This window comes from Campylobacter sp. CNRCH_2015_0338h (assembly GCF_025772785.1).
GTDB lineage: Bacteria > Campylobacterota > Campylobacteria > Campylobacterales > Campylobacteraceae > Campylobacter_D.
This window is the reverse complement of record NZ_JAKMST010000004.1, coordinates 1-115343: the sequence shown is the minus strand read 5'-3', so window position 1 is coordinate 115343 and position 115343 is coordinate 1. Positions and strand designations below refer to the sequence as shown.

Annotated in this window: 112 protein-coding genes, 2 tRNA genes, 1 other RNA gene and 2 pseudogenes (1 of these 117 running past the window's edge); 67 read left to right on the top strand and 50 right to left on the bottom strand. The window is 29.8% G+C overall.

Features of this window, described 5'->3' with window-relative positions:
- The 3 genes in view from aroA to pheS are tightly spaced (each overlapping or abutting the next) and all read right to left on the bottom strand, a layout consistent with a single transcriptional unit that may run on beyond the window.
- On the bottom strand, window positions 1–580 hold the start of the coding sequence (gene aroA / locus L8X30_RS04145) for a 3-phosphoshikimate 1-carboxyvinyltransferase (RefSeq protein ID WP_263679165.1). It extends 707 nt beyond the left edge of the window; 580 of the gene's 1287 nt are visible here — the first part of the coding sequence; its start codon is at window positions 578–580; its stop codon lies off the left edge, out of view.
- Complete coding sequence (gene pheT, locus L8X30_RS04140; RefSeq protein ID WP_263679163.1) at window positions 577–2907, bottom strand: phenylalanine--tRNA ligase subunit beta; 2331 nt, start codon at window positions 2905–2907, stop codon at window positions 577–579. Before pheT ends, aroA begins: the two co-directional genes overlap by 4 nt.
- Window positions 2904–3896 (bottom strand): phenylalanine--tRNA ligase subunit alpha, encoded by a 993-nt coding sequence (gene pheS, locus L8X30_RS04135; RefSeq protein WP_220555325.1) that lies wholly within the window; start codon window positions 3894–3896, stop codon window positions 2904–2906. Before pheS ends, pheT begins: the two co-directional genes overlap by 4 nt.
- An 84-nt stretch (window positions 3897–3980) precedes the next feature.
- Between pheS and L8X30_RS04130 the strand changes: the two genes are divergently transcribed.
- Window positions 3981–4346, top strand: coding sequence for a histidine triad nucleotide-binding protein (locus L8X30_RS04130; RefSeq protein WP_240379776.1), 366 nt, complete (start codon window positions 3981–3983; stop codon window positions 4344–4346).
- Window positions 4347–4363: 17 nt separating this feature from the next.
- Here L8X30_RS04130 and pckA read toward each other — a convergent pair whose 3' ends face one another.
- The 5 genes from pckA to L8X30_RS04105 are packed head-to-tail and all read right to left on the bottom strand — an operon-like array spanning window position 4364 to window position 11835.
- Entirely contained in the window at window positions 4364–5938 is a 1575-nt protein-coding gene (pckA, locus tag L8X30_RS04125) for a phosphoenolpyruvate carboxykinase (ATP) (RefSeq protein WP_263679159.1), read from the bottom strand.
- A gap of 10 nt (window positions 5939–5948) precedes the next feature.
- Window positions 5949–7733 carry a biotin/lipoyl-containing protein gene (locus L8X30_RS04120; protein WP_263679158.1) on the bottom strand — a complete coding sequence of 595 codons (1785 nt, stop codon included), beginning with the start codon at window positions 7731–7733 and terminating at the stop codon, window positions 5949–5951.
- Window positions 7734–7791: 58 nt separating this feature from the next.
- Complete coding sequence (locus L8X30_RS04115) at window positions 7792–9126, bottom strand: sodium-dependent transporter (RefSeq protein WP_263679157.1); 1335 nt, start codon at window positions 9124–9126, stop codon at window positions 7792–7794.
- Window positions 9127–9135: 9 nt separating this feature from the next.
- A complete protein-coding gene (locus L8X30_RS04110) occupies window positions 9136–10473 on the bottom strand; it encodes a sodium-dependent transporter (protein WP_263679155.1) in 1338 nt (445 codons plus the stop codon).
- Between the two features lie 9 nt (window positions 10474–10482).
- A complete protein-coding gene (locus L8X30_RS04105; protein WP_263679154.1) occupies window positions 10483–11835 on the bottom strand; it encodes a sodium-dependent transporter in 1353 nt (450 codons plus the stop codon).
- A 197-nt stretch (window positions 11836–12032) separates the two neighbouring features.
- On the opposite strand from L8X30_RS04105, the gene L8X30_RS04100 reads away from it, so the two are divergent.
- The 4 genes from L8X30_RS04100 (at window position 12033) to L8X30_RS04085 (ending at window position 14283) form a co-directional block, all read left to right on the top strand.
- Window positions 12033–12356: a F0F1 ATP synthase subunit C gene (locus tag L8X30_RS04100; protein WP_012661906.1), complete on the top strand. Its 324-nt coding sequence runs from the start codon at window positions 12033–12035 to the stop codon at window positions 12354–12356.
- Window positions 12357–12383: 27 nt separating this feature from the next.
- Window positions 12384–12469 (top strand) — tRNA-Leu (locus tag L8X30_RS04095).
- An 18-nt stretch (window positions 12470–12487) separates the two neighbouring features.
- Complete coding sequence (locus tag L8X30_RS04090) at window positions 12488–12922, top strand: hypothetical protein (protein ID WP_263679153.1); 435 nt, start codon at window positions 12488–12490, stop codon at window positions 12920–12922.
- 65 nt (window positions 12923–12987) lie between these two features.
- On the top strand, window positions 12988–14283 hold the full coding sequence (locus L8X30_RS04085; RefSeq protein WP_263679152.1) for a methyl-accepting chemotaxis protein: 1296 nt from the start codon (window positions 12988–12990) through the stop codon (window positions 14281–14283).
- Between the two features lie 11 nt (window positions 14284–14294).
- On the opposite strand, the gene L8X30_RS04080 is transcribed toward L8X30_RS04085, so the two are convergent.
- The 8 genes from L8X30_RS04080 to L8X30_RS04045 form a co-directional block, all read right to left on the bottom strand.
- Window positions 14295–15458: a metal-dependent hydrolase gene (locus L8X30_RS04080; protein WP_263679151.1), complete on the bottom strand. Its 1164-nt coding sequence runs from the start codon at window positions 15456–15458 to the stop codon at window positions 14295–14297.
- Entirely contained in the window at window positions 15455–16357 is a 903-nt protein-coding gene (locus tag L8X30_RS04075) for an NAD(P)H-dependent glycerol-3-phosphate dehydrogenase (protein WP_263679149.1), read from the bottom strand. The genes L8X30_RS04080 and L8X30_RS04075 overlap by 4 nt, the downstream gene beginning before the upstream one ends.
- Before the next feature lie 2 nt (window positions 16358–16359).
- On the bottom strand, window positions 16360–17778 hold the full coding sequence (gene gatB, locus L8X30_RS04070; protein ID WP_263679140.1) for an Asp-tRNA(Asn)/Glu-tRNA(Gln) amidotransferase subunit GatB: 1419 nt from the start codon (window positions 17776–17778) through the stop codon (window positions 16360–16362).
- A 123-nt stretch (window positions 17779–17901) separates the two neighbouring features.
- Window positions 17902–18582, bottom strand: a complete 681-nt coding sequence (locus L8X30_RS04065; protein WP_039668715.1) for a F0F1 ATP synthase subunit A — start codon at window positions 18580–18582, stop codon at window positions 17902–17904.
- A gap of 62 nt (window positions 18583–18644) precedes the next feature.
- Window positions 18645–20153 (bottom strand): phytoene desaturase family protein, encoded by a 1509-nt coding sequence (locus L8X30_RS04060; protein ID WP_263679139.1) that lies wholly within the window; start codon window positions 20151–20153, stop codon window positions 18645–18647.
- A complete protein-coding gene (gene radA / locus L8X30_RS04055; RefSeq protein ID WP_263679137.1) occupies window positions 20144–21484 on the bottom strand; it encodes a DNA repair protein RadA in 1341 nt (446 codons plus the stop codon). Before radA ends, L8X30_RS04060 begins: the two co-directional genes overlap by 10 nt.
- Window positions 21485–21487: 3 nt before the next feature.
- Entirely contained in the window at window positions 21488–22354 is an 867-nt protein-coding gene (ftsY, locus tag L8X30_RS04050) for a signal recognition particle-docking protein FtsY (protein ID WP_263679135.1), read from the bottom strand.
- Window positions 22354–22899, bottom strand: coding sequence for a TlpA family protein disulfide reductase (locus tag L8X30_RS04045; RefSeq protein WP_263679133.1), 546 nt, complete (start codon window positions 22897–22899; stop codon window positions 22354–22356). The genes ftsY and L8X30_RS04045 overlap by 1 nt, the downstream gene beginning before the upstream one ends.
- Window positions 22900–22966: 67 nt before the next feature.
- On the opposite strand from L8X30_RS04045, the gene L8X30_RS04040 reads away from it, so the two are divergent.
- The 4 genes and pseudogenes from L8X30_RS04040 to L8X30_RS04025 all read left to right on the top strand — a co-directional run bounded on the left by L8X30_RS04040 (window position 22967) and on the right by L8X30_RS04025 (window position 26898).
- The gene (locus tag L8X30_RS04040; RefSeq protein WP_263679131.1) at window positions 22967–23596 is read left to right on the top strand and encodes a 5-formyltetrahydrofolate cyclo-ligase; all 630 of its coding nucleotides are present in this window, start codon (window positions 22967–22969) and stop codon (window positions 23594–23596) included.
- Window positions 23520–25073: a ribonuclease Y gene (gene rny, locus L8X30_RS04035; protein ID WP_263679129.1), complete on the top strand. Its 1554-nt coding sequence runs from the start codon at window positions 23520–23522 to the stop codon at window positions 25071–25073. Before L8X30_RS04040 ends, rny begins: the two co-directional genes overlap by 77 nt.
- An 8-nt stretch (window positions 25074–25081) precedes the next feature.
- Window positions 25082–25645 (top strand): DedA family protein, encoded by a 564-nt coding sequence (locus L8X30_RS04030; protein ID WP_263679127.1) that lies wholly within the window; start codon window positions 25082–25084, stop codon window positions 25643–25645.
- Window positions 25642–26898: pseudogene (locus L8X30_RS04025) on the top strand (ComEC/Rec2 family competence protein). Before L8X30_RS04030 ends, L8X30_RS04025 begins: the two are co-directional and overlap by 4 nt.
- Here L8X30_RS04025 and L8X30_RS04020 read toward each other — a convergent pair.
- The 3 genes from L8X30_RS04020 to L8X30_RS04010 are packed head-to-tail and all read right to left on the bottom strand — an operon-like array spanning window position 26845 to window position 29749.
- Window positions 26845–27657, bottom strand: a complete 813-nt coding sequence (locus tag L8X30_RS04020) for a YihY/virulence factor BrkB family protein (RefSeq protein WP_263679126.1) — start codon at window positions 27655–27657, stop codon at window positions 26845–26847. The pseudogene L8X30_RS04025 and the gene L8X30_RS04020 overlap by 54 nt on opposite strands.
- Window positions 27657–29039 carry an FAD-linked oxidase C-terminal domain-containing protein gene (locus tag L8X30_RS04015; RefSeq protein ID WP_263679125.1) on the bottom strand — a complete coding sequence of 461 codons (1383 nt, stop codon included), beginning with the start codon at window positions 29037–29039 and terminating at the stop codon, window positions 27657–27659. Before L8X30_RS04015 ends, L8X30_RS04020 begins: the two co-directional genes overlap by 1 nt.
- Complete coding sequence (locus L8X30_RS04010; RefSeq protein ID WP_412175501.1) at window positions 29039–29749, bottom strand: plasminogen-binding N-terminal domain-containing protein; 711 nt, start codon at window positions 29747–29749, stop codon at window positions 29039–29041. The genes L8X30_RS04015 and L8X30_RS04010 overlap by 1 nt, the downstream gene beginning before the upstream one ends.
- Before the next feature lie 126 nt (window positions 29750–29875).
- Between L8X30_RS04010 and L8X30_RS04005 the strand changes: the two genes are divergently transcribed.
- From L8X30_RS04005 to tpx, 3 genes are read left to right on the top strand one after another with little or no spacing between them, the layout of a single operon-like run.
- Complete coding sequence (locus L8X30_RS04005; RefSeq protein ID WP_263679123.1) at window positions 29876–31033, top strand: peptidoglycan DD-metalloendopeptidase family protein; 1158 nt, start codon at window positions 29876–29878, stop codon at window positions 31031–31033.
- A gap of 1 nt (window position 31034) precedes the next feature.
- Window positions 31035–32378, top strand: coding sequence for a magnesium transporter (mgtE, locus tag L8X30_RS04000; RefSeq protein ID WP_263679122.1), 1344 nt, complete (start codon window positions 31035–31037; stop codon window positions 32376–32378).
- A 12-nt stretch (window positions 32379–32390) separates the two neighbouring features.
- Window positions 32391–32909 carry a thiol peroxidase gene (gene tpx / locus L8X30_RS03995; RefSeq protein ID WP_263679121.1) on the top strand — a complete coding sequence of 173 codons (519 nt, stop codon included), beginning with the start codon at window positions 32391–32393 and terminating at the stop codon, window positions 32907–32909.
- Here tpx and L8X30_RS03990 read toward each other — a convergent pair.
- The 4 genes from L8X30_RS03990 to waaF all read right to left on the bottom strand — a co-directional run bounded on the left by L8X30_RS03990 (window position 32906) and on the right by waaF (window position 36611).
- Window positions 32906–34291 carry a replicative DNA helicase gene (locus L8X30_RS03990; protein ID WP_263679120.1) on the bottom strand — a complete coding sequence of 462 codons (1386 nt, stop codon included), beginning with the start codon at window positions 34289–34291 and terminating at the stop codon, window positions 32906–32908. The genes tpx and L8X30_RS03990 overlap by 4 nt on opposite strands.
- A 12-nt stretch (window positions 34292–34303) precedes the next feature.
- Entirely contained in the window at window positions 34304–35206 is a 903-nt protein-coding gene (gene cysK, locus L8X30_RS03985) for a cysteine synthase A (protein ID WP_263679119.1), read from the bottom strand.
- A 95-nt stretch (window positions 35207–35301) separates the two neighbouring features.
- Window positions 35302–35604 (bottom strand): HU family DNA-binding protein, encoded by a 303-nt coding sequence (locus tag L8X30_RS03980; protein WP_263679118.1) that lies wholly within the window; start codon window positions 35602–35604, stop codon window positions 35302–35304.
- Between the two features lie 92 nt (window positions 35605–35696).
- Entirely contained in the window at window positions 35697–36611 is a 915-nt protein-coding gene (gene waaF / locus L8X30_RS03975) for a lipopolysaccharide heptosyltransferase II (RefSeq protein WP_263679117.1), read from the bottom strand.
- A 53-nt stretch (window positions 36612–36664) separates the two neighbouring features.
- Between waaF and L8X30_RS03970 the strand changes: the two genes are divergently transcribed.
- Both L8X30_RS03970 and L8X30_RS03965 read left to right on the top strand, forming a co-directional pair.
- Window positions 36665–37480 carry a glycosyltransferase family 2 protein gene (locus tag L8X30_RS03970; protein WP_263679116.1) on the top strand — a complete coding sequence of 272 codons (816 nt, stop codon included), beginning with the start codon at window positions 36665–36667 and terminating at the stop codon, window positions 37478–37480.
- Complete coding sequence (locus L8X30_RS03965) at window positions 37468–38211, top strand: glycosyltransferase family 25 protein (protein ID WP_263679115.1); 744 nt, start codon at window positions 37468–37470, stop codon at window positions 38209–38211. The genes L8X30_RS03970 and L8X30_RS03965 overlap by 13 nt, the downstream gene beginning before the upstream one ends.
- Here the strand turns inward: L8X30_RS03965 and L8X30_RS03960 are convergent.
- From L8X30_RS03960 to L8X30_RS03945, 4 genes are read right to left on the bottom strand one after another with little or no spacing between them, the layout of a single operon-like run.
- Window positions 38201–38872, bottom strand: a complete 672-nt coding sequence (locus L8X30_RS03960) for a cytidylyltransferase domain-containing protein (RefSeq protein WP_263679114.1) — start codon at window positions 38870–38872, stop codon at window positions 38201–38203. The genes L8X30_RS03965 and L8X30_RS03960 overlap by 11 nt on opposite strands.
- Entirely contained in the window at window positions 38869–39984 is a 1116-nt protein-coding gene (gene neuC, locus L8X30_RS03955; protein ID WP_263679113.1) for a UDP-N-acetylglucosamine 2-epimerase, read from the bottom strand. Before neuC ends, L8X30_RS03960 begins: the two co-directional genes overlap by 4 nt.
- Window positions 39981–41012 (bottom strand): sialic acid synthase, encoded by a 1032-nt coding sequence (gene neuB1 / locus L8X30_RS03950; protein WP_263679111.1) that lies wholly within the window; start codon window positions 41010–41012, stop codon window positions 39981–39983. The genes neuC and neuB1 overlap by 4 nt, the downstream gene beginning before the upstream one ends.
- Window positions 40993–41916 carry an alpha-2,3-sialyltransferase gene (locus L8X30_RS03945; protein WP_263679109.1) on the bottom strand — a complete coding sequence of 308 codons (924 nt, stop codon included), beginning with the start codon at window positions 41914–41916 and terminating at the stop codon, window positions 40993–40995. The genes neuB1 and L8X30_RS03945 overlap by 20 nt, the downstream gene beginning before the upstream one ends.
- 55 nt (window positions 41917–41971) lie before the next feature.
- On the opposite strand from L8X30_RS03945, the gene L8X30_RS03940 reads away from it, so the two are divergent.
- Window positions 41972–42967 carry a capsular polysaccharide synthesis protein gene (locus L8X30_RS03940; protein WP_263679107.1) on the top strand — a complete coding sequence of 332 codons (996 nt, stop codon included), beginning with the start codon at window positions 41972–41974 and terminating at the stop codon, window positions 42965–42967.
- On the opposite strand, the pseudogene L8X30_RS03935 reads toward L8X30_RS03940, so the two are convergent.
- The 4 genes and pseudogenes from L8X30_RS03935 to waaC form a co-directional block, all read right to left on the bottom strand.
- A pseudogene (locus L8X30_RS03935) lies at window positions 42954–44124 on the bottom strand (glycosyltransferase family 2 protein). The gene L8X30_RS03940 and the pseudogene L8X30_RS03935 sit on opposite strands and share 14 nt — an antisense overlap.
- Before the next feature lie 3 nt (window positions 44125–44127).
- A complete protein-coding gene (locus tag L8X30_RS03930; RefSeq protein ID WP_263679105.1) occupies window positions 44128–45675 on the bottom strand; it encodes a glycosyltransferase family 2 protein in 1548 nt (515 codons plus the stop codon).
- 8 nt (window positions 45676–45683) lie between these two features.
- Window positions 45684–46556 (bottom strand): lipid A biosynthesis lauroyl acyltransferase, encoded by an 873-nt coding sequence (locus L8X30_RS03925; protein ID WP_263679104.1) that lies wholly within the window; start codon window positions 46554–46556, stop codon window positions 45684–45686.
- Window positions 46553–47572 (bottom strand): lipopolysaccharide heptosyltransferase I, encoded by a 1020-nt coding sequence (waaC, locus tag L8X30_RS03920; RefSeq protein ID WP_263679103.1) that lies wholly within the window; start codon window positions 47570–47572, stop codon window positions 46553–46555. The genes L8X30_RS03925 and waaC overlap by 4 nt, the downstream gene beginning before the upstream one ends.
- 66 nt (window positions 47573–47638) lie before the next feature.
- On the opposite strand from waaC, the gene L8X30_RS03915 reads away from it, so the two are divergent.
- The 20 genes from L8X30_RS03915 (at window position 47639) to L8X30_RS03820 (ending at window position 67761) form a co-directional block, all read left to right on the top strand.
- A complete protein-coding gene (locus L8X30_RS03915; RefSeq protein WP_263679102.1) occupies window positions 47639–48418 on the top strand; it encodes a 3'-5' exonuclease in 780 nt (259 codons plus the stop codon).
- Window positions 48419–48476: 58 nt separating this feature from the next.
- Entirely contained in the window at window positions 48477–49463 is a 987-nt protein-coding gene (gene galE, locus L8X30_RS03910; RefSeq protein ID WP_263679101.1) for a UDP-glucose 4-epimerase GalE, read from the top strand.
- Window positions 49457–51151, top strand: a complete 1695-nt coding sequence (locus L8X30_RS03905; RefSeq protein WP_263679100.1) for an ABC transporter ATP-binding protein — start codon at window positions 49457–49459, stop codon at window positions 51149–51151. Before galE ends, L8X30_RS03905 begins: the two co-directional genes overlap by 7 nt.
- Window positions 51148–52212 (top strand): glycosyltransferase, encoded by a 1065-nt coding sequence (locus L8X30_RS03900; protein ID WP_263679099.1) that lies wholly within the window; start codon window positions 51148–51150, stop codon window positions 52210–52212. The genes L8X30_RS03905 and L8X30_RS03900 overlap by 4 nt, the downstream gene beginning before the upstream one ends.
- Window position 52213: 1 nt before the next feature.
- Entirely contained in the window at window positions 52214–53314 is a 1101-nt protein-coding gene (locus tag L8X30_RS03895; protein ID WP_263679098.1) for a glycosyltransferase, read from the top strand.
- Between the two features lies 1 nt (window position 53315).
- On the top strand, window positions 53316–55454 hold the full coding sequence (locus tag L8X30_RS03890; protein ID WP_263679097.1) for an STT3 domain-containing protein: 2139 nt from the start codon (window positions 53316–53318) through the stop codon (window positions 55452–55454).
- On the top strand, window positions 55451–56578 hold the full coding sequence (gene pglA, locus L8X30_RS03885) for a N,N'-diacetylbacillosaminyl-diphospho-undecaprenol alpha-1,3-N-acetylgalactosaminyltransferase (RefSeq protein ID WP_263679096.1): 1128 nt from the start codon (window positions 55451–55453) through the stop codon (window positions 56576–56578). The genes L8X30_RS03890 and pglA overlap by 4 nt, the downstream gene beginning before the upstream one ends.
- Window positions 56571–57173: an undecaprenyl phosphate N,N'-diacetylbacillosamine 1-phosphate transferase gene (gene pglC / locus L8X30_RS03880; RefSeq protein WP_039628855.1), complete on the top strand. Its 603-nt coding sequence runs from the start codon at window positions 56571–56573 to the stop codon at window positions 57171–57173. Before pglA ends, pglC begins: the two co-directional genes overlap by 8 nt.
- Window positions 57160–57756: a UDP-N-acetylbacillosamine N-acetyltransferase gene (gene pglD / locus L8X30_RS03875; protein WP_263679095.1), complete on the top strand. Its 597-nt coding sequence runs from the start codon at window positions 57160–57162 to the stop codon at window positions 57754–57756. Before pglC ends, pglD begins: the two co-directional genes overlap by 14 nt.
- On the top strand, window positions 57753–58913 hold the full coding sequence (gene pglE, locus L8X30_RS03870; protein ID WP_263679094.1) for a UDP-N-acetylbacillosamine transaminase: 1161 nt from the start codon (window positions 57753–57755) through the stop codon (window positions 58911–58913). The genes pglD and pglE overlap by 4 nt, the downstream gene beginning before the upstream one ends.
- 1 nt (window position 58914) lies before the next feature.
- Window positions 58915–60678, top strand: coding sequence for a UDP-N-acetylglucosamine 4,6-dehydratase (configuration-retaining) (gene pglF, locus L8X30_RS03865; protein WP_263679093.1), 1764 nt, complete (start codon window positions 58915–58917; stop codon window positions 60676–60678).
- A 113-nt stretch (window positions 60679–60791) separates the two neighbouring features.
- Window positions 60792–61169: a chemotaxis response regulator CheY gene (locus tag L8X30_RS03860; RefSeq protein WP_039619063.1), complete on the top strand. Its 378-nt coding sequence runs from the start codon at window positions 60792–60794 to the stop codon at window positions 61167–61169.
- 12 nt (window positions 61170–61181) lie between these two features.
- Complete coding sequence (locus L8X30_RS03855) at window positions 61182–62018, top strand: 50S ribosomal protein L11 methyltransferase (protein ID WP_263679092.1); 837 nt, start codon at window positions 61182–61184, stop codon at window positions 62016–62018.
- Window positions 62018–63940: an ATP-dependent zinc metalloprotease FtsH gene (ftsH, locus tag L8X30_RS03850; protein ID WP_263663426.1), complete on the top strand. Its 1923-nt coding sequence runs from the start codon at window positions 62018–62020 to the stop codon at window positions 63938–63940. The genes L8X30_RS03855 and ftsH overlap by 1 nt, the downstream gene beginning before the upstream one ends.
- The gene (locus L8X30_RS03845; protein ID WP_263679091.1) at window positions 63940–64557 is read left to right on the top strand and encodes a phosphatidylserine decarboxylase; all 618 of its coding nucleotides are present in this window, start codon (window positions 63940–63942) and stop codon (window positions 64555–64557) included. Before ftsH ends, L8X30_RS03845 begins: the two co-directional genes overlap by 1 nt.
- The gene (pssA, locus tag L8X30_RS03840) at window positions 64554–65264 is read left to right on the top strand and encodes a CDP-diacylglycerol--serine O-phosphatidyltransferase (protein ID WP_257399294.1); all 711 of its coding nucleotides are present in this window, start codon (window positions 64554–64556) and stop codon (window positions 65262–65264) included. Before L8X30_RS03845 ends, pssA begins: the two co-directional genes overlap by 4 nt.
- A gap of 63 nt (window positions 65265–65327) precedes the next feature.
- Entirely contained in the window at window positions 65328–65882 is a 555-nt protein-coding gene (locus L8X30_RS03835; protein ID WP_263679090.1) for a PepSY-associated TM helix domain-containing protein, read from the top strand.
- Window positions 65883–65931: 49 nt separating this feature from the next.
- Window positions 65932–66021 (top strand) — tRNA-Ser (locus tag L8X30_RS03830).
- 83 nt (window positions 66022–66104) lie between these two features.
- Window positions 66105–67574, top strand: a complete 1470-nt coding sequence (locus L8X30_RS03825) for a DNA methylase (protein ID WP_263679089.1) — start codon at window positions 66105–66107, stop codon at window positions 67572–67574.
- On the top strand, window positions 67567–67761 hold the full coding sequence (locus tag L8X30_RS03820) for a hypothetical protein (RefSeq protein WP_263679088.1): 195 nt from the start codon (window positions 67567–67569) through the stop codon (window positions 67759–67761). The genes L8X30_RS03825 and L8X30_RS03820 overlap by 8 nt, the downstream gene beginning before the upstream one ends.
- An 18-nt stretch (window positions 67762–67779) precedes the next feature.
- On the opposite strand, the gene ciaB is transcribed toward L8X30_RS03820, so the two are convergent.
- The gene (gene ciaB, locus L8X30_RS03815) at window positions 67780–69615 is read right to left on the bottom strand and encodes an invasion protein CiaB (protein WP_263679087.1); all 1836 of its coding nucleotides are present in this window, start codon (window positions 69613–69615) and stop codon (window positions 67780–67782) included.
- 64 nt (window positions 69616–69679) lie between these two features.
- Between ciaB and L8X30_RS03810 the strand changes: the two genes are divergently transcribed.
- The 3 genes from L8X30_RS03810 to L8X30_RS03800 all read left to right on the top strand — a co-directional run bounded on the left by L8X30_RS03810 (window position 69680) and on the right by L8X30_RS03800 (window position 71420).
- Window positions 69680–70084 (top strand): acyl-CoA thioesterase, encoded by a 405-nt coding sequence (locus tag L8X30_RS03810; protein ID WP_039619080.1) that lies wholly within the window; start codon window positions 69680–69682, stop codon window positions 70082–70084.
- A 64-nt stretch (window positions 70085–70148) separates the two neighbouring features.
- Window positions 70149–71078: a ribose-phosphate pyrophosphokinase gene (locus L8X30_RS03805; RefSeq protein WP_039619082.1), complete on the top strand. Its 930-nt coding sequence runs from the start codon at window positions 70149–70151 to the stop codon at window positions 71076–71078.
- Window positions 71079–71198: 120 nt separating this feature from the next.
- Window positions 71199–71420: a hypothetical protein gene (locus L8X30_RS03800; protein WP_214135152.1), complete on the top strand. Its 222-nt coding sequence runs from the start codon at window positions 71199–71201 to the stop codon at window positions 71418–71420.
- 5 nt (window positions 71421–71425) lie between these two features.
- Here the strand turns inward: L8X30_RS03800 and ssrA are convergent.
- Window positions 71426–71784, bottom strand: a transfer-messenger RNA (tmRNA) gene (gene ssrA, locus L8X30_RS03795).
- Window position 71785: 1 nt separating this feature from the next.
- Window positions 71786–72196, bottom strand: coding sequence for a histidine phosphotransferase (locus tag L8X30_RS03790; RefSeq protein WP_257399298.1), 411 nt, complete (start codon window positions 72194–72196; stop codon window positions 71786–71788).
- 87 nt (window positions 72197–72283) lie between these two features.
- Between L8X30_RS03790 and ruvB the strand changes: the two genes are divergently transcribed.
- Window positions 72284–73294: a Holliday junction branch migration DNA helicase RuvB gene (ruvB, locus tag L8X30_RS03785; protein WP_263679086.1), complete on the top strand. Its 1011-nt coding sequence runs from the start codon at window positions 72284–72286 to the stop codon at window positions 73292–73294.
- Window positions 73284–74327, top strand: a complete 1044-nt coding sequence (locus L8X30_RS03780) for an AI-2E family transporter (protein ID WP_263679085.1) — start codon at window positions 73284–73286, stop codon at window positions 74325–74327. The genes ruvB and L8X30_RS03780 overlap by 11 nt, the downstream gene beginning before the upstream one ends.
- A gap of 6 nt (window positions 74328–74333) precedes the next feature.
- Here L8X30_RS03780 and L8X30_RS03775 read toward each other — a convergent pair whose 3' ends face one another.
- Window positions 74334–75635, bottom strand: a complete 1302-nt coding sequence (locus L8X30_RS03775) for an MFS transporter (RefSeq protein ID WP_263679084.1) — start codon at window positions 75633–75635, stop codon at window positions 74334–74336.
- A 76-nt stretch (window positions 75636–75711) separates the two neighbouring features.
- Between L8X30_RS03775 and rdgB the strand changes: the two genes are divergently transcribed.
- Complete coding sequence (rdgB, locus tag L8X30_RS03770) at window positions 75712–76329, top strand: RdgB/HAM1 family non-canonical purine NTP pyrophosphatase (RefSeq protein ID WP_263669292.1); 618 nt, start codon at window positions 75712–75714, stop codon at window positions 76327–76329.
- Between the two features lie 24 nt (window positions 76330–76353).
- Here the strand turns inward: rdgB and L8X30_RS03765 are convergent, their stop codons facing one another.
- From L8X30_RS03765 to L8X30_RS03755, 3 genes are read right to left on the bottom strand one after another with little or no spacing between them, the layout of a single operon-like run.
- Window positions 76354–78819 carry an efflux RND transporter permease subunit gene (locus L8X30_RS03765; protein WP_263679083.1) on the bottom strand — a complete coding sequence of 822 codons (2466 nt, stop codon included), beginning with the start codon at window positions 78817–78819 and terminating at the stop codon, window positions 76354–76356.
- The gene (locus tag L8X30_RS03760) at window positions 78819–79388 is read right to left on the bottom strand and encodes an ABC transporter substrate-binding protein (RefSeq protein ID WP_263679082.1); all 570 of its coding nucleotides are present in this window, start codon (window positions 79386–79388) and stop codon (window positions 78819–78821) included. The genes L8X30_RS03765 and L8X30_RS03760 overlap by 1 nt, the downstream gene beginning before the upstream one ends.
- A gap of 9 nt (window positions 79389–79397) precedes the next feature.
- Window positions 79398–80084: a VacJ family lipoprotein gene (locus tag L8X30_RS03755; protein ID WP_263679081.1), complete on the bottom strand. Its 687-nt coding sequence runs from the start codon at window positions 80082–80084 to the stop codon at window positions 79398–79400.
- A gap of 220 nt (window positions 80085–80304) precedes the next feature.
- On the opposite strand from L8X30_RS03755, the gene modA reads away from it, so the two are divergent.
- The 4 genes from modA to L8X30_RS03735 all read left to right on the top strand — a co-directional run bounded on the left by modA (window position 80305) and on the right by L8X30_RS03735 (window position 82791).
- Window positions 80305–81051, top strand: a complete 747-nt coding sequence (gene modA, locus L8X30_RS03750) for a molybdate ABC transporter substrate-binding protein (protein WP_263679080.1) — start codon at window positions 80305–80307, stop codon at window positions 81049–81051.
- The gene (locus L8X30_RS03745; RefSeq protein ID WP_263679079.1) at window positions 81048–81437 is read left to right on the top strand and encodes a hypothetical protein; all 390 of its coding nucleotides are present in this window, start codon (window positions 81048–81050) and stop codon (window positions 81435–81437) included. Before modA ends, L8X30_RS03745 begins: the two co-directional genes overlap by 4 nt.
- Complete coding sequence (locus L8X30_RS03740) at window positions 81431–82285, top strand: sulfate/molybdate ABC transporter ATP-binding protein (RefSeq protein WP_263679078.1); 855 nt, start codon at window positions 81431–81433, stop codon at window positions 82283–82285. The genes L8X30_RS03745 and L8X30_RS03740 overlap by 7 nt, the downstream gene beginning before the upstream one ends.
- Before the next feature lie 191 nt (window positions 82286–82476).
- Window positions 82477–82791, top strand: a complete 315-nt coding sequence (locus L8X30_RS03735; protein ID WP_263663411.1) for a DMT family transporter — start codon at window positions 82477–82479, stop codon at window positions 82789–82791.
- Window positions 82792–82801: 10 nt separating this feature from the next.
- Here the strand turns inward: L8X30_RS03735 and L8X30_RS03730 are convergent, their stop codons facing one another.
- Window positions 82802–84454 carry a 4Fe-4S dicluster domain-containing protein gene (locus L8X30_RS03730; protein ID WP_263679077.1) on the bottom strand — a complete coding sequence of 551 codons (1653 nt, stop codon included), beginning with the start codon at window positions 84452–84454 and terminating at the stop codon, window positions 82802–82804.
- Window positions 84455–84543: 89 nt separating this feature from the next.
- On the opposite strand from L8X30_RS03730, the gene selA reads away from it, so the two are divergent.
- From selA to L8X30_RS03710, 4 genes are read left to right on the top strand one after another with little or no spacing between them, the layout of a single operon-like run.
- A complete protein-coding gene (selA, locus tag L8X30_RS03725) occupies window positions 84544–85875 on the top strand; it encodes an L-seryl-tRNA(Sec) selenium transferase (protein ID WP_263679076.1) in 1332 nt (443 codons plus the stop codon).
- Window positions 85868–87679 (top strand): selenocysteine-specific translation elongation factor, encoded by a 1812-nt coding sequence (gene selB / locus L8X30_RS03720; RefSeq protein ID WP_263679075.1) that lies wholly within the window; start codon window positions 85868–85870, stop codon window positions 87677–87679. The genes selA and selB overlap by 8 nt, the downstream gene beginning before the upstream one ends.
- Window positions 87680–87723: 44 nt before the next feature.
- On the top strand, window positions 87724–88437 hold the full coding sequence (locus tag L8X30_RS03715; protein WP_039642184.1) for a thioredoxin fold domain-containing protein: 714 nt from the start codon (window positions 87724–87726) through the stop codon (window positions 88435–88437).
- Entirely contained in the window at window positions 88424–88951 is a 528-nt protein-coding gene (locus L8X30_RS03710; protein ID WP_263679074.1) for a hypothetical protein, read from the top strand. Before L8X30_RS03715 ends, L8X30_RS03710 begins: the two co-directional genes overlap by 14 nt.
- A 22-nt stretch (window positions 88952–88973) precedes the next feature.
- Here the strand turns inward: L8X30_RS03710 and gdhA are convergent, their stop codons facing one another.
- The 4 genes from gdhA to gltX form a co-directional block, all read right to left on the bottom strand.
- Window positions 88974–90341 (bottom strand): NADP-specific glutamate dehydrogenase, encoded by a 1368-nt coding sequence (gdhA, locus tag L8X30_RS03705; RefSeq protein ID WP_263679073.1) that lies wholly within the window; start codon window positions 90339–90341, stop codon window positions 88974–88976.
- Between the two features lie 12 nt (window positions 90342–90353).
- Window positions 90354–91019 (bottom strand): MqnA/MqnD/SBP family protein, encoded by a 666-nt coding sequence (locus tag L8X30_RS03700; RefSeq protein ID WP_263679072.1) that lies wholly within the window; start codon window positions 91017–91019, stop codon window positions 90354–90356.
- A 248-nt stretch (window positions 91020–91267) separates the two neighbouring features.
- Complete coding sequence (locus L8X30_RS03695; protein ID WP_263679071.1) at window positions 91268–92503, bottom strand: malic enzyme-like NAD(P)-binding protein; 1236 nt, start codon at window positions 92501–92503, stop codon at window positions 91268–91270.
- On the bottom strand, window positions 92503–93894 hold the full coding sequence (gltX, locus tag L8X30_RS03690; protein WP_263679070.1) for a glutamate--tRNA ligase: 1392 nt from the start codon (window positions 93892–93894) through the stop codon (window positions 92503–92505). The genes L8X30_RS03695 and gltX overlap by 1 nt, the downstream gene beginning before the upstream one ends.
- A 64-nt stretch (window positions 93895–93958) precedes the next feature.
- Between gltX and L8X30_RS03685 the strand changes: the two genes are divergently transcribed.
- The gene (locus L8X30_RS03685) at window positions 93959–94786 is read left to right on the top strand and encodes a peptidyl-prolyl cis-trans isomerase (protein ID WP_263679069.1); all 828 of its coding nucleotides are present in this window, start codon (window positions 93959–93961) and stop codon (window positions 94784–94786) included.
- A 21-nt stretch (window positions 94787–94807) separates the two neighbouring features.
- Here L8X30_RS03685 and L8X30_RS03680 read toward each other — a convergent pair whose 3' ends face one another.
- Together L8X30_RS03680 and accB are read right to left on the bottom strand one after the other, a co-directional pair.
- Window positions 94808–96139, bottom strand: coding sequence for an acetyl-CoA carboxylase biotin carboxylase subunit (locus L8X30_RS03680; protein ID WP_263679068.1), 1332 nt, complete (start codon window positions 96137–96139; stop codon window positions 94808–94810).
- Between the two features lies 1 nt (window position 96140).
- On the bottom strand, window positions 96141–96590 hold the full coding sequence (gene accB / locus L8X30_RS03675) for an acetyl-CoA carboxylase biotin carboxyl carrier protein (protein WP_263679067.1): 450 nt from the start codon (window positions 96588–96590) through the stop codon (window positions 96141–96143).
- A gap of 131 nt (window positions 96591–96721) precedes the next feature.
- On the opposite strand from accB, the gene dcd reads away from it, so the two are divergent.
- From dcd to L8X30_RS03625, 10 genes are read left to right on the top strand one after another with little or no spacing between them, the layout of a single operon-like run.
- Window positions 96722–97282, top strand: a complete 561-nt coding sequence (gene dcd, locus L8X30_RS03670) for a dCTP deaminase (protein ID WP_012661997.1) — start codon at window positions 96722–96724, stop codon at window positions 97280–97282.
- A gap of 50 nt (window positions 97283–97332) precedes the next feature.
- Entirely contained in the window at window positions 97333–98340 is a 1008-nt protein-coding gene (pseB, locus tag L8X30_RS03665; protein WP_263679066.1) for a UDP-N-acetylglucosamine 4,6-dehydratase (inverting), read from the top strand.
- A complete protein-coding gene (gene pseC / locus L8X30_RS03660) occupies window positions 98337–99467 on the top strand; it encodes a UDP-4-amino-4,6-dideoxy-N-acetyl-beta-L-altrosamine transaminase (protein ID WP_263679065.1) in 1131 nt (376 codons plus the stop codon). The genes pseB and pseC overlap by 4 nt, the downstream gene beginning before the upstream one ends.
- 4 nt (window positions 99468–99471) lie before the next feature.
- The gene (locus L8X30_RS03655) at window positions 99472–100734 is read left to right on the top strand and encodes a DUF4910 domain-containing protein (protein WP_263679193.1); all 1263 of its coding nucleotides are present in this window, start codon (window positions 99472–99474) and stop codon (window positions 100732–100734) included.
- The gene (locus tag L8X30_RS03650; RefSeq protein WP_173787019.1) at window positions 100731–101513 is read left to right on the top strand and encodes an AAC(3) family N-acetyltransferase; all 783 of its coding nucleotides are present in this window, start codon (window positions 100731–100733) and stop codon (window positions 101511–101513) included. The genes L8X30_RS03655 and L8X30_RS03650 overlap by 4 nt, the downstream gene beginning before the upstream one ends.
- A 2-nt stretch (window positions 101514–101515) precedes the next feature.
- A complete protein-coding gene (locus tag L8X30_RS03645) occupies window positions 101516–101740 on the top strand; it encodes an acyl carrier protein (RefSeq protein WP_039664483.1) in 225 nt (74 codons plus the stop codon).
- Window positions 101734–102636 (top strand): class I SAM-dependent methyltransferase, encoded by a 903-nt coding sequence (locus tag L8X30_RS03640; RefSeq protein WP_173787020.1) that lies wholly within the window; start codon window positions 101734–101736, stop codon window positions 102634–102636. Before L8X30_RS03645 ends, L8X30_RS03640 begins: the two co-directional genes overlap by 7 nt.
- A complete protein-coding gene (locus L8X30_RS03635) occupies window positions 102633–104156 on the top strand; it encodes an HAD-IIIC family phosphatase (protein ID WP_263679064.1) in 1524 nt (507 codons plus the stop codon). Before L8X30_RS03640 ends, L8X30_RS03635 begins: the two co-directional genes overlap by 4 nt.
- The gene (locus L8X30_RS03630) at window positions 104146–105213 is read left to right on the top strand and encodes a beta-ketoacyl-ACP synthase III (RefSeq protein WP_263679063.1); all 1068 of its coding nucleotides are present in this window, start codon (window positions 104146–104148) and stop codon (window positions 105211–105213) included. The genes L8X30_RS03635 and L8X30_RS03630 overlap by 11 nt, the downstream gene beginning before the upstream one ends.
- The gene (locus tag L8X30_RS03625; protein ID WP_173787023.1) at window positions 105206–105424 is read left to right on the top strand and encodes an acyl carrier protein; all 219 of its coding nucleotides are present in this window, start codon (window positions 105206–105208) and stop codon (window positions 105422–105424) included. The genes L8X30_RS03630 and L8X30_RS03625 overlap by 8 nt, the downstream gene beginning before the upstream one ends.
- A 13-nt stretch (window positions 105425–105437) precedes the next feature.
- Here the strand turns inward: L8X30_RS03625 and L8X30_RS03620 are convergent, their stop codons facing one another.
- Window positions 105438–106676 carry a DUF2920 family protein gene (locus L8X30_RS03620; protein ID WP_263679062.1) on the bottom strand — a complete coding sequence of 413 codons (1239 nt, stop codon included), beginning with the start codon at window positions 106674–106676 and terminating at the stop codon, window positions 105438–105440.
- 61 nt (window positions 106677–106737) lie between these two features.
- Here L8X30_RS03620 and pseF point away from each other — a divergent pair, with 61 nt between their 5' ends.
- From pseF to pseH, 6 genes are read left to right on the top strand one after another with little or no spacing between them, the layout of a single operon-like run.
- Window positions 106738–107439: a pseudaminic acid cytidylyltransferase gene (gene pseF / locus L8X30_RS03615; protein WP_263679061.1), complete on the top strand. Its 702-nt coding sequence runs from the start codon at window positions 106738–106740 to the stop codon at window positions 107437–107439.
- Window positions 107430–108116: a class I SAM-dependent methyltransferase gene (locus tag L8X30_RS03610; protein ID WP_263679060.1), complete on the top strand. Its 687-nt coding sequence runs from the start codon at window positions 107430–107432 to the stop codon at window positions 108114–108116. The genes pseF and L8X30_RS03610 overlap by 10 nt, the downstream gene beginning before the upstream one ends.
- A 2-nt stretch (window positions 108117–108118) precedes the next feature.
- Window positions 108119–108793 (top strand): class I SAM-dependent methyltransferase, encoded by a 675-nt coding sequence (locus L8X30_RS03605; RefSeq protein ID WP_263679059.1) that lies wholly within the window; start codon window positions 108119–108121, stop codon window positions 108791–108793.
- The gene (locus L8X30_RS03600) at window positions 108790–109515 is read left to right on the top strand and encodes a WbqC family protein (protein WP_263679058.1); all 726 of its coding nucleotides are present in this window, start codon (window positions 108790–108792) and stop codon (window positions 109513–109515) included. Before L8X30_RS03605 ends, L8X30_RS03600 begins: the two co-directional genes overlap by 4 nt.
- On the top strand, window positions 109499–110323 hold the full coding sequence (gene pseG, locus L8X30_RS03595; RefSeq protein ID WP_263679057.1) for a UDP-2,4-diacetamido-2,4,6-trideoxy-beta-L-altropyranose hydrolase: 825 nt from the start codon (window positions 109499–109501) through the stop codon (window positions 110321–110323). The genes L8X30_RS03600 and pseG overlap by 17 nt, the downstream gene beginning before the upstream one ends.
- A complete protein-coding gene (gene pseH, locus L8X30_RS03590; protein ID WP_263679056.1) occupies window positions 110320–110784 on the top strand; it encodes a UDP-4-amino-4,6-dideoxy-N-acetyl-beta-L-altrosamine N-acetyltransferase in 465 nt (154 codons plus the stop codon). Before pseG ends, pseH begins: the two co-directional genes overlap by 4 nt.
- Here the strand turns inward: pseH and L8X30_RS03585 are convergent.
- From L8X30_RS03585 to L8X30_RS03575, 3 genes are read right to left on the bottom strand one after another with little or no spacing between them, the layout of a single operon-like run.
- Window positions 110752–111489 (bottom strand): HisA/HisF-related TIM barrel protein, encoded by a 738-nt coding sequence (locus tag L8X30_RS03585; RefSeq protein WP_263679055.1) that lies wholly within the window; start codon window positions 111487–111489, stop codon window positions 110752–110754. The two genes, pseH and L8X30_RS03585, sit on opposite strands and share 33 nt — an antisense overlap.
- Before the next feature lies 1 nt (window position 111490).
- The gene (hisH, locus tag L8X30_RS03580; protein ID WP_263679053.1) at window positions 111491–112102 is read right to left on the bottom strand and encodes an imidazole glycerol phosphate synthase subunit HisH; all 612 of its coding nucleotides are present in this window, start codon (window positions 112100–112102) and stop codon (window positions 111491–111493) included.
- Window positions 112099–113235: an N-acetyl sugar amidotransferase gene (locus tag L8X30_RS03575; RefSeq protein WP_263679051.1), complete on the bottom strand. Its 1137-nt coding sequence runs from the start codon at window positions 113233–113235 to the stop codon at window positions 112099–112101. The genes hisH and L8X30_RS03575 overlap by 4 nt, the downstream gene beginning before the upstream one ends.
- A gap of 111 nt (window positions 113236–113346) precedes the next feature.
- Here L8X30_RS03575 and L8X30_RS03570 point away from each other — a divergent pair, with 111 nt between their 5' ends.
- A complete protein-coding gene (locus L8X30_RS03570) occupies window positions 113347–114126 on the top strand; it encodes a sulfite exporter TauE/SafE family protein (RefSeq protein ID WP_263663374.1) in 780 nt (259 codons plus the stop codon).
- Here the strand turns inward: L8X30_RS03570 and flhB are convergent.
- Window positions 114118–115194 carry a flagellar biosynthesis protein FlhB gene (gene flhB / locus L8X30_RS03565; protein ID WP_263679049.1) on the bottom strand — a complete coding sequence of 359 codons (1077 nt, stop codon included), beginning with the start codon at window positions 115192–115194 and terminating at the stop codon, window positions 114118–114120. The genes L8X30_RS03570 and flhB overlap by 9 nt on opposite strands.
- Window positions 115195–115343: the final 149 nt, after the last annotated feature.

Sequence of the window (115343 nt, the reverse complement as noted above, 5' to 3'; positions counted from 1 at the left end):
TATGATCTCTTGAAAGCTCAATTTCTTTAAAATAACTTTCTTTTTTGGCAAATAAAGCTGCTAAGATTAAAGCTGATTTTACCTGAGCTGAAGCAATATTACTACTAAAATCAAAACCATCTAACTTAGCCCCTTGTATACAAATAGGCGCTAAATTTGCATTAGCTCTTCCATAAATTTTAGCTCCTAAACTCATCAAAGGCTCACTTACACGTCTCATCGGCCTAGCATTTAAATAACAATCCCCGCTAAGTACAAAAAATTCATCTTCAATAGCGCTTAAAAGACCTATTAAAAGTCTCATAGCTGTACCTGAATTGCCACAATCTAAAACACAATTTGGAGATTTTATATATTTTGGAGCTTTAATACAAATTAATTCATCATTTTCTTCAACCTCAGCTCCCAAAGCTTGAATGATTGCTAAAGTATGTAAAGTATCTTGGGCTTTTAAATAATTTTTAATCTTACAAGTTCCTTGGGTAAGCAAAGAAAAGATAGCAAAGCGATGAGATATAGACTTATCAGAAGCTATATATTCAAGCTCTGCTGTAAAAGAATCAATAGGACTGATTTTCATCGAAGTTTTAAACCATGTTCATCATCTAAAGCTTTGATGATTTTATCAATATATCCAAGAATAATATTATCTTCTAAGGTTTTTTCAAAATCTCTAAATACTAAATTAATAGTCAAGCTATAAAAATCGCCTAAATTCTCATCTGTATATAAATCTACTACTCTAAAACTTTCTAATCTTTCAATATCTAATTTAGCAATAGTGTGTTTGATTTTTTCATATTCAAAACCCTTAGGTATAACTATACTTAAGTCCCTGCTCATAGATGGAAATTTAGAATAAGCTTTAGCGGTTTTAAAGTCTTGTTTTAAGCCTTCTAAATCAAGCTCACAAATATAAGTTTTAACCAGATCTCTTTTATTTTCTATACTTAAATGCACTCTACCTACAAAACCTATACGCTTGCCATTTTTATATACATTTGCTTGCTCATATGGACTTAAAAATGCATATTCTGATTTTTGCAAACTAAACTCACCTATAATGCTCTTTAATTCTGCTAAAAAAGTATAAAAATCTACCAAAATAGGCTTGGCCTTATTTGTGATTTTAGCTTCTTCTTTGTAGCCACTAAAGATCATCGCAAATTTAGCATGCTCATTTGAAAACTCATCAAAAACACTACCACATTCAAAAAGTTTGATTTTCTTTTTTGAATTTCTTAGATTAAAGCTTGCTGCATTTAAAAGGTGATTTATCAAAGTGCTTCTTAAAGTATTAAGTTCATTGGTGATAGGATTAATAAGCTTATTTTTAATGCATTTAAATCCTAATTGACTTAATTCTTCTTCATTATCTAAAACATAATGCACACTTTCAAAATATCCATTACTACTTGCTTTTAATCTTAAATTTTTAAGCTCTTGATAATCAAAATATACTTGATTTAGGCGATTTTTTTCTTTAAATTCTAAAGCTTTTGATGGGATATTATCAATGCCAATAATTCTTACTATTTCTTCACTAATATCAGCTATATTTGCTATATCACTGCGATGAAGTGGGATTTTGATATTAAATTGCTCATCATTTACCACACTTATTTCAAAGCCTAGTTTTTTAAGAATTTTTACTAAATTATTTTTATCTATAGGCATACCAATGATTTTATCAATCTCTACACCAAAAATACCAATAATATTTGCTTCATTTTCTTTAAAAACTTGTTGACTTCCAGAAAAAACACTCATCGTGCTAATTTTCAAGCACTCATTAAATAAATACTCCATTCCCAAAGAAAGCTTAGGCTCACTACCTCTTAAAGAACGATATATAGTGTCATTTTTCTTTTTATAAAAGGCTATTGCATTTGCTATAGTTTGAGGACGAGTATAACTTGCTTCTATAATGATGATTTTGCTCTCATCATTGATTTTAAATTTATCTTCTTGCTCTATACCCGCTAAGGCAATCAACTCATCTTTATAATAAACTCCATATTCTCCATGTTCTTGAGTTTTAATTTCTAAAACAATCTTTTCATCGATTTGACAATCTTGACAAAGTTTATGAAAATCATAAGCACAAAAAATCACTCCACTCGCATGAGTTGCATATGTTAAAAGATTTTCTATATTATTATTTTTATATGCTTCTATCAAAGCAAGGCGAATTTGTATCGTAATATTTAGCTTAAATTCTTCTTTAATCTCTAATGCTTTATAAGCAAAAAAGCCTTCAACATCGCTTTGATTTTTAACACTTAATATTCTTCCTATACCTACGCTATTTTCACTTTCTTTTAAAGGATTTAATTCTTTTAAATTTAAATCAAGTGCTGCGCTTAAATCTCTAGCAACACCATATAAGCTCAAACAATCTCCGCGATTTGGAGTAAGTTCAATTTCAATTAATTCATCATTAAAAAGTTCATAATCATTTAAAGCTTTTCCTAGAACTAATTCTCCCATGCTTTCATCTAAAACCATAATGCCTTCATTGCTTTTTCCAAAACCAAGCTCACTAGAAGAGCAAATCATACCCATAGATTCAACCCCTCTAAGTTTGGCAGGTTTTATCTCAAGTCCATTTGGAAGCACTGCACCCACTAAAGATACGGCTACAAATTGATCTTTATCAACATTTTTTGCCCCACAAACAATTTGTAAAATTTCATTCCCAACATCTACTTTGCAAATATTCAATTTATCTGAATTTTCATGTTTAACTTTTTCTAAAACCTTGCCTATTACAACTTTTTGGGGAGCTTTGACACTTTTGAAACTATCAACTTCTAATCCTATAGAATTTAAAGTATTTACTATAGTTTGCGTTGATATTTCACTTAAATCAATCCATTCATTTAACCAATTTCTACTAATAATCATCTAAATTGCTCCAATAATCTTAAATCACCTTCAAACATAGAACGCAAATCAGGAATTTTATGTAAAAGCATAGCAAAACGCTCCACACCCAAACCAAAAGCATAGCCACTTACATTTTTATAACCAACAAATTTATAAACATTAGGATCAACAACACCGCATCCTAAAACTTCAAGCCATCCTGTTTGCTTACAAACCCTACATCCACAACCTTTACAAAATACACAAGAAATATCTACTTCAGCAGATGGCTCTGTAAAAGGAAAAAAGCTAGGTCTAAAACGCACTTTTACATCACCAAACATATGTTTTAAAAAATGTTCTAGCATATCTTTTAAATTTGCAAAATTTACCTTATCACCCTCTTCTACCACAAGTCCTTCCACTTGATGGAACATAGGTGTATGGGTAATATCAAAGTCTCTTCTAAAAACTGCACCTGGTGCTATCATTCTAATAGGTGGTTTTTGAGATAGCATAGTTCTAATTTGAACTGGAGAAGTTTGAGATCTAAGCAAGGTTTTATCTTCAAAATAAAAAGTATCTTGCATATCTCTTGCAGGATGATTTTGTGGTAAATTTAATGCTTCAAAATTATGAAAATCATCCTCAATCAAAGGCCCTTTTTCTATGCTGAAATTTAAAGCTGTAAAATATTCTATGATTTTATCCATAGTTTGCATGATTGGGTGCAAAGCACCTGCATTTGAAGTTTCATCAAAAAAACTAAAATCTTGCACATCTTGTTTCATTTTTTCATTTAAAGCTTTTTCTTCCAATTCTTTTAATTTTACTTGATAAGCTTCATTAAATTCATCTCTTGCTTTATTTAAACCATTAGCAAATTCTTTTTTTTCTTCACCTTGCAAATCTTTTAACTTTGCAAATTCCAAAGTCAAAATACCTTTTTTTCCTAAAACACTTACTTTTATATTTTCAAGTTCTGCTAAAGTACTTGCAGAAGCAATTTTTTCTATCATATCTTGCAATTTTAGCTCCAACTAAATTTTTTTTAAACATTCTAATGTAAAATTATTTAAAATTAGCAAAAATAACAAAAAAAGGACTACTAAATGAGAGAAAAAACCGTATTTGAACTAATCATAGAAGGAAAAATCCCTGCTAATAAAGTTTTAGAAAGTGAAAAATTTTTAGCCTTTCATGATATTAATCCTAAAGCACCTATTCATATTTTAATCATTCCAAAAGAACATTTTGAAAACTTTCAAGAATTAAGACCTGAATTAATGAGTGAAATGACACAATTTATTCAAGAACTAGCTATTCTTTTAGGGCTTGATAAAAGTGGGTATAGATTAATCACAAATTGTGGAAAAAATAGCGGGCAAGAAGTCTTTCATTTACATTTTCATATGTTAGGTGGATTTGAGCTTCCAAAAAATAAAGAAACCCAAATCAATCCTGAATCACTATTCTAAAAAGAGCTTAACTCTTTTTAGATAGCAGGACCAGCTAATTTAAATTCTGCTCCTTCTTTTACATCTTCATAGCGTTTAAAATTTTCTATAAACATTTTTGCAAGCTTTAATTTGGTTTCCTCATAAGCTTTTTTATCTTCCCAAGTATTAATAGGATTTAATAGCTTGCTTTCTACACCTGCTAATTCTTTTGGAACTGCAAGATTAAATAAATCATAATTTTCAAACTCACAATTTTGTATACTACCATCTAAAATCGCATTAATGCAAGCTCTAGTAGCTTTAATGCTCATTCTTTTGCCTACACCATAAGCTCCACCGCTCCAACCGGTATTTACTAGATAAACATTCACATTATGCTTGCTGATTTTTTCGCCCAAAAGTTTTGCATAAACAGTTGGGTGTAATGGCAAAAACACTTCTCCAAAACAAGCTGAAAAAGTCGCAACAGGCTCAGTAATACCTCTTTCAGTTCCTGCTACTTTTGCAGTATAACCACTTAGAAAATAATACATTGCTTGTTCTTTACTAAGTTTACTAACCGGAGGTAAAACACCAAAAGCATCTGCTGAAAGGAAAATAATATTACTAGGATGACCTGCACTAAGACTTGGCTCGTGATTTAAAATATGTTCTATCGGATAAGAAACTCTAGTATTTTCAGTTTTAGAACCATCATTAAAATCAACGCTTAAATCATCTTTTAAAACTACATTTTCTAAAAGTGCATTTTGCTTTATAGCTCCATAAATTTCTGGCTCACTTTGTGGGTCAAGGTTAATACATTTTGCATAACAACCTCCTTCAAAATTAAACACACCCTCATCATCCCAGCCATGCTCATCATCACCTATTAATTTTCTTTTTGGATCGGTTGAAAGAGTAGTTTTACCTGTACCGCTAAGTCCAAAGAAAAGCGCCACATCACCTTTTTCTCCAACATTAGCACTACAATGCATAGGAAGTTTATTTTCTAGCGGAAGCCAATAATTCATCATAGAAAAAATTCCTTTTTTCATCTCTCCGCCATACCAAGTCCCACCAATTACTGCTATATTTTTTTCTATGTTAAAAATGACAAAAACTTCTGAATTTAAACCATCTTTTTCATAGTCTTCATTCACACATTTGCAAGCATTATACACCACAAAATCGGGTTTAAACTCACCAAGCTCTTCTTCTTTTGGACGAATAAACATATTTTTTACAAAATGCGCTTGCCAAGCAATTTGTGTTACAAAACGCACAGCTTTGCGACTTTTTAACGAAGCACCACAATATGCATCTTGGATATAAATATCACTATTACTAAGCTGCTTTTTAGCTTTTGCTAAAAGTTTTTCAAATAATTCCTCGCTAATAGGTTGGTTAATCTTACCCCAAGCAATATATTTTTGTGAAGGATCTTGTTTTACAAAATATTTATCCTTAGGACTTCTTCCGGTAAAAATTCCCGTATCCACACTAAAAGTGCCATTTTTAGTACATACACCTTCATTGTTATTTCTTTCATGTTTTAAAAGCTCATCATAACTAAGATTATGAAAAACTTGCCCGATATTTTCTAAACCTAAATTTTCTAAACCTATCATTTTTGCCTCCTTATTTATAAGTCATTAAAACCTGGCCTTCACTTACACTCTCACCAGCATTTACTAAAAGTTCTGCAATTTTTCCATCTTTACTTGCACTAACTTCAATCTCCATTTTCATAGCTTCAAGCACAGCTACAACTTGACCTGCTTTAACACTGTCATTTTCTTTTACTAAAATTTTAAATACATTTGCATTCATACTCGCAACGATGGCATTAGCACTATCATCTACTTGTGTCTTTTTCACTTCTGTTTTGTCTGAATTTACTTTGACAGCACTTTTAACATTAACATCTCTATCAAAACCTGCACTTACTTCCACATGATATTTATTACCATTAACTGAAACGGTAAATTGATTTTCATTGATAAGACTTGGTTTTAATTTGCTATTTTTTCTAACATTAACCTTAGCTTCACCTTTTAAGAAAACTATACCTTTTTCTTTACAAGCTGCAACGATAAAAATATTTTCTTCACTTGTTTCTAAATTTTCCTTTTCCAATAAGTTTTTAATATAAGCTATACTTTTACTCTCATCTGCATCAGCGATATCTGTAGCTAATTTTATAGTTGGTTCTAATTTTAATTGCTCGCTTGCAAGTTTAATTACTTCAGGATCTGGAACAACGGGAGTTTTTCCAAAATATCCTAAAACCATCTTACCATACCCATCTGCTATTTTTTTCCAAGGTCCAAACATTACATTATTAAAAGCTTGTTGAAAATAAAATTGCGATACAGGAGTAACCGAAGTACCATAGCCACCTTTTTCTACCACTTCTTGCATGGCTTTTATAACTTGAGGAAATTTATCTAAAATATTATTATCTCTCATCATTTGTGTATTAGCAGTTAATGCTCCACCTGGCATAGGTGAAAAAGGTATTAAAGGATTTACCGCTGTTGCTTCAGGTGGTAGAAAATAATCTTTTAAACAATCTTTTAATACTTCTTCGTATTTTAAAATTTTTTCTTCATCCAAACCAAGATCAAAATTGCTTCCCTTTAAAGCATGAAGCATAGTTAAAATATCAGGTTGGCTTGTACCACCACTAACAGGAGCAGCAGCCAAATCTATACCATCAACACCTGCTTCTAAAGCCGCTAAATAGCATGCTATACTCACCCCTGCAGTTTCATGCGTATGTAACCTTATATGCATATTTTCAGGCAAGTTTTTTCTAGCCATTTTAACAACTTCATAAATTTTATTTGGGTTAGAAGTCCCGCTTGCATCTTTAAAGCAAACGCTATCAAAAGGAATTTGCGCTTGTAGGATTTCTTTTAAAATTCTTTCATAAAAAGGTACATCATGCGCACCTTTACATTTTGGAGGCAAATCCATTAAAGTAATAGTAATTTCATGTTTTAAACCATGCTTAACTATACATTCTCCACTAAATTTCAAATTATTTACATCATTTAATGCATCAAAATTTCTTATGGTGGTTGTGCCATGTTTTGCAAACATTTTTGCATGTAAATCAATAATTTCTCTACTACCTGTATCAAGTGCTACAGTATTAACCCCTCTTGCAAGGGTTTGCAAATTTGCTTCTTTTCCAACGATAGCTCTAAATTTATCCATCATTTCAAAGGCATTTTCATTTAAATAAAAAAATAAGCTTTGAAACCTAGCTCCACCGCCAAATTCAAAATGCTTAATATCTGCTTCTTTAGCTGCTTCTAAGGCAGGAAAAAAGTCATTCATCAAAACTCTAGCACCATAAACAGATTGAAAACCATCTCTAAATGTGGTATCCATCACATCAATTAATTTTTTAGCCATAATTTTTCCTTATTTTTGCATCTTTGCAATTATAACCTTACTTTCTTAAAAAATAAATTTATAAAATTTGGTTTAACATAATGATAATAATCGCAACAGGCGCAACAAATCTGAGTAAAAAATACCATATTTCAAAAATACTTTTACTCATAAATTTAGAAAACAAATTATACATTTTCATTTTATCTACAAAAAATCCTACAAAAATAGCACTAGCAATAGCTCCAAGTGGGAGCATAAAATTAGAAGTTAATTTATCCAAAATATCAAAAAAACTTAAACCAAAAAAACTAAAACTAGCCCCATAACTAGCACTAAAAGATAAAATACAACTCATCCCTAAAAGAAAAACCACAAAACCTATAAAAACCAAAGCCTTTTTTCTTGAAATTTTATATTCATTCACAAGATAAAAAGTAAAAGGTTCTATCATAGAAACTGCTGAAGTAATCCCTGCAAAAAACAAAGCCAAGAAAAAATAAAAGGCTAAAAAATGCCCAAAGATAGCACCTAAGTTGGAAAATAAAGTCGTTAAAGATATAAATACAAGTCCAGCACCTTCTGCGGGATTGGCATTAAATTTAAATATAAAAGTAAATACAATAAGCCCCATCATTAAGCCTATACTGATATTTAAAAGCACAATTATGGCTGAACTTGTGATTAAATTTGTATCATCTTTTAATGAAGCTGCGTAAGTAGTAATACAACCTATACCTAAACATAAGGTAAAAAAAGCAAGGCCTAAAGCTGTTAAAACCGAATTTAGATTAAGTTTAGTAAAATCAGGATAAAACAAATAAACAAAAGCTTCTTTAAAACCATCTTGAAAAAAACAATACGCTAGCATTAAAACAAGCATGATAAATAAACTTGGCATGATCCAAACATTAAGTTTTTCTATACCACTTTTAACTCCTCTTGAGACAACAAACAAGGTAAGAAAAAAAGCAATTAAAAAATACAAACTACTTTCTAAAATACTATTTTGTATTAAATTTCCAAACAAAGCTCCTGCCTCTTGGGTATTGCTAGGCAAATAATAAATCGAAGTTATCATGTATTTTAAAACCCAACCCATAATAACAAGATAAAAAGATAATACAAAAATTCCACCAAGCATAAAAAATCCAGCAAATTTCCATTTTTGAGCATATTTAGTTGCCAAGCTTTTATAAGCATTCACAGGATCACTTTGACTTAATCTTCCCATAGCAATTTCAGCCAAAAATACACAAAATCCCACACTAATAGTCAAAAGCAAATACAAAAGCACAAAAGCAAAACCACCATTTTGCCCTACTAAGGTTGGAAATTTCCAAGCATTTCCAAGCCCTATAGCCCCACCTGCAACGGCTAATACAAAGCCTATTTTAGAAAATTTATCATTCATTTTAATGCCTTAGAAAAAAAGCTGTCTGGCCATGATTAAAATCACTGCTAATGGAGAAATATATCTTAAAAAGATATACCAAATTTCAAAATATACCCCACGCATAAATGGTTGAAATAAAATTTGCAAAGCTTCTTTTTTAAGCACAAAACCTACAAAAAATGCTGTAATTAAAGCAGAAATTGGCATTAATAAATTTTGTATGAAAAAGTCTAAAATATCAAAAAAACTTTTTCCAAAGAAATTTAAACTTGGTGCGCTTACATGATAAAAAGAAAGTATAGATAAACTTCCAAGAAAATAAACAATCACACCTACAAAAACCAAAGCTTTCTTTCTTGAAATTTGATAACGATTTATAAGATAAAAAGTAAAAGGTTCTATCATGGAAATAGCTGAAGTAATTCCTGCAAAAAACAATGCGATAAAAAAGGCTATGGCTAAAACATTTCCTAAAAATCCTAATTTTGCAAAAAGTGTTGTTAATGATATAAATATAAGCCCTGGACCTTGTTGGGTAGGATCAGCCCCAAATTCAAATATAAAAGTAAATACAATAAGCCCCATCATTAAGCCAATGATAGTATTAATGATGATAATATTTAAAGCACTACTTATAAAATTTGTTTTATCGGGCAAGCTTGCTGCGTAAGTTAAAATCACACAAACACCCAAAGACATACTAAAAAATGCAAGCCCTAGTGCATCTAATATAGAATTAACACTTAATTTTGAAAAATCAGGTACAAACAAAAACTCACTTGCTTTAGAAAAACCATCCATGCTAAAAGAATACCCGAGCATTAAAATAAGTAGTATAAATAAGCTTGGCATCATCCAAACATTGAGTTTTTCTATACCACTTTTAACACCTTTTGATACTACATAAAAAATAACTATAAATACAAAAGTAAAACATATAAATTGAGATAAAACATCATTAGAAAGTAAATTTCCAAAAATAGCGCCTGCTTCATTTGTATCTTTAGGTAGTTCAAAAAACCCAAAATAAGCATATTTTGCTATCCAACCTATCACAACACTATAAAAAGACACTAAAATAATAGCACCAAGCATAAAAAATCCCGCTAGTGACCATGCCTTTTTATTTTTTGGTGCTAAAGTATGATAAGCATTTACAGGATCTTTTTCGCTAAGTTTTCCTATGCTAAGTTCTGCTAAAAATATCACAAAAGCCACACCCAAGGTTAAAAGTAAATACACCACTACAAAAGCTGAACCGCCATTGTTACCTACCAGAGTTGGAAATTTCCAAGCATTTCCAAGCCCAACGGCTGAACCTGCCACTGCTAATACAAAACCTATTTTAGAAAATTTTTCATTCATCTTTTAACCTTAAAAAAATAATTGTTTTATCATGATTAAAATCACCGCCAAAGGTGAAATATATCTTACAAAAAAATACCAGCACTCAAAGTATTTACCCCTCATATAAGGATAAAATAAAGTTTGCAAAGCTTCTTTTTTAAGTACAAAGCCTACAAAGATTGCACCAAATAACCCGCCCAAAGGCATCATTAAATTTGAAGCTATAAAATCTAATATATCAAAAAAACTTTTTCCAAAAAATTCCAAAGAATCTTTACTCCACTCAATTCCTGATAAAATACACAAACTTCCCAAAAAATACACAATGAAAGCTATAAAAATCAAAGCTTTTTTTCTTGTAAAATTATAAGAATTAATTAAATAAAAGGTTAAAGGTTCTATCATGGAAACTGCTGAAGTAATCCCTGCAAAAAATAAAGCTATAAAAAAGGCTATGGCTAAAATATTTCCCAAAGGTAAAAAGCCAATTGGATCAATATTTGAAAACAAACTCATTAAAGATACAAAAATCAAACCTGGACCTTGCTGAGCTGGATTGCCATTAAATTCAAATATGAAAGTAAATACAATAAGTCCCATCATAATACCAATGATAATATTAATAATAATAATATTAATAGTACTTGTAATAAAATTTGTTTTATCAGGCAAACTTGCAGAATAAGTTATAATCGAACCCACTCCAATAGATAAAGAAAAGCAAGCAAGTCCTAAAGCACTCAAAAACGCCCCTACACCAAGCTTAGAAAAATCAGGAGAAAACAAAAATTCACTCGCCTTAGAAAAACCATCCATACTAAAAGAATACCCAAGCATTAAAATAAGTAGTATAAATAAACTTGGCATCATCCAAACATTAAGTTTTTCTATACCACTTTTAACACCTTTTGATACTACATAAAAAATAACTATAAATACAAAAGTAAAACATATAAATTGAGATAAAACATCATTAGAAAGTAAATTTCCAAAAATAGCGCTACTTTCTTCTATGCTTTTTGGTAAAGGAAAAAATCCAAAATAAGCATACTTCACAATCCATCCTATAATCACACTATAAAAAGAAACAATCAAAATAGCGCCTATTAAAGAAAAACCGACTATAGACCAAGCTCTTTTGTGTTTTGGTGCTAAAGTATAATAAGCATTTACAGGATCTTTTTCACTAAGTTTTCCTATACTAAGTTCTGCTAAAAATATCACAAAACCTACACCCAAAGTCAAAAATAAATACAAAAGTACAAAGGCTGAGCCTCCATTTTGCCCTACTAAAGTTGGAAATTTCCAAGCATTTCCAAGCCCAACGGCTGAACCTGCCACTGCTAATACAAAGCCTATTTTAGAAAATTTATCATTCATAAAAATAACCTTAAATTTTATAAGCACATAAAAAACATTTAATGTAGCTAAAAAAAACTTTAATTTATTTTAAAATATGCTTATTAATTTAAATTTCAATAATTTTAAAGCTATATTAATATATAATTTCGCTTTTATAAATCACGAGTAGGGATACGCAAGCCGAAAGGATTTAAATTTTATATCGAGGGAATACTATGAAAAAAATCGTATTTTTAATGCTAGCTTTAAGTGGTTTTGCATTCGCTGCTGAAGGCTCTATGAATCAATGGTTAGCTTCTTTTTCTATCTTAGCAGCAGGTTTAGGACTTGGTGTTGCAGCTTTAGGTGGTGCTATTGGTATGGGTAATACTGCGGCAGCAACTATAGCAGGTACTGCTAGAAACCCTGGTCTTGGTGGTAAATTAATGACTACTATGTTTATTGCTTTAGCGATGATTGAAGCTCAAGTTATCTATGCACTTGTTATTGCTCTTATCGCTCTTTATGCTAATCCATTCCAAGCATTAGTAGCAGCTTAATTATAAAAGCCCTTTTTAGGGCTTTATGCGGTTATGGTGGAACTGGTAGACACGCCATCTTGAGGGGGTGGTGCGCTCAGCGTGTGCGAGTTCAAATCTCGCTAACCGCACCATTTAAGGAATTTTAAAAAATGGTTTTTTATCTCTTAATTAGTGCAATAGCTTTTTTAATTCTTTTTTTTGCTATTAAAAAATATACACTAAAATTAGATGAGCAAGTCTTACTTGAACCCATTAAAAATGATATTTATCCTGAGTTTTGTGATCTTATTAACGAAGAAATAAGAAATATCAAAAACAATCTTTTACAAAACACTTTTACACTTCAAAATGAAAATAATAAAGATGAATTTTTGGAAAATTTAAGCGATATGAGCAGAAAGCTTAACCATATTCAAACTATGAATTTAAGTAAAAAAAGCAATGCTTTGTGGGAAGAAGCTCTTTTTGACTTTTTAAAAGAGCTCGAAAAGCTTAATGAACAATACTTAAAGAATAGTGATGAGATTAATGATTCAATCAGAACTTCTTTGCAAGAAAAATTTTCTAATTTAACAAAAAACTAACACAAACAAATTATTTATTTCAAAAAACACTTTATAATTTTAAGCTATTTTTATAAAGGAAATTCATGTTTGTCAATAAGAAAAAAATCAATGAGCAAATTATTCAATTAGAACAATCTAATCAAGCTTTTCAAGATATACTTAATGCTATTAGCAAAACTATGGCGATGATAGAATTTCAAACAGATGGGACCATCATTAGCGCTAATGAAAATTTTCTAAAAACTATGAATTACTCTCTAGATGAAATTAAAGGAAAACACCATAGTATGTTTTGCTTACCTGAAGTAGTAAAGTCTCAACGCTATGTTGATTTTTGGAGAGATTTAAAAGGTGGTAAATCAAGAAATGGTCTTTTTAGACGCATCGCAAAAGGTGGAAAAGACATTTATCTTGAAGCTAATTATCTTCCTATTTTAGATCAAAATAACAAAGTATATAAGGTTATTAAATTCGCCAATGACATTACTCAAAGGCACTATGAAATGCTTGATTTAAAAAACACCATAGATGCAGCTAATCGTTCTATGGCTATTATTGAATTTAATCCTTATGGAGAGATTTTAAATGCTAATGAAAACTTCACTCAAACTATGGGTTATTCACTAAATGAAATCAAAGGAAAACACCATAGTATGTTTTGCGAAGAAAAGTTTAGAAACTCAAAAGAATATACAATTTTTTGGGAAGAATTAAGAAGTGGTAAATTCCAATCAGGAAAATTTATACGCTTTGGTAAAAACAATAAACTAATCCACCTAGAAGCAAGCTATAATCCTATCAAAAATGATGATGGAGAAATTTATAAAGTTATTAAATTTGCAACAGATATTACCGAGCAAGTTGTAAGAGATGAGGAAAAACTAAAGCTCATTAGCGAACTAGCAGAACAAAATGATAATTTAACTCAAGAAGGCGATAGTGTTATAGAAAATACGGTTCAAAATATTCAAAATATTGCCGAGATGATGAATAATAGTAGTAATTTAGTTTCATCATTAAATGAACAATCAGAAGAAATCAAAAATATCATTCAAACTATTAGTGATATAGCAGATCAAACCAATCTTTTAGCGCTAAATGCTGCCATAGAAGCAGCGCGTGCTGGAGAACATGGACGTGGTTTTGCCGTGGTTGCTGATGAAGTTAGAAATCTAGCTGAAAGAACTGGACATTCAGTAAATGAAATTACTACTACCATTAATTCTATTAGAAATGTAACAGCTGAAGTGGTGCAAAGTATTAAAGATGGTTTAAGTGGTGTAAATCAAAGTGTGGATTTAGCCAAAGAAGCTAGAGAATGTATGGAAAAAATTAGAAATAGCTCAACTAAAGTAGCACAAGCTATGCAGGATAAATAAGAGTTTTTAGCTCAAAAGCTAAAAACTTTTCCTGCTATAAAGCTTTTTTCTACCTTACCTTGCAAGGTATCATTTGCATATAAACCTTCCCCTTTAAAAGAAAGATTTTCTTCAAATACAACCAAATCAGCATCAAAACCAAGTTCTATTTTACCTTTGTTTAATCCTAAAAATTGCGCTTGATTATAGCTTGTAAAATCACATAATTCTTTCCAAGTTAAAACACCTTCTTTTACTAAATATGTAAAACATAAACTCATATACATAGCTATGGCATTAATTCCAAAGTCTGCTTCATCAAAAGCTAAATCTTTTTTAGTGCTAGGAGTATGCAAAGAGCTTAAGAAAGTAATTTTTTTATCTTGAAGTAATTTTTTAAGACCTATTAATTCATTTTTTGCTCTTAGTGGAGGTAAAATTTTTGCTTGAGTATTGAAATTTTCACAAGCGTTTTCATCTTTGATTAAATGATGGATTGAAATTTCACTATATTGATCATGTAGTAATTCAAATGATCTTGTAATTGCTAAAGAGTTAAAACAAGCTTTGTTTTTATAAAACTCCACCAATTCTTTCATTTTTGCTACTTCACTAGTCTCAGCTATATTACTAATTCCTATAAGTCCTAATTCAAAACTTGTTTGCCCATCATTCATCACCCCATGATCATCAAAACTCTCATCAAAACACTTTAAAAACATCGGAGTTGATTTCATATTAGCATATTGCATGCACTGTCTTAAATAATTTGCGCCTAAAGTACTTGAAAGCTCCAAGCCTTTTGCACCCATATCAATTAAGGTGGCGATATTTTTTAATTTTTCTGTTTTATCTAATACATTAATAGTAGGTAAAACATTAATATCTAAAGATTTTAATTTATCAAAATAAAGTGCATAGCCTTGAGTGTTAGCTTCTAAACTATCTTTTAAAACAATAGTCCCTACCCCGCCTTTTAAGCATGCTTTTTCAAGATCATATAATTTATCTATACTAAATTCATTATCAAGCAAACTAACATTTAAATCAATAAACGAAGGAAGCAAAGTTTTGCCTTTTATATCAACAATATACTCATCATCTTTTAAATCATTGGCAATTTGAGTGATTTTTCCATCTTCTATTTTAAGATCAAGTACTTGTTCACCATAAATTTTTGCACTTTTGATAATCATGATATTTCCTCCTTTGATGACATCAAATCTTTCAAAGATTCCCAAGCATTTTTACCCTCTAGCATTAAAACCACTTCATTGACAATCGGGGTATAAATTTGAAATTGCTTTGATAAGGCATGTATAGCATAAGCAGTTTGCACTCCTTCGGCTACCTCTCCAAGCTCCATTAAAATATCTTTTATATTTTTGCCACTAGCCAAACTCAAACCTACTCTATAATTTCTTGATAGATTGCTTGAAGCTGTTAAAAATAAATCTCCAGCCCCACTAAGTCCTAAAAATGTTTCTTCTTTAGCACTAAAAAACTGCCCAAAACGGTGCATTTCTACTAAACCTCTTGAGACTAAAGAAGCTCTTGCATTATTGCCTAAATTTAAGCCATCACAAACTCCGCTTGCAATTGCTAAAACATTCTTATAAGCACCACAAATTTCAGCACCTTTAACATCAGAACTTGTATAGGTTTTAATATAGTTTGGAAAAAAACTCGCAAATTGATTACAGAGTTCTTGATTTTTACCACTAATAACCAAAGCACAAGGTTTTTTCTCTAGCACTTCGCTTGCAAAAGAAGGTCCACTTAAAAAACAAAGTCTATCACTACTTATGAACTCACCAAAAACCTCATCCATAAATTTTAAACTTTTGCAATCAATGCCCTTAGAAGCTACAAGAATTTTTTGATTTAAATCTTTAAAATTATTTACAAGCCACTCATGTATTCCTTGAGCATATAAAGCAAAAACCAAATATTCATACTCTAAAGCTTCTTTGGTGCTAACAAAATAAGAAAGATCTTTTTCGTGAAAAGAAGTTATCACGCATTCATTTTTAACACTCAATGCATCATATAAAGCACTTCCCCATTTTCCTGCACCAATAACTGCTATTTTCATATTTAACCAAGTTTTGCTTTTAAAATTTCATTTACCTTAGCAGGATTAAATGCACCCTTGCCTGCTTTCATTGCCTGACCGACAAAGAAACCAAAAAGTTTATCTTTGCCACTTTTATATTCAGCTACTTTATCTTCATTGTTTGCTAAAATTTCATCAACAATCTTTTCAATAGCACCATCATCGCTTACTTGTTTTAAACCAAGTTTTTCAATAGCATTATCAATTTCAACTTCTGTATTTTCAAACACATAAGCTAAAATATCCTTACCTGCTTTAGCACTAATAACACCTTCTTCTATACGTTTGATTAAAACAGCTAATTTTTCTTGTTTTATAGGTGAGTTTTCTATAGTTAATTCACCTTTTAAAAGTCCCATTAACTCGGTCGTAAGCCAAGTAACACAAAGTTTTGGGTTTAATTTTTGATCAATTAAATGCTCAAAATATCTACAAAGCTCCAATGAAGACACAATCACTTCACTATCACTTTCTTTAATACCTAACTCACTAACAAATCTAGCTTTTTTCTCATCAGGAAGTTCAGGTATATCTTGACTTAGCATTTCATCATCTAAAATTACAGGTAAAAGATCAGGATCAGGAAAGTATCTATATTCAGCAGAATCTTCCTTACCTCTCATACTTCTAGTAACCAAATTAACCGTATCAAATAATCTTGTTTCTTGCACAACTTCTTGATCGTATTTTCCATCTTCCCAAGCTTCACTTTGGCGTTTTACTTCATACTCAATCGCCTTTTGGATAAAACGGAATGAATTTAAATTTTTAATCTCCACTCTAGTATAAAGCTTATCATCACCCTTTGGACGAATACTAACATTAGCATCACATCTAAAACTACCTTCTTGCATATTTGCATCTGAAATATCTAAAAATCTTATAATAGAATGAAGCTTTTTCAAATAAGCCACTGCTTCATCAGAACTTCTAAGTTCAGGCTCGCTAACGATTTCAAGCAAAGGTGTACCTGCTCTATTTAAATCTACTTTTGAAAAATTACTTTCATGTATATTTTTCCCCGCATCTTCTTCTAAATGAGCTCTAGTAATACCTATGCGTTTATTTTCTCCATTTACATTGATAAACAGCTCACCATTTTCTACTATAGGAATGTCAAATTGCGAAATTTGATAAGCCTTTGGTAAATCGGGATAAAAATAATTTTTTCTATTAAAAATACTTTTTTTATTTATAGTTGCATTAACTGCTTTTCCAAATGCTATAGCTTTTTTCACTGCTTCTTGATTTAATACAGGCAAAGCACCTGGTAAAGCTAAACATGTTGGGCATACATTAGTATTTGATTTTTCTCCAAAAGAAGTTGCACATGAACAAAAGATTTTTGTTTTGGTATTTAATTGTGCATGAACTTCAAGTCCTATAACAACTTCAAACATTAAAATTTTCCTTAGAATTTTTTGTTTATTCTAGCGTTTTTTATTTCAAAAAGAGTTTAAAAAAGAATAAAAGAGGAATATTAAAAAAGAAAAAAGCAAAAAATATTTTTTGCTTTTTAAAAATTAATGATGTTCATCAACTACAGTTGCACCTGCTAAATAAACATAAGTTAAAATCATAAAAATAAAAGATTGCAAAAATGCCATAAAAGTTAGAAGCATATAAGCAGGTAGTGGTGCAACCCAAGGCACAAGAGCTAAAATAACTGCTAAGAATAAATCATCTCCTTTGATATTACCAAATAAACGGAAAGATAAAGAAATAACTCTTGAAAAATGAGAAACCACTTCTATAGGAAACATTAAAGGTGCTAGAATTTTAACAGGTCCCATAAAATGTGCAAAATACTTAAAAAATCCTTGAGTTCTAATGCCTTCAAAATGATAATACACAAATACTATAATAGCCAAAGAAGCACTAAAATTTAAACTAGCACTTGGAGCTTCAAAACCTGGGATAATCCCTATAATATTACTAAAAAACACCATAAAACCTATAGTTGCAACTAAAGGCAAGTATTTTCTAGCAGCTTCATCACTACCCATAGTATCTCTACCCATACTTAGAATGCCTTCCATATAAGCCTCAGCTAAATTCTGACTACCTCTTGGAACAATTTGCATGGATCTTGTAGCAAGTTTTGCTAAAATCAAAGAAATCACAACTACTATACCTAAGTGAAAAAAGTATGCAAAAGTGTGACTAGAATCTATAAAAGAACTAAATAAAAATAAATCTTTCATTAAAAATCCTTAGCAGAATAAATATTTCAAAGCTAATATTATAAAAAAAAATTGCTTATATTTTAATGAAAATTCATTTTATTAGCGCAAAAATATCCTCCTAAAATCGCACCTGTAAAACCACCGCCAGGAAATATAAAAGCATTAGCAAAATACAAATTTTCTATACTTTTACTTTTATAATGCAATCTATATTTAGCCCCTTCTTGATCTTGAGAAAATCCATAAATTGCACCCTCGTAAGCTTTAGTGTATCTTTGTATAGTTTTTGGGGTAGCTAATTCTTGATGGATTAAGTGTGAACTTAAATTTGGAAATATCTCATCTAGTCTTTGCACTATAGCTTTTAATACTTCTTCTTTTTTAGCTTTATAATCTTGTTTATTTAAATCCCATTCACTATAATTTGAACTAAAAGCTACAACACCTATGTATTTATCGCTAGCTAAACCACTATCAATTTTAGAATAATTCACAAAAGCCATAGGTCTTTTTTTGATATCTAATTTTAAAATATTAGTATTTTCATATGAACTATTTAAAAAATCATCCTCAAATATAAAATTGCAATAATCCATATTTTCATAAATTTTAGAAATATCTTTATCATAAATAAAATAAGCACTTACCAAAGAACAAGCACGCTTTTTAGACTCTATTGCTTTGATTTCTTGGGTTAAATTTAAATCTTTAAGTAAGTCTTTATATACGATTAAAGGATCACAATTTGCAATGATATTTTGTGCACAGATGGTGTGTTTTTGATTGTTTTGAATGTATTCTACTCCATAAGCTTTTTGATCTTTTGTGAGTATTTTAATAACTTCAGCCTTAGCTAAAACCTGTCCTTGATTTTCTTTTATAACCTCAGCCAAAGCATCACTTAAAGCTTGTGAGCCACCTTTAATATATACCCCACTATCATAATAATGCTTTTGAGCAATGCCATGAAAACTAAAAATAAATTCCTTACTATCATGATGATAATAACTCATATTTGCATTTAAAATCTTTTTTAACTTATCATTTTTAATATAAGCATTTAAAACATCATAAACTTTTTTATTAAACAATCTATTTTTGATAAATATCCAAGAAGTGCTAAATGGAAATAACAATAATTCACTTAATTTTAAATCCCAAGGAAACCTTCGAATAGCATAAGCTTGCGTTTTTATAGCTTTAAAATATTTATCAATGCCTTTGCATTCTTGTGGAAATTCTTTTTTCAAAACCTCTTTTACGTTTTCTATACCATGAGGCAAAGTTAGATTATAATTTTTACTTTTAATACTCCATGCACTTGGTAAAAGTAAAATTTCAATTTTATTCTTTATACCAAGTTTTTCAAAAATCAAATGCTTCATATCAGTTTTTGCTTCACCTAGGTCCATTTCATGAAGCCCCGCATCAATCAAAGCACCTTTTCTTTTAAAACAAGTAGCACAACCACCAATTAAAGAATGCTGTTCTAAAACTAAAACTTTTTTACCATTTCTAGCTAAAAAAGCACCCGCGCTTAAGCCTCCAAGTCCTGAACCTATAATGATTACATCAAATTTTACATCCATTCTAAAACCTCACGTAATTCTTTAGCTACAAAACATTTTAAACCAAGTTCTTCTATAGGTTTAACCGGCACTATGGCATTTTTAAATTTTTGCATTTTAGCTTCTTTTAAACGCACATCAAGTGAAAATACTTCTTTAATCTCACCATTTAAACTAAGCTCACCCACAAAAACACTATCTTTGCTTAAAGGGCGGTTTTTAAAACTTGAAATAATCGCTGCAACCACCGCTAAATCTGCCGCAGTTTCGCTAATTTTCACCCCACCACTTACATTAATAAATACATCATAATGCCCCAAAGGAATTTCAAGCTTTCTCTCAAGTAAAGCTATGAGCATATCTAAACGATTTTTTTCATAGCCTGTTGCACTGCGTTTTGGGTAAGCACTCTCACAAACTAAGGCTTGAATTTCTAGTACTAAAGCTCTGCTTCCTTCCATCACTACACTCAAAGCGCTACCACTTACTGCCTTGCCACGCGTAAAAAATCTATTAGCTATGTCTTTAGCACTAATTAAACCCTTAGAAGTCATTTCAAAAATACCAACTTCGGAAATATTTCCAAAACGATTTTTAAAACCTCTTAAAATCCTTATTTCTTTATTAGCATCACCTTCAAAATAAAGCACTACATCTACCATATGCTCTAAAATTCTAGGTCCAGCTATAGCTCCATCTTTAGTAATATGACCTATGATAAAAGTGCTGATATTATTAGCCTTAGAATAGCGCATTAACTCAAAAGTAATTTCTCTAACTTGAGTGATACTACCTGCTGCTGAAGTAATTTTATTAGAATATAAAGTTTGAATAGAATCAATAATTAAAATTTCATAATCTTTTTTAGAAAGCTCGCTTAAAATATCTTCCAAGCAAAGTTCAGTAAGTAAAAATAAATTCTCGCAATTTGCATTCAAACGATCTGCGCGCAGTTTGATTTGAGATTTACTCTCCTCTCCACTTACATAAAGTACTTTTTTACCACTTTTTGCCAAATTGGAAGCAATTTTTAATAAAAGTGTGGATTTTCCAACCCCAGGTGAACCCCCAATTAACACCAAAGAGCCCACAACAAGCCCACCACCTAAAACTAAATCAAGCTCATTATCGTCAGTGCTAATGCGAGTGAAATTTTCTGCTATAACATCATTTATACATACTGCAGAACTTAGAGTGTTTGAGAGTGAATTTAACTCTTTTAAAACCTTAATTTGCTCTTGCTTTAGCTCAATAAAACTATCCCAAGAACCACATTCAGGACATTTGCCTAGCCATTTACTTTGCTGATTTCCACAAGCTTGACATTCAAATAAAATATGTTTTTTAGCCATAAATTATGCAAAAATCTCTTCAACTAAAGTTTTAACATATTCATTAGGATTAAACTCATGAATTTGTCCTAGCTGCTCCCCTACTCCTACATATAAAATAGGAAGCTCAAGTTCTCTTGCTATACTAAACAAAGCCCCACCTTTAGCGGTTCCATCAAGTTTTGTAATAATCACTCCATCAAGTTTTACTAAATCATTAAAAGCTTTTGCTTGCAAAATTCCTGCCACACCTTGAGTGCCATCAAGTACAAGGATTTTTCTATGAGGAGCTCCTTGCATAGCTTTATCGCTTATGCGAACGATCTTTTCAAGCTCATTAGCAAGATTTTTTTGATTTTGCAAGCGTCCTGCTGTATCTAAAATAACCCTATCATAGTTTTTTGCCAAAGCTTTAGAAATAGCATCATAAGCAACTGCTGAAGGATCGTGTCCTTGTGAAGTAGCTATGATATCTATATCTAATTTTTGCGCCCATAATTTTAACTGCTCTATAGCTCCTGCCCTAAAAGTATCACAAGCTCCAAGTATAACCTTTTCACCATTTTCTTTATGCAAATGTGCCATTTTAGCAATGCTTGTGGTCTTACCCACTCCATTTACACCTAAAATCAAATCCACAAACGGTTTGGCATTAGCAAGTTCTGGCTTATCATAAATAAAATAAGTTCCCATAACACGCTCTAAATCAGCCTTTTTGACCTCATCATTTGGAGGAAGATAGTAAATAATCTCTTCAACTATTTCATACGCCACATCAGCTTCTAAAAGCATTTCTTCAAGCAAATCTTTAGTAATGATTTTATTTGAAGCCTTAACTAAATGAATACTTTCTAAAGTTTTTTTCAAACCATTTTTTAAAAATTCAAACATCACATTATCGCTTTTTGTATATCTATATCTAACATTTCTTCAGGGATTATCCCTAAATACTCTTTAATCTTTTCGCCTTTTGCATTAAATAACACCATTGTTGGTACAGAACTGACATTTAAAACTTTAGAAAAAACAAAATTATTCTCTCCCATAGCTACTGGAAATTTAATTTTTTCATCTTCTATAAAAGTTAATATTTCTTGCTCTTTATTTTCTTCTAAAAAAAGTGCTATTACTTCAAATCTATCTTGATATTTATTATTTAGATTATTTAAATGTGGAATTTGAGCCTTACAAGGTGCACACCAAGTCGTAAAAAAAACAAACAACTTAGCTTTAGCTGTATCATCAAAATTAAATGATTGCTCATGATATTTCACATACATTTTTCTACCATCTAAAAATTTTAAAGTAAAATCAGTATTTTCACTTTGAGTTAAACTTGCATTGTCTGTATTTTCAGTGCTAGAATTTTCTTTATCACTCGAACATGAAGTAAAAAATATCATAATAAAAATTGCTAAAAAAATTTTAAATTTCAAATCTTATCCTTATGATTTTTTAAGCTTAAAAGTATAACATAAAAAGTTAAAAACTTTAAGGAAAGCCTTGATAAAAAACAATTTTAGAATAAAACAAAAATCCAAAATGCATTTAAAATTAAAGTATCAATACAAAAGGGATTTTTTGGTTTTTCAAGAAATAAAGAAAATTCTAAATTTATGCAAAAATTGTAGAAATATCCTTATATATATCCCTTTAAAATATGAAATTAATCTTTATAAATTCAGGCATTTTCTAACAAAAAAATATCAAATTTTCGTCCCATTTATGCAAGATAAAAGTTTAAAGGTAGTAAAATTAAGATTAGCTCTTGAAAAAAAGAGCTTTGGGGTGTATGAGCCAAAAGATTCTTTTTTGCAAACTCGCATTGATGTTGCGATTATCCCTGTAATAGGCGTAGATGCAAAGTTAGGAAGAATCGGTCATGGTCAAGGTTTTTACGATAGGTTTTTTGAAAGCATTTCTTATAAAAAACCTTTGGTTATTTTTACGCAAATGATCGATGCAAAATCTGATCAATTTTTTAGCCAAGATCATGATATAAAAGGAAATTTTTATATAAACCCTTATAAAAAATATTTTAGGAAAGTTAAAAACAATGATAGAAATATTAGTTGCATTAATAGCCGTTTTTATAGGCGGAGGGATTGGGTATATAGTCGCCAAAAAGATTAATGATGCAAATTTCAATATCTTTTTAGAGCAAGCAAAAGCAAAAGCAAAAGCCATTGAATATGAAGCTGAACTAACACTTAAAGATGCTAAAAATTCGGTTGCTGAAGCTGAATTTGCGGCAAAGAAAAAATTTGATGAAAAAATTCAAAAACTTCAAAAAGAACATTCTATTAAACTAGAAGAGCTTAATAAAAAAGAACAAAATCTTCATTATCAAGAAAAACTTCATGAGGAAAACAAAAACAAGCTGGCAAAAGAACAGCAAGCTATAAAAGCTTTACACGAGGAAAATGAAAATTTAAAACAAAATTATGAAACAAAGCTTAGTGAAGTATTAAAAATTCTTGAGCATTCAGCTGGTCTTACACAAGAAGAAGCAAAAAATATAGTTTTACAAAAAGTAGAAGAAAACTCAAGAGCTGAAATTGCTCATATTGTTAGAAAATACGAAGAAGAAGCTAGAAATAAAGCCAAAAGAAAAGCTAATTTTATCTTAGCGCAAGCTACTTCAAGATTTGCAGGAGAATTTGCTGCTGAAAGATTAATCAATGTAGTAAATATCAAAAATGATGAGCTAAAAGGTCGTATTATAGGTAAAGAAGGAAGAAATGTTAAAACCTTAGAAATGGTTTTGGGTGTTGATATTATCATCGATGATACACCTGGAGCGATTATAGTAAGTTGTTTTAATCTATATAGACGTGCCATTGCTACAAAAGTGATTGAACTTTTAGTTGAAGATGGCAGAATTCAACCTGCAAAAATAGAAGAAATTCATGAAAAAGTTTGCAAAGAATTTGAAGATAATATCTTAGAAGAAGGTCAAACTATAGTAATGGATTTAGGGCTTAATAATATCCATCCTGAAATTGTTAAATTAATAGGAAAATTAAGATATAGAGCAAGTTATGGCCAAAATGCTCTAGCACATTCTTTAGAAGTGGCACATTTAGCTGGAATCATAGCAGCTGAGTGTGGCGGGGATGAAAAATTAGCAAGAAGAGCTGGGATTTTACACGATATAGGCAAGGCTTTAACACATGAATTTGAAGGCTCTCATGTGGATTTAGGAGCTGAACTTTGCAAAAGATATAAAGAACATCCTGTTGTGATTAATGCAATTTATGCTCATCATGGGCATGAAGAAGCTATTAGCATAGAATCAGCTGCAGTTTGTACAGCAGATACACTAAGCGCTGCACGCCCTGGTGCAAGACGTGAAGTTTTAGAAGCCTTCTTAAAAAGAGTGAGCGAACTTGAAGATATAGCAAAGAGTAAAGAAGGGGTTAAAAAAGCTTATGCTATTAATGCTGGTAGGGAAATTAGAGTTATTGTTAATGCAAAATTAGTCAATGATGATGAATCTGTGCTTTTAGCTAAAGAAATAGCTGAAGAGATTCAAGAAAAAGTTCAATACCCTGGCGAAATAAAAGTTAATGTTATCAGAGAGCTTAGAGCGATTGATTTTGCAAGATAAGGTTTTTCATGCAAGAAATGATAGATAATCTAAGTACTTATGGCTATTTAATTTTATTTTTTTATTCTTTTGGTGGAGGTATGGTTGCTATACTTGCTGCAGGAGTGCTTTGTGCAAGCTCTACTAAACTTGATTTGCATTTATGTATATTTTTAGCCTTTTTAGCTAATACCATAGGCTCAACTTTATTATTTATCTTGGGAAAATACTATAAAAAAGACATAATGCCTTATTTTAAAAATCATAGAAGAAAAATCGCTCTTGCTATGATGAAAATCAAAAAATACGGTGATTTGCTTTTAGTGGTACAAAAATTTATTTATGGAGTAAAAACTATCATTCCTATAGCAGCAGGTCTTTGCAAATTTAGCTTTGTAAGATTTTTCATCATCAACACCTTAGCTAGTTTGATTTGGGCTGTTGTTTTAGGTTATGCTGGTTTTATTTTTGGAAATACCCTAAAAGAGGCTTTTGAAGTATTTACCAACCATCCTTACATAGCTCCTGTTTTTATAATCACTTTAATTTTTATTATATGGTTATATTTATCACGCTTTTCTAAGAAAAAATGAGTTTAAAATTCTCTATAAAAGAAACTTATAGAGAATTTTTTATTTTATTATCGTGTTTTTTAGCAATTTTTAGTTTAAATCTCATCTATGAGTATAAAAAATATCAAAATTTTAAACTTACTAAGCATTTATTACTTAAAGATAACATCGTTTTATCTTCTTATGAAAAAACTAATAAAAAAGGTAAAAAATATCAAGTTTTAAAACTCAAAAATTCTGATTTTATTTTTTACACCACTAGCTTTAAAGATCTAAATTTAAGTAAAAATGATATGATAAATCTTAGAATTATCACTAAAAATATTAACTTTAAAGATTATCTTAGTAAAAGTTTTTATGCACCAAGTTATGATTTTAACAAAACTAAAACACAAAAAGAAAATACCTTAATAAAGTATTTTTTAAATCAACATCATAATGAAAAAGTCAAAGAATTTTATGGGGCTTTATTTTTTGCCAAAAATGTATCAAGTGAGCTTAGAAATGATGTAAATTTTTATAATATCGCACATTTAATTGCTATTAGTGGATATCATTTGGGCTTGTTATTTAGTTTTTGCTTTTTGATTTTTGCTCCTTTATATGCTTTTTTTCATAAACGATATTTTCCTTATAGAAGTTTAAAGCTTGATATTAGTATTTTTGCTTTCTTACTTTTAATTTTTTATATATTTTTAATAGATTTTAGCCCTTCTTATACAAGAAGCTTTACTGATGAGTCTTTTTGCTTTTTATTTATTTAGTAAAAATATTAAAATACTCAGTTTTAAATTTTTATTTTTAAGTATAGTCTTTTACATTAGCATTTTTCCAAAACTTCTTTTTAGTGTTGGGTTTTTATTTTCTATTTTGGGAGTTTTTTATATTTATTTATATCTTCATCATTTTAAAGATCAATTTTCAAATTTTACTCATGTTTTTTTGCTAAATATCTGGACTTTTTTAGCAATGATTATCCCTGTATTATACTTTTTTCCTCTACTTAGCTTTCAGCAATTTTTAGCCATACCTTTAAGCTTAACCTTTGTGATATTTTATCCTTTGGCTTTAATCTTGCATATTTTTTCTTATGGAAATTTATTAGATTTATATTTAATGCATTTTTTGAGTTTAAAATGCATGCGATTAATCTATCAATACCTTTTATGTTTTATTGTATTTATTTAATTTTATCTTTAGTCGCTATATTTAATAAATACTTAGCTCTTTTTATAGTTTCTTTTGGGCTTATTCCCTTTATTTTCTTGATTTAAAAGCAAATAAGCCTTTAATCCCAAAAGATAAATAATCCAAGAAATATAAATCCACAAAAAGAAAAATAATATTACAGAAAAAGAACCATATACATTTAAATAAGTTTTATTATATACAGCATAATACACAAAAATCATCTTGGAAATATACCAAATTACAGAAGCGCCAAAAGAACTAATAAGTAAAGTTTTTAAATCACCTTTTTTGCTTACTGAACTTGAATAAGAGACAAAAAATAAAGCCCATATAATCACATAGGGTAAAATCTCAAAAAAATTTAAAGCAATATTAAAATCATCTAAGGTTTTTTGTATAAAACCTGAAATGTAAAAACTCACCCCAAGTCCAAGCGGAGTTAAAGTTGCTAAAGTCCAATAAGAACTTATACTATGCCAAAGGCTTTTAGAATCTTCCTCTAAAAGCTTATTAATCACATAATCATAACCTGAAAAAAAAGCCAAAGAAGTCAAAGCCATAGCCAAAAGCCCTATAAGTCCTAAATTTACGCTATTTTTTAAAAATGTATTGATGTATTGTATGATTAATTCTTGTTGAGTTGGGATTAAAAAAGTAAAAATTAAATTTTTAATTCTTTCTTGATACATTTCAAAACTTGGAATTTGGGTAAAAACCCAAAAACATAAAAACAAAAGTGGTATTAAAGATAAGATAGTATAAAAACTCAAAGCCGCAGCATAATTTAAAATTTCTTTATCTCTTAAAGCTAAAAGAATTTTAAAAAAGTTTTTAAAACTCATCAAAGTCCCATTTTGAAAGGATTGAGTATATTATTTGGATCAAATGCTTTTTTGATATTTCTCATTAAGTCCATTTCAGCTTCACTAAAAGCAAGCTTCATAAAAGGAGCTTTTGAAATGCCTATGCCATGCTCTCCACTTAAAGTCCCACCCAAAGAAACTGTAAGCTTAAACACCTCTTCCACAGCTTCATAACCTTTTTTAACTAATTCAGGATTGTTTTTATCACTTACCATTACATTAGTATGCACATTACCATCGCCAGTATGACCAAAACAAGGGATTTTAAAACCATATTTTTTAGAAATTTCAGCTATGCCTTTTAAAAGCTCAGGTAGTTTTGAACGCGGTACTGTAATATCTTCATTAAGTTTTAAATTTCCATACATTGTTATGCTTTGAGAGCAATTTCTTCTAGCAAACCAAATATTAGCTGCTTCTTGTTCATCTTTTGCTATTTTAAACTCTCTTACGCCAGATTCATAAAAACTCTCTTGCAAAATTTTTAAATCCGCTTCCAAAGCCTCTTCCACATTACCATCTACATCAGCGATTAAAATCGCACCCGCATCCATAGGTAAACCTTTTTGGAATTTTTGTTCTAATGCTTGTATGCTTAATTGATCTAAAAATTCCATAGATACAGGAGTTACACCTTTAGCTAAAGTTTTATAAACTGCATTCATTGCTTCATCAATGCTGTTAAAAATCCCCATAGCTGTCTTTTTAAACTTTGGCAAAGCTACTAGTTTTAAAGTAATCTCGCTAAGCACAGCCAAAGATCCCTCACTTGCTATTAAAATTCCAGCTAGATTATAACCCGCTACATCTTTTATAGTTTTTTTACCTGCTCTAATGATTTCTCCATTGGGTAAAACAGCTCTTAAAGCCATTACATAATCTTTAGTTATACCATACTTAGCAGCTCTCATACCTCCTGCATTTTCGCTTACATTCCCCCCTAAAGAAGAATACTCCATACTAGCAGGATCAGGCGGATAAAATAAGCCATATTCTTTTGCTTTTTCTTGTAAAGCCATATTTATTACACCAGGTTGTACCACTGCGACTAAATTTTCAAGATCAATTTCTAAAATTTTATTCATATGTTTTTCAAAGCTTAGCACCACTCCACCATTAACAGCCAAGCTTCCACCGGTAAATCCACTACCTGAGCCCCTAGGAATGATGATGATTTTATTTTCATTGCAGTATTTTAGAATTTGACTAATATCATTTTCATCTCTTGGGAAAAGCACTCCATCAGGCAAATAATGCTTTTTAGTAGCATCATAACTATACGCTCTTTTATGAATAGGATCAAAATACGCATTTTCAACCCCTAAAAGATCTTGAAAGAATTTTTGATGAATTTCTTGCATTATTTTTCTCTAGTTAAGCTAATTAGTTTTTCATAATATACATAATAATTTCCAATAGCCTCATCATTTAAGCTAAAAATATCACTTTTATAACCTGTAATTCTTGAATAAAATGGAATTTGCAAACTTTGAGCTTGCGGTATAGCAAATTCTTCTATCTTGCTAAAATCTTGACAATCAACTATCTCAGCTTTATTTTCTAAAGCTACTACTAAAAGCCCTACAGCATTTTTTGAACAAAAAGATCTAAAATCTGATCTTCTTGGAGTTTGGCGGTATTCTTGTATCATATGAGCACCAAATAAATCAGGATGTAAAAAATAAATTCCATTTAATTTTTGAGCTATAAAATCATACACACTTTTATCAGGAGCTACAATCAAAGCTCTATCGTATAAATAATTTAAAACTATTTTATCGCCTACTTGTGGCAATACATTTGGCAAAGGCATAGCATCTTGAGCTAGCATATCAAAAACTTTAAATTGTAATTTAACCAAGCCATTTTCACGCCCTATCACACTAACTCTTGCAATGATAGATTTTTGTGTATCAATTTCATGTACAACTATACCACTTGAGTGCAATAAAATTCTAGGATCATCTTTTATATAACCATAAATATCATCTACTTTTTCAAGTTTTGTTTGTATTAAATCAAAATTTTTAGCTTGTAAAAATGCTAAAAAACAGCAAAGCACTAAGATAATTCTTGACAATTTATACTCCTTAAAAAGTGTAAAAAATAAATTATATTGTTTTTTCCTTACAAAATTGTAAGAAAAATTAAGTAAAATACAAATTTATGTTTAAATTTTAGAAGGCTTTAGATTATCATGAAAAAAATTTTCATATCTTTACTTATATCTATAAAACTTTTTGCTATTTCAAGTGTTGAAGAACTTTCTTGGGAAAATGGCAAAACTTTACTTGATTTTTTACAAGATCATTCTATACCACTTAATTTATATTATAATCTTGATGGAGAAGATAAAGAACTAAGCGCAGAAATCACAAGTGGTGTTAAATACCAAATGCTAAAAGATGATCAAGGAGAATTAGAACAGGTTTTAATCCCGATCAGCGATGATTTACAAATTCATATTTACAAAAATATAGAAAATAAATTCGTATTGAGTTTTACTCCTATTTCTTACACTAAAGAAAAACGAACTATTCGCGTAGCTATTAACAACTCAGCTTATCAAGATGTTTATGATGAAAGTGGCAGTGTAACCTTAGCAAGAGCCATGGTAAGAGCTTTTAAAAATAGTGTTAACTTTAAAAATGTTAGAAAAGGCGATAGTGTAGTATTAATTTATGAGCAAAAAAGAAGACTAGGAAGACTTTTTGGCGATATTAATATCCAAGCAGCTTTAGCTAACATTAGAGGCAAAGAATATTCTGTATTTTTATATAAAGATTCTTATTATAATGCTCAAGGAAAAGAGCTTGAAAATTTCTTTTTAACCAAACCTGTTAAATACACAAGAATTTCAGATCGCTTTACTAGGGCAAGATATCATCCTATATTAAAACGCTATAGAGCTCACTTAGGTATTGACTATGCAGCTCCAACGGGTACTCCGGTTAAGAGTGCAGGAGATGGAACGATTAGTTTTGTTGGGACAAAAGGTGGTTATGGTAAGGTTGTACAAGTAAAACATGTATCAGGCTATATGACTTTATATGCTCATCTTAGCCGTTTTGCAAAAATCAAACGTGGTCAAAAAGTCAAACAAGGCCAAGTGATTGCTTATGTAGGCTCTACTGGTATGAGTACTGGGCCACATTTGCATTTTGGACTTTATCTAAATAACAAAGCAATTAATCCTGAAACCATAGTGAAAATTCCAAAATCAAGCCTAAGCGGTAAAAATAAAGAAGAATTTTTAAAAATGGCAAAAGAGTATGAAAATCGCTTGCAAAGCATTGGTGAAAACTATAAAAATCCACCAAAAGAACAAAATATAGAAAATTCTATGGAGCTTTGAAATGATGAATGATTTTTTAGAAGCACAAGAACTTTTAAAAAATATTTCCAAAGATCAAAGCACCTATGAAACCAATGAAGCCCTAAAGACTATCAAAAGATGTAACGAAGAGCTTTATTTGCAAACTCTTAAATCTTTTGATACTTACACACTTGCAAATGTAGCTACTATAACACCTGAACATATCTTAGAAGATATTTTAGAACACTTAAGCATTATAAAGATTGCAAAAGCAGTAGAAGAGCTTGAAAGTGATGATGCAACAGACTTAATTAAGCGTTTTGAAGAGCTAAATCCACAAAAAACTTTAGCCATTTTAAACCACTTAAGCTCCGAAAATAAAGAAGAAATTTTACGCCTTAAAAATTATGATGAAAATACTGCTGGTGCTTATATGCAAACAGAAATTTTCACAGCTTCTATTAATGAGAGTATAGAAAAGGCTATTAAAAGATATAGAATTTTAAAACATTCAGGGCAAGTAGATCAAATTTTTCAAGTTTATATCATAGATAACCAAGGAAAGCTTTGCAATGCTATCAACCTAAGCGATCTTTTGCTTTGGGATTTTAAACTAAGTTTTGCAGATATTATTAAAAACAATAATGAAAGATATAAAAGCTATAGCATAAAAGATCATGAGGATATACAAAAGGCTATTGATATAGTAGAAGATTATGATTTGAGTGTTTTAGCAGTTGTAAATGATGATGGAGTGCTTTTAGGTAGAATTACTTATGATGATATCCATGATTTAATCCAAGAAAACGCAACAGAACAAATTTATAACTTAGCCGGAGTCGATGCGGATGTTGAGGAAGAAAGTGCTTTTAAAGCGGCTAAAGCTAGAGCTTTTTGGCTTATGATTAATCTTACTACTTCATTAATCTCAGCTAATATCATTAGCCTTTTTTCAGGTGAAATAGAGCAACTTGTAGCCCTAGCAGTACTTATGCCTATCGTAGCTTCCATGGGAGGTAACACAGGTTCGCAAGCTTTAGCGGTAACAGTTAGAAAGCTCTCACTCAATGAAGTAGAATTTAAAGATGCTAAAAAAGTTATATTAAGAGAGAGTGGAATTTCTTTACTCAATGGGTTTATATTTGCTAGCATTATGAGCATTATAGCTTTCATATGGTTTAAAACAGCTCTTTTGGGACTTGTTATAGCCTTATCAATGCTAATTAATCTAGCCTTAGCCGGTTTTGTAGGTTCTTTTGTACCTCTAACTTTGAAAAAATTTAAAATCGATCCTGCAGTAGGATCAAGTGTAGTGATTACTGCGATTACCGATGGTTTGGGATTTTTTAGTTTTTTACTTTTGGCGAAAATGATTTTATTATAAAAAAGGGAAATTATGTCAAGCATTACATATAAAGGTCAAATTATAGAACTTGCAGGAATTGAACTAGAAGTTGGCGATAATGCTCCAAGGGTGGTCCTAAGAACCAAAAATCTTGCCCCAGTAGAAATAGCACCACCTGGGAAAACTCAAATTTTATTAACTCTACCTAGCTTGGATACACCAGTATGCTCAAAGCAAGCCAAAGAAACCAATAAAAGACTAGCTTCTATGAAAAATATTGAAGTTATTATTGTTAGTATGGATTTACCTTTTGCTATGGATCGTTTTTGTGCTACTGAAGGGATTGATAATATTATAACCGCAAGTGATTTTGCCTTTAAAGATTTCGGCATAAACTATGGGGTATTAATAAATGATAGTATATTTGCAGGATTATTAGCAAGAGCAGCTTTTGTAGTTAAAGATGGAAAAATAGTATACAAACAGCTTGTAAAAGAGCTGATGGGAAAAATCGATTTTAAAGATTTAGAACTTTTTATGCATAGAAATTATGGTTACCCTTTGAATTAACCTTCAAAGTTTGTAACCACAAAATCTTCTTTTGGAGCTTCAATAAAGCATGATTTTTCTTTTAAAAAAAGCAAATCCACATGCCCTACAGGGCCATTTCTATTTTTACCTATAATGAGCTCAGCCTTTTCTTGCACAGAATTTGGCATAAATTTTCTCTCATAAGTTTTGCCTTCATTTTTAGCTTTATTTTCTCTTTCTTTTTCTTCTTGCTCTCTATAAACTTCATCTCTATATACAAATAAAATCGTATCTGCATCTTGTTCTATAGCACCACTTTCTCTTAAATCACTAAGCATAGGACGTTTATTTGCTCTACTTTCTAATGAACGATTAAGCTGTGAGAGTGCCACTACTGGCATATTTAATTCTCTTGCTAAAAGCTTCAAACCTCTTGAAATTTCACTCACTTGCAAATGCCTATCATTAAAAGCTGAGTTACTCATCATAAGACCGATATAATCTACCACACAAAGCTCAATACTTTCATCTTGGGCTTTAATTTTGCGTAAAATCGAACGAATATCAGCTATACTAGCATAACCACTATCATAAATATAAAGATTTTTTTGTGCATATTCATTACAAGCATCACCCACCCTACTCCACTCATCATCGTTTAAATCTGCGATTAGAATTTTTTGCAAAGGAATGGAAGTTTTTGCACTGATTAATCTTTGCATGATTTGTGTAGCAGGCATTTCTAGTGAAAACATCACAACGCCTTTATTTTGTCTTAGTGTTTTTTCTATAAAATTAAGACAAATTGTAGTTTTTCCCATACCTGGGCGTGCAGCAATGATTACAAGATCGCCAGGTTTAAAGCCTTTTGTCATTTTATTAAGCTCGCTAAAGCCTGTATCAAGCCCCAAAATGTCTTTGTTTTCAGCTTCTTTTTGCTTTTTAAACTCATCCATAAGCTCAGACATCACCATAGTCATATCTTTAATACTATTACTATTTACACGGTTTGTAAGATTAAAAATCTCTTTGCCTATTTCATCTGAAATTTGAGAAATGCTTTTATCTTCATTAACCCTTGTAGGTATAGTATAAGCAAAATTTAAAAGTTGGCGTCTAATGGATTTTTCTCTTAACTCATAAGCGTATTTACTCACATCTGCTATGGAGGTAGTGGCTAAAACTTCAGCTAAAATTTGCTCATCTATTTTTTTGTGTTTTCTTATAAAACTTGCACTTATAGGCTCGCCTGTATTCACACAAGCTAAAATAGCTTTATAAATATCTTGATGAGCTTTGAGTGAAAAATCATTAATCTCAATATCTGAAGAAATACTAAAAAAAGAATCCTCACTATATATACAAGAACTTAAAATCGCCCTTTCAAGATCTAAATCAAAATGCTCATTATTTTGACTCATACGCACTCCAAATTATAAATTTGCAAATAAATCAGTTGATAAATATCGCTCAGCTGTATCATTTAACATAGTCAAGACTTTTTTATCAGGGTTTTCTAAAGCAATTTTTCTAGCCATATATACATTTGCCCCACTTGAAATTCCTGCCATTATGCCATTTTTACCAAGCTCTAAGGCTGTATTTATAGCATCTTCATTGCTTACACAAACTATCTCATCTATAATTTTTTGATTTAAAATTTTAGGGATAAAATTTGCACCTATACCTTGAATTTTATGGCTTGCAGCGGTATTTTGGCTCAAAAGTGGCGAAGATGCGGGTTCTAAGGCTATGATTTTGATATTAGGATTGTGTTCTTTTAAAATTTCTCCTACTCCGCTAATAGTCCCTCCTGTACCAAAACCTGCTAAAAAAACACCAAGATCTGGTAAAGCTTTTAAAATTTCTAAAGCAGTATTTTTTCTATGTGCGTTTTTGTTGTTGATATTTTCAAATTGACTTACCATAAATGAATTTGGAATTTCACTCAAAAGCTCATTAGCTCTATCAAGCGCTCCTTGCATGCCTTTACTTCCTTGAGTAAGCTCTAACTTTGCACCAAAAAAACTCATCATTTTTCTACGCTCAATACTCATAGACTCAGGCATAGCGATGATAAGTTTAAGCTTTAAGCTTGCACAAATCATTGCTAAAGCTATGCCGGTATTTCCACTTGTGGCTTCTATAATGGTTGTTTCTTGATTGATTTTACCTTCATTTAAAGCTTGTTTTATCATCTCCACAGCCGCTCTATCTTTTATAGAATGACTTGGATTAAAATACTCACATTTAGCATAAAGATTTGGAGCAAATTCTTTTAAAGAAATAATCGGGGTATTACCTATGCAATCTAAAATATTATTATAAACTGACATTGTTTTCCTTCTAATTTTTTAAAACAATATCAAAAGAAAATTAATACTTAATCTACGAAGAAAAACGCAAAAGCTAGAAACTTTTGCGCAAAGAATTATTTTTTAGCTTTTTTAGCAGTTTTAGCAGCAGCAACTGCGTCTTTAAGGTTTTTACCTACTTTAAATTTAGCAACTTTAGTAGCAGGTACTTTGATAGTAGCACCAGTGCTTGGCACTCTAGCTTCTCTAGCAGCTCTTTCAGCTACAGAAAATGTACCAAAACCGATAAAGCTAATGCTATCACCTTTAGCTAATACATCAGTAATAGTAGCGATTACTGCATCAGTAGCTGCAGTTGCATCTTTTTTAGTTAGCCCAGCAATTTGAGCAACTTGAGAAATAAAATCTGCTTTAGTCATAAAAAGCTCCTTGATTAAAAATGATTGTTAAGTTTAACACATTTATCAAGCTTTTGCAAGAGGTTTAAACCCAAATCACAAAGAAAAATATGTTAAAAAAATGTTTTTGCTAAATTTATTACCACTTCAGGCTTTAAATCTTTCATACATTTGTGGTGTTTTAAAGGGCAAACCTTTTGCATACAAGGCATACAAGCTAAATTTAAATGTGCTATTTTAGCATTTTCTTGCCAAGGCGAGGTTTGACTAAATTTAGTAGAGCCAAAAACAGCCACCGTTTTCACCCCATAAGCTGCACCTATATGCATAGGACCACTATCGTTTGTAATGAGCAAATCAAGCATAGAAATATTTTTACATAAAGTATAAATACTAGTTTTACCACAAAGATTTTTTGCCCTTATGCCTTCTTTTAAAAGAAAATGTTCAATTTCATCACAAATTTCTCTCTCACTTTCTACCCCAAAGATTAAAATTTGGTGAGTGGAGCTAAATTCTTTTGCCACCCTTGCAAAATAGCTCGCTTCCCATCTTTTCGCACTTCCAAAATGTGCACCTGGGTTTATACCTAAAATTTTTTGAGTTGATTTTGCTTTTATAGAGAGTTTTAAAGCATTTGAAGCAGCTTTAAAATTTAAGGCTTTTTCTATGAAATTTAAGTATTTTAAGACTTGATGTTCTTCTTTTAGAATATTTTTATCAAAATAAAACCTTTTTTTTGCTTTGATTAGATTTAAAATGATCTTGCTTGAAAATGCCGAGCGAAACGAAAAAGCTAGATCAAATTTACCAAGGTTTTTTCTAGCTTGTAAAATTTGTTTATATCTTTGCTTTTTATTTTCTACTAAGACTTGAGCATTTTCAAAGCGTTTAAAAAGCTCTGTACTCACAAAAGAACCATAAAAAGTAAATTTAGCTTGAGGGTATTTTTCTTTTATAGCATAAATAGCTACACTAGCCATCACTGCATCGCCAAGCCAAGTAGGAAGGTTGATAAAAATATTCATGATTTTCCTTAAAAATAAAAGCTATAATTATACCAAAAAAATAAAGAGCTAAAATGAGTCAAATTTCCATCATACTACCAACTTATAATGTAGAAAAATATATTGCTAGAGCATTAGAAAGTTGTATAAACCAAACTTTTAAAGATGTAGAAATCATTGTGGTAGATGACTGTGGTAATGATAAAAGTATAGATATAGCTAAAGAATATGCTAGTAAAGATGATAGAATAAAAATCATATATAATGAAGAGAATTTAGGAACTTTTGCTAGTAGAAATATAGGTGTATTAAATGCAAAATCAGATTTTATAATGTTTTTAGATCCTGATGATTATTTAGAACTTAATGCTTGTGAGCTTGGGCTTGAAAAAATCAAAAATGTAGATATAGTAGTGTTTGATGCATATGTCCATAGAGTGAAATTTAAGAAATTTTATAGATTTAAACAAGATGAGCTTTTTAATAAAGATGAATTTTTGGAATTTTTACTCAGACAAAAACATTTTTGCTGGAGTGTTTGGGCAAAAGTATATAGGAAAAATTTGATTTTAAAAAGTTCTGAATATGTTGATTTTAAAGAAAGGCTTTGCTATGGAGAGGATGTGCTTTTTAATTATATAAATTTTATGCTAAGTGAGAGTTTTTTTATATCGCAAGAATGTATATACCACTATGAATTTAATGAAAATGGTAGATATGAAAACAAAAATAAAGAAATTTTATGGCAAAATTACGAGCATAAAAAGCAAAATTTAAAACACATTAAAAAATCAGCTAATATTTTTCCATATAAGCATTTTAATGAAAAAATATTAGAAGTTTTAGAGAAAGAAATTTTAGGACTAGAGGGTAGAGTTTGGAAAAAGTAAAAGTTTTTATCATCAATCTAGAATGCTCAGAAGATAGAAAAAAATTTATGCAAGAACAGATTCAAAAACTCTTCACATACAATCCGGCTTTAAAAAATCAACTAGAATTTGAATTTTTTAAAGCCATCGATGGTTCTAAAAATGAGCATTTGCAGTTTAAAAGTCACTTCACATGGTGGTGTCAATTTGTACTTGGACGTGAACTTAGTGATAGTGAAAAATCATGCTTTGCATCCCATTATAGTTTATGGAAAAAATGCCAAGAACTTAATAGATCTATCATCATTTTAGAAGATGATGTTGTTTTTAGTGATGAATTTTTAAACAACTCAAACATCATTGAAAAACTACTAAGTAGCAATTACGAATACATAAGATTTTATTACCTTTTTGATAAAAAAATACACCATTTAAATAACAATTTTTACATAAGTTACGAGAACATTGGTGGCACGCAAGGTTATTTTATACACCCAAATGCTGCAAAAAAGTTTATCAAAAAGGCAAAATATTGGTTTAAGCCCGTAGATGATTATATGGATATGTATTATTATAATAAAATACAAAACATCATCTATAAACCATTCTTACTTGACTTAAATCATATGGAAACTACCATAACACAAAGAAAAAAGAAACTTAACGTACTTTCTAAAATTATAAGAGAAATTATAAGATTTTATTTTTCGATTTTAAAATTTACATATAATAAAAAACATCTTAAACAATAAAACCTTTGATAATTCTTTCAGCTTTATTTAAATCTTCAAGATTGTCTATATCCAAACTAGCTTTTTCGTCCATTATATAGCAACTTGTTTTTTCTTGTAGAAAAGTTGGATTATTTAAAAATAAATTTGACTTTACTATATAAATTGCACCATTACTCATATAAGTTTCTGGTAATTTTTGCCTAGGCATAAATGGATATTTGTTATTGCAAATTCCTTTTAAGTTACCATTATCATCTATAAAAGCTTTTAAAATTTTATTATCACATTCTACAACACTTATTAATGCATTTGAGTTTTCATTTTTAAATTTTAAAAAAGCTTCATCTATATGTACATTTGTCCTTAAAGGAGAAGTGGGTTGTAATAAAACAATATTTTCATAATCTTTATAAAAACTCAAGGTATGCAATACAACCTTATCACTAGTTGTATCATCTAGTGATAATTCTTTAGGTCTTTTTAACACATCTACACCTTGAGTTTGTCCATATTCTAAGATATTATCACCATCGCTACTTAAAACAATTTTATCTACATACTTTGAATTTTTTGCCGCATTGATAGTATAATATAACAAAGGCTTATTGTATAAAAGAGTTAAATTTTTATTTTTTATACCTTTTGAACCAGCTCGAGCAGGTATTATAGCTAAAGTCATTTTTTATCCATGAATATTTTTTGTTTGTTTATAGCAAACAAAGTGTTATTTTTTAATAATTCATAAAATTGCTCAGAACTATTTAAAATTTCTAGTCTTTTATTTGTAATATTAGTGCATTTGCTAGTATTTAAAATCGCTTCTAATATATCTTTTTCCTCTGCATTTACTTTTATTGTTTTATTAATATCAGTTCTACCATCTTGTCTTGAACCAACTAAAATTCCATTCACATTAAGATATAAAGCTTCTTTTATTATACAACTTGAATTTCCTATGATAAAATTGGAATTTTTTAACAAACTTATAAAATACTCAAATCTTAAAGAAGGAAAAATTTTAAATCTTTCGTTATTTTTAAGTTTTTCATAATTTTGCAAAATTAATTCAAATCCTAAATCGTTATTTGGATAAATAACTATATAATTTTTCTCACTTTTTATAAGAGCATTTGTAAATTCTTCACTTTGTTTATACAAAGAGTTTATTTCGGTTGTAACTGGATGAAATATAGCTATGGCATAATTTTTAAATTTTATATCATAATATTTTTTTACTTCATCTAAAGGTATAGTGTTATTTAGCAATTCCAAATCAGGAGAACCTATAGCAAAAATAGATTTCTCATCTTCGCCCATTTGCATTAATCTTTTTTTTGCTATTTCATCATTTACTAAATGAATATGTGCTAATTTGCTAATAGCGTGTCTTAAACTCTCATCTATAGTTCCTGAAAGCTCTCCACCTTCTATATGCGCCACTAAGATATTATTTAAACTTCCTACTATAGCAGCAGCCAAAGGCTCTACTCTATCACCATGCACTACTATCAAATCAGGCTCTATCTCATGTATAAATTTAGAAAAACCATCTATTGTTGATGATAAAGCTTTATCCATTTGATAATACTTGTCATGATTTATATATTTATATATATTTTTAAAACCACATTTTTCTATTTCCATATAAGTAGAACCAAATTTTTTACTCATATGCATACCAGTTACAAATATAAATAATTCAAATTCATTTGAATTTTCAACTTTCATCATTAGTGATTTTATTTTAGAAAAATCAGCTCTAGTTCCGCTAACAAAAACTATTTTTTTCATTCAAAATCATCCCAAGTTAGTTGTATATTATTTTTTATATCTTTTTTTGCTCTTTTTCCAAGTATAGCTTCAAAATCCTTTGCACTTATACCACCTTTTGAAGGTCTTTTTACCCAAATATTATCCATAGATAAAACTTCACCCTTTTTTATATCTTTAATACTTACTACACTAGCAAATGCAAAATCAATGGTTACTTGCTCTTCTTTTAAAGGATTTTTATTATTAACACCCCTTAAAAGCACCATTTCTTGTGTTTGATTTATAAGATCTTTTAAGGCACTTTCATCCATAGAGCAAACTATATCAGGGCCTTTTCTATCCATGGTATCTGTAAAGTGTCTTTCTAGTACACTTGCTCCAAGAGCTATTGCACCTATACATGCAAGATTATTTGTAGTGTGATCACTGAGTCCATAAAGACAATTAAATTCTTTATATAGTTCTAACATAGCTTGTAATCTTACTAAGTGCGATGGAGTGGGATATAAATTTGTAGTATGAAGTAAAACAAAAGGTATTTCATAATCTCTAAGTATTTTAACTGTGGGTTTTATGCTTTCTATACTATTCATTCCGGTGCTTATAATCATAGGTTTTTTAAATTGTGCTATATGTTTTATTAAAGGATAATTATTGCATTCACCCGAGCCTATTTTATAAGCACTTACACCCATATCTTCTAAACGATCTGCAGCAGCTCTGCTAAATGGGGTGCTAAGATACACCAAGTCTTGCTTTTCTGCATACTCTTTTAAAGCTAGTTCTTCTTTATAGTTTAATGCACATTGCTCCATAATCTCGTAAATGCTAATATTTGCATTACCTGGTATAACATTTTTAGCTTCTTGGCTCATTTCATCTTCGACTATATGAGTTTGGTGTTTTATTATCTTAGCTCCTGCTCTTTTGGCTGCATCTACCATAAGTTTTGCTATCTCTAAACTACCATTATGATTTATACCTATTTCAGGGATTATCAAAGGATTTTTCTGAGAAATAGCTAACTTATCTATTTTTATTTGCATATTTTTCCTTTAAGTAATATTTTATGTCACTTGGAAGTTTTACAAAGTCTCTTATTAGTTTATAATAAAAATTACTAAAAATTCTCTCATTTTTACCTTGTCTTATCTTAGCAATTTCCGCATAATGATAAGCACTAAAATTTGGAATTAATATATCATCAATAAAATCCTTTGGCTTTTCACTTAATATGAAAATATTATCAATATTTGGCGCAATATCAATATATTGGCTCAAAATGGAATCTGGATTTAGAGAATATATTTTTACATCATAATTTTTTTGCAAAAAATCCAAAGCTTCTAAATCCATATCTCTACTGTGTTTATTGTATTTTGAATTTTTCATATTAAATGCTGGTGCCAATTCGATAATATTTTGCTTCTTGCTCTCAAAAGCATATTCCTGTAGGGCCTCATCGTAAAAATCAATACCCGTTAAATACAATTCTTTATAGTTTAAAGCTATGGCAATAGCACACATATAAATGCCAGAGGTTATTCTTCTATCATTATAAATTTCATTAAATTTAATAAATTCGTGAAACTTATGCAAGTTCCTAATTAAATCATATGCAAGTATTGCTCCAGGAAAATAATCGCTGAATTTATCTATAAAAATTTTATTCACCATATGATCCAAATTAAATGTTGCGCAAAATATATTATCAATATTATATTCATTTTTATTTTTTAAAACATTTAAAGTATAATATTGCTCTAAAAATAAACCGGGGTTTGCGAATGCATATTTAATTTTATTTCCAAGATAATATTTTTTTTCAAAATAAAATTGATTTGTCCTAAAGACATCAAAATCTTTTGGTATCCGTTTATAATCTATTTTACTTAAGCTAGGACCATTGCCAGCTATAATGGCACTTCTTGAATTTCCATTCATTAACATATTCCTTAATCTATTATTTTTAGATATTATATCAAAAAACTTTTTAGGAATATATATGCAAATACAACAAAATAGCCCTTTATTTTATAATAATTTAACAAAAAAATTAAGCTCATTTATACCCATAAAATCAGCAAGAAGAAAATTAAGAAATCATATCCAGTATAAACTAGAACACCTTAAAGTAGCTAGTTATCTTTCAAACAACTATGTCAATCCTTTTTTAGAAGAGAAAATTCCTCATTTTGATTTTGAAAAAAAACATCATTTTATAAACGATAAAATCATTTGGCAATTTTGGTATCAAGGTAAAAATCAAGCCTCACCTATGATACAACAATGTTTCAATTCAGTGCAAAGTCAAATGAAAGATGACTACACAATCATCATTTTAGATAAAGATAATATAAAAGATTACCTTGATTTTCCACCATTTGTTATAGAAAAATTAGAAAATAATTTTTTTGGAGAAAAAACTATAACTTTTTTTTCAGATCTTTTAAGAGTATGCTTGCTTGCAACTTATGGTGGTATATGGTGTGATGCAAGTATATTTTTAAGCTCTAAAATTCCTAGTGAACTTTGTAATAAAGATTTTTTTGCCTTTGAAAGATCAAAAACAAAACCTTGCAAAGAAAAATTGAAGAAATTTACCAAAAGTGGATATTTTTCTTATGGATATTTTAATTGGAATGATGATTTTAAGGTTAAAATACTAAATAGTTTTATAATCTCAAAATCTCATCATAAAAATATCCAAGCCATGAAAGATATACTTATATACTATTGGTCAAATGAGAAAAATTCTAATAACTTTTATTATTTTACTTTTCAAATTATCTTTGAACTTTTAAAAGAACATAGCTTTGTAAATGATATCTATAAAAACATGAGCGATATAGAATGCCATTTATTACAATTTAGCGCCAAAGAAAAATTTAATTCAACTCTTTGGGAAGAAATTCAAAAACAAAGTTTTTTACACAAACTCACGCATTTTAAATCTATAAAAAAAGATTCAATGATAGATAAAATCATCATGCAAAGTTGATTTTATCTAAAAATACTTTTTATTTTTTGCCAAATTTTCCAAAGATCATAAGGAATTTTTGTTTGGATAAAAGGTTTTATTATAGGTAATTTTTCCTTTAAATTTAAAGGATCTTTTTTAAATTTTTTAATCATCAAAGCTTTTTTTACATAAAAAGGCAAAAATGTCTCTTTTATAGCCAATGCATTTTCACTTTTTTGATCTTTAAAAAATTCTATTAATTCTAAAGCTGTTATCATCCTACTTGCTGCTTTTAAATAGTTTTTTGCCTCTTTAGCATTTTCTCCAAAAAATTCATATAGATCTTTAAAGTAATCTGATACATTTGCTTTTGTAATTTTCCTATCATGATTTGATATGCTATTTGCTCTCAAACGACATAGGTACAATCTTTCTGGTAAAATATAGATACTATTAGCACTCGCAAACAAAACCATGCCAAAATGAATATCTTCATTGATGATTTTGTTGATAAATTTAAGTTTTAGTTGTTTTAAAAATGAAAAATCTATCATACCACCCCAGCTAAACGAAATATCCCTAGAACCTACTTTTATAGCCTGTTTAGCATAGTCTCTTGGAGTGATAGTGCATTCTTGAGTAAAATTAAATACATTCATCCTTGTCTTTTGACCCTTATCTTCTATACCATCATCATAAATACAAGCATGATCAAACCATAATACATCTACATTTTGCATTCTTACAACACACTCTTCTATGCAGTTTAACTCCCAATAATTATCAGAATCTAAAAAGATAATATAATCAATCTTTGAAATTTCTAGCTTATCACTTGCTAAAGCATTTTTGTACTTATAAATTTTATAAATATTTTGTGGATTATCGCCAACAATCTTAAAAATATTTAATTCATTTTCATCTTCAATATATTGTGTTACATATTCACCATAAAAAAAATCTATACCTACATTTCTAGCACTACTTAGGCCACCATTTTTTTTATCAAAAAGAGTTATTCTTTTATCTTTTAGAGTATATTCTTTTGCAATATTAAGTGAGTTTTCATCTGTACTGCCATCATTTACTAGTATGATTTCTAAGTTAGTATAAGTTTGATTGATTACACTATCTAAACATTCTTTTAGATATTTTTCTACATTATATATGGGGATTACTACACCTACTTTTTTCATGCTTTATCTCCAAGTTGTTTTTTTATTTTTTATAGTTTCAAGATAAATTTGATGATTGATTTCAAGCATATTTTTGCTATTTTCTTCATGGTAGATATGATAAGCTAGAGCGTTAAATTTAAGTCTTTTAAATGCTCCGTCATTAAATAAAAATCTAGCTACAAACTCACTATCTTCCCTACCCCAACCTATAAATTTTTCATTAAAACCCTCAATGACTTCAAAATCACTTTTATAAAAGCTCATATTACAACCTCTTATACCTTTAATGAGTTGTGATTTTTTAAAAAATTTCTTAGTTAGTCTTGAAAATTTATATATACATTTAGCTAAAAAAATATTTCTTTGATTTTTAAAACCCTTTTTGTCAAATGCCAAACTAAAATCATTTTTATCTAAAAGCTTTTTACTTTCGCTTTCATTTAAAATTACCCTAGAGCCTTGCAAAAACACTTTTCTTTGTGCAAATTTCAAATGATCATTAATGAAGTTTTTCTCTAAAATCATATCTCCATCTATAACGATTATATATTCGCTTTTAGAAGTTTTAATAGCTTTATTTCTAATCTCACTTAGTCTAAATCCCTCATCTTCTTGCCAAATATGCTCTAGCTTACAAGGAAAATCCTTTTGATAAGCTTGTATAAGCTTAGCCGTATCTTCCTTGCTTCCATCATCAGCTATTAAAACCTCATCTGGTAAAGGCTCTAAGTTTTTAACGCTATCAAGCACCAAAGCAAGCCTTTCTTTTTGATTATAGGTTGTGATGATTAAAGCACAAGTTTTTGGCTTTTGCTTTTTAAGTTCATACAATTTCATATATTTAAAAAAAGCTCCAAGACCATTGCAAGCACTTATGATAAAGCCTTTATAACCATAAAAAATCCCTTTTTTCAAAACATAATTTCTAAAAAAAGTCCAAATTCCCCTTAGCAATGCCTTACAAACACCACTTTCTTTGTGTAAATTTTGCAAAGCCCAAAGCTTGGAGTATTTTTGAAGCTTATCTAGCAAACTATCGATATTTTCAAAAGCAAAATGCCTCAAACCATTTTGCAACTTAATCTTTTTGCTATCTTCATGTAAAATCAAACTCTCATGTACCAAATTTTCATTAAAATTGGTATGGGTTTTATTAAACACACGCATTACATAATCAGGCCACCACCCACAAGCTTTAATCCACTCTCCATTATATAAATTTTCTCTTGGCAAAGCTATGATATCTTCTTTATTAGGCTCAATTTGCCCTAATTCTTGTAAAAATTCTTTCTTAGCAAGCTCATCTGCGTCAATATTAAAAATCCAATCATTACTAGCATAACTTATGGCTAAATTTTTCAAAGGTCCAAAACCTATAAATTTATGCTGATAAATCTTGATATTTTTATAACTTTTACTAAACTCATAAGCAATTTTCAAAGTATCATCATTACTATCATTTTCTATTAAAACTATCTCGCCAAATTCTTGTAAAGATTCCAAGCAAGCTTTTAAGGTTTTTTGAGCATTTTTAACAATCACTATCACACTAATTTGCTTTAAATCCATTTTATATCCTATAAATACAACTCATGGTTATATCTTTTAAATCTCTTATGAAAGAAAAAATACTCATCAGGTTTAAATTTAATCATCTCTTCACAACACTTTGCTTGATACTTAGTAAGCTCTTCTATGCTTGCCTTACTTGCGTCTAAAGCCTTAAAAGTTTTTACAAAAAATTTCTCATCTTTTTGATACACAAAACAAGGTAAAATCATAGCTTGTGTTTTTTTAGCAAGCACACTTGCACCTGCTATAAAATTTACTTCCTGATTAAAATACTGTATTTTTATACTTTCACCATCTACTGCATCTTGATCGGTTAAAATTCCAAGCGATCTACCTTCTTTTAAAGCTTTTAGCATTTTTTTAAGGCCACCTTTTTTTTCTATAAGCTCTATGTTAAATTGCGTGCGATTTTTACTTAAAATTTTATCCATTATCATACTATCAAGTGCTCTTCCAACTATGGAGATTCCTTGAAATTTAGCCCCAAAAGATAAAGCCAAAAGCTCCCAATTGCCATAATGAGCCGTAGTTACGATTAAGGGTCTTTTACTTTGCATTATATTTAAAATTTGCTCCTCATCATCAAAGCAAATTTTATTGATGATTTCTTCTTTGCTTGCATTTTGATTTTTGATAAAATCAATCCCAAATTTAGCAAAATTTTTATAGATATTAAGACTAGTTTCATCACGCCATTTTTGATCTTTTTCAGGAAAGCAAATTTTTAAGTTTATATCGATGATTTTGCGGTGTTTATGATTTAACTTATAAGTGATTAAAGCAACCAAATTTGAAAAAGAGCTTAAAAGCTTTGAAGGTAAAATCTTCACAAGAGTTTTTAATATATAAAAAAGGCTTAGATATACATAATTTATCATTTTTCTAAAAGCTCACAAGCTAGTTTAAAAATATCTTTTTCATCGATATTTTGTATGCAAAAATCACTTTTATCTATATGTTTTGAATGCAATATTTTTTTACCTGCATTGATTGTTTTATTAATATTTGTTTCATAAGCATTTCTTTGACTAGGAGTAGCTCCAAAAATCGTTATAGAAGGCTTGTTTAGTGCAAAGGCTAAATGAGTAGGTCCGCTATCATTTCCGATAATCAAATCACTTACCTTAGTTAAAGCACAAAGCTCACTTAAGCTTAATTTTGGCGCAAGTTCTATTTTCAAATGTTTTAAATTTAAAACTATATCTTTAGCAAAATTAAACTCATTAACATTGCCCCAACCAAGCATGATTTTTGCACTAGTAAAATACTCTAAAAGCATTCTACAAAGTAGTATCAAACGCTCTTTTGGGTAAATTTTATTAGGCATAGATGAGCCTACATGTATGAGTATATTTGGCGCACTTTCACTTAAAGAAAGCCTTTGTTCTAAGCTTTCTTTTAACTCATCATCTACGCTAAAACAACTTTGTTTTAACTCTATGTCGCTATGATCAAAATGCTCATTTAGCACATAAGCTACCAAAGAAAGATTACGCACGATAATATTTTCTTCATAATTACATGCAAATTTATGTGTATAAAAATTGCTTGCAAAGCCCTCTTTGATACTTTCTTGATCAAAACCAAAAGTATTAGTACATAAAAATTTACTCACCAAAGCAGATTTAATCAAGCCTTGCAAGTCAATCACAACATCATATTTATTTTGCCTAGCTTCAAAAAGCATAGCAAAAACTTCTTTGAATTTTCTGTCTTTCAAAGGTAGGGCATATACTTCATTGATCATTGGATGATCTTGCAATAATCCTGCAAATCTTGCATCTACAAACCAATCAATACTTGCCTTAGGATAATGCTTTTTAATAAATTGCAAAACAATCACCGCATGGATGATATCTCCAAGTGCGGATAATTTAACCAAACCTATTTTCATATGCTACTTTATTTTTAAATTTTCTGTTATGATTTTAACAAAGATTTTTTTAAAAAAAGGTTTATCATGCAAGAATATATTTGCGTTTTTGATTGCGAGAGCATTCCTGATGTAGAATTGATCAAACATCTTTATGATTTTAATGGCGATGATTTAAGCATTAGCAAGCAAACTTTAGAAAGACAAAAAGAAGAAAGCGGAAGTGAATTTTTACCCCTGCCTTTTCATAAAGTTGTAAGCATTTGTGCAGTGATTGCAGATAAATTTGGAAATTTCATCAAAGTTAATAAAATCAAAGGTGAAAATGAAAAACAAATGCTAGAAGAGTTTTTTAACTTCATAGATAAACACCAACCTCGCCTTGTAAGTTTTAATGGCAAAAGCTATGACATGCCTTTGCTTGTTATAAGAGCATTAAAATACAATATCAACGCAAGTGCGTATTTAGACACAAGAGATAAATGGGATAACTACAAAAGCAAATTTGTAGAAAATAAACATTGTGATTTATTAGAATCTTTAGGAAGCTTTGGTCAAAAAGGCTTAAGACTTGACACACTTTGTGCTATGGCAGGACTTCCTGGAAAGTTTGATGTGCATGGAAATGAAGTATTAGAACTTTTTTATCAAAACAAATTAGAAAAAATTCACGAATACTGTGAAAGTGATGTGTTAAACACTTATATGCTATTTTTAAAATACGAACTCATCAAAGGCAATTTAACCCAAGAAGATTATCTTAATATTTTAGAAAATTTCAAAGAAGAGCTTTTGCAAAAACATAGTGAAAAAAGTTATCAAAAGCCATTTTTAGAAGCCATAGAAAAAGAAAAAAACAAGTTTTAAATTAATTAAGAAAAGTATATTAAAATAACTATTATTAAACATCACAAAAAGGATAAAAATGAAAATTTTAATCACCGGTGGCGCAGGATACATAGGCTCTCACACCTTAAAACAATTTCTAGAAACAAATCATGAAATTTGCGTATTAGATAATCTTTCAAAAGGTAGCAAAAAAAGCTTAGATGAGCTTTCTAAAATCAGACCTTTTAAGTTTTTTGAGCAAGATTTAAGCGATTATGCTGGGATTAAAAAACTTTTCAAAGAAGAAAAATTTGATGCAATTGTGCATTTTGCAGCTAGCATTGAAGTTCCTGAAAGTATGGAAAATCCTTTAAAATACTATATGAACAACACTGCAAACACAAGTAATCTAATCCAAACTTGTTTAGAAACAGGTGTGAAGAAATTCATTTTTTCTTCAACCGCAGCTACTTATGGAGAACCACAAACTCCTATTGTAGATGAGCAAAGTCCATTAACACCGATCAATCCATATGGACAAAGCAAACTAATGAGTGAAAAAGTCTTACAAGATGCTAATATGGCTAATCCTGAATTTAAATACTGTATTTTAAGATACTTCAATGTAGCAGGTGCTTGCATGAGTTATCCTATAGGTCAACGCTATCCAAAAGCTACTTTACTTATCAAGGTTGCTGCTGAAGTAGCTACAGGAAAAAGAGAAAAACTTTATATTTTTGGCGATAATTATAATACTAAAGATGGCACTTGTATTAGAGATTTTATCCATGTTGATGATATTTCAAGTGCGCATTTAGCCGCTTTAGAATACCTAGAAAACAATGAAAGTAATATTTTCAATGTAGGCTATGGACATGGCTTTAGCGTAAAAGAAGTTATTGAAACTATGAAAAAAGTAAGTGGGGTGGATTTCACAGTAGAACTTGCACCAAAAAGAGCTGGGGATCCTTCTGTGCTTATTTCAAATGCAGATAAAATCAAAACCCTAACCAACTGGAAACCAAAATATGATGATTTGGAATTAATCTGCAAAAGTGCTTATGAGTGGGAAAAACAGTGTTAAAAAAACTTTTTTTTATACTCAATGCTCATGATAAGAAATTTTTATTTGCTTTACTAATTTTTTCTATTTTTATAGGATTTATAGAAAGCTTTGCTATTTCTTTAATCATGCCTTTTGTATCAGTGGCGAGTAATTTTGAGCTTTTAGAAAAAAGCTCCTATTTTCAACCTATATATGAGTATTTAAATTTGCCAAGTTATAAGATTATTGCTTATTTTGGCTGTATATTAATCGCCTTTTATATTTTTAGAGCCTTTTTGAATGCCTTTTATTTTCATTTGCTTGCGCGTTTTTCTAAAGGGCGTTATCACAGCCTTGCTTGTCGTATTTTTGATAAATACTTACATCTTGAATACGAAAATTTTACTAACAAAAATCAATCAGAACTTTTAAAAACCATCACTCAAGAAGTCTTTCATTTAAGTACTTTAATTAGCGCTTTTTTACTTATGCTAAGTGAAAGCTTTGTGGTGTTTTTGCTTTATACTTTATTGCTAATTATCAACTATAAAATCACCCTAGCTTTAAGTGCTTTTTTACTTTTAAATGCTTTTATTTTGATCAAAATTCTCTCACCCTTGGTAAAAAAAGCTTCTATAGCTAGAGAAGAGGCGATGAAAAATTATTTTGAAATTTTAAATGCAAATTTAAACAATCTTAAAATCATCAAACTCAAAACCAAAGAACAAAGCACACAAAAGCTTTATGAAATTCAAAGTGGGCTTTTTGCCAAAGCAAACATTAGCAATGAAAGTATGTCAAGCATTCCTAGAATTTACCTTGAAGGTATAGGTTTTTGTATGCTTTGTTTTATTGTGGTGTATTTAGTTTTAAGATATGAAAGTGATATCTCATCTATCTTAGCAACCATTACTATTTTCGTAGTAGCTCTTTATAGGCTTATGCCAAGTGCTAATCGTATCATCACAAGTTATAATGAAATCACATATTATAAAAACTCTTTAGATATTATTTATAATATGCTCAATGAAAAAGAAGAAAAACTAGGCGATGATAATATTAAATTTAAAGAAAAAATCGTTTTGAAAAATCTTTTCTTTGCTTATAAGGGCAAGAAAAATTTATTTAAAAATTTAAATTTTGAGCTTAAGAAAAATGAAAAAATCGCTTTTATAGGTAAAAGTGGAAGTGGTAAAAGCACTTTAGTTGATCTTATCATAGGACTTTTAAAACCAAGTGATGGAGCTATTTTTGTAGATGGAATTAAGCTTGATGAGAGCAATATAAAAAGTTTTAGAAGTAAAATTGGCTACATACCTCAGCAAATTTATCTTTTTAATGATTCTATTGCTAAAAATATTAGCTTTGGAGAAGAAATAGATGAAGCACTTTTGCATAAGGTAATCAAACAAGCTAATCTTGAAAGCTTTGTAAATTCACTTGAAGATGGAGTGCATACTAAGGTGGGCGATTCAGGTTCGTTTTTAAGTGGGGGGCAAAGACAAAGAATAGCCATAGCAAGAGCACTTTACCAACAACCTGAAATTTTAGTTTTAGATGAAGCAACTAGCGCTCTTGATCAAGAAAGTGAAGCAAAAATCATGGAAGAAATCTATAAAATTTCAAAAGATAAAACCCTCATCATCATAGCCCATAGGCTTTCAACCATACAAGGTTGTGATAGAGTATTTGAAGTAAAACATGGGCATTTAAAGGAACAAGTATGAAAATCACTTTCATCATAGCTACTTTAAATTCAGGTGGTGCTGAAAGAGTATTGGTCACTTTAGCTAATGAGCTTTGCAAAAATCATGAAATAAATATTATTAAATTCCATAAAGAAGACTCTTTTTACAAGCTTGATCCAAAAATCAAACTTTTTACCCTAGAGCAGTTTGACTTTTCCACTCTTTATAATAAAATAGCCTCACGCATTAAAAAATTCAAAGCCTTAAAACAAGCACTTAAAGACCATAAAAGTGATGTTTTTATCTCATTTTTAGATACTACCAATATCGCTTGTATTTGGGCAAATAAAGGCTCCAATACACCTTTAATCATTAGCGAGCATAGCTCTTATACTTATTTAAAATCTAAAATTTGGAAATTTTTACGCCGTATAAGTTTTCCTCATGCAAATGCTCTAACCGTGCTAAGTAATGATGATAAAAAATACTATGAAAATTTTGTTAAAAAAGTTATCAATATGCCAAATCCTTGTCATTTTAGCCCTATTAAAGAAAATTTAGAAAAAGAAAATAATGTCATTTTCGTAGGTAGACTTGATCATAATAAAAATGCTTCTATGTTTTTAAAAGCCATAGCAAGGCTAGATACAAATTTACAAAAACAATACAACTTTTTCATAGCAGGCGATGGAGAATTAAGACAAGATTTAGAACAAGAAACCAAGAATTTAAATATCAAAGTTAATTTTCTAGGTAAAGTTGAAAATATGCAAGATCTTTATAAAAAAGCAAAAACAATCTGTCTTTGCTCTTTCATAGAAGGCTTGCCAACGGTTTTGCTTGAAAGTTTATATTATCAAGTAGCGCGCATTAGCACTAAATACACAAGCGGTCATAAAGATTTAATTGATGATGGAAAAGATGGATTTTTAGTAGATTTAGATGATGAAAAAGCTTTAAGCGAAAAACTCGCACTTTTAATGCAAGATGAAAATTTAAGAAAAACACTAGCGCTTAATGCACAGCAACGATGTAAAGATTATGAAGTGGCCAATGTAGCACAAAAATGGCTTGATTTAATCAAAGAAGTAAGGGTTTAAAATGAAAAAACTAGCAATTTTTATTTATTCTTTAGGAAGTGGTGGCGCTGAAAGGGTTGTATCTACGCTATTACCTGTGTTAAATTTAAAATATGAAGTACATTTGATTTTAATGAATGACAAAATATCATACGATATTCCTGAGGTTAATATCCACTATCTTGAAAAATCAAATCCAAGTGAAAGTAACTTAGCTAAATTTTTAAAACTACCCTTGCTAGCTATAAAATACAAAAAACTTTGTGAAGATTTAAAAATCAATTTACAATTTGTATTATTAAATAGACCTAATTATATTGCGTTAATGGCAAAATCTCTAGGACTTAAATCAACCCTTATTATCAATGAATGCACCACTCCAAGTGTGATTTATCAACATAATAATCTAAATTCTTTTATTAATAAATTTCTTATTAAAAAACTTTATAATAAAGCAGATTTAATCTTAGCAAATTCTATAGGAAACAAAGAAGATTTAATACAAAATTTCAATATAGAGGCTAAAAAATGCGATATTTTATACAATGCCATAGATTTAGAAAACATTATAGAAAAATCTAAAGAAAAAATAGACTTTAAAGATCCTTTTATATTAAGTGTTGGTAGGCTTGATCATGGTAAAAATCATGCTATGCTTATAAGAGCTTATGCAAAAGTTAAAACTGATTTAAAATTAGTCATTTTAGGCGAGGGCATTTTAAAAGATGAGCTTTTAGCTTTAATAGAAACTTTAAATTTAAAAGATAAAGTCTTTTTACTAGGTTTTGATAAAAATCCTTATAAATACATGAGCAAATGTGACTTTTTTGCTTTTGCTTCAAGTTTTGAAGGCTTTTCCAATGTTTTAATCGAATGCCTAGCTTGTAATACTGCCGTACTTTGCACTGATCATAAAAGTGGCGCAAGGGAGCTATTTTTAGATGATGAGTTTGGACTTTTAGTAAAAGTAGATGATGAAAAAGCCATGCAAGAAGGCTTAGAGAAAATGTGCAATGATGAGGCATTAAAAGCTTCGTATAGACAAAAGGCTTTTTTGCGTGCAAAAGAATTTGATAAAATTAGCATAGCAAAGCAATTATTTGAATTTTTCAACAAGGCATAAAATGAAACTACAACAAAATTTTACTGATAATAATTCTATAAAATATACCTGTATTTTAATCCTTATAGCCTTTGCTTTTAGTGTTTTGTGTAGATTATACTGGGTGGCTTGGGCAAGTGAGTTTTATGAGTTTTTCTTTAACGATCAACTCATGATTACCACTAATGATGGTTATGCTTTTGCAGAAGGCGCAAGGGATATGATAGCAGGTTTTCATCAACCTAATGACTTATCTTATTTTGGAAGCTCACTTTCTACTTTGACTTATTGGCTTTATAGTATTTTGCCTTTTAGCTTTGAAAGTATTATTTTATATATGAGTACTTTTTTTGCTTCTTTGATTGTTGTGCCTATTATATTAATCGCAAGAGAGTATAAACTCACCACCTATGGCTTTATAGCAGCCTTACTTGGAAGCATTGCAAATAGTTATTACAACCGCACTATGAGTGGGTATTATGATACAGATATGCTAGTGTTAGTTTTACCAATGCTTATTTTGCTTACTTTTATACGCTTAACTATCAATAAAGACATTTTCACCCTACTTTTAAGTCCAATTTTCATCATGATTTATTTATGGTGGTATCCATCAAGTTATTCTTTAAATTTTGCTATGATAGGACTTTTTGGTCTTTATACTTTAGTATTTCATAGAAAAGAAAAGATTTTTTATCTAGCTATTGCTTTGATGATCATAGCTTTAAGTATGCTAGCATGGCAATATAAATTTGCTTTGATTGTATTATTATTTGCTATTTTTGCCTTCAAAGAAGAAAAAATTAATTTTTATATGATTTGGACTTTGATTTTTATTAGCATTTTGATTTTACATTTAAGCGGTGGCTTAGATCCTGTTTTATATCAACTTAAATTTTATGTTTTCAAAGCTTCTGATGTGCAAAATTTAAAAGATGCTGCCTTTATGTATTTTAATGTCAATGAAACCATTATGGAAGTAAATACTATCGATCCTGAAGTATTTATGCAAAGAATTAGCTCTAGCGTTTTAGTATTTATCCTTTCTTTTATAGGTTTTATCCTACTTTGTAAAGACCACAAAAGCATGCTTTTGGCTCTACCTATGCTTGCACTAGGTTTTATGGCTTTAAGAGCTGGACTTAGATTTACCATTTATGCAGTTCCTGTAATGGCTTTGGGTTTTGGGTATTTTTTATATGTATTTTTTAATTTTTTAGAAAAAAAACAAATCAAACTTAGTCTAAGAAATAAAAATATCTTACTCATACTCATTGCATTTTTTAGTATAAGCCCTGCTTTGATGCATATTTATTATTATAAATCTTCTACTGTTTTTACTTCTTATGAAGCTAGTATTTTAAATGATTTAAAAAATAAAGCTCAAAGAGAAGATTATGTTGTTGCTTGGTGGGATTATGGTTATCCAATACGCTATTATAGCGATGTAAAAACCCTAATTGATGGTGGAAAACACCTAGGAAAAGATAATTTTTTCTCATCTTTTGTCTTAAGCAAAGAACAAATTCCAGCAGCTAATATGGCAAGACTTAGCGTAGAATACACTGAAAAATCTTTCAAAGAAAACTATCCTGATGTTTTAAAAGCTATGGTTAAAGATTATAACCAAACAAGTGCTAAAGATTTTTTAGAAAGTTTAAATGATAAAGATTTTAAATTTGATACGAATAAAACTAGAGATGTATATATTTACATGCCTTATAGAATGCTCCGTATTATGCCTGTGGTGGCACAATTTGCAAATACAAATCCTGACAATGGAGAGCAAGAAAAAAGTTTATTTTTCTCCCAAGCCAATGCCATAGCTCAAGATAAAACCACAGGTTCTGTTATGCTTGATAATGGAGTAGAAATTATTAATGATTTTAGAGCCTTAAAAGTAGAAGGTGCAAGCATACCTTTAAAAGCTTTTGTGGATATAGAATCCATCACTAGTGGCAAATTTTATTACAATGAAATTGATTCAAAAGCTCAAATTTATTTGCTCTTTTTAAGAGAATACAAAAGCTTTGTGATTTTAGATGAAAGTCTTTATAATAGTGCTTATATACAAATGTTTTTATTAAATCAATATGATCAAGATTTATTTGAACAAGTCACTAATGATGCAAGAGCAAAAATTTATAGGCTAAAAAGATGAAAATAGGAATTTTAACCCATAGCGCAATGAGTGTGTATTATTTTCGTCTTGCACTCATTAGGGCTTTAGAAAAAAATAATCATGAAGTTATAATCATCACTCCAAAAGATGATTTTGCTATTAAATTACAAGAGCTAGGCTATAAGGTTTGCTTTTATGATTTAGCTAGATCAAGCGTTAACCCTTTAGTCGTTTTTAAAAATCTACTTAGTTTAAAAAATACACTCAAAAGTTTAAATTTAGATCTTTTACAAACAAGCGCTCACAAAAGCAATACAACAGGTATCATAGCAGCTAAAATGGCGAGTATTAAATACACTTTTGGTTTAGTTGAGGGCTTAGGAAGTTTTTATATAGATGATGATTTTAAAAGCAAATTAGTAAGAATGAGCATTAATTTACTTTATAAAATTTCTTTTAAACTTGCTAATGGTTTTATTTTTGTCAATGAAAGCAATGCTTTATTTATGAAAAATTTAGGCTTAAAAGAAGAAAAAATCAAAATCATCAAATCCGTAGGGCTAAATTTAAAACAATTTTTACCTTTAAAAATTAGCACAGAAGAAAAACAAGCTTTTTTAAAAGAACACAATATGCCCAATAAGCCTATCGTTTTAATGATTTCAAGAGCACTTTGGCATAAAGGCATTAAAGAATTTTATGAAGCAAGCCAAATTTTAAAAGATAAGGCAAATTTTGTTTTGGTAGGTGGAAGAGATGATAATAAATCTTGTGCACCATTAGAATTTTTAAACTCAAGTGATGTTTTTTATCTTGGTGCGAGAAGTGATATTGCACATTTATTAAATTTATGCGATATTTTTGTTTTACCAAGTTATAAAGAAGGTTATCCAAGAACGGTTTTAGAAGCACAAGCTTGTAAAAAAGCATGTGTGGTAAGTGATGCTGAAGGTTGCATTGAAGCAGTGGATAATGCCATAGATGGTTTAATTTGTAAATGCAAAGATAGTAAAGATTTAGCTGAAAAAATCGCAGTTTTATTAGAAGATGAAAAACTAAAAAATACTTTAGTGCAAAATGCTTTTCTTAGAGCGCAAAATTATGATGAAAATATCATAGCTTTGAAATATCTTGACTTTTATAGGGGTTTTACAAATGTATAAAAATGGTTTAAAGCGTGTTTTTGACTTTTTTTTGGCTTTGATTTTGTTGATTGTTTTTTCACCCTTTATAGTGCTTATTGGCATTGTTTTAAAAATCGTTCAAGGAAGTGTGCTTTTTAAACAAGCAAGACCAGGATTAAATGAAAAAATTTTTTATATTTATAAATTTAAAACTATGAGTGATGAAACCGATGAAAATGGAGAATTGCTTCCTGATGAATTACGCCTAAAGCCTTTTGGTAAGCTAGTTAGAAGCTTGAGTTTAGATGAATTACCACAGCTTTTTAATGTATTAAAAGGCGATATGAGCTTCATAGGACCAAGACCTTTACTTGTAGAATACTTACCCTTATACAATCAAGAACAAAAAAAACGCCACGATGTAAGACCAGGCATTACAGGTTGGGCGCAAATCAATGGACGCAATGCTATTTCTTGGGAGCAAAAATTTAAATATGATGTAGAATATGTGCAAAATTGCTCTTTTTTATTTGATCTTAAAATCTTTTTTATGACCATTGTTAAAGTTTTAAAAAGAAGTGGGGTTAATAAAGAGGGAGTAGCTACAACGGATAAATTCAATGGACACAACTAAAAGTATTTATATATATGGTTCTAGTGGACATGGTTTAGTCTGTGCTGATGTAGCTAGAAATTTAGGATATGAAAAAATCATCTTTTTGGATGATAACAAAGGCTTAAAATATCACTCCAACTTAGAAAAACACGATATGTTTATTGCTATTGGTGCAAACTCTATTAGAGAAAAACTTTTCAAAAAAGCAAAAGAAGATGGATTTAGATTAGTAAATTTGATACACAAAAGTGCTATTATTAGCCCAAGTGCTTTTTTAGATGATGAGGGTATTTTAATCATGCCAAATGTCGTAATTAATGCTAAAGCTAGCATTGCAAAAGGTGTAATTTTAAATACTGCTTGTGTAATTGAGCATGAGTGTTTCGTAGATGAGTTTAGCCATATTAGCGTTGGGGCTAAACTAACAGGAAATGTAAAAATAGGAAAGCGTTGTTTTTTGGGAGTTAATTCAAGCGTTATTCCTTGTATGAGTTTAAATGATGATATAACTTTAGGTGCAGGAGCAGTTGTGGTTAAAAATTTAACTTCTAAAGGTATTTATACTGGAGTTCCTGCTAAGAAAATAAAGGAGGTAAAATGAGATTTTTTCTATCAGCGCCACATATGAGTGGAAAAGAATTAGAATACATACACAAAGCTTTTGAAAGTAATTATATAGCACCTTTGGGTGAGTTTGTTAATGCCTTAGAACAAAGTATTAAAGATTATACAAAAAGTTCTAACGCACTTGCTCTAAATGCAGCAACTGCAGCTATTCATCTAGCTTTAAGAGTTTTGGGTATTAAAGAAGGTGATGTAGTTTTAGCTTCAAGTTTTACTTTCATAGCTTCAGTAGCGCCTATTTCTTATATGAATGCTACACCTGTATTTATTGATTGTGATGAAACTTATAATTTAGATGTCAATTTATTAAAAAAAGCTATCAAAGAAAGCCCTAAAAAACCAAAAGCTCTCATTTTAACACACCTTTATGGCAATGCTTCTAAAATGGATGAGATTGTCCAAATTTGTAAAGAAAATGAGATTTTTTTAATCGAAGATGCTGCTGAAGCTTTGGGAAGTTTTTACAAAAATAAAGCTTTAGGTACTTTTGGTGATTTTGGAGTATATTCTTTTAATGGTAATAAAATCATCACAACAGGTGGTGGTGGTATGCTTGTAAGTGAAAATCATACTAATCTTGAAAAAGCAAGATTTTATAGCACTCAAGCTAGAGAAAATTATCTTCATTATGAGCATAAAGAATATGGCTATAATTATAGAATGAGTAATATCTTAGGTGCAATCGGCACTGCTCAAATGGAAGTTTTAGAAGAAAGAGTAAGTAAAAAGCGTGAAATTTATAGCTGGTATAAAGAATTTTTAAGTGGCACCTTTACTTTTTTAGATGAACTTGAAAATACCAAGTCAAATCGCTGGCTAAGTACTGCTTTGCTTGATTTTGATTTAAATAAACTTAATACTTATGAAAAACATTGTATATGTGAAAATAAAAATGTTCAAATTCAAGATAAAATTTTAAAAATCATACAAGTTTTAAAAGATAATAAAATCGAAAGCCGTCCACTTTGGAAACCAATGCATTTACAAGAACTTTACAAAGGTTGCGATGCTTACTTAAATGGCAATAGTGAGTTTTTCTTTAGCAATGGAATTTGCCTTCCAAGCGCAACTACTATGAGTAAAGCTGATGTAGAGGAAGTTTCTACTTTAATCTTAAATACCTTAAAGGACTAAGATGGATTATAAAAGCAAACGCTTAGGTTTTTTTCTAGGCGCTGATATTTTACTTTTTGTTATAAGTATTTATTTGTCTTTTTCTTTACGCTTTAGTGCAGACATTCCAAGTGAATTTTATGAAGGTATGTTTAAAAGTGCTGTGATTTTGATTTTACTTAAAATCATTTTTCTAGCTTTTTTTAGAATTTATCAAGTTGCTTGGAGATTTTTCTCACTCAATGAAGCGCGTAAATTAGTTATTGCTTTAGCTTTAGCTGAACTTGTATTTTTAGCAATTTATTATTTTTATGATGATTTTTTTAATCCTTTTCCAAGAAGCGTTATAGGAATAGACTTTGTTTTATCTTGTATGCTAATTGGAAGTTTGCGTATAAGCAAAAGAATGATAGTTGATTTTAGAAAGCCAAAATACAATGAAGAACATCCTTGTATAGTAGTTGGTGCCACTTCAAAGGCTTTACATTTATTAAAAGGAGCCAAAGAAGGGAGCTTAGGACTTTTCCCCGTAGCTGTGGTAGATGAGCGTAAAAATTTAATAGGTACTTATTGTGATAAATTTATAGTTGAAGAAAAAGAAGCTATTAGAAAATATACTGCTGAAGGTATTCATACTGCTATCATTGCTTTAAAACTTGAGCAAGAAGAACTCAAAAAGCTTTTTGATGAGCTTATTGCTTATGGGATTAATGATATAAAACTTTTTTCTTTTACACAAAATGAAGCAAGAGATATAAGCATCGAAGATTTATTAGCGCGTAAGCCAAAAGATTTAGATAATGCTTGCGTGATTGATTTTATCAAAGATAAGGTAGTTTTAGTTAGTGGGGCTGGTGGGACTATAGGAAGCGAGCTTTGCAAACAATGCATTAAATTTGGCGCAAAACACTTAATCATGCTTGATCATAGCGAGTATAATTTATATAAAATCAATGAAGCATTAAGCTTGCATAAAGAAAAAATCGAGCCTATTATGATGAGTATATTAGACAAAGAAGCTTTAGAAAAACTTTTACAAGAAAAAAACATAGATTTGATTTTGCATGCAGCAGCTTATAAACACGTGCCTTTGTGTGAGCAAAATCCACATTCAGCTATTTTAAATAATATCATAGGTACTAAAAATTTAATCGATCTTGCAAAAACTTACAAGGTTGCCAAATTTGTTATGATAAGCACTGATAAAGCTGTAAGACCAACTAATATCATGGGTTGTACAAAAAGAATTTGTGAGCTTTATGCGCTAAGTTCAAGTTATGAAAATTTTGAAGTAGCTTGTGTGCGTTTTGGTAATGTTTTAGGCTCAAGTGGAAGTGTCATACCTAAATTTAAAGCTCAAATTGCAGCTAATGAACCACTTACTCTTACTCATCCTGATATAGTGCGTTATTTTATGCTTGTGGATGAAGCTGTGCAACTTGTTTTACAAGCTGCTGCTATTGCAAAAGGCGGGGAGTTATTTGTGCTTGATATGGGTGAACCTGTTAAAATCATGGATTTAGCTAAAAAAATGCTTTTACTTTCTAATAAAAAGTTAGAAATTAAAATCACTGGACTTAGAAAAGGTGAAAAACTTTACGAAGAGCTTTTAATCCATGAAGATGATTTAAAAACTCAATATGAAAGTATATTTGTTACCACTAGTGAAATTAAAGATTTAAAAATTTTAAATCAAGAAATAGAAAGATTACTCCAAAGCACAGATCCTGCAAAAGTTTTAAAGGAAATTGTGCCTGAGTTTAATCATAACAAAAATGGAGAGTAATTAAATTCTAATTTTATTTTTAAATGGTATAATATAAACTTTTAATTGATTAATAAAAATAAAAACGATACAATTACACTTTTATGTAATTACATCAAGACAAAGGAAAAAAAGTGAAGTTATTAGTAGTTGATGATAGTTCTACCATGAGAAGAATAATCAAAAACACTCTTGTAAGATTAGGTCACAAAGATGTTTTAGAAGCTGAACATGGAGTTGAAGCTTGGGATTTGCTTTCACAAAATGATGACATAAAAATTTTAATTACTGACTGGAATATGCCTGAAATGAACGGCTTAGAATTAGTAAAAAAAGTAAGAGCGGAAGAAAAATATGCTGATATGCCTATTATCATGGTAACTACAGAAGGTGGTAAGGCAGAAGTTATCACAGCTTTAAAAGCAGGTGTAAATAACTATATTGTAAAACCTTTTACACCTCAAGTATTAAAAGAAAAACTTGAAGATGTTTTAGGAACAAACGAAGGCTGATTATAAGTTTTTATGCAAACACATTATTACGAACTTTTTTTTCAAACAGATAAGGAATATTTAGATTTATTCCTTGATCTTGTTTTTTCTCTAGATATAGATGCCATAGAAGAAAAGAATGATGGCGTTTATATACGATCAGAAGAAGATATAAAACTCATTCAAATAGCCTTGCAAAGCTTTCATCAAAAATTATGTGAAAAATTTAATACTAAGATTTATTTTCATTCTACTTTAGAAAAAAAAGAAAATAAAAACTGGATAGAAGAGTATAAAAAAGGCATACAAGCTTTAACCATTGACAATATCCACATTCACACCACTTGGCAAGAAGCTATACAAGATAAAATCAATATCATTATAGACCCTGCCCTAGCTTTTGGCTCAGGACATCATGAAAGCACTTACACTTGTATAGAATTTTTACAAAAATACACAAATGATTCTAAATTTTGCTTAGATGTAGGCTGTGGAAGTGGGATTTTAAGTATCATCATGGCAAAGCTTGGAGCTAAAGTGCAAGCTTGTGATACAGATGAGCTAGCCATAGTTGCAAGCAAGGAAAATGCAAAATTAAATCAAGTTAGTTTTGATGATATTTGGGTAGGTTCTATTAATAAAAGCTTACATAAATATGATATAGTTGTGGCAAATATCATTGCTGATATTTTAATCATACTAGAAAAAGATCTTAAAGAAAAAACCAAAGAAGGTGGAATTTTAATCTTATCTGGTATTTTAAACAAATATGAAGAAAGAATTAAAGATAAATTCAAAGATTTGACTTTGTTAGAATGTAAACACAAAGGAGAGTGGTTGAGTTTAGCTTACAAAAAGGAAACAAAATAATGAATAAAAAACCAAACGAACCAAAAGATAATCCAAACAATAATAGCTTTTTTAATAAAAACCCTATTTTTATTTTCGCTATTTTTGCCATTGTGATGATTCTTTTATTTAAAGGATTTTCAGATGATGGTAGTATGGGTATTATGGGCGGAGAAAATACCAAAAAAGTTACTTATTCTGAATTAAAAACTTTAATCGAAAATAATCAAATTGCCCAAGTTAACATAGGTCAAACTACCATAAAAGCAGTATCTAAAGCAGGAAATATGGTATATATTACCAAAAAAGTTCCAAATGATGCTACTTTTGTGCCTTTGCTTGATTCAAAAGGTGTTTCTTATGGAGCTTTTAACGAGAGTAATTGGTTTATAGATATCTTACTTTCTTGGGTTTTACCGGTATTTATTTTCTTTGGTATATGGATGTTTTTAGCCTCTCGTATGCAAAAAAATATGGGTGGATCCATACTTGGTATAGGAAGCTCTAAAAAGCTTGTAAATTCAGAAAAACCAAAAGTTAAATTCAATGATGTTGCAGGTGTTGAGGAAGCAAAAGAAGAAGTTAAAGAAATAGTTGATTTTCTAAAATATCCTGAAAGATACATCAATCTTGGCGCAAAAATTCCAAAAGGACTTTTGCTTGTAGGCCCTCCAGGTACAGGTAAAACTTTACTTGCAAAAGCAGTAGCAGGCGAAGCTGATGTACCATTTTTTAGCGTATCAGGTTCATCTTTTATAGAAATGTTTGTGGGTGTTGGAGCTAGTAGGGTTAGAGATTTATTTGAAAATGCTAAAAAAGAAGCTCCAGCTATTGTATTTATAGATGAAATTGATGCTATAGGCAAATCACGCGCAGCAAGTGGCATGATGGGTGGAAATGATGAAAGAGAGCAAACTTTAAATCAACTTCTAGCAGAAATGGATGGCTTTGGTACTGAAAGCTCGCCAGTAATAGTACTAGCAGCGACAAACCGTCCTGAAGTCTTAGATGCAGCATTACTTAGACCAGGACGTTTTGATAGACAAGTTTTAGTAGATAAGCCTGATTTTAAAGGCAGATGTGATATTTTAAAAGTTCATATGAAAGATGTTAAAATTTCACCTGAAGTAAAAGTAGAAGATATCGCAAGATTAACAGCAGGTCTTGCGGGTGCTGATTTAGCAAATATCATTAACGAAGCAGCTTTACTTGCAGGTAGAGATTCTAAAAAACATGTAGAACAAAAAGACTTAGTTGAAGCAGTAGAAAGAGCTATAGCAGGACTTGAGAAAAAATCACGTAGAATTAATGATAAAGAGAAAAAAATCGTAACTTATCATGAATGTGGCCATGCTTTAATCGCTGAAACCACAAAAGGTGCTAAAAAAGTAAGTAAAGTTTCTGTTATACCGCGTGGTTTAGCAGCTTTAGGATATACGCTCAATACTCCTGAAGAAAATAAATTTTTAATGCAAAAACATGAGCTTTTGGCTGAAGTTGATGTACTTTTAGGTGGACGTGCAGCTGAAGAAATTTTCATTAAAGAAATTTCAACTGGTGCAAGCAATGACCTTGAACGTGCAACTGACATCATAAAAGCTATGATTTCTATGTATGGTATGAGTGAAATTGCAGGTTTAATGGTGCTTGAAAAACAAAGAAATACTTTCTTAAGTGGTGGACAAACTATCAAAGATTATTCTGATAAAATGGCTCAAGATTTAGATGAGTATGTGAAGAAAACCTTAGATGAACGCTATGCGGGTGTAAAAGAAATTTTAAAAACTTATAGCGGTGCTATAGAAGTAATGGTACAAGCACTTTATGAAGAAGAAACTATTGATGGTGCTAAAGTAAGAGAGATTATTAAAAACTATGAAGAAGAAAACAATCTTCCAACGCGCTTAGAAGAAAAAGAGCAAGAAGTTACTAAGGATAACTAATGAAAACAAATTTTATTGCAAAGGCTGGCTGGAATTTACTTATAATTCTAGCTATAGTTTTTGCAATAGCTCAATTTATATGGGGATTTTCTTGGCTTTTATGGTGTATTTTTATACTTTTTGCTTGCCTTTTTAGAGCTAGTAAAATCGATTATATAGCAGATCCAAATACTATCATAACTCCCATAGAAGGAAAAATAAAATGCATTAAAACAAGCTCATATAAAGAGCTTGGCGAATGCATAGAAGTGCAAATTATAAACAATATCATTCATCAAGGCAACATCATAGCTCCACTTGATATGGATATAGAAGAAACTAGACTAAGACACGGACTTTTTTTATGTCCATTTATGAAAAATACAAATTTAATGGGCGAAAGAATGCTATTTTTAGCACGCTCTAAAGGCAAACAATGGGCATTACGCATCATTTTTGGCGCTTTAAATAGAAAAGCTCATATTGATGATTTTGGTCATCATTTAAACCATGGGCAAAATATAGGTTTTATGTTTGATGGTAGTGTGAGTTTATTGCTTCCAAAAGATACTAGAATTTGCGTAAATGAAAATGACAAAGTACGCATTGGTGCATTGATAGGGTATTTAAATCCATGAATTTTAAACTAATTTATATTTTACCTAATCTTTTTACAGCTGCTTCTATATTTTTAGGCATTATTTCAGTGATTGCTTCTATTAATCAAAATTTTGATAAGGCATTAATTTATATCATTTTATCATTAATTTGTGATGGTTTAGATGGACGCGTTGCAAGAGCTACTAATTCTACTTCTAAATTTGGAGTTGAGTTTGACTCACTAGCAGATTTAATAGCCTTTGGTGTTGCACCTGCTATGCTTTTTTATATGAGTATAGGTTATGAATATGATCGTTTTGGCTCCTTAATAGCTGGTTTATTTGTAGTTTTTGGCGCTATACGCTTAGCAAGATTTAATGTCACCACAGGTACTTATGAACCTTCAGTTTTTATAGGACTTCCTATACCAACAGCTGCAGTTGTAAGTGCTTTATGGGTAAGCGCTTATTTATATTATGATTTTTTACGTGATTTTTCTTTGATGATAGTATGTATTCAAATGCTTTTAGCTTTTTTAATGGTAAGCAATATAAGATATCCAAGTTTTAAAAAAATTGATTTAAAACGGGCAAATGTTTTAAAGGTATTAATCCTTTTAGTAATCTTATTTTCCATGCTTTATTTGTATTTTTTAGAAAGTGCGTTAATCGTCGCAAGCTTATATGTACTTTATGGAATCATTCGAAGTTTTTTTACTCTAGCTCGTAAATTTAAAAAAGATTAAAATTTTATTCTCACTTCACTTTTTAATAATATACTTCTCATTATTTTCAAAAAAGGAGTAAAAATGAATAAAAACAAATTATTCAGACAAATTCACATTTACATTAGCTTATTTTTCTTACCACTAGCATTTTTATATGCTGTTACTGGTTTTGCTTATATAGCTGGTTTTGATGGGGAAAGTGGAGCTAAAATTCAAACTCAAAAAGTTCAAGCCATTGTCCAAGAAGGCGCTGAAGCTGAATTTTTAATTGATTTTTTAAAGAAAAATAACTTAAAACTTCCTTCATCTTTGGAACCAAAACTTAACAAAAAAGGCGATGGAATAGAGCTTGGCACTATAAACTATACTGCAAGTATTGTCAAAATAGATGAAAATAATTATGAAATTATCACAAAAGAAAGAAGTTTACTTGGAAATATGATTTTACTTCACAAAGATAAAGGCATGTGGTATTTTTCTGTTCTTGGACTAGCTTTTGCACTTGCTATGATAATCCTTTATATTTCAGGACTTTTAATCACTATCATAGCTATACGCAAAGACAGGGGTAAACAAATCGCAGTTTTAAGCGCTGGTTTTGTTATAACTTTAATCATAGCTTATCTTAGTGTATAAATTTAAGGTATATCTTATAAACAATAAGATATACTTTCCCTTTTAATACGGACAGATGGGTGAGTGGCTGAAACCACACCCCTGCTAAGGGTGCAGATCTTAACGGGTCTCGAGGGTTCAAATCCCTCTCTGTCCGCCACCTTATAAAATCCATTTCCTTTCATCTATTTTAATAATTTTACTGTTATAATTATAATAAATTTAAAGGCAAGCTCACATACTATGCAAATTTATGCTTCTATTGATTTGAAATCTTTTTACGCTTCAGCTGAGTGTGTTTTAAGAAATTTAGATCCTTTAACAACTAATCTTATTGTAGCAGATAAATCAAGAACAGATAAAACCATCATACTAGCAGTTTCACCTGCACTAAAAACTTACAATATACCTAGTAGATTAAGGCTTTTTGAGTTTAAACAAAAAATCCACTCAATCAACCAAGAAAGATTAAAACAAACTCAAAAACACTGCTTTAAAGCTAAAAGTTTTGATACATTAAAACTTAAAAATGATTTAAATTTAGAGCTAGATTACATCATAGCCAAGCCCAGAATGGCTACTTATATAGAATTTAGCACAAAAATATACAGCATTTATTTGAAGTATTTTGATGCTAAAGATATTCATATATACTCTATTGATGAAGTTTTTATTGATCTTAGTTCTTATCTTGAAAAATACAAACTATCAGCTTATGAGTTACTTACTAAGGTTTTACTTGATATTTTACATACAAGTAAAATCACTGCAACAGCAGGTATAGGCACAAATTTATACTTAGCTAAAATTGCTATGGATATACTTGCTAAAAGACAACAAGTAGATGAAAATGGCTTGCTTATAGCCTTTTTAGATGAAAAATTATACAGATATAAATTATGGCAGCATAAACCTTTAAAAGATTTTTGGCGTATAGGTAAAGGCATTGCCTTAAAACTTGCAAATTTAAACATTCATACTATGGGAGATCTTGCAAGATTTTCTTTAAAACACGAAGCTTTGCTTTATAAACACTTTGGTGTTAATGCTGAATTATTAATCGATCATGCATGGGGTATTGAAACTTGCACGATGAAAGATATTAAAAATTACAAATCACAAAATCACTCTAAAGTCATGGCTAAGGTTTTACCTTTTGCATATGATAATAATCAAACAATAAAGGTTTTAAAAGAACTTGTCGATCATTTAGTGCTTGAACTTATACAAAATAACCTTAAAACAAACCATATCACGCTAGATATACAATATGATAAAAGCAATTTAGAAAATTCAAACCTTTTAGCTTCTTATAAAGGAGCTATTGCTAAAGATAATTATGGAAGAACTATACCTAAAAATGCTCATGGAAGTATAAATTTAGAAAATTTTACCCATTCTTTAAAAATCATCAATAAAAAAGCCTTGGAACTTTTTTATAAAATCAGCAATAAAAACTTAAGCATTAGAAAAATCAGCTTAAGTTTAAATAATATCACAGACAAAGCACAAGAAAATTTCCAAGAATTAAATTTATTTAGTGATTTTAATGCAATTTTGCAAGAAAAAAATCAACTTGAAAAAGAAGAAAAACTTCAAAAAGCAAGACTTCAAATCATGCAAAAATTTGGTAAAAAGGCTATTTTAAAAGCTTCAAGCTTAGATAATGAAACCAAAGAAATTACTTCTTTAATAGGAGGACATAATGCATGATGATTATAAAGATATAATAAATATAAAATATCAAAAATCAAAACAATTCCCACCAATACCAAGAGAAAAAAGAGCGGCGCAATTTGCTCCATTTTCAGTGCTAAATGGTTTTAGTAAAGCGATTTTAAAAACGCAAAAAGATATGGAAAAAGCATTAGAAAATAGCAAATATCAAGAAGAAAGCTAAGTTCTTCTTGATAAAATTTTATTTTGTATTAGAGTATTTTTCAAACTCTCCACTTTCATCAATTTCATTGCCATAAAGTTTGTGTAATTCATAGTAGTATTTTACAAATTCCTTACACTCTTCATCAAGTGGTAAAAACACCTCATCTTCTAAAACACAAAACTCATCTAAATAATTTTTAGCATCTTCTTTTAACATATAATGTCTTGCTAATTTATAGTAATTTTGCATAAACACAGCCTTAAAACTCTCATAAGCTTCTTCATCAAATTTAATGTTTAATTTCTCATTTGCAAAAGATAACACCCCTGATTTAAACAACAATGATAAATGAATCAAACCTTCTGTATAATAAGGCTTAACCTCCTCTACTCTTTGCCAAGCAATCAATCCTATAGCCCTTTTAATAAGCTCATAAAATACAGGAAGCTTTAAATCATCTTCTTCATGTAAAAAGAAATTCACAAGCCCACCCGCAGTAGCTTTAAACTCTTCTATATTTTTAAACACACCACTTTCATTCATTTTCTTTTCGCTATCATTTGCCACAAAGAAAATATGCCCAAACTCATGACCTATGGTAGAAACTTCATAAATTCTTTTCCATAATTTTTCATTGTAAAATAAAATTTCTCTACCATAATCTAAAAATTCTTTTTCAAATACCATAGAAGAAAGCTTCATAAAAGGCTTGGTTTTAGCATTTTCATAAACATAATTTAAAAAAGCAAAGATCTTTTTTCCTGCTATATTGCTTACATACTCATCATTTGGCACTACTTGAGCAGAAAAAAGCCCCTTAAGCTCTGCTCCATAAAAAATCATAGGCATACAAATATAAAGCTGAGTTTTTTCAAGATTAAAATTCACCTCATCAAACAAAGCTTCATCTTCTTCATCTAAATTTGCATACACCATTGCAAAGCTTTCTTTGATTTTATCTTTAAACTCACTCCCATTAAAATCACTCACATCTTCTAAGCGTATATCCCACTCAAGTGCTACTGCATGTGTGTAAGAGTCTTCATAGTATTCTAAAGGATGGCCAATTTGCAATGGGCATTTTACTTCCATCCACGCAAGCTCTGCTTCTTGCCATTTTTTAACTACTTCGTTATTATCTTTTTCACAAAATGCAAATTTTAATCTTTCTATATAGTCAATATAAGCATTTTTTTCATCATCTAACGCACAATTTCTTAGTTTTTCTAAAAGTTTATCAAACTCATATTCAAGCTTTAAAACCTCATTTTCAAAAGCCTTTGCATAAGGTAAAAATCTCCAAAGTGTTCCTATTTTAACTAAAGCTCCATAGCTTCTTTCACAAATTTCACCATCTTGATTAAGCTGATAAAGCTCATTTTGCTTTAAAAACTCCAAAGCATCGCTTAAATTTGGAAATTGTTCTTTTAAGATTTTATTATTTGTATCTAAAATTTGCTTACTCCAAACAAGCTCAAAAGAATTCATAACTACACCTATATTATGCACACCTTGAACTAAAGCCAAATAAAACTCATCAAGTAAATTTTTACTCTTAATCTCATCGATTAAATCTTGATGTTCTACTTCATAAAAGGCTCTTACTAAAGAAAAAACTTTATATTTTATTTGAGAAATTTCTTCTTCATTTAAACCTTTTTTCTCAAGCTCTTGGACTAAATTTTCCTCTTTTAAATCCACCAAACGACGTAACATTGCTAAAACATTGCTTTTTTCGTTTTCAAGATTAGCTAGTTCTAAAGCTCTATCTATCAAAGGATGACTTTGATTAGTTTGAAGTATATTATAAAGACTATTGATATTTTGTTTCCTATTTTTCACAATTTTTGCTATTTGCTTAAAATCATTCATTTTTTACCTTTCTTTATTTTTAAAACTTAATTATAATGTTTTTTTTAAAACACAAGGAGAATGTATGAAAGATATGGGAGAACCTAAGCTAAGAGTTATAGCTATGCCAAGCAATACAAACCCCGCTGGTAATATCTTTGGTGGTTGGATCATGTCACAAATTGATCTAGCTGGAGCCATTGCCGCAAGAGAACTCTCCCCACAAAGAGTTGTCACGGTCGCAGTAGATAAAATCATTTTTAAAGAGCCAATTTTCGTAGGTGATTTGGTATCTTGCTATGCAAAAATCATCAAAGCAGGTAATACATCCATAACCGTAGAAGTAGAAGTAGTTACTCAAAGAGCTAATGAATATGGCCGTGTGTATTGTATGCATGTAACTTCAGCTGTAGTAACTTATGTGAGCGTAGATAAAGATGGAAATAAATTTCCTATTGATGCGGATTTAAAAAGATTGCACGGCTTTTAATATGTTTTATTGTATTTTTAAAAAACTTTTTATATCATCACAAAAAACTTTCTAAGGCTTATATATGCGTGGATATAAAATATTTTCTGGTTCGGCAAATGAAGAATTTGCTAAAAAAATCTCAAAATACCTTTCATTGCCTCTAAGCAATGCGGGTGTAAAGCGTTTTAGCGATGGTGAAATTAGCATTCAAATAGATGAAAGCGTGCGTGGTAAAGATGTGTTTATCATTCAAAGCACTTGTGCTCCAACAAATGATAATCTAATGGAGCTTTTAATCATGACAGATGCTCTGCGTCGCTCAAGTGCAAGCTCTATCACAGCTATTATCCCTTATTTTGGTTATGCTAGACAAGATAGAAAAGCAAGCCCTAGGGTGCCTATTACTGCAAAATTAGTAGCAAATCTTATAGAATCAGCTGGCGTGGATAGAGTAGCTACCATAGACTTACATGCTGGACAAATTCAAGGCTTTTTTGATATACCTGTGGATAATCTTTATGGAAGTATTATTTTTAATGATTATATTAAAAATAAAAACTACAAAAATCCTATCATCGCAAGTCCTGATATAGGCGGTATAGCAAGAGCTAGAAGTGTGGCAAAAGCTTTAGGACTTGATATAGTTATAGTAGATAAAAGACGTGAAAAAGCTAATGAAAGCGAAGTGATGAATGTCATCGGTGATGTAAAAGATAAAGAAGTGATTTTAGTAGATGATATCATCGATACAGCAGGAACCATAGTAAAAGCTGCTGAAGTATTTAAAAGCAAAGGTGCAAAGTCAGTTATAGCTTGCTGTACTCACCCTGTACTTAGTGGTGTAGCTTATGAAAGAATAGCCAAAGATGCATTAGATGAGCTAGTAGTAACTGACACTATACCTTTAAAACAACAAATGGATAAAATCAAAGTCCTAAGCGTAGCACCTATTTTTGGCGAGGTAATACGCAGAGTTTATCACAATGAAAGTGTGAATTCTTTATTTGTATAAATTCTTTGCAAGGACCATCCTTGCAAAGAAAATCTAAACTTCAAATAATTCTACAATTTTATATTAATTAAAACTATATTTTGCTATAATTAATAAATTATTATTAATTAAGGAGTTATTATGATTAAAAATTTAATCTTAAATTTTGGTAGAACTATACTTGATATAGCGGCTGCATTAAGCTTTATTATAGCGATTATTTATTCTATTGCGCTGATGTTTACTCTAGGATTTATAGTAGGTCTAGTAACACTTATTGGATCTTTGGTTGCGATATTTTTAAGCTTTTTTGTAATTTATCTTGTCATAGATATAAGAGATGCACTAGTTAATAAAAACTAAATTACTGGTGGAGACGAGGGGAATTGAACCCCTGTCCAAAAATAAAACAACCACGGCATCTACATGCTTAGCAAAGGTGAAAATTTCATCTAGCCAAACTCACCTTCCAAAATTTCAAGCTAGACTAAGACTTTAACTTCAATCAAAACTTGTCAAATTTCAATCTACACTATCAAAAATGACCAAATTCTAAGCTAGATAGTATCACTTAAAATTCAGGCTCAACTGAACTTACGCAGCTTTAGCGTAAGCAGGAGCAAATTTAACGTTGTTTGCGTTTAATTTTAATTTGAGCTTTATACGCTTTGCTCAAAGCGACATGCCACCAAGGCCACTCTACTCCTGTCGAAGCCAAGTCGTCCCCATTATTTAGAAATTTTATCTGGAACATTTGCAATTTGAGGGTTAAATACGCTTAAAAAAGAAGCATTTTTTTCATAATCACTGCAATATCTATCAAGCTGCTCACCCACTAAAAACATCCAATCCACAAATTCATCGCTAGCAGGCCCATCAAATTTAGCTGCTTCTTGCATAATTTCCTCACAAAATGTGCAAAAATTTGCAATCTCATCTAAATTTAATCTTTTAGCAGCCCAAACCACGTTGTGGATATTTTGCTCTAAGTCTTTTAAAGCTTCTTTGTATTTTAAGCTATCACTGCTTAGCTTTACTATCAAAGGCTCTAAAACATCGCAAAGACTTCTAAAAAAATACAAAAAGCGCTCGATTTCTTCAAGCTCGTAATCTAACTCTAATTGCTCTAAAATTCCCATAAAAACTTCTATAATCTAAGTTTAAATGTTTATTTTAGCAAATTTTAGATAAAATTAAAATTTCTTACAAAATAAAATGGAAAAAATATGGATAGAATCGTAGAGATTGAAAAATTCTCCCCTGATGAAACTTATGAAACAAGCCTTAGACCTTCAAATTTTGACGGCTACATAGGACAAGAAAACATTAAAAAAAATTTAGAAGTTTTCATCAAAGCTGCTAAAAAAAGAAATGAATGTCTAGATCATATCCTTTTTAGTGGACCTGCAGGACTTGGTAAGACAACTTTAGCAAACATTATCTCATATGAAATGAATGCAAATATCAAAACTACCGCTGCACCCATGATAGAAAAAAGCGGGGATTTAGCTGCGATTTTAACTAACCTTAGCGAAGGAGATATTTTATTTATCGATGAAATTCATCGCTTAAGCCCTGCCATAGAAGAAGTGCTTTACCCTGCTATGGAAGATTTTCGTCTTGATATTATCATAGGTAGTGGTCCTGCTGCACAAACAATCAAAATCGATTTACCCAAATTTACTTTAATAGGTGCTACTACAAGAGCAGGTATGCTAAGCAATCCTTTGCGCGATCGCTTTGGTATGCAATTTCGCTTGGAGTTTTATAAAAATGAAGAGCTTGCTATCATTTTAGAAAAAGCAGCTCTAAAGCTTAATAAAACTTGTGAAAAAAAAGCTTCTTTAGAAATAGCCAAACGCAGTCGCTCAACCCCAAGGATTGCTTTAAGATTGCTTAAGCGTGTAAGAGACTTTGCTGATGTAAATGATGAAGAAATCATTAGTGAAAAAAGAGCTAAAGAAGCGCTTGATTCTTTAGGGGTAAATGAACTTGGTTTTGATGCGATGGATTTGCGGTATTTAGAGCTTTTAACTGAAGCCAAAAGAAAGCCCATAGGACTTTCTAGTATAGCTGCAGCATTAAGTGAGGATGAAAATACCATAGAAGATGTAATAGAGCCATATTTACTAGCAAATGGCTATATAGAAAGAACAGCCAAAGGTCGTATTGCGAGCTTAAAAAGTTTTGATGTTTTAAAATTAAAATACAACAAGGGTTTATTTGATGAAAAGTAGTAATTTTTTCTTAATTAGTTTTATTTTATTTATTTTATTTTGGGTGCTTTTTTTATTTAAACCTTTTTTGATGAATATAGCCATAGCAAGTTTAATGGCTGTTTCTACTTCTAATGTTAATGTTAAATTCTTAAATATATTCAAAGGTAAAAAAGTCATAGCAGCAGCAGCTACCACTGCTTTTATGTTAGCTTTATTTTTTATACCTTTTGTATATGCTATTATAGAACTTGCAAAAGCAGCTAGCGGTTTTAATATAAGTTATATTCATAATACCATAGAATATTTTAAAAATTATTCTTTGCACCTACCTGAATCTCTAAGCTTTATAGAGCCAAAAATCAAAGAAGTGCTAGCAAGTATTGATTTAAATTCCATCTCTAAAAATGTTTTAACCTATCTTTCAAGTGCAACTAAATTTGGGACTAAATTTCTAACTGATATGGTGTTAATTTGTGTGTTTTATTTCTTTGCTAATCTTTATGGAGCCCAACTCATTGGCTATATCAAAACCATAGTACCTATGAAAAAAGAAGAAACTCAAGGCATTTTAAGCGAAGTGAGCAATGTAATGTCTGTTGTGTTTTATTCTATGGTGCTAAATGCCATTTTACAAGGGGTTCTTTTTGCTATCATTACTAAATTTTATGGTTATGATGCGATTTTAATGGGAATATTATTTTGCTTTAGCTCTTTAATCCCTGTGGTAGGTGGGGCCTTAGTTTATGTGCCTGTTTCTTTATATGAATTTGCAAATAACAATCTAAGCGGCGCTTTAGTGATTTTCATTTATAGCGTGGTAATGATATCTTTTATCGCAGATACTTTAGTAAAACCTTATATCATTAAATGGATTAATGAAAAACTTGTTCAAATTCCAACGCAAATTAACGAACTTTTAATTTTCTTTGCGATGATAGCAGGAATTTCAAGTTTTGGCTTTTGGGGTATTATCCTTGGACCTGCTATTTTAACTTTCTTTATTTCTACTTTAAAATTATATGTGATTTTAAAAGAAAAGCATTTTGTATAAAAGCGATTATTTTTCAATAATCGCTAAAATTATTTCTTCACTTGTGAGTTTTTTATTGTATTTAATCACTAAAAATTTAGAGTTTTTATACACATCTAAAACTCCATTTATGCCTTTAATCATATTTAAATCATGTTTTGCTTCTAAAGATAAATAGACATTTTTAAAATCTGCCGGACTTTGTAAAAACAAAAGCAACACAAACCAAATTACAGACAAAGCTATCAAAATAAAAGCAAGAGCAACTAAACTAAAATGGTGTAAAAAATACCCTCCAACGACACCACCTAAAAAGCTTCCAAAATAGCCAAAAGCATTAAACACACCCAAAGCTGCGCCTTTTTCATTTACTTTGGCAAATTTACTCGCACAGCTTTGCATAATAGGCTCATGTAAATTAAATCCTATAAAAAACACTACAACGCCTACCATAAATACTAAAGCATTATGCGAAAAAGCAAATATAATATAAGCAATGATAAAAAACGCCACACCTAAAAGCAATATCTCTTTACTTAAGCCTCTTTTTTCTCCCAAAGAACCCGATAAACCCATAGCTAAAAACCCAAGCACCATAGAACTAACATAAACATGCCATAAATTCTCACTTGGGTAATTAAACTCATGCACCAAAACCAAAGGAATACTTAAAAACGCAATACTCATAAGCATTTTTTGCATACAATTAGTAAGATTCATCAAAGCTAAGTTTTTTTCTTTTAAAAGTTTTTTTAATGGGGTTTTAGTATTTTCATGTACTATTGTATGCTCTTTTGGCACAACGCTAAATAAAAGCACGATACAAATTAAACTCAAAATCGCACTTAAATCAAACAAACTTGAAAGTCCAAATTTAGCACTCATTAAAGGAGAAAGCACCAAAGAAGCTGCAAAAGAAAGTCCTATAAATGAACCCATAATAGCCATAGCCTTACCGCGATTTTCTTCATTGATAAAATCACTTATCATAGCAGTAGCTACTGCTCCTATGGCTCCTGCACCTTGCAAAAGCCTTCCAAACATCATCGTATAAATATCATCAGCATATGAACATACCAAAGAACCTATGATAAACACCACAAGTCCTATTAGCATAGTTTTTTTACGCCCTATTTTATCTGAAATGATTCCAAAAGGAACTTGCAATGCCATTTGAGTTAGAGCATACACACCTACTAAAAGTCCTACTAAAAACTCATTGGCTCCTTTTAAATTTAAAGCATATAAACTTAAAACCGGCAAAACTATAAACAATCCAAAAAATCTAGTTCCTACAATAAAAGACAAAGGTAAAACAGTTTTTAACATCTTTTCTCCTTATAAAGGATAATTTTACTATGATTTTGATAAACTTTTTTTAAAGTCAAAACAAAAAGAGTAATTTATGAAGAAAAAATTAAAAATCATTCTAGCAACTTCTAACGCACACAAAGTAGAAGAAATCAAAAAATTTTTAACTACTTATGAAATTTATGCCTTAAATGAAATCATCACCCCTTTTGAAATCATCGAAGATGGCACGAGTTTTAAAGAAAATGCTTTGATAAAATCTAAAGCTATTTTTAATGCTTTAGGCAAAAAACAAGATGAATTTATCACCTTAAGTGATGATAGCGGTATAAGCGTAGAGGCTTTAGACAATGCACCGGGGATTTTTTCTGCAAGATACTCTCAAGAAGGCACTGATGAGGCCAATAGAAACAAACTCATCCAAGCCTTACATGAAAAAAACTTACATCAAAGCAAAGCCTTTTACACTGCAGCCATAGCTATAAGTTCAAAATATGGACATTTTAGCACGCATGGATATATGCATGGCCTTGCTATTGATACTCCAAGGGGTAATAATGGCTTTGGATATGATCCTTTATTTATCCCAAAAGGTTTTGATAAAACCTTGGGCGAATTAGATGAGCAAGTAAAATTAAAAATTTCACACCGCTCACAAGCACTAATGTTTGCTACTTACATCTTAAGAGCATTAGAAAAAATGGAGTATTAATGAAACAATTTATAAAATATATGCTTATTGCTTTTGGGCTTTATGTGATTTGGATGTTGCTTTATTATAATTTTGCTTAAGATAATGATAGCTTAAAATAAAACTTGGTAATAAAAAAAGCGAACCAAATAAAAGCAAACTCATAGCCAAAACCGTAAGCAAGCCAAAATAAATCGTTGGGATAAAATTACTACTAATCATTACCAAAAAGCCTAGAATAATCGTAACACTAGTATAATAAATCGCACTTCCTATACCTATATGTGAAGCTTTTATAGCCTCTTCTAAGCTTTTATGTTTTAATTCTTCTTTAAAACGATGAATATAATGAATCATATCATCAACCCCTATTCCTATACAAATAGCAGCTATGGTAATGCTCATAATATCAAGTGGTATATTGAAAACACCCATTAAACCAAACACCAAAGCCAAAGGTATAAGATTGGCCAAAATCGCTACAAAAGCATAAACAAAACTTCTAAAAATCACCACAAATAAAGCAAAAATCACAAGCACCACAAAGGCTAAAGTGTCAAATTGTGATGAAAAAAGACTTTGAAGCATATTATTATACAAAGGCATAATACCACTGATTTTAACCTCTACGTTATCTTTTTGTAAAAGTTCTTTTAAGTCTTTTTCAAGCTGTTTTAAAAAAGCATCGCGTCTTAAATTTGGATCACTATCTAGCATACGCACGCTAAATCGCAACTCATTATTTTCTACACTTACAAAAGGGGTTAAAACTTGCTTTTTAAAATTCTCATCTAAATTTTCATATAAAAACGCTAAAGCAAAATCATCTAAAGCCTTACCATCATTAATACTTTTTCCAAGCTCTAGCAAACTTTGCAAGCTAAGCACAGAACCTACATATTTTTGCTTACTTAAAAACTCATGAACCTTAGCAGCTATTCTTGTTTTTTCACTACTAAAAAAATACCTATCATCTTTAGCTAAATCATCAAATTCTTGCTCAAACTCATCTAAACTTTCATTTTGTTTTGGATCTTGCTTGAACTTGACAATCACATCTAAAGGCATAGTTCCGCCTAGCTCTTTATCTATAATCAACAAACCTTGTTTAATCCTAGAACTATCTTTAAAATAACTCACAAAGCTATTTTCTACTTTAATTTGTAAAATTCCATACAAAGCAAAAGCAACACAAAATAAACTTATGCTATAGATAATTTTTCTATGTTTTAAACTTACATTTGCACAAAAACTTAAAAATTTTAACGAATTTTGATTAAGCTCTTTAAAATTTAGACGCGGCATTAGTACCAAAATACTTGCAAAATAAATATAAGCTAAAATCAAACTCACGCTAATACCAAGACTCATCATAATGCCAAGTTTGATAATAGGCTCAATATCTGAAAAGACAAAACTTAAAAACCCAACAACCGTGGTTAAAATAGCATAAAAACTAGGACTTGCTTTATCAAGTAAGGTTGAGAGTAAAAGCTTATAAACACTAGCCTTTGGATGTTTGTTTAAATTTTCTATAAAATGCACGATCAAATGTATCACAACAGAAACGGTGATAATAAGCACTAAAGCTGCATAGTTTGAAGACACTACGGTAATATCAAAGCCCAAAAGTGCGAAAATCCCACTTGAAGTAAAAAGCGAAATCACACAAATTCCCAAAGCCAAAAACACCAAACGCAAAGAGCCAAAAAACCGCCAAAGTGCTATAAATAAAAGTCCTATTAAACTAAAACCATAAATTTTTAAATCACTTTTTACATAATTAATCATATCATTAGCGATCATTTCTACACCGCCAAGGTGCAAAAAGTCTCCATTTTGACTATACTTAGATACTATTTTAGTAATTTCTTCTAATCTTTTTGCACTAAATTCTCTTGAGTTTTCTTGGTGTTTTTTAATCAAAGTTCTAAAATGCTCTTTTTCATTTTCATTTTGTGCATTATCTCTTGAATTAATCAAGTCATTATAAACAAGATCAGGCGCTAGATAAATCAAAATTCCTGTTGTTTTTCCATCTTTTGAGATGATATTATTTTTATAAAAGGGTTGGTTTAAAATTTCTTTTTTAGCTAGATTAATATCCACATCTTGACTAAAAATATTAGGTATATTTTGGATAAGCTCTTTTAATTCTTTACCTTTAGAACTTGCAAGTAAAGGCGCATTAGTGATAGAAAATACCTTTTGCACACCATTGATTTTTTCTAAATCAAGAGTTAAGTTTTTAATAGTTTCTAAATTTTCTTTAGTAAAAATATCTTTATCTTTAGGAGCAAAAGCAAGCATTAAAAAATTATCATTACCATAGCGTGCTGAAACTTCTCTATATAGTTTCAAACCCTCATCATGCTCTAAAAGCAAGCTTTCAGCACTTGCATCAACACTTAAATTTTTAGCAAAAAAACTAAAAAATACACAAAAGATTAAAGTAATCCCCAAAGTTAGCTTTGGGAAATTAAGAAAGATTTTTAAAATTTTACTTAGCATTATTTAGAAAAATCAACACTAGAAAGCTTTTCAAGCAAGGTTTTAAAATCGCCATTTTGCAAGACATCTTTAAATTGTGAGCGATAAGTTTGTATGATACTTATGCCAAAAATATCTACATCATAAATTTGCCAATCATTATTTTTATCATAAAATTTAAAAATTACAAAATTTTCTTTGCCATCTACTATCATAGAAGTTTTCAAAAAAGCTCTTTTGTTTTTTTCTTCTAAATTAATCACTTTTAATTTTTGAGAATCATACAAAGCAAGCTTATCTGTGAAACTTTTTTTAAGGTTTTTTTCAAAAGCTTTGTTAAATTCATTTTTTTCATTTTCACTTAATTTTTCATATCTTGTAGAAAGACTAAGCTTAGCCATAAGCTCATAATCAAAAACACCATCAAATAAAACAAAGATTTTTTCCGCCGCTTTAACTTTATCATTTTTATTTTGATCTAATATCTTTAAGCTCTCATCAATTTTTTCTTGCATAGTTTTAGAAATATCTTGCAAATTTAAAGCAAAAGCAAATGCTACACTAAAAAGCAAAACTATGATTTTTTTCATTTTATCTCCTTATTTGATGAGTTCTTGGCGTCTTTGTTCATACGCATCACGTATAAAAGTATAATAATCTACACTATTTTGGTAAATATCATCTATTTTTTCATACTCAAAACTTAATTCATTTAATTTTAATGCAGCATTTACGCCTGCTCCAACCCAAAGATTCTCAATATATCCCTCAGGCACCATAAACCAATTTACAGGCAAAGCTAAAGCATCTCTTACATTATAAGGACCTAAAAGTGGAAGCACTAGGTGTGGTCCACTACCTACTCCCCATTTGCCCAAAGTCGTTCCAAAATCAGCCTCATAACTTTTTAAAGGAGTTTTGCTCGCACTATCTAACAAACCAAATCCAAAAATCACATTCACACAAAATCTTCCAAATTCCTCGCCAGCTTTTCTAAATTCTAAACTTAAAAAGTGATTGATAAATCTAAAAGGCGATCTTGTGGTATCAAAAGCATTTTTTACTCCTGTTCTTATAAAACTTGGAGTAATACTTTTATAAGAAAGTGCAGCCGGTCTTAAAAAATAAGTATAAAGATCATAATTAAATTTACTCATAGCTTTATTATAGGTATAAAAGCTATCTTTGACTTCTTTTTTTTGATATTCTTGTTCAAAATCTTCAAAGTCATTTGCCAAAATCAAAGTATTAAAAAATAAACACAAACTTAGTATGTATTTTAACAAGCTTTTTCCTTTTAAAATTTCATAAATTAAAATCTTAAATTATACAAAAATTAAAATAAATTTTTACATTAAAATGCTTTTAAAATATTCTTTAAAAAAATTAAAAATTTTTATTTGCTTATGAAATAAGTCTTAGAAAATATGCAAAAAATACAAATTTATTTTTGCTTTTAAAAATAAGCTATAATTTTTTCAAAATTTACTACTAAAAGGACAAAAAATGAAAAAAATTTTCACCCTGCTTTTTTTGTGTATTTTCGGCTATGGCGCTGATGTAAATATCGCTGCAGCTGCAAATGTAGCTTATGCTTTTAAAGCCTTGCAAAAAGAATTTCAAAAAGAAAACCCTGATATTAGTATCAATGTAAGCTTAGGCGCTAGTGGAAATTTAGTCTCACAAATCAAAAATGGAGCGCCATTTGATATATTTATGGCTGCAAATATGAAATTTGCACAAAGCTTGTATGATGATAATTTTGCTAGCACAAAACCTGTTATTTATGCTCAAGGAGCTTTAGCTTTACTCAGTGTTAGAATGGATTTAAGCAAAGGCTTAGACACACTTAAAGAAGAAAAAGTCAAAATCATCACCATAGCTAATCCCAAAGCTGCTCCTTATGGTCAAGCTAGTATAGAAACTTTACAAAATGCTAAAATTTATGAGCAAACAAAAGCTAAAATCATCGAAGCAAAATCCATAGGAGAAGCACTTACTCAAACACTAAAAGCAGCCGATGTGGGTTTTATAGCAGCAAGTGCTTTATATGAAGATACACTAAAATCTTATAAACTCCAAGAAGGAAAAAATTATATTTTAATCGATCCAAAGCTTTATGAGCCAATCAATCAAGGCATTGTTATCACTTCTTATGGTAAAGATAATGCCAAAGCTAAGAAATTTTATGATTTTATTTTAAGCAAAAAGGCTAAGGAAATTTTTAAAGCTTATGGCTATAATATCCCATGATTAAAGCTAAAATAAATACTATAAAAAATCATGAAAATATAAACTGGGTAGAATTTCTTATAAAAAAACATAAATTATATATGCTTGCTTTAGAACTTGATGAAAAAGCAAGCATTGATCAAGAAGTTTTACTTGCTTTTAAAAGTAGCGAATGCTTACTTAGTAAAAAAAATTTAGAAAACTCATTTTTAAATACCTTTTATGCAAAAATCATTGATATTTTTCAAGGACAAATCATCACTATCATAAGATTAGAAAATGAAATTTGCACTTTCGAAGCTCAAATTAGCACCCATGAGTTTTTAGAACAAGACTATCAAAAAAATGATTTTATATTTGCTTATGTACATCCTAGCGCTTTATTTATCAAAGAGTATTTATGTTAAAACTTGACTTTGAAAAAATCTTTAAAAATAAAGAAAAAGAATTTAAACTTAAGGTTAAATTTGAAGTCAAAGAAGGAGAATTTTGTGCTATTTTTGGAAAAAGTGGCAGCGGTAAAACTACGCTTTTAAGAATTTTAGCAGGTTTTGAAAAAGCACAAGGGATTTGCACTTTTAATGATACTATATTTTTTGATGATAAAAACTTTCTAAGTCCACAAAAAAGAAAACTTGGCTTTGTTTTTCAAGATTATGCTTTATTTGAAAATATGAATGTAGAGCAAAACTTACTTTTTGCCAAAAAAGATCTAAAATTTGCCAATGAACTTTTAGAGCTTTTAGATTTAAACAAACACAAAAAAAGTCATATTTTAGAACTAAGCGGGGGACAAAAACAACGCGTAGCTTTAGCAAGAGCCATTATGCAAAAACCTAAACTTTTACTTTTAGATGAGCCATTTAGCGCCTTAGATAATGAGATAAAACTACACTTACATGATTATCTTTTAAATATACATAAAATTTATAAAATCACTACTATTTTAATCAGCCATGATGTAAGTGAAGTTTATAAACTGGCTAATAAAGTCATTGTTTTAGAAAATGGAGCCATCATCAAAGAAGGTTCACCTAATGAGGTTTTTTTAAAAACACAAGGCTCACAAAAATTTGCTATAAAAGCACGCATTTTAAAACTACAAAAGCAAGATAGCATATTTATAGCCATACTTGCCATAGGTAATCAAATCAGTCAAGTAGCACTAAGCCCTTTAGAAGCTAAAGATTTTAAAGAAAATGATGAAGTACTTTTGAGCCAAAAAGCTTTTGCGCTAAATTTAACTAAGATATAAAAAACAATGTTAAAATAAGATAAATTATTACAAGGTTATAAATGACTTATGGATTTTTTATCTTAAAATTTTATACAAGCTTATGGACAAAATGGAAGATAAAAACTGCATATGGTTATTTTTTCTACGCCATAGCCCCACCTTTTATCCTTTTATAGTTTCATTTTTAAATTAATTTAAAAGGATAAAAAATGCATTGGTTAGTATTAGCAATTAGTATAGTTTTTGAAGTGATTGCAACAAGCTCGATGAAGTATGCAAGCATAAGTAAAAATAATCTTTATTTAATCGTTTTTGCGGTGTTTTTTTCATTTTCTTTAGCAGGTTTATTTTATGCTTTGAAAAAAATTGATTTAAGCATAGCTTATGCAACTTGGGCAGGTTGTGGTTTGGCACTTGTTAGCGTGGTGGGATTTTTAATCTTTAAAGAAGCAATAACCATTAATAAAATCATTTTTATTATTTTAATCATCACTGGAGTGGTGGGATTAAAACTTAGTGCTTAAGCCTTTTGGCTTAAAGCACATTCATACTTTGTATCATTACTTTTGCTTTACATTCAGCACAGCAATATAGTGTTTTTATCTTGGCTTCATCGCCCATAAATCTTGGCTTCATAATGCTAGCTATTTTTTCAATGGCCTTTTTAGTAGCAAATTCTTTCCCACACTCTACACAGGCAAAAAGTTCATCTTGAGCTAAAACCATAAAAGAAAAATACTCTTTTTCTAAATCTATCCCACTTCTTTGAAGCATTAAAGTATCTTTTTCAGCACAACTTGCCTCACAATATCCACAGGTAGTACATAAGCTTGCATTAAATTTCAAAGAATTATCCTTAGCATCAGCTACTAAAGCTCCCACATTACAAGCTCCCACACAAGAAAGACACAAAGTACAGGTATCTGTATTGATAGTGATTTTTCCATAGCGTATCCATTCTTTGCTTGGGATATTGCCTAAATTTTCTTCTTTTATAAGCTCTCTTAATCTTATAGCAAAATCTTCTCTTTTTAAAAGCGCAGGATTATAAGATATAAATTTAAGATTTTCTATAAAATGTGCTTGATTAATAGCCTCTAAAAGTTCTTTTTCATCTTTAGCTAGAAAAATTGCATTTTGTTTGAATTTTCTTTGAAATATCTCATTCATCAAAGCTATCACTTCTAAAGCACCTTGTGATAAGCCATCACTATAAAAAACCACACTCGCACCACTTGTTTGAAGCATAGCTAAAAAATGTGCTTGATCAAGATAGTTTTCGCCTTTAATCATAAAAGGCATTACATCTTCTTTTAAAGCGATATTTAAATTTTCTATAGACATTTTCTCAGGGATTATTAAAATGATTTTATCTTCATAAAATTTTAAAATTTCATAAAAGCTATTGCGTGGCATAGGTGCATAATCAAGCGCCCCACTAGGACAAATCCCTACACAATCACCACAGCTTAAACAATCCACATGAGAAAATTCTAATTTTCTTTGTTCATCATCTTTTAAAATAGCCACACTAGGACAAATTTCGGCACATTTTCCACAATGCACACTTCTTCTTTCATGGTATTGACAAATACTATCATCATAACTAATATAATTTCTAAATTTATATTTTGGAGAATTAGAATTTAAAAGTTTTATAAGTTCTTCTTGACTTAAGGTAGTTAAATCATAGCAACCACTTTGTTGATCAAAACTTTCTTTTTTTACATCATATAAGAAAAAATCACAATCAATCTCTACTTGCTCATTATCTTTTAAAGCTATCACACAAAGCTCGCCCACGCAACCTAAAACACCCAAACATTGCTCATTGCTTAGTTTTAAAACCTTGTATTCTTGTTTTTTTAAGCTTTCAATAAGCTCATTTTGATCCTCATTGCTTACAATAATTACATTTTTACCCACTTCTTTGGTGTATTCTAAATCAAGCCCTAAATCATAAACTTTAGATCTAATCTTATATAAAGACTCAATAGTTTTAGCTTTTTTAAGTACATCATCTTGTGAGTTTTTAAGGTAAAAATTAATCTCAGGTGCATAAACTTCAGGGTTTAAAAGCTTTGAATTTCCTATAAAAACTTCTTCATCACAGGCTTTTTGAACTATGCTAATATCATCACTTAGAGGAATTAAATCTTCATTTTCTAAAAATACAAAATCTCTCATAACACTCTCTTTTAAATTTTTTAATCTTAATTATATAAATTTCATTATAAAAAAGTTATAATTTTACTAATTTATTCTTAAGGTTTAAGATGAACAAATTTAGAAATTTTCCACCCATAAACACGCTTATAAACGATGAAAACTTGTCTAATTACCCTTTGTATTTAAGATCTCATTTTGCAAAAATAGTTGTTTCAAATTGTAAAAAAGAACTAAGTAAAAATGAAAATTTAAATTTTAGCTTGCAAGATTTGCTAAGTAAAATTACTCAAAGCATTGATAAGTTTTTAAATATGCAAAGTCAAAGTTTGATCAATGCTACTGGAGTTATCATACATACTAATCTTGGTCGTAGCATTATTGATGAGAGTATTTTTGAAAGAACTAAAGAAATCATCTGCTCTTATTCAAATTTAGAGTTTAACATGCAAAGTGGCAAAAGAGGCTCAAGGTATGACGCACTTAGTGCGAATTTAAAAATATTATTTGATTGTGAAGATTGCTTGGTTGTTAATAATAACGCTTCGGCTGTATTTTTGATCTTAAACACCTTAGCAAAAAACGAGGAAGTTATTACTTCAAGAAGTGAGCTGGTTGAGATTGGAGGAAATTTTAGAATTCCTGAAGTTATGCTAGCAGCTGGTGTTAAGCTAAAAGAAATAGGCACGACTAATAAAACTCATTTATATGATTATGAAAAAGCTATCAATGAAAATACTAAGATGATTTTAAAAACTCATCGTTCTAATTTTGCTTTTAAAGGATTTTTTGAAGAAGTAAGTTTAGATGAAATTCATGCTTTGACAAAAAAGAAAAAACTCATATCTTATTATGATTTAGGTGCTGGCTGGTGTGAAAAAATTAATAAACAACTTAGCAAAAACGAGCCAAGCGTGAAAGAGCTTTTAAAACATTGTGATATTTTAAGTTTTAGTGGTGATAAGCTTTTTGGCTCTACTCAAGCAGGCATTATACTTGGAAAGAAAAAATACATTCAACAACTAAAGAAAAATCAACTTCTAAGAATGCTAAGGGTTGATAAAATCACTCTAGCTTTTTTAAATGAAACTACCAAAGCATACTTAAAAAAAGAATATGAAAAAATTCCTACACTAAAACTTTTAAATGATGATTTAAAAACCATAGAAAAAAAGGCTCTCTTTGTCAAAGAAAAAATTCCTACAAAATGTGAGTTAAAAGCTTCTAAAAGTTTAGTAGGCGGTGGCTCTATGCCTGATAAAAGCTTAGACACTTTTGTGTTAAGTTTTGATGAAAAAGCTTTGCTTTTACAAGAAAAATTTAGAAAAAAAGGTGTGATTGGCCGTGTTGAAAATGGACATTTTATACTAGATTTTAGAAGTATTTTAGAAAAAGATTTAAACCGTTTAATCCACGCTATCAAAGAGGTATTTCATGCATAGTATTATCATAGGCACTGCTGGACATATTGATCATGGTAAAACCTCACTTATTAAAGCTTTAAATGGTTTTGAAGGCGATGATTTAAAAGAAGAGCAAGAAAAAGGCATTACGATTAATCTTAGCTTTTCAAATTTAAAAAGTGAAAATTTAAATATTGCTTTTATCGATGTACCTGGACATGAAAGTTTAATTAAAACTATGATAAGTGGTGCTTTTGGCTTTAGAGTGTGTATGTTTGTCATAGATATAAACGAGGGTTTAAAGGCTCAAAGTATAGAGCATTTAAGGGTTTTGGAATTTTTAGGCGTAAAAGATGTAGTGCTTATTTTGAGTAAGGTTGATTTATGCAAGGATTTAGTACAAAAGCAAGCAGAGCTTTTAAAAGAATTAAAAGCCTTTAAAATCAATATCTTAAAAGTTTTTCCAACAAGCATTTATGATGAGCAAAGTATATTAAATTTAAAAAACTATCTACTTAGTTTAAAGCCTAAAGAAAATGATGAAAATTTGATTTTTAGATACTACATTGATAGAATTTTTTCTCTAAAAGGTATAGGAACGGTAGCAACAGGAAGCTTAAATGAAGGAAAGATCAGCAAAAATGAAAAAATATTTTGCCTTGAAAATCAAAAAGATATCATTGTAAAAAATATACAAATTCATGAAGAAAATGTTTTAGAAGCAAAAGCTTATAATAGAGTTGCTTTGAGTTTAAATTGTGATTATCATGAGTTAAAAAAAGGCTATGTATTAAGCAAAAAAGGTGTTTTTAAAAGCTTTAAAAGTATCGATGGGGTTGTTTTTAATACAGAGATTAAACACGGAAGCATTTTAGAATTTTGCAGTGGCTCAAAAAAGCTTAATGCAAAAATTAGTGTAATCAAAGAATTTGAAGATAAAACTTATATTAGCTTAGAGTTTGATAAAAGCCTACCTTTGTGTTTTGATGATAAATTTATCTTGCTTGAAAATGGGCGTATTAAAAGTGGTGGCGTGGTGTTAAATGCGGTAAGCGAGCCTTTAAAAAAAGATATAAAAGCTAAGTATTTAGCACTTTTAGAACAAAAAGATTTTAAAAAAGTATTTGAGTTTTTAAAACAAACTCACAAACTTGGTTTTGGCTTACTTTCAAGCTATCAACGCTTTAAACTCACTCATGAACAAGCTTTAAACTTAGCAAAAAGCTTAGATCATGTTTTTGTCGATGAGCAAGCTTTAAATGTATATGATTTAAATGCTATGCAAACTTTGAAAGAATTTATTGATTTTATTTTCTCTAAAAATCCTTATGCTTTAATCTCGCCTCATTCTATCGCCTTAAGGCTTAGCTGGGCAAGTGAAAATTTTTGTGCTTATGTACTCAAGCAAATGCAAGAAAAATTAGATTTTAAAGACGGCATATGGTTTTTAAAAGGACAAAATTTTGAAAAATTACAAGAAAAGGCTCATTGTGAGCTTTATGAAATTTTAAAAAAAGAAGGTATAAAACCTACCGCACCTTACAATCTTTATGAATATTTAGAGCTTGATAGGAAAAATGGAGATCTTATCTTAAAAAAACTCACCAAAGAAAACAAAGTCAAAAGATTAGCGCATAATCTTTTTATAGAAAAAAATGCCCTTGAAAATCTCATGCAAGAGTTTTTAAAGCTTTTGCAAAATCATCATTTAGATGTCGCTTTTGTAAAAAATCATTTTCAAATTTCAAGAAAATACGCCATAGCTTACTTAGAATACCTTGATAAAAACTATCCTCAAGTGATAAAAATCGAGGAAAAAAGAATGCTAAAAGTTAAGTGTTAAAATTTACATTTTATAATGATAAAAATTTAAATTAAAGGAAAAAAATGAAAAAATCTCTAGCTCTTTTAACTCTTGCTAGCTCTTTATTTGCTGCAAGTAATGAAGAAATTATTAATTTTTTTAAGAAAAATCCAAATTTATCAAATGCAAATATTAGTGTTTCTAGTAGAGAAAAAATTCCTGATACTAACTTTGAAGCCGTGATAGTTAATTTTGAAATTAGTGGTAAAAATTTCCAAGAAATCGTTTTCACTCAAGATAATATCATCACAACTGAAGTAATTGATGTAAAAAAAGGTGAGTTTTATTCTCAAGTTTATCAAGCAAAACTCATGGAAAAACAACAAGCTGAATTTTCAAAAAAAGCTCTAGTGGAACTTAAAAAAGAAAAAATGTTTGTTTCTTTAGGCGATAAAAACAAACCTTTGCTTTATGTTTTTAGCGATCCTGAATGTCCATATTGTAGAATGCATTTAGATAAAATAGAAGAAACACTAAAAACTCATCAAGTTAAATTTATCTTAACTCCTATCCATGATACAAGCGCATTTGAAAAATCTGCATTAATCTATAAAGAAAGTAAAAATGCTAAAGACGATGCACAAAAAATTGCTATCATGAAAAAATACTATGATAAAAATTTAAAAGATTATAAAAAACCTAGTGAAGCTGAAGTTAAAGCAGTAAGAGAAACTTTTGCAAAATACTCTAAACTTGGTCTTCGCGCCGTACCAACCATAATCGATGCTCAAAAATAATCTTTTCTTGCTTGCGCTTGCACTATTTTTAAGTGCTTGCACAGGCCCTATGCAAACTTTTATCCAAACAAATAATGAGGGTATTTTCCTACATGCTAATAAAAATCAAAGTTTTTCTTTACACATCAATAATCCTTCAAAATTAAACACAAATTTAGAGGCCAAACTCGCTCAAAAATTACAAAATTTGGGATTGGTTTTAGATAATACTCAAAGTGATTATAAAATTTATATCAATATAGTAGATTTTAAGAAATTTTCTTACGCACAAAGACTAATTGCTTCTAATGCGAGATTTTTTTATAATGACTTTGATAAAATAGATAATGTTTTTGAAATGGAAGTAGAAAATTACTATCTTTTGCAAGTTAATTTACAAATTAGCTACAAAAACTTTACTCAAAGCACCTCGCTTTTAGCAAGAACTGCTTATCTTAGCAATATAGATAGAGCCAAAGAATCTTTAGAAGAAAAAATTGCTAACCAGATAGCAAGCTTTTTTTATATGCATTAAAGATGGCATTTAAGCCATCTTTTTAAATATAACCATGATCAATCATCGCATCAGCTACTTTTTTAAAGCCTGCTATGTTTGAGCCTACTACTAAATTTCCTTCATGATTGTAAGCTTTTGCACACTCGTATGAATTTTCAAAAATATTTTTCATAATCTTATGCAATTTTGCATCAACTTCCTCAAAGCTCCATTGACACATACTTGCATTTTGTTGCATTTCAAGTTGAGAAGTCGCTACACCACCTGCATTAGCAGCCTTAGCTGGAGCAAATAAAAAGTCTTTTTGATTTAACATAAAATCAATCGCTTCAAGTGTGCTTGGCATATTAGCTCCCTCTGCCACCATACGACAACCATTATGATATAAAGTTTTAATATCTTCTAAATTTAACTCATTTTGCGTAGCACTTGGAAAAGCTATATCACAAGGTATACTCCATACTCCATTGCAACCTTGTTTATATGCACTTTTTGGAGTAAAAATTGCACCTTTTTTAAGCGCTGCATAATCACTCACCCTAGCTCTTTTTACTTCTTTAATTTCTTTTAATAAATCTAAATCTATTCCATCTTTATCATAAACAAATCCATCGCTATCGCTTATTGTGATTGCTTTTGCGCCAAGTTGGTGTAATTTTTCTATGGTATAAATTGCCACATTTCCACTACCTGAAACTGCACACTCTTTTCCTTCTAATGCATTGTTATATTTTGCTAGCATTTCTTGAGTAAAATACACGCAACCATATCCTGTTGCTTCTGTTCTTGCTAAACTTCCACCCCATGGAATTTTCTTTCCCGTTAAAGTTCCATCAAAATTAGAGCTAATTTTCTTATAAGCTCCAAACATATATCCAATTTCCCTAGCACCAACCCCTATATCACCCGCTGGCACATCAGTGCTTGCACCTATGATTTTTGAAAGCTCAGCCATAAAAGCTTGACAAAAACGCATAATTTCTGCTTCACTTTTACCCTTAGGATCAAAATTTGCTCCACCTTTAGCACCGCCTATCATCAAACCCGTTAAAGAGTTTTTGAAAATTTGCTCAAAACCTAAAAATTTCAAAACATCCAAATTCACACTAGGATGAAATCTGAGCCCACCTTTATAAGGACCTAAACTAGAATTAAACTGCACTCTATAGCCAAAATGCGTTTGAGCTTTACCTGCATCATTGATATATACAACTCTAAATATAGTTGTTTTTTCAGGCATTACAATACGCTCTAATATCGCATGGTCTTGGTAGGTTTTATTAGATTCAAGTAAAGGTTCTAAAGAATTTAATACCTCAGTTGCTGCTTGAAAAAAGATAGGTTGTCTTGGGGAAATTGTTTGAATTTTTTCTAAAGTTTCGTTGATATATTGTTTAGCCGTACTCATAAATTGTCCTTTTTATAGTATCTTGCTGTTTGTTTTAGCTAAAAATTTTTTTAGCGCCATTTGCTCCTTTGTTCCTATTTTGTAATAAATTAGCTTTAAGTATGCGCTAATTTCCTTTTGAGAAAGATTTCTTGATTTAGAATAATCTAGCAAAATATATTGTGGAATGAAAATTTTACTTTTTGTGAAATTTTTCATCATTCTTTTATAAATAGAAAAATTTTTAACACAAGAAAAGCGTGCAAAAACAAAAGGTAGTTTTGTCTTTTCATACCATAATTCACACAAATCAATATAATCTTTTGGATTTTGCAAATAAAGTTTTAAAGCCTTATCACCGATGATAACCTCCCCTTTTTGCTTTAAAACTTTTGCAAGAGCATTAGAAGTTGCAGAACTTGCATCTTCTTTGCTTTGAGAATGTTTTTTTACTAAAACGCTTTTTACCTTTTTGCTTGCGCAAATTCCCACATTTAAGGTTTTGTATTTTTTTCTACGACTTTCAATACTTGAAATAATCGCTGCGTCAATGCGTCTAAAATACAAATGGCGATTTAGCTTACTAGGAACCCCTTTTTTGTATTCTGTAGTTTGCTTAACATAGCTAGGAAAAGCTGCTTTTTTAAGATAGATATGCAAAGGGAGTAAATTAAGATAATCTATCTTTCCAAAAACCATCTTAGCCTTTCTATTATTAAGTATTAGTATCCTATAAAAAAATATCTTAAATATAAATTAATTTAATTAAAAATATAATCAATACTAAAATTTATATAAAAATTTAACATTTATTGTAAAAAATTATTTTGTAATCTTAGATTATTAAGTAAAAAATTAAAATAATAGAAAAGTCAAATTGAAAGATTGAAAATAAAAATTAAGTTTTATTCAAAAAAATATTTTAAATAAAACTTAATCTATAAAAACTATTGTAAGCTTGCTAGATATTTTTGATAGTCAAATTCTTTTACCAAAGCCACTCCATCTTCAACTGCAGCTTTTGCCACAGCAGCACTAACTACAGCTTTTACCCTGCTATCAAATGGTTTTGGTATAACATAATCTCTACCAAAGCTAAGCTCTTCTACTCCATAAGCTTGTTTTACCTCATCAGTTACTTCAAGCTTAGCTAAATCAGCCAAAGCTTTAGCAGCAGCTACTTTCATATTTTCAGTGATTTTAGTCGCTTTTACATCCAAGGCTCCTCTAAAAATAAAAGGAAAACCTAAAACATTGTTAATTTGATTTGGATAATCACTTCTACCTGTTCCAACTATAGCATCATTTCTAACCCTTTTAACATCTTCAGGCATTACTTCAGGCACAGGATTAGCTAGTGCAAAAATCACAGGATCTTTAGCCATACTTAAAATCATTTCATCATCTAAAATCTTAGGTGCACTCAAACCCAAAAACACATCAGCACCTTTTAAAGCCTCTCTTAAAGTTCTATCTTTGGTATCGCTCACAAATTCTAGTTTGTATTTATTTAAATCATCTCTTTGGATATTAATCACACCTTTGCTATCTACTAAAACGATATTTTTAACCCCTAAATTTCTATACATTCTAGCACTTGCAATACCCGCTGCACCCGCACCACTTACTACTACTTTAATATCTTCAAATTTTTTACCACTAATTTCCATAGCATTCATTAATCCTGCTGTAGAAATGATCGCAGTACCATGTTGATCATCATGCATTACTGGAATTCCAAGATCTTGCAAAGCAGCTTCTATTTCAAAGCATTTTGGTGCTGAAATATCTTCTAAATTAATTCCTCCAAAAGTAGGCGCTATAGCTTTACAAAAGGTAACAATCTCATCTACACTGTGAGCATTAATTTCTAAATCATAAGCATTAACATTAGCAAATTTTTTAAATAAACAAGCCTTTCCTTCCATCACAGGCTTACTTGCGCTTGCTCCTATATTGCCAAGTCCCAAAACCGCACTACCATCACTTACTATAGCAACTAAATTAGCTTTATTGGTGTATTTATAAGCCAAAGTTTCATCTTTTGCTATCTCAACACAAGGTTCAGCAACCCCCGGAGAATAAGCTAAAGATAAATCATGCGCACTATCCATAGGCTTTCTAGCAACAATATCTACTTTACCCCCTAAGTGGTATTCTAAAGCCTCTTCTTTTAAATTCATTATTTCCCCTTCATGTAAGTTAGTAAATTTTCTATTCTAAGCTTAGCTTTTTGCACTCCTAAAAATTCTAATACTTCAAATATACTAGGACTTACCGAGCTTCCAGTGAGTGCAATGCGTATGGCTTGAGCTAGATCTTTTAACTTAAGATTATTTTCTTCTAAGAATTGATTAGTTAATTCTTCAAATTCGCAAGCATTTTTTTGCTCATTTAAAACCATAGCGTATTTTTCCAAATAAGTTAAATTTGTTACATTAAGAAATTTATCTACAGCCTTTTGATCGTATTCTTTTGGGTCATTTAGTAACACTTTAGCCCCGCTAATAATATCATGCAAAGTTTTAGCTCTCTCTCTTAACATATCTAGTAAAAATCCCGCTTTTTCATACTGACTTAAATCAAAACCTAAATCTTTTAATTGTCTATTGATTTCTTCAAAAGGTAAAGTTTTAATATAATGAGCATTAAGCCATTCTAGCTTTTTAAAATTATAGCAAGAAGCACTTTTATTAATATGATTTGGGTCAAAAAGCTCTTGCATGCTTTCTAAAGAAAAAATCTCATCATCACCATGACTCCAACCAAGACGCACTAAGAAATTTAGCAGGGCTTGAGGTAAAATCCCCATATTTTTATACTCCATCACATCAGTTGCTCCATGACGCTTAGAAAGTTTTTTACCATCTTCACCATGTATCATAGCCACATGGTAAAATTTAGGAATTTTAAAGCCTAGTGCCTCATAAAGAACGATTTGTTTTGGGGTATTTGATAAATGATCATCCCCTCTTATAACATCACTCACACCCATTAGTGCATCATCAATTACAACAGTTAAATTATAAATTGGGCTACCATCGCTTCTTGCAATTACAAAATCATCTAAAATATCTTCAGCCTTAAAACTAACCTCACCTTTAATACCATCTATAAATTTAATCTCTCCACTTTGTGGTGCTTTTATACGCACCACAGGCTCAATACCACTTGGGGGAGTTCCTTTAAAATCTCTATATCTACCATCGTATTTTGGGCGCTCTTTGGCTGCTTCTTGCTTAGCTCTTAACTCATCAAGCTCTTCTTTGCTCATATAACAATAATAAGCCTTACCCTCATCTAATAATTTTTGAATGTATTTTTTATAAATTTCAAATCTTTGGGATTGATACTCAATCATCCCATCATAATCAAGCCCACACCATTTAAATGCTTCTATAATAGCTTGTGTAGCTTCTTGTGAATTTCTTTTTAAATCCGTATCTTCAATACGCAATAAAAATTTACCCTTATTTTTTCTCGCATAAAGATAATTATATAAAGCCGTTCTAAGCCCTCCTATGTGCAAATATCCTGTTGGAGAAGGAGCAAAACGCGTTGTGATTTCTTGCATATTTTTACCTTTTTTAAATTTTTATTGTTATAATGCTATATTTACACTTAAATAAAGGTTTTATATGAGAAAATTTTTAATATCTTGTTGTTTTGCTGCAAATATTTTATATGCTCAAACCCTTGGTGGCGTAGCAATGGTAGTAGAAAATCAGCCTATCACTCTTTATGATATAGAACAAACCATGAAAGAATTAAAAACTAATGATAAACAAAAGGCTATAGCATTTTTAGTAGATGATAAAGTTCAACAAAGTGAAGCTAAAAAGTTAGGAATTTATGTAAGTACTTTTGAGCTTAATGAAAAATTAGCCCAAATAGCAAAAGGCAATAAAACCGACATTAATGGTTTGCAATCAAAGATAGAAAAAGATGGTTTAAGTTTTGAAGTTTTTAAAAATAAGGTTAGAAAAGATCTTGAAAGAGAAAAGCTTTATAGAAGCATAATGCAAAATGCAAAAATCAATATCGATGATGAAACACTAAAACATTTTTATGAAAGTAACCTTGATAAATTTAGCACTTTTTCAAATATAGACTTAGTTGTTTATAATTCTACTAATCCTGAACTTTTACAACAGCTTGCACAAAATCCTATGTATAAAAATTCTCAAATTAAATCAAAAGCCATTAGTTTAAACGCAGCTAGTTTAGATCCAAGATTACTTGCTTTATTAAACAATACAAAAATAGGAGAATTTACTCCGGTATTAAATGGTGAAAATGCTTATATAATATATTTTGTAAAAGAAAAATATGGTAAAAATCCTATTGAATTTGACTTAATCAAAGATCAAGTTAGCAATATCTATACTCTAACTCAAAAAGAACAAGCCTTAAAAAATCATCTTGATAAAATAAGAGCAAATGCTCATATAGAAGAATTAAGATAGGTTTAAAAAACCTATCTTAAATTAATGTCTTGAAAGATAATTTGTATCATAATTATTATTGATAAAATCTGCATTATCCATCATTGCTAAATGAAAATCTTTTGTTGTTTTAATCCCACCTACAATAAGCTCTTGCAAGGCTATTTTCATTTTAGAAATAGCTGTGTTCCTATCTTCTCCCCAAACAACTAATTTTCCAATCATAGAATCATAATAAGGAGGTACGCTATAATCTTGATAACAATGACTTTCCATTCTTACATTGCGTCCTGCTGGAGCTACATATTTTGTGATTTTACCTGGGCAAGGTAAGAAAGTTTTGGAATCTTCAGCAGTGATTCTACATTCTATAGAATGGCCTTTAAGTTTAATTTCTTCTTGCTTTGGTAAAGGATACCCTTCTGCTACTTTAATCATAAGCTCGATAATATCTACCCCACTTACCATCTCACTCACACAATGCTCAACTTGCAAGCGCGTATTCATCTCGATAAAATAAAAATCTAAATTTTTATCCACTAAAAACTCAAAAGTTCCCGCACCCTCATAATCAATAGCCTTAGCAGCTTTAACTGCTGTTTCATGGAGTCTTTTTCTTGTTTTTTCATCTAGTAAAATTGCAGGAGATTCTTCTATAAGCTTTTGATGGCGTCTTTGCATAGAGCAATCTCTCTCACCCAAATGTATCACGTTACCAAAGCTATCTCCTATGATTTGCACTTCTATATGGCGTGGGTTTTGGATGTATTTTTCCATATACATAGTTCCATCACCAAAAGCACTCATCGCTTCACTTTCTGCTGACCAATAAGCTTTTTCTAAATCTTTTTCATCTTCAACTACACGCATACCACGACCACCGCCACCTGCTGCTGCCTTTAAAATCACAGGATAGCCTATTTCTTTAGCAAGTTTTTTTGCTGCTTCAACCCCACCCAAAGCTCCATCGCTTCCTGGGATTACAGGCACACCTGCTCTTTGCATTACTTGTTTTGCTTTACTTTTATCACTCATTAGTGCCATAGCAGCAACTGAAGGACCTATGAATTTGATATTATGCTTTGCACAAATTTCAACAAAATTTTGATTTTCACTTAAAAATCCATACCCTGGAAAAATCGCATCCGCTTCGCTAATTTCAGCCGCACTAATAATAGCTGGGATATTTAAATAACTTTCTGAACTTCTAGCATTTCCTATACAAATACTCGCATCAGCATATTTTAAATACAAAGCATCTTTATCTGCAGTAGAATACACACAAATTGCTTTTTTTCCCATTTCTTTTACAGTTCTTAAAGCTCTTAATGCAATTTCTCCACGATTTGCTATTAAAACTTTTTTAATTTCCATTTTATAATTTCTCCACCACAAATAAAGGCATGCCAAATTCTACAGGCTGACCATCTGCAACTAATACTTCTACTATCCTACAATCATATTCAGCTTCGATTTCATTCATGATTTTCATCGCTTCAATAATTGCTATAGTACTTCCTTTTTTAATAGTTTGTCCTGCTTTAGCAAAAGGTGCTGCACCTGGGCTTGGAGCTTGATAAAAAGTACCTACCATAGGGCTATTGATAGTTGGTTTATTAGAAGAGTTTGAGCTTGCTTTGGTCTCATTAACTACATTTACATTAATTGGCTGTGGAGCTGGAGCAACAGGAGTTGGAGCTGGTAATTCACAACATAAATCTTTTTCTAGTTCTATTTCAAATCCATCTTGTTCTTTTATTTTAATCTTGCTTATACTTGCTTCTGCAAAAAGTTGCATTAGTTCTTTGATTTCTTCTTTTGTCATATATTCTCCTTAATTTATAAGACTTAATTTATAATTATATATAAAAATACTAAAAATAACTTCAATTATTTATTTTTTACTTTTATTTTAAGATATAATTTAAAAATTCACTTTAATTATAAAGGACAAAAATGGGCTTAAAAGCAGATAATTGGATCAAAAAAATGGCATTAGAGCACAATATGATAGAGCCATTTTGTGAAGCAAATATAGGTAAAGGTATAGTTAGTTATGGGCTTTCAAGCTATGGATATGATATAAGAGTTGGAAGAGAATTTAAAATTTTTACCAATGTAAATTCCACTGTTGTAGATCCTAAAAATTTTGTAGAAGAAAATGTAGTAGATTTTGTAGGAGATGTATGTATAGTACCTGCAAATTCTTTCGCGCTTGCTAGAACGGTTGAGTATTTTAAAATGCCAAATGATGTTTTAGCTATTTGCCTTGGTAAAAGTACTTATGCAAGATGTGGTATTATAGTGAATGTAACTCCTTTTGAGCCAGGTTTTGAAGGACATATCACTATAGAAATTTCAAACACAACCCCACTACCTGCTAAAATTTATGCTAATGAAGGTATAGCTCAAGTTTTGTTTTTACAAGGAGATGAGCCTTGTGATGTAACATATGCTGATAAAAAAGGTAAATATCAAGCTCAAACAGGTATAACTTTACCAAGAATTTTAAAATAATTTTATTTTCAGCCGATATAAAAACTTAGTCAAGTAATAGGAAAATATATATGTTTAATGGAAAAAGCATTTTAATCACCGGTGGTACAGGAAGTTTTGGAAAAACTTATACTAAAACTTTACTTCAAAAATACAAACCTAAAAAAATCATCATTTATTCACGCGATGAACTCAAGCAATTTGAAATGGCAAGAGAATTTAATGATAATTGCATGCGTTATTTTATAGGTGATGTAAGAGATAAAGAAAGATTAAATATAGCGATGAAGGATGTTGATTTTGTCATCCATGCAGCTGCTATGAAACATGTACCAATTGCAGAATATAATCCAATGGAATGTATAAAAACTAATATCCATGGAGCACAAAATGTAATCGATGCGTGTTTGGAAAATAATGTAGAAAAATGTATCGCTCTTTCAACCGATAAAGCATGCAATCCTATTAATTTATACGGAGCTACAAAGCTTGCAAGTGATAAGCTTTTTGTAGCAGCAAATAACATCGCAGGAAATTCTCATACCAAATTTAGCGTTACAAGATATGGTAATGTAGTAGGCTCAAGAGGCTCTGTTATACCATTTTTTAAAAAACTAATCAATGAAGGCGCTAAAGAGCTTCCTATCACAGATGAGAGAATGACAAGATTTTGGATATCTTTAGAAGATGGGGTTAATTTCGTGCTGAATAATTTTGCTTATATGCATGGAGGGGAAATTTTCGTGCCAAAAATTCCTTCTATGAAAATCGTTGATTTAGCTAAAACTATGGCTCCTAATTTAGCTCATAAAATCATAGGTATAAGAGCAGGTGAAAAACTACATGAAATTATGATTTCAAGTGATGATAGTCATTTAACTTATGAATTTGAAAATTATTATGCCATTAGCCCAAGTATCCAATTTAATAATATTAATGTTGATTTTAGTATAAATGCAAAAGGACAAAAAGGTAAAAAAGTTTCTAATGGCTTTTCTTATAGCTCAGATAATAATCCATCATGGATTAGCCAAGAAGAGCTTTTAAATATAATAAATCATACAGAGCTTGAAAAATGATAACTTATTCTCATCAAAATATCGACGAACAAGACATACAAGTAGTTTGTGAGGCTTTAAAGGATGATTTTTTAACCGGTGGAAAAAAGGTTGAAGAATTTGAACAAGCCCTTTGTGAATATGTAGGTGTAAAATATGCTTGTGTGTTAAATTCAGCCACTTCTGCTTTACATCTTGCATATTTGTCTTTAAATGTAAAAGAAAAAATTGTTTTAACAACCCCCATTAGCTTTGCTGCAACTGCAAATGCTGCTTTAATGGCAGATGCTAGAGTGGAGTTTATAGATGTAAAAAGTGATGGAAATATTGATGAGAAAAAACTTGCTTTAAGATTAAATCAAGATAGCTCTAATATAGGGGCAATTTGCGTGGTTGATTTTGCGGGAAATAGCGTAGAAATGGATGAAATCTTAGCCTTAACTAAACAATATAATATCCCATTAATAGATGATGCAAGTCATGCTCTAGGTGCTACTTATAAAGATCAAAAAGTAGGCTCTATGGCAGATTTAAGCATATTTTCTTTTCATCCGGTTAAACCTATCACAACCTTTGAGGGTGGCGCAGTCGTTAGCAATGATAAGGAATTAATCTCAAAAATCAAGCTTTTAAGAAGTCATGGTATAGTCAAAAAAAGGCTTTGGGACAGTGATATGGTTGAGCTAGGCTATAATTATCGTTTGAGTGATGTTGCTTGTGCTTTGGGTATAAATCAACTTAAAAAACTTGATAATATGCTAGAAAAAAGAGAAATCATCACAAGTTTTTATGATAAAGAATTTGAAAAAAATCCTTATTTTAGCACTATAAAAATCAAAGATTATAAAAAAAGCTCAAGACATTTATACCCTATTTTGCTTTTTCCTGAATTTTATTGCCAAAAAGAGATTATTTTTGAAAAATTATTAAATTTAGGCATAGGTGTACAAGTGCATTATAAGCCAACTTATGAGTTTAGTTTTTATAAAAACTTATATGGAAATTTATTTTTAGAAAATGCAGATAATTTTTACAAAGCTGAACTTAGCATACCTGCTCATCAAGAAATGAGTTTAAAAGAAGCACAATTTGTTAAAGATAGTTTATTTAAGATCTTAGAAGAAACTAAAAAGGCTTGTTGTGAGTAAAAGTATGTATGAGCTAGCTTGTGAGCTTTTTCCTATATGTAGAAGTATTACAGGGGCTGGCTTTAGACAAAGCTTAAAAATACTTGATGAAGCTATGGGGGGGGGTATATTAAAAATTCACTCTATAGCAAGTGGAAGTAAAGTGTTTAACTGGGAAGTACCTGCTGAATGGGAGATAAATGATGCTTATATCATCACTCCAGATGGAGAAAAAATTTGTGATTTTAAGCAAAATAATCTTCATGTATTAAACTATAGCACAGGCATAGACACAGAGCTTAATCTAGCAAGCTTACGAAAACATCTTTACTCTATAGAGGATATGCCTGATGCCATACCTTATGTGACAAGTTATTATAAAAAAAGATGGGGTTTTTGCATAAAACATGAAGATAGAGTTAAACTAAAAGAAGGAAAATATAAAGTTTTCATAGATGCAAAACACCATGAAAATGGGGTTTTAAACTATGCTGATTTACTCATACCTAGCACGCAAAAAACAAAAGATGAAATTTTAATCTCTACTTACCTTTGTCATCCATCTATGGCAAATAACGAGTTAAGTGGCCCTGTGGTAGCTGTGTTTTTAGCTAAATGGCTTTTGGGACTGAAAGAGAGAAAATATAATTATCGTTTTGTTTTTATCCCTGAAACTATAGGGAGTATAGTTTATATTAGCAAACATTTAAAGCACTTACAAAAACACACTAAAGCAGGTTTTGTACTCTCTTGCATAGGTGATGATAATGCTTACTCACTCATTCACACTCCAAGTGAAAATACCCTAGCAGATAAAGTAGCCTTGCATACCTTGAAAGAAAAAAATAATTTTAAAGAATTTAGCTTTTTAGATAGAGGAAGCGATGAAAGACAATACTGTGCTCCTTTGGTAAATTTACCCGTAGTTGGAATTTGTAGAAGTAAGTATCTAGAATATAAAGAATATCATACTAGCAAAGATGATTTAAATTTCATCAGTGAAGAAGGATTGCAAGGTGGCTTAAAAGCTATGCAAGAAATCATTATGAATTTAGAAGTAAATGAAATTTATCAAAATACTGTATTTTGCGAACCCAATTTAGGCAAAAGAGACTTATACCATACTATCAATACTTCTTCAACCAATGATATACCAATATCATGTAATTTTTTAGCATATTGTGATGGTAAAAATGATGTTTTAGATATAGCCTCAAAGCTAAACACACAAGCTTATAAATTAAAAGATTTAATAGAAAAATTAAAATTTCACGGATTAATAAAATGAAATATTTCTTAGAATACAATGATAAAAAATACTCTAATGTTGACTTAATAGAAGCTTTTAAGAAACTTGGCATCAAAAAAGGCGATATTTTGTGTGTGCATACTGAACTTTTTAATTTTGGCACACCCTTGCTTCCTAGAAATGAATTTTTACAAACTATATTAGATTGTTTTTTTGAAGTTATAGGTAAAGAAGGTACTTTAATCATGCCTACATTTACCTATAGTTTTTGCAAAAATGAAGTTTATGATAAATTAAATTCTCCTACAAAAATGGGTGCTTTAAATGAATATTTTCGCAAACAAGCAGGGGTAAAACGCACTAATGATCCTATATTTTCCTTTGCTATAAAAGGAGCCAAAAAAGAATTGTTTTTAAAAGACACTACAAGTTGTTTTGGTGAAAATTGTGTGTATGATGTTTTAACACAAGAAAATGGAAAATATATACTTTTTGGAAGCACTACAGGACACACTCTAACTCATTATATCGAAGAAGAATACCGAGTAGATTACAGATATTTTAAAGATTTTCACGGAAAAATAATAGATGAACAAAACAGAATACATGATAAAAAAATAAAATTTTATGTAAGACATTTAGATAAAAAATCTTTACCAAATGTCGATAATATAAACTATATTACTAAAAAAACAAAAAATTTTATATACGAAAATTTTGGTGGTGCAACTATATGTTTATTTCATACAAAAGAATACAAAGAAGCGATAAAAAATGCTCTTGATGAAGATAAAAATATTTTTATATTACAGGATTAATCATGGAAAATAAATTTTATGAAATTTTAGAAAATATACTCGAAGTAAAAGTCAATGAGAATTCAAATTTAAGCATGCAAAATTGTAAAAATTGGACTTCTTTAAACCATATTGATATAATCATGAGTTTAGAAGAAGAATTTGAAATCAAATTTAGCAAAGATGAATTAAGTCAGCTAAAATCACAAAATGAACTTTTGCAAGCTATTAAGGAGAAATTATGCTAGAAAATACAAAAGAATTATTTAAGCTAATAGAAGAAAAAAATCCACTACACAAAAAATGTTTAGATGGATTACAACTCTCTAAAGAAGAATATGAAGATTTAGAAAAGCTTATTGTTTATTACAAAGATACACTAAATATTACTTTAGAAGAACAAGCTCAAAGCTATATAGTTGTATTAAATGATACTTTAGAAGAAACTAGATATTTTATAGAATTTGGAAAATATAGATATAGCACCTTAGCAGAAGTAGAAAATATGGTGTATTTTAATGAAAACTATATGAAGCAATACATGGTGGGTCTTGCCATATCTTCTTTTATATGGAATGCTCATATTGAGGTTAGAAGATATTTTGCTAAGTATATAGATGAAAAACAAAATCAAGAAAATACCTATCTTGAAATAGGGCCAGGGCATGGTGAGTTTTTTGTTAAAGCCCTAAGAAGTCAAAAATTTAAAGAATATTTTGGTATTGATATATCTCCTATAAGTTGTCAAATGAGCAAGGATATGGTAGAAAATCAGTTTGGTAAAATAAATACTAAATGCGAATTTATATGTAAAGATTTTACCAAATGTGAGTTTAACAACAAAGCTGATTTGGTAGTAATGGGAGAAGTTTTAGAACATGTTGAACAACCTTTACAATTTATGAAAGATGTAAAAGCCTTATTAAATGATAATGGAGAAATCTTTGCGACTATACCTATCAACGCTCCTGCTATTGATCATATTTATTTATTTTCTCATCCTGATGAAGTCAAAGAATTACTTAATAAAGCAGGATTGAAAATCAAAGAATGTGAATATTTTATGGCAAATAATTATTCTTTAGAAAAAGCACTAAAAACAAAGAATGCTATTGTAATGGCAGTAGTTTTGGTAAAAGAATGAATCTTTTTTCACCGAATTTAAAAAGAAATGATCTCATAAAATTTAGCAAAGAAAATCATCATAAAAAAATTACTATCAATGTCTTTAGAAATCATTCTTTTGAAGTGATTTCAAGCATACTAAACGCATTTTTAGCCTTTAGTAAATTAAAGGCTGAATTTAACATAAGCTCTTATGATGATAGTTTAAGTTATGATAATTTTCAAAAAGCAGATTTAAACATCATTTTTATAGACTTAAACGATTATAAAAAAAATGCAGATGGTTTTATCAAAGAAAAAATACAAGAACTATCAAGCATTAGCAACGCTCCTATCATCACACTTTTACTTGGCGATACAAGCTTAAAAGAATATAGTATTTGTGAAATACTAAAGCCCTTTTTAGATGAAAATCTCATCATAGATGATAGTAATTTTGAAATAAATGCAAGCAGACTTAGCAATAAAGCTTGTGTAAAATTAGCCCAAATTCTAGGACTAAAAATCCTACCTAGCTTTTTACAACCGACTTTAAAAGCAATCATCATAGATCTTGATAATACCTTATACCAAGGAATTTTAGGTGAAGATGGCATTGAAAATCTTGCTTTATCTAGCAATCATAAAGCCTTGCAAAGTGAGCTTTTAAATTTAAAAAATCAAGGTTTTTTACTTGCCATTGCTTCAAAAAACGAAGAAGAAGATGTGAAAAAACTTTTTACACAAAGAAAAGACTTTTTATTACAACTTGATGATTTTAGTATAATCAGGGCTAATTGGAAAAGTAAAGACGAAAATATTAAAGAAATTATAAATTTTTTTAATATAGCTTTTGATAGCGTGCTGTTTATTGATGATAATATAGCCGAAATTGAAAATGTATCACACCTTCATATTAACACCTTACTAGCTGATGAAAATAGTGCTTATAGTTTAAAGCTCTATCCTAGACTTTTAAAAACAAGCTTTAGCAAGGAAGATGAGTTAAGAAGTGCTGATATTAAAGCAAATTTACAAAGACAAGAGCTTAGCAAGCTTAACCCTAAAGAGTATTTTGAAAAATTACAAATTTGTTTGAAATTTCATATCAACCACGCAGATGAACTTGAAAGAATTTCGCAACTACTTAATAAAACTAATCAATTTATATCAAACTACTCAAGATTAAGCTTAAAAGAGTGCAAAGAATTTATGCAAAAACATGCTATTTTGACTATAAGTATGAGTGATAAATTAAGCGATAGTGGTATTATAGCAATTTTTGTAGCTTATGAAGATGAAACAAATTTAATCATAAAAGATCTTTGCATAAGTTGTAGAGCCTTAGGAAGAAGGCTTGAAAAAATTATGCTATATAAGGCTATAGAGTTATTACACCTGTATTTTAATACAAAAGAATGTATTTTATACTTTCAAAAAGGCGAAAGAAATATGCCATTTTTGGAATTTTTATATAGTTTAAATGCAAATATAAAAGAAAATTTTGCTCTAATCCAAAAAGAAATGATAAATTACGAAGGACTTATAATTGAAAGCTAGTTTTAATAAAGCCAAAATAGCGGGCATAAGCATTTGTGTGCCTAATAAATGCATAAATATAGATGATTGCTTAGAAGATGTTTTTCAAAATGATGTCAAAATGCTAAAAAGAATGAAAAAAATTTCAGGCATACAAAAAAGATTTATCGCTGATGAAAATATTAGCACAACAGATTTAGCCTATGAAGCAAGTATAAATTTATTTAAAATACTTGATTTTGATAAAAATGAGCTTGATATGGTGATTTTTGTTACACAAACTCCTGATTTTTTTATGCCATCATGTGCAAACTATCTTCACAAACGATTAAATTTAAAGCCTCAAACTATAGCTTTTGATGTAAATCAAGCGTGTTCGGGGTATTTATATGGCTTATTTATAGCTTTTTCTTTTTTAGAAAATCAAAATGCAAAAAATATTTTATTAATTTGTGGTGATACTTTAAGCAAAACCATAAACCCTTTGAATGCAAATTTAGCTCCAATCTTTGGTGATGGAGTAAGCGCAACACTCATAAGTTGTGCAAATGAAAAATCGTTTTTTAAGCTTTATTCTAATGGAGAAGGTTTTGATAAACTCATCATACCCAATAGAGCTTTTGCTAAACTTGATGAGAGTAAAAGCTCCAATAAAGAAATATTTCAAACCAATAAACATAGGGGCTTAGATAATCTTTACATGGATGGGGCTGAAATTTTTAACCAAGCGCTTAATCTTGAAAGTCAAAGTATAAAAGCAATGCTTGATTTCTGTGAAAAAAATAAAGATGAAGTGGATTATTTTTTATTGCATCAATCCAATCAATTTTTAGTTGATTCTATTATAAATGATTTGGGTATTGATAGCTCTCAAGCACCAAATTTTTTGATGTCAAAATATGCTAATTTGAGTGCTTGCTCTTTACCTGCTTTACTTTGTGAAATACAAAAAAATGATTTTAATGCCATTTTAAGTGCTTTTGGCGCTGGATATGCCTGGGGAAGTGCTTATATAAATTTTGATAAAAACTTTAAAACTGATACAATTTCAATTTATAAAGGAGAAAAAAATGACTAAAGAAGAATTACTAGAAGCTATTAGCGAAGCTATGCATATGGATGAAACACTGAAAGAAAATATGATTTTAGATGATATTGATGAATGGGATAGCTTAGCTTTTGTATCTATCATGGTATTATTTAAAAACTCACTTGGTAAGCAAATTAACGGTGATGATCTTAAAAAATGTGAAAAAGTAAGTGATCTTTTAGCTTTAGCTGGTGTTTAAACAAAATATTTGTTTAAACCCTTTCCACACTTAAAACAATCTGCTCATTTTTCTCTTTAAAAGTATATATTAAATCATCACACTTGTATGAGATTTCTTTTTTACAAGTTTTATCTTTTAAAGGTTCTTGTAAAATTTGTGGTAAGTGTTTTTTAATAAGTAATTTCATAGGTATACCCATACCATGAGTTAGATTTTTAATAAACTTACCATCTATTTGTTTTTCATCTATAACTTTTATAAATTCAACATCAAATCCATGTTTTTTTAAAGTATCAACGTATTCTTCTTTTTCTTCTAAAGACACCCATTCATCAAATTTAGAATGATAAGCAATGTATTTTGGATTTGGATATTTTGCTTGTATATTTAGATGATCTTTATTTAATGTTTCTCTAATTAATTTTCTAGCAAATGAAAAATAATAAGGTGATTGTTTATTTGTAGTCCAAAATGTTTTATCACAACAGCATAATCTTATATTTTGAAAGAAATTAAAAGTCGCAACTGAATAATACTCGGTAAAATCAACTTCTTTGCCAAAACCTATAACCCTCCATAAATCAGTAAGGCTAACATGGGAAGAATTATCCACCACAACATCAACAAGCCAAGGAGCTAATTTTGCACATAAATTTGCCAAATATCCTCCATGAGATGCTCCAACTAAAATATGCTTTATACCCCCCCCCATAGCTTTAAAAGCGAAATTTTTTCTAATATATAAAAGAGCATTTAGTATATCTGTTGCTTGCATGATACCAAAATTTTGATATTCATTCTTTGTAGGCTGTAAACTTGCACTTAAATCTAAATAATAATTCCTATCAATCTCCCAATTATTTTTATTTTTTTGAATTTCTTTATCAAGATAATCCATAGCAGGATGAAATTCTTCAAAAGAATTAAGTTTTGATATATCATAAGGAATTTCTATACCAATAGCCTTTAAACTTGTGTCAAATATAAGTCTATCAATATCATCAAGATAAATCTTAGCCCCAGTTTGAGGACGATTTCCTATGCAATGATAATTTACGTTTAAAACTGCTACATTATAATTTCTAGCACAATAATCACTTATATATAAATCATCTTTTATATCCCCACCAATGCCACTTATAATACAAACAATAGCCTCTATTTCTTTACTATCATCATAAGTTAATTTAAATTCTAATTTACTTTCTCTTTTTATATTTAATTCTACATCGTCACAAGAGTCTATGAAATAGGTTTGATTTATGAGCATGTTAAGCCTTTTAAAATTAAAATTTAATTATACTTATTTTTTATAAAATTAAAGAGAGTTTATGAAAAATCTTTGTATTATCCCTGCGCGTGGTGGTTCTAAACGTATTCCTAGAAAAAATATCATTGATTTTTTAGGAAAACCCTTGATTGCTTATAGCATAGAAAGTGCTTTAAATTCGAGTATTTTTGATGATGTGATTATCTCAAGCGATGATGAAGAAATCATCGAAGTAGCTTTAAAATATGGTGCAAAAGCTCCTTTTGTGCGCAAAAAAGAATTAAGTGATGATTATGCAAGCTCAACCGCTGTAATCCAAAATGCCATCATCACTCTAGAAAAACAAGGTAAAATCTATGAAAATGTGTGTTGCTTATACGCAACAGCTCCGCTTATAGATGAGTTTATCTTGCAAAAAGCTTTTGAGCAATTTAGCCAAAATGAATGTAAATTTTTATTTTCAGCTTGTGAATTTGAATACCCTATACAAAGAGGTTTTTACCTTGATGAACAAAACAAAGTTTATATGTTTGATGAGTCAAATTATCACAAACGCTCACAAGATCTTACTAAAGCTTATCACGATGGTGGCGCATTTTACTTTGGCAAAAAAGAAGCATGGCTAGAAGAAGATTTTATGTTTAAACCTTATTCTAAAGCCTTTTTACTTCCAAGGAATAAAATTTGCGATATTGACACCTTTGAAGACTTAGAATTTGCTAAAATACTATATCAGTTTCACAAAGGTAATAAATGTTTATAAATAAAATCAAAGGTTTTAAATACCCTGATATGGAGCTTGTAAGATGGTTTTTTAAAAATAAGCTCGACACTTTGAAAAATGCAAAAGTTTTAGAATTTGCCTCTCATAATGGCAATAATCTTTCTTTATTTGCAAATTATGATTATGAATGTATCGGCGTAGAACTTAGTAAACAAAATCATGAAAACGCTATTTATAATTTTAAAGAAATTATGCATTATCAAAAGGCAAGTTTTTTTAATGAAAATATGCTTGATTTTGCTAAAAATCATCAAAATATAAATGCAGATGTGTTTTTAATACCTAATGTAATTAATTACATTAGCAAAGATGAATTTAAAATTTTACTGCAAGATACAAAACAAAACAACCTATATCAAACAAATAAATTAGGATATGCTCATTTTTTCTTAAGAGCAAGAAGTGTTAAAGATCATCGCTACGGACTTGGAGAAAAATTAAAAAACGATAGTTTTATTTTAAACTATGATGAATTTAGTGGTGAGAAAAATTGTCTTTGCACAGCTTATCAAGAACACGAACTTGTAGAAATTTTAAAAGAATATTTAAATTTATATGATTTTGAAGTTATCACAAGTGAAAATATCAATATAAAAAATAAAATTTATATCAAAGATAGCGATATAATCATCTATGGTAAAATCACTAAGGAGTAAAAATGTACTTAAGAGATTTAAAAGGTTTAAAATTTCCAGATTTAGCTGTAATTAAATTCTTTTTTAAACAAGGACTACATCAAAAAAGCAACCAAAAAGTTTTGGAATTTGCCTGTTCTAATGGTAATAATCTTTCTTTATTTGCAAATTATGATTATGAATGTATCGGAGTTGATTTAAATCAAGAAAATATTAACAATGCTAATTACAATTTCAAAGAAGTAATTCAATGCAAAAACTATCAGTTTTTTCATGATGATATCTTAGAATTTCCCTTAAAAAATCCAAATATTAACGCAGATATTTTTATGATTCCTAATGTGATTAACTATCTTTTGAAAGAAGATTTTTTAAAATTATTAAAAATTTCCAAAGAAAATTCTATGTATAAAGAAAATGCTTTGTTTTTTTTAAGAACAAGAAGCATAAAAGATTATAGATATGGCTATGGAGAAAAAATAGCTCATAATTGTTTTAAAATCACAAACGATAACACCACAGGAGAGCTTGGATGTATAAACACTCTCTACCAAGAATATGAACTTGTAGAAATTTTAAAAGAATATTTAAATTTATATGATTTTAAAGTACTTACTTATGAAAATACCAATATCATGGGAGAAGATGAAAGATTAGTTAATGATAGTGATATTGTAATTTATGGAAAAATTAAGTGAAAATAGCCATCATGCAGCCAACCTTTAATCCATGGCTTGGCTACATGTATATGATACAAAGTGTTGATACTTTTGTCTTTTTGGATAATGTTCAATTTGAACGCAGATCATGGCAAAATAGAAACAAAATTAAATTACAAGATAAAACTTTTTTACTAGGACTAAATTTACAAAAAGCACCACAAAAAACATCACTTCAAGATATATTATTTGAAAAAGATGATAAATGGAAAATTAAATTTTTAAAGACTATTCATCATGCTTACTCTAAAAGTATTAATTTTAATAAATACTACAATATCTTAGAAAAAGCTTTATTTAAACATACACATTTAGCACAATTTAACATGGAGTTAATCAAAATATATTGTGAACACTTAAACATTAAAACTCCTATTTTACAAGCTTCTTCTTTAAATTTAAAAAATGAAAAAAAAGAAAAATTACTACTTGAAATTTGTCAAACATTAAAAGCTGATCATTACCTCTCTCCAGAAGGCTCAAAAAATTACCTTGAAAAAGAAGCGGCAAAAGAAATTTTTAAAAATGCAAATATAAAAATTGAATATTTTGATTTTATCCATCCAACCTATACTCAATTGGGTGTAAATTTTATAGCTTATTTGGGAATTTTAGATTTTTTATTTAACGAAAAAGAGCCTTGTATCAAATTTCAAGAATGTGTCAAAATAAACGAGTGTAATAATGAGAGTTCTTTTTAGAAGCGATAGTTCTAGCGCTATAGGACACGGACATATCAAAAGAGATCTTTTGTTAGCTAAACAATACCAAGATGTATCTTTTGCTTGTTTACCACTAAAAGGCTCTTTAATAGATGAAATTCCTTATCCTGTATATGAGCTAACAAGTGCTAGTATATATGAACTCATCAATCTCATCAAAAAGGAAAATTTTGATCTTTTAATCATTGATCATTATGAGATCACTGCAGATGATGAAAAACTCATTAAATTAGAAACAGGAATTAAAATTCTTAGCTTTGATGATGAGATAAAAGAACATTTTTGCGATATTTTACTTAATGTCAATGCTTATGCTAAAGAAAGCGATTATGAAAATTTAGTGCCAAAGTATTGTGAATTAAGATGTGGCTTTCCCTATGCTCTAATACGCGATGAGTTTTACCAAGAAAGCAAGATAAAAAGAGAGAAAATTTATGATTATTTTATCTGTATAGGGGGAAGTGATCCAAAAAACATTTCCTTTGATATAGCAAATAAACTAAACAAAAATAAAATCATCATCATAGCTACCACAAAAGCAAATTCTCATCTAAATTTGCTTCAAAAATTAAGCCAAAAAAACTCTAATATACAAATTCTCATTGACCATCCTAGCCTTGCTAGATTAATGAATGAAAGTAAAAAACTCATCATTAGCGCAAGCTCATTAGTCAATGAAGCTTTGATTTTAAAAGCAAATTTTAAAGCCATAGCTTATGCTAAAAATCAAGAAAAAATTGCAACTTGGCTTGCTAAAAAAGGCTATGAAGTGGAGAATTTTATATGATAGTTTTAAAAGATTTTATCCACTTAAACCAAGAAGAAATCAAGCTCGTTTTAAAATGGCGAAATAATGAAAGCATTGCTAAATTTATGAAAACACAAAATATCGCTTTAAAAGAGCATTTAAACTTTTTATCTAGCCTAAAAACAGATACAACTAAAAAATACTTTTTAGTTTATGATAGCAAACAAGCTATAGGCGTGATTGATTTTATCAATATAACTAACAATTCATGCGAATTTGGGCTTTATGGTATAAAAAAAGGTATAGGCGAGCTTTTAATGCAAGAAGTTAAAAACTATGCTTTTAATATTTTAAAAGTTCAAACTTTAAACGCTTGTGTTTTCAAAGAAAACACAAAAGCTTTAAATTTATATTTAAAACATGGTTTTAAAATTATTAAAGAAGATAATAATTTTTATTTTGTAAATTTAAACAATCCTCACAGGGATATTATTTTTTAAAAGCTCATTTTTAACATCATTTGGAGTATATTGACTAAAATGAAATATAAAAGCACCTGCTAATGCATTCGCACCAAGTTGTATAGCTTTTACCCCATCTTGAGGCTTAGAAAGCCCTCCATTAATAATGAGTGGAATTTTTAATTTACCTTTGAAATACTCTAGTAATTCCCAATCATACCCTAAAGAACTTCCTTCTTTATCAACACTTGTTAAAAGTATCTCCCCTGCTCCCAAAGATTCGTATTTTAATGCAAGTTCTAGCGGATCAATATCTAAAATTTCATTATTAAAAACTTTAAATTTATTTTTGTATTTTTTTACATCAACCGAGCATACTACACAAGAACTTCCAAAAGTATTTGCCACCTTTTTGACAAAATCTGGGTTTTGCAAAGCCATAGAATTAATACTAATTTTATCAGCACCTATATCTAACACTTTTCTAATATCTTCTAAAGTTCTAATCCCACCTCCAATAGTTAAAGGCATAAAGCACTCATTAGCTATATCTTCTAAGCTTTCAAAATCTATAACACCGTTTTTATTAATATCCAAAACTATAAGCTCATCAACATTTCTAGCATTATATATCCTAGCTGTGCTTACCACATGTCCTATAGTCCTAAAAGAAGAAAAATTGATACTTTTTACAAGCTGATGATCTTTTAATAACACACAAGGTATGATTCTTGTTTTAAGCATGCTAGACCTTTAAATTTGCAAAATTTTCCAAAAGTTTCAAACCTACATTTTGGCTTTTTTCAGGGTGAAATTGCACAGCAAAAATATTATCTTTTTCAAAACTTGCACAAAAAGGTTTTTCATACTCACAAAAAGAAGTCTCCACTCTCTCTAAACACTCTACATAATAAGAATGCACAAAATAAAAATCACTTTTTTCTAAAATTCCATCAAAAAGCTTGCTTTTTTTATCACTAAACTGTAAATCATCCCAGCCACTGTGCAATATTTTTTTTTTACTTAAATCAAATTTCAAAACCCTTGCTTTTATAAAATCAAGCCCTTCGCACTCTCCGCCCTCATATCCTTTACTGGCAAAAAGTTGCATACCAAGACAAATCCCCAAAATAGGCTTTTTATCTTTTAAAACACATTCTTTTAAAAGCTCATCTAGTGCAAGTTTTTTTAAATTTTCCATACCTTGTTTAAAAGATCCAACACCTGGTAAAACTAATTTAGAGGCATTTTTTATATCTTCTTTTTTAGAACTTATAATCACTTCTTGATTAAGTTTTTCAAAAGCTTTCAAAACAGATTTAAAATTTCCAAGACGATAATCAACAATGCAAATCATTTCAAAATAAACTCATCTTTTTTTATCAATGATCCATCGCTATCTCTTAAGAATTTACCATTTTCATCGCGTTTAAATATCTTTTTATTAGTAAAAGAATCTACAATTTTTTCAAATTCTTTTTCACTAAAACCACTAAATTTCAAATATTTCTTAATAGCCTTTTTAGGTGGCTTTCCATCATATTTATTTACAAGTCTCACACCCTCTTCACGGCTAATATAGCCAAGTCTTATATCCAAACACGCATTATCTGTAGCTCTTCCAAAACCATATTTGCAGTATTTTAAATAATCATGCACATGATTTGAATAACAATCTAAATTTTCAAAATTCTCATAAGTAGTTTCAACTGGTTTTGCGCTAGTTTTAAAGCCATTTTCTTGGGCTAATTTTAAATTATACTTATAATCCCATTTAAAATAATATCCCAAAAATAGCCCTGTAACTCCTACTCTTTGAAGTTCTTCGTCACTTGGATAAGTGTAAAAATATAAATCCTTCTCTCTAATACCATCAACACCAATCATATCAGAAATTCTATTACCCAAAAGCCCACCAAATTCTTCAAGCCACTCTCTACCTAAAGTGTTTTTTTCTTTAGAACTAGCTGGCCCACCATATTCAATCTGCGAACTTTCCCCCCAAATAATCAAAGGAATTTCAAAAGCAACAGCTACTTTTGGAACACATGTAAAAATTCCCAAATGGTTTTGCCATTCATTATCGCCCGTTCTTACAAAAGCTTCACGGGATAATTTTTTATATACCAAAGGATTTCTTTTTATATGGATCAAATCAACACCAAGATTGTTTAAATTTTTTAAATTCTTTTTACCTATTTTAGTAGGGATACTTGGTTCAAAACAAACACACAAAGGATTAAGCCCAAACTCAAGACATTTTAAAACTTGAAAAGTAGAATCCTTACCGCCACTTACTCCTATGACACAATCATACACGGGGTGTTTTTTATATTTTTTCACAAGTTCTAGAAATTCTTTTTCACGCTCTTGCCAGTTTATGTGATGATTTTTCGCTTCTTGCGAGCAACACGCATCACAAATTCCCTCATCATTAAAATGCAAATCAGGCTTAGTATCTGGCATAACGCATTTTTTACAAAATTTCATATTAACTCCAAAAAAATATTTATAATCATCATAAATCGACTATGATTATATTTTCTAAAGCTAAATAAATTTTATTTTGTTACAATTTTTTTATTTAAAGGTTTATAGATTATGGATTTAACTTTACTTCCTTATATGATTATAGGGATTTTTTCAGGTATGGCTTCAGGGGTTTTTGGTATAGGTGGTGGTATGATCATCGTTCCTTTCATGCTTACTTTAGGACTCAGCTCTCACCATGCTGTTGCAATTTCTGTTGTACAAATGATTTTTGCTTCTATTTTTGGCTCCTATTTAAACTATAAAAAGAAAAATTTGATCTTAAAAGATGGACTCATCATAGGATTTGGAGGCTTTTTGGGTGCGATGTTTAGCGGGCTTTTACTCTCATATTTTTCAGATATAACCTTAACAAGTATTTTTCTATGCGTGAGTATTGTATTCTTTTTAAAATTTGCTTTTAATCAAAAAAGCTCCATTGGAAACATCAACCACTCTAATATCTTAAAAAATTCCATTTTGCTAATTTGTGGCGTATTTACAGGAATTTTTGCTATATCTTTAGGGATTGGCGGTGGGCTTTTAATCACCCCTATTCTAGCTTATTTTTTAGGCTATGATACTAAAAAAGTAGTACCACTTAGTTTGTTTTTTGTGATTTTTGCTTCCATTTCAGGGATTAGTTCTTTTGTATATAATGACATCATTGATAAAGAAGTCTTACAAAATGGAAGCTTAGTAGGACTTAGTTCTATGCTAGGGGTTTATCTTGGTATTAAAATCATGGAAAAAATCAACCTCAAATCTCACCGTATAGCGCTTTTAGGTATTTACACTCTTTCTATAACTATGACTATTATAAGCTTGATTAAAAAGCTAAATTTATTTTAATCTATCGGCAAATTTTTGTCTATTGGAAGTATAAACAAAGCTTAAAACTTCCGCCACTGCTTTAAAAAGCTCTGGTGGAATAAGATCATTTACCTCGCAAGCTTTATAAAGTTCTCTAGCTAAAGGAGGATTTTCATAAATCATCACATTATATTCATATGCCATATCTTTTATACGCAAAGCTAAAAAGTCCACTCCTTTAGCTAAAACTTTTGGTGCAGCTTCTTTAGAGCTATCATAACGCAAAGCAACCGCATAGTGAGTAGGGTTAGTAATCACCACATCAGCACTAGCGACATCTTGCACCATTCTGCGTCTTGCTGCTTCCATTTGCAAACGACGAATTCTTCCTTTTACCAAAGGATCTCCTTCGCTTTGTTTGTATTCATCTTTAATTTCTTGCTTACTCATACGCAAATTTTTAAAGTACTGATACCTTACCAAAAGCACATCTAAAAATCCTATAATCAAAAAAGCTATAATCACAATAGCCGCAAGTATAATAGCCTTATCTCTAAGCCATAAAAGTTGTGGATAAATCGTATAAAGCTCTACTCTAGGAAGTTCTTTCATAAATTGTAATAAAAAAATAAAAGCTATACCAAAAACCACTCCAACTTTAAGAGTAATTTTTAAAGCTTCAATAATTTTTTTCAAAGAAAAAAGATTTTTAAGACCATTAATAGGGTTAATTTTGTTAAAATTTGGAGTGATGGGCTTAGTGGTAAAAATAAAACCAAACTGCATTAAATTTCCAAGCACACCTGCAACCATAATCGTTAAAGTAATAGGTAAAACCATAATAAACATTTCTATCATGGTTTTTATAATAATTTTTTGCAAGATTTTTAAATCAAGTTCTATACCTATAAAGCTTTGATAAAACCTATACAAACCGCTAATTCTCTCACCTATAAAAGGCAACATAAACAATACCACAACCACAGCTATAACAAGTACAGCCACAGCAGATGCATCTTGGCTTTTTGGGACATTACCCTCTTTACGAGCATCTTCTATTTTCTTGGACGTGGGTTCTTCTGTTTTTTCTTGATCATCAGCAGCCATAAAAAACCTTTAAATTTTTAAAGCAAAATTATAACATTTAATCCAAGTATCAACAAATTTGACTACTTGGATTTAAGCTTACCCCACCCTCTAAAACTTTTTCTTTCTAACATCCTCTAAGATATCACTAGCTATTTTATTTACATTAT

What these genes read in the sequence shown, in the direction of transcription:
- gdhA (WP_263679073.1), bottom strand. Translation starts at nt 90,341, where the DNA reads ATGAGTACGGCTAAACAATATATCAACGAAACTTTAGAAAAAATTCAA.
- L8X30_RS03635 (WP_263679064.1), top strand. Translation starts at nt 102,633, where the DNA reads ATGAATCTTTTTTCACCGAATTTAAAAAGAAATGATCTCATAAAATTT.
- L8X30_RS03930 (WP_263679105.1), bottom strand. Translation starts at nt 45,675, where the DNA reads ATGGATTTAAAGCAAATTAGTGTGATAGTGATTGTTAAAAATGCTCAA.
- pseC (WP_263679065.1), top strand. Translation starts at nt 98,337, where the DNA reads ATGATAACTTATTCTCATCAAAATATCGACGAACAAGACATACAAGTA.
- pseH (WP_263679056.1), top strand. Translation starts at nt 110,320, where the DNA reads ATGATAGTTTTAAAAGATTTTATCCACTTAAACCAAGAAGAAATCAAG.
- L8X30_RS03585 (WP_263679055.1), bottom strand. Translation starts at nt 111,489, where the DNA reads ATGCTTAAAACAAGAATCATACCTTGTGTGTTATTAAAAGATCATCAG.
- waaF (WP_263679117.1), bottom strand. Translation starts at nt 36,611, where the DNA reads ATGAATATTTTTATCAACCTTCCTACTTGGCTTGGCGATGCAGTGATG.
- L8X30_RS03695 (WP_263679071.1), bottom strand. Translation starts at nt 92,503, where the DNA reads ATGAATTTAAAAGAAGAGGCTTTAGAATACCACTTAGGGGGTAAAGTA.
- L8X30_RS03845 (WP_263679091.1), top strand. Translation starts at nt 63,940, where the DNA reads ATGAAAACAAATTTTATTGCAAAGGCTGGCTGGAATTTACTTATAATT.
- L8X30_RS03640 (WP_173787020.1), top strand. Translation starts at nt 101,734, where the DNA reads ATGCTAGAAAATACAAAAGAATTATTTAAGCTAATAGAAGAAAAAAAT.
- selA (WP_263679076.1), top strand. Translation starts at nt 84,544, where the DNA reads ATGAACAAATTTAGAAATTTTCCACCCATAAACACGCTTATAAACGAT.
- L8X30_RS04065 (WP_039668715.1), bottom strand. Translation starts at nt 18,582, where the DNA reads ATGAAAGATTTATTTTTATTTAGTTCTTTTATAGATTCTAGTCACACT.
- L8X30_RS03700 (WP_263679072.1), bottom strand. Translation starts at nt 91,019, where the DNA reads ATGGTTTTTGGAAAGATAGATTATCTTAATTTACTCCCTTTGCATATC.
- L8X30_RS04005 (WP_263679123.1), top strand. Translation starts at nt 29,876, where the DNA reads ATGAAAAAAATTTTCATATCTTTACTTATATCTATAAAACTTTTTGCT.
- L8X30_RS03940 (WP_263679107.1), top strand. Translation starts at nt 41,972, where the DNA reads ATGCAAATACAACAAAATAGCCCTTTATTTTATAATAATTTAACAAAA.
- L8X30_RS03760 (WP_263679082.1), bottom strand. Translation starts at nt 79,388, where the DNA reads ATGAAAAAAATCATAGTTTTGCTTTTTAGTGTAGCATTTGCTTTTGCT.
- L8X30_RS03925 (WP_263679104.1), bottom strand. Translation starts at nt 46,556, where the DNA reads ATGATAAATTATGTATATCTAAGCCTTTTTTATATATTAAAAACTCTT.
- L8X30_RS04085 (WP_263679152.1), top strand. Translation starts at nt 12,988, where the DNA reads ATGTTTGTCAATAAGAAAAAAATCAATGAGCAAATTATTCAATTAGAA.
- neuC (WP_263679113.1), bottom strand. Translation starts at nt 39,984, where the DNA reads ATGAAAAAAATAGTTTTTGTTAGCGGAACTAGAGCTGATTTTTCTAAA.
- L8X30_RS03805 (WP_039619082.1), top strand. Translation starts at nt 70,149, where the DNA reads ATGCGTGGATATAAAATATTTTCTGGTTCGGCAAATGAAGAATTTGCT.
- L8X30_RS03990 (WP_263679120.1), bottom strand. Translation starts at nt 34,291, where the DNA reads ATGAGTCAAAATAATGAGCATTTTGATTTAGATCTTGAAAGGGCGATT.
- L8X30_RS03980 (WP_263679118.1), bottom strand. Translation starts at nt 35,604, where the DNA reads ATGACTAAAGCAGATTTTATTTCTCAAGTTGCTCAAATTGCTGGGCTA.
- neuB1 (WP_263679111.1), bottom strand. Translation starts at nt 41,012, where the DNA reads ATGCAAATAAAAATAGATAAGTTAGCTATTTCTCAGAAAAATCCTTTG.
- L8X30_RS03610 (WP_263679060.1), top strand. Translation starts at nt 107,430, where the DNA reads ATGTTTATAAATAAAATCAAAGGTTTTAAATACCCTGATATGGAGCTT.
- pglE (WP_263679094.1), top strand. Translation starts at nt 57,753, where the DNA reads ATGAGATTTTTTCTATCAGCGCCACATATGAGTGGAAAAGAATTAGAA.
- ciaB (WP_263679087.1), bottom strand. Translation starts at nt 69,615, where the DNA reads ATGAATGATTTTAAGCAAATAGCAAAAATTGTGAAAAATAGGAAACAA.
- L8X30_RS03650 (WP_173787019.1), top strand. Translation starts at nt 100,731, where the DNA reads ATGAAATATTTCTTAGAATACAATGATAAAAAATACTCTAATGTTGAC.
- L8X30_RS04080 (WP_263679151.1), bottom strand. Translation starts at nt 15,458, where the DNA reads ATGATTATCAAAAGTGCAAAAATTTATGGTGAACAAGTACTTGATCTT.
- L8X30_RS03620 (WP_263679062.1), bottom strand. Translation starts at nt 106,676, where the DNA reads ATGCTCATAAATCAAACCTATTTCATAGACTCTTGTGACGATGTAGAA.
- L8X30_RS04100 (WP_012661906.1), top strand. Translation starts at nt 12,033, where the DNA reads ATGAAAAAAATCGTATTTTTAATGCTAGCTTTAAGTGGTTTTGCATTC.
- L8X30_RS04105 (WP_263679154.1), bottom strand. Translation starts at nt 11,835, where the DNA reads ATGAATGATAAATTTTCTAAAATAGGCTTTGTATTAGCAGTGGCAGGT.
- L8X30_RS04030 (WP_263679127.1), top strand. Translation starts at nt 25,082, where the DNA reads ATGCAAGAAATGATAGATAATCTAAGTACTTATGGCTATTTAATTTTA.
- L8X30_RS03835 (WP_263679090.1), top strand. Translation starts at nt 65,328, where the DNA reads ATGAATAAAAACAAATTATTCAGACAAATTCACATTTACATTAGCTTA.
- L8X30_RS03710 (WP_263679074.1), top strand. Translation starts at nt 88,424, where the DNA reads ATGCTCAAAAATAATCTTTTCTTGCTTGCGCTTGCACTATTTTTAAGT.
- L8X30_RS03855 (WP_263679092.1), top strand. Translation starts at nt 61,182, where the DNA reads ATGCAAACACATTATTACGAACTTTTTTTTCAAACAGATAAGGAATAT.
- accB (WP_263679067.1), bottom strand. Translation starts at nt 96,590, where the DNA reads ATGACAAAAGAAGAAATCAAAGAACTAATGCAACTTTTTGCAGAAGCA.
- L8X30_RS04075 (WP_263679149.1), bottom strand. Translation starts at nt 16,357, where the DNA reads ATGAAAATAGCAGTTATTGGTGCAGGAAAATGGGGAAGTGCTTTATAT.
- L8X30_RS03895 (WP_263679098.1), top strand. Translation starts at nt 52,214, where the DNA reads ATGAAAAAACTAGCAATTTTTATTTATTCTTTAGGAAGTGGTGGCGCT.
- ruvB (WP_263679086.1), top strand. Translation starts at nt 72,284, where the DNA reads ATGGATAGAATCGTAGAGATTGAAAAATTCTCCCCTGATGAAACTTAT.
- L8X30_RS03745 (WP_263679079.1), top strand. Translation starts at nt 81,048, where the DNA reads ATGATTAAAGCTAAAATAAATACTATAAAAAATCATGAAAATATAAAC.
- rdgB (WP_263669292.1), top strand. Translation starts at nt 75,712, where the DNA reads ATGAAGAAAAAATTAAAAATCATTCTAGCAACTTCTAACGCACACAAA.
- L8X30_RS03915 (WP_263679102.1), top strand. Translation starts at nt 47,639, where the DNA reads ATGCAAGAATATATTTGCGTTTTTGATTGCGAGAGCATTCCTGATGTA.
- L8X30_RS03970 (WP_263679116.1), top strand. Translation starts at nt 36,665, where the DNA reads ATGAGTCAAATTTCCATCATACTACCAACTTATAATGTAGAAAAATAT.
- L8X30_RS03685 (WP_263679069.1), top strand. Translation starts at nt 93,959, where the DNA reads ATGAGAAAATTTTTAATATCTTGTTGTTTTGCTGCAAATATTTTATAT.
- L8X30_RS03890 (WP_263679097.1), top strand. Translation starts at nt 53,316, where the DNA reads ATGAAACTACAACAAAATTTTACTGATAATAATTCTATAAAATATACC.
- pssA (WP_257399294.1), top strand. Translation starts at nt 64,554, where the DNA reads ATGAATTTTAAACTAATTTATATTTTACCTAATCTTTTTACAGCTGCT.
- L8X30_RS04130 (WP_240379776.1), top strand. Translation starts at nt 3,981, where the DNA reads ATGAGAGAAAAAACCGTATTTGAACTAATCATAGAAGGAAAAATCCCT.
- L8X30_RS04015 (WP_263679125.1), bottom strand. Translation starts at nt 29,039, where the DNA reads ATGCAAGAAATTCATCAAAAATTCTTTCAAGATCTTTTAGGGGTTGAA.
- L8X30_RS04120 (WP_263679158.1), bottom strand. Translation starts at nt 7,733, where the DNA reads ATGGCTAAAAAATTAATTGATGTGATGGATACCACATTTAGAGATGGT.
- L8X30_RS04060 (WP_263679139.1), bottom strand. Translation starts at nt 20,153, where the DNA reads ATGGATGTAAAATTTGATGTAATCATTATAGGTTCAGGACTTGGAGGC.
- mgtE (WP_263679122.1), top strand. Translation starts at nt 31,035, where the DNA reads ATGATGAATGATTTTTTAGAAGCACAAGAACTTTTAAAAAATATTTCC.
- pglC (WP_039628855.1), top strand. Translation starts at nt 56,571, where the DNA reads ATGTATAAAAATGGTTTAAAGCGTGTTTTTGACTTTTTTTTGGCTTTG.
- L8X30_RS03730 (WP_263679077.1), bottom strand. Translation starts at nt 84,454, where the DNA reads ATGAGAGATTTTGTATTTTTAGAAAATGAAGATTTAATTCCTCTAAGT.
- L8X30_RS03645 (WP_039664483.1), top strand. Translation starts at nt 101,516, where the DNA reads ATGGAAAATAAATTTTATGAAATTTTAGAAAATATACTCGAAGTAAAA.
- gatB (WP_263679140.1), bottom strand. Translation starts at nt 17,778, where the DNA reads ATGTTTGAAGTTGTTATAGGACTTGAAGTTCATGCACAATTAAATACC.
- pheT (WP_263679163.1), bottom strand. Translation starts at nt 2,907, where the DNA reads ATGATTATTAGTAGAAATTGGTTAAATGAATGGATTGATTTAAGTGAA.
- L8X30_RS03735 (WP_263663411.1), top strand. Translation starts at nt 82,477, where the DNA reads ATGCATTGGTTAGTATTAGCAATTAGTATAGTTTTTGAAGTGATTGCA.
- L8X30_RS03800 (WP_214135152.1), top strand. Translation starts at nt 71,199, where the DNA reads ATGATTAAAAATTTAATCTTAAATTTTGGTAGAACTATACTTGATATA.
- rny (WP_263679129.1), top strand. Translation starts at nt 23,520, where the DNA reads ATGATAGAAATATTAGTTGCATTAATAGCCGTTTTTATAGGCGGAGGG.
- L8X30_RS03570 (WP_263663374.1), top strand. Translation starts at nt 113,347, where the DNA reads ATGGATTTAACTTTACTTCCTTATATGATTATAGGGATTTTTTCAGGT.
- pckA (WP_263679159.1), bottom strand. Translation starts at nt 5,938, where the DNA reads ATGATAGGTTTAGAAAATTTAGGTTTAGAAAATATCGGGCAAGTTTTT.
- pseB (WP_263679066.1), top strand. Translation starts at nt 97,333, where the DNA reads ATGTTTAATGGAAAAAGCATTTTAATCACCGGTGGTACAGGAAGTTTT.
- selB (WP_263679075.1), top strand. Translation starts at nt 85,868, where the DNA reads ATGCATAGTATTATCATAGGCACTGCTGGACATATTGATCATGGTAAA.
- pglF (WP_263679093.1), top strand. Translation starts at nt 58,915, where the DNA reads ATGGATTATAAAAGCAAACGCTTAGGTTTTTTTCTAGGCGCTGATATT.
- L8X30_RS04090 (WP_263679153.1), top strand. Translation starts at nt 12,488, where the DNA reads ATGGTTTTTTATCTCTTAATTAGTGCAATAGCTTTTTTAATTCTTTTT.
- L8X30_RS04115 (WP_263679157.1), bottom strand. Translation starts at nt 9,126, where the DNA reads ATGAATGATAAATTTTCTAAAATAGGCTTTGTATTAGCCGTTGCAGGT.
- L8X30_RS03575 (WP_263679051.1), bottom strand. Translation starts at nt 113,235, where the DNA reads ATGAAATTTTGTAAAAAATGCGTTATGCCAGATACTAAGCCTGATTTG.
- L8X30_RS03810 (WP_039619080.1), top strand. Translation starts at nt 69,680, where the DNA reads ATGAAAGATATGGGAGAACCTAAGCTAAGAGTTATAGCTATGCCAAGC.
- L8X30_RS03945 (WP_263679109.1), bottom strand. Translation starts at nt 41,916, where the DNA reads ATGTTAATGAATGGAAATTCAAGAAGTGCCATTATAGCTGGCAATGGT.
- L8X30_RS03680 (WP_263679068.1), bottom strand. Translation starts at nt 96,139, where the DNA reads ATGGAAATTAAAAAAGTTTTAATAGCAAATCGTGGAGAAATTGCATTA.
- L8X30_RS03900 (WP_263679099.1), top strand. Translation starts at nt 51,148, where the DNA reads ATGAAAATCACTTTCATCATAGCTACTTTAAATTCAGGTGGTGCTGAA.
- L8X30_RS03605 (WP_263679059.1), top strand. Translation starts at nt 108,119, where the DNA reads ATGTACTTAAGAGATTTAAAAGGTTTAAAATTTCCAGATTTAGCTGTA.
- L8X30_RS03780 (WP_263679085.1), top strand. Translation starts at nt 73,284, where the DNA reads ATGAAAAGTAGTAATTTTTTCTTAATTAGTTTTATTTTATTTATTTTA.
- galE (WP_263679101.1), top strand. Translation starts at nt 48,477, where the DNA reads ATGAAAATTTTAATCACCGGTGGCGCAGGATACATAGGCTCTCACACC.
- flhB (WP_263679049.1), bottom strand. Translation starts at nt 115,194, where the DNA reads ATGGCTGCTGATGATCAAGAAAAAACAGAAGAACCCACGTCCAAGAAA.
- L8X30_RS03715 (WP_039642184.1), top strand. Translation starts at nt 87,724, where the DNA reads ATGAAAAAATCTCTAGCTCTTTTAACTCTTGCTAGCTCTTTATTTGCT.
- ftsY (WP_263679135.1), bottom strand. Translation starts at nt 22,354, where the DNA reads ATGTTTGAATTTTTAAAAAATGGTTTGAAAAAAACTTTAGAAAGTATT.
- gltX (WP_263679070.1), bottom strand. Translation starts at nt 93,894, where the DNA reads ATGCAAGAAATCACAACGCGTTTTGCTCCTTCTCCAACAGGATATTTG.
- L8X30_RS03820 (WP_263679088.1), top strand. Translation starts at nt 67,567, where the DNA reads ATGCATGATGATTATAAAGATATAATAAATATAAAATATCAAAAATCA.
- L8X30_RS03790 (WP_257399298.1), bottom strand. Translation starts at nt 72,196, where the DNA reads ATGGGAATTTTAGAGCAATTAGAGTTAGATTACGAGCTTGAAGAAATC.
- pseF (WP_263679061.1), top strand. Translation starts at nt 106,738, where the DNA reads ATGAAAAATCTTTGTATTATCCCTGCGCGTGGTGGTTCTAAACGTATT.
- pseG (WP_263679057.1), top strand. Translation starts at nt 109,499, where the DNA reads ATGAGAGTTCTTTTTAGAAGCGATAGTTCTAGCGCTATAGGACACGGA.
- L8X30_RS04110 (WP_263679155.1), bottom strand. Translation starts at nt 10,473, where the DNA reads ATGAATGAAAAATTTTCTAAAATAGGTTTTGTATTAGCAGTGGCAGGT.
- dcd (WP_012661997.1), top strand. Translation starts at nt 96,722, where the DNA reads ATGGGCTTAAAAGCAGATAATTGGATCAAAAAAATGGCATTAGAGCAC.
- cysK (WP_263679119.1), bottom strand. Translation starts at nt 35,206, where the DNA reads ATGTCAGTTTATAATAATATTTTAGATTGCATAGGTAATACCCCGATT.
- L8X30_RS04020 (WP_263679126.1), bottom strand. Translation starts at nt 27,657, where the DNA reads ATGAGTTTTAAAAACTTTTTTAAAATTCTTTTAGCTTTAAGAGATAAA.
- L8X30_RS03960 (WP_263679114.1), bottom strand. Translation starts at nt 38,872, where the DNA reads ATGACTTTAGCTATAATACCTGCTCGAGCTGGTTCAAAAGGTATAAAA.
- L8X30_RS03655 (WP_263679193.1), top strand. Translation starts at nt 99,472, where the DNA reads ATGTATGAGCTAGCTTGTGAGCTTTTTCCTATATGTAGAAGTATTACA.
- radA (WP_263679137.1), bottom strand. Translation starts at nt 21,484, where the DNA reads ATGGCTAAAAAACATATTTTATTTGAATGTCAAGCTTGTGGAAATCAG.
- pglA (WP_263679096.1), top strand. Translation starts at nt 55,451, where the DNA reads ATGAAAATAGGAATTTTAACCCATAGCGCAATGAGTGTGTATTATTTT.
- hisH (WP_263679053.1), bottom strand. Translation starts at nt 112,102, where the DNA reads ATGATTTGCATTGTTGATTATCGTCTTGGAAATTTTAAATCTGTTTTG.
- L8X30_RS03625 (WP_173787023.1), top strand. Translation starts at nt 105,206, where the DNA reads ATGACTAAAGAAGAATTACTAGAAGCTATTAGCGAAGCTATGCATATG.
- L8X30_RS03740 (WP_263679078.1), top strand. Translation starts at nt 81,431, where the DNA reads ATGTTAAAACTTGACTTTGAAAAAATCTTTAAAAATAAAGAAAAAGAA.
- pglD (WP_263679095.1), top strand. Translation starts at nt 57,160, where the DNA reads ATGGACACAACTAAAAGTATTTATATATATGGTTCTAGTGGACATGGT.
- L8X30_RS03825 (WP_263679089.1), top strand. Translation starts at nt 66,105, where the DNA reads ATGCAAATTTATGCTTCTATTGATTTGAAATCTTTTTACGCTTCAGCT.
- L8X30_RS03765 (WP_263679083.1), bottom strand. Translation starts at nt 78,819, where the DNA reads ATGCTAAGTAAAATTTTAAAAATCTTTCTTAATTTCCCAAAGCTAACT.
- ftsH (WP_263663426.1), top strand. Translation starts at nt 62,018, where the DNA reads ATGAATAAAAAACCAAACGAACCAAAAGATAATCCAAACAATAATAGC.
- tpx (WP_263679121.1), top strand. Translation starts at nt 32,391, where the DNA reads ATGTCAAGCATTACATATAAAGGTCAAATTATAGAACTTGCAGGAATT.
- modA (WP_263679080.1), top strand. Translation starts at nt 80,305, where the DNA reads ATGAAAAAAATTTTCACCCTGCTTTTTTTGTGTATTTTCGGCTATGGC.
- waaC (WP_263679103.1), bottom strand. Translation starts at nt 47,572, where the DNA reads ATGAAAATAGGTTTGGTTAAATTATCCGCACTTGGAGATATCATCCAT.
- L8X30_RS03775 (WP_263679084.1), bottom strand. Translation starts at nt 75,635, where the DNA reads ATGTTAAAAACTGTTTTACCTTTGTCTTTTATTGTAGGAACTAGATTT.